This is a genomic window from Fictibacillus sp. 5RED26 (assembly GCF_015903895.1).
In the GTDB taxonomy this organism is placed as follows: Bacteria; Bacillota; Bacilli; order Bacillales; family Fictibacillaceae; genus Fictibacillus; species Fictibacillus phosphorivorans.
In genome coordinates this window covers 1-115,343 of sequence record NZ_JACZDU010000007.1, presented here as the reverse complement: position 1 = coordinate 115,343, position 115,343 = coordinate 1, and the positions used below count along the sequence as shown (strand labels likewise).

Here is a 115,343-nt window from a genome sequence, read left to right as displayed (position 1 = left end):
ATGCAGAATCGAGGGTTAGATCAAGTGATGATGGTCGTACAACCCTATGGTATCGGGCCGCAGCTAGCGATGAAGATCTTCCAAACGTATCAAGATGATGCTGTAAAGGTCATCAAGGACGAGCCGTATCGACTGATAGAGGACGTTTCTGGAATTGGGTTTCACCGAGCTGATGAAATCGCAAAAGGAAATGGCATGCAAGTCAACCATCCAAAACGAATTCAAGCTGCCTGTCAGTTCGTGCTTCGTGATCAAGGTACAGACCTTGGGCACTCCTATCTACCGATGGACGAACTGTTAGAAGGCGTTAGAAAGCTTTTAGCCGATGGAAAGAATACGGTTGATGAGATGAGTATTTTTCGAGAGATTCAAGATATGGAGACAGAGCAGCGATTGATCGTAAAAGAGAAAGTTGTATATTTGCCGTCTCTCTATTTTGCAGAGCGTGGATTTGCTCAAAAGATGAACCAATTATTACATAGTCAGAAAAACGATTATCACATTGAGGGTGCAAAATTGGAGTCTGAGCTATCAGCGCTCGAAAAAAGACTAAACATGACATATGCGAACAGTCAAAAAGAGGCGATTAAAAAGGCTTTAACGTCTTCTTTAATGGTCTTAACAGGAGGACCTGGAACAGGGAAAACGACCGTAATTAAAGGAATCGTTGAACTGTATAGTGAGATCCATGGCGTGAGTTTGAATCCTGATGATTATCGAGGAAAGAAAGAATCCTTTCCCGTTTTACTCGTTGCTCCAACAGGACGAGCGGCTAAACGTATGACAGAGTCAACAGGGATACCGGCTCACACGATCCATCGCTTGTTAGGATGGAAGGGTGGAGGGACATTCGAAAAAAATGAAGATGAACAGATCGATGGGAAATTACTGATCGTCGATGAAATGTCGATGGTGGATATATGGCTAGCACATTCTTTAGCAAAAGCTTTGCCACCACACATCCAGATCATTTTTGTTGGGGATGAAGATCAATTACCGTCCGTAGGCCCTGGTCAAGTTTTAAAAGATCTTCTGCAAGCAGAGCATGTCCCACAATCTCGGTTAGTGGATATCTATAGACAAGCAGAAGGTTCTTCCATCATTCGGTTAGCTCATGAGATGAAGAATGGAAAAGTCCCGCAAGATCTGCTCGTTCCTCAGAATGACAGACGATTCTTTGCATGTTCAGGTGAACAGGTGTTTCAGGCTATCCTTCAGGTTTGTGAAAATGCGATTAAAAAAGGATATAGCTCTAGGGATATTCAAGTGTTAGCCCCAATGTACAAAGGACCGGTCGGAATTGATCGATTAAATCTGGAGCTTCAGCGTCTGTTTAACCCAGAGAAACAAAAACAACGTCAGTTACAGGTTGCAAATGTGTTTTATCGAAAAGGCGATAAGGTGCTTCAGCTCGTCAATCAACCCGAAGATCAGGTTTTCAACGGTGATATCGGTGAAATCGTGGCCGTTATCTATGCAAGAGAAAACACAGATAAAGAAGATCAGATCGTCATCAGTTTTGATGAGATAGAGGTTACGTATAAAAGAAGTGAATTTCATCATTTTACTCACGCTTTTTGCTGTTCGATCCATAAATCGCAGGGCAGTGAGTATCCGATCGTCGTTCTACCTGTCTTAAAAAGTTACTACCGAATGTTAAAAAGGAATTTATTATATACAGCAATAACGAGAAGTAAAGAATATCTGATCCTGTGTGGAGAACAAGAAGCGTTTACTTGGGCTGTTGAACGATCCGATGAAACTGAACGGTACTCGGGTCTTAGTTCACGTCTTCAAGAGACCATACTGGAAAAAGATTTAATGAATGATTCCCTTCTAAACGAAACAAACTAGAAATGTTCGAGAGATGTAAGATGTCATCTTGTCGGACATTTCTTTTTTGTTTTTCTAAAAGTCATGATCCCTTTAAATATTGATTTCTGTATATTTTCTACAAATTCAGGACACCCTTGTAAAAGTAAATTTAAAGGAGAGAGAGCAAGTGGAATGTCCGAACTGCAGTAGAAAAGATATTGGTAAAATCGGGGTGAACCAGTATTATTGCTGGAACTGTTTTATTGAGCTTTCCATTGTTAAAGGAAGACTGTCCCTTCATCAGGTGGAAGAAGACGGCTCTCTAACATCACTCGATGATTTATTTGAAGATCAAGATCTGACTTATAGAGAAAGCACATCATAAAAGAAAACAAATCTCTGATGTCGAGGTGATCTAGCATGAGCAGGACGATGAGTTCTCTTTTCGCACTTGGTATTGGAGCGGCAACATATGCGATGAGAAATAAGAGGATGTCAAGAATGTCTAAGATGAACTATAATCTTTCAGATCTTAGTGATCTTTGGACATCACGACGTGTTAAAAAGATCCGTAAAAAGGTCGCAAAAGCCATTTATTAAAGAAAGCATACCCCGTCTCAAATAAAGACGGGGTTTTTTAAGAAAAGGGTGAAGAGATGACAAAAGACATTCGAATGAAGTGGGTTTATAGGCTTGCCCTTTCTTTATTATTGTTTTTATGTTTGTTTCTCTTGATGAAACTTTACCCTCTTTACGAGCCATTATGGAGTGCGATCAAAGGGGTCTTTCTGCCTTTTTTTCTTGCTGCTCTAATTACATATCTACTCCATCCAGTCGTGGAATACGTACATGAAAAAGGATTACCTCGCTTTGTTGCGATCTTAAGTATATACATCCTTTTCTTTGGTGGTATCGGTTTTGCTGCAGTAAAAGGGTTTCCTTATTTCATCGTACAGATGAAGCAGCTGTTAGTTAACGTACCTGTACTTGCTGAGGATTATAAGGAACTATTGTATAAAGTGGACCGTGGAACATCTGCACTTCCGTATTCGGTGCATTCTAAAATAGAAAATTATATCGTGAAAATGGAAAGCAACGCACAGGATGTATTGACCAATGCGATCTTTTCTTTAAGAAAAATTGTAGATTATTTCTTTGTTATCATCGTTGTACCTTTCTTAGTGTTTTATTTTCTAAACGATTTTGAAAAGTTGAAGAAAGCTCTCTGGTATCTGACACCAAGAAAATATCGTTATGAAGGAAAGCACTTAATAAAAGATATTGACCAATCACTTGGAGGATATATCCGAGGACAGTTATTTGTAGGTGCTATACTAGGAGCTGCAGCAATGGTTGCTTTGTGGGTGGTGGGAATGCCGTATCCGATTCTTTTAGGACTGGTGATCGCGATAACGGATATCATCCCTTACTTTGGTCCGATCTTAGGAGCGATCCCCGTCGTGTTGATCGCACTCACGATCTCTTGGAAGATGGTATGGATCACTGTTGGCATCATGCTTGTTTTGCAGTTTATTGAAGGTAACATCCTTGGTCCGTTTATCGTCGGCAAGAATCTGCACATCCATCCTGTATTTATCATTTTTTCATTATTACTTGGGGGAGAACTGGCTGGTGTACCAGGTATGATCTTGGCTGTTCCAATCTTCAGTGTGATTAAAGTCATTATCATTCATATCAGGGAACATCGACTTCAATCATCATCCGATTGACAAGTAAGAATGAATAAACGTATACTAACGCTAGAAGATCAAAAATCGCTGAAAGAGAAAAGTACGTTTCAGTCCTTCCAAAAGAGAGAAACATCCATCGGCTGAAAGATGTTTTAGGAAGAAGCGAAGCAGAAAGCTACTCTGGAGTGCAGAAGGAAAATCTGCCGTTATGCCGCGTTAAGGCTTTAATCAAGGTGATATGCTTATTTAAAAGCGTATAACCAGGGTGGTACCGCGTGAATTCAAACTCTCGTCCCTGTATTTTTTATAGGGATGGGAGTTTTTTTATTGGCTTTTTTCGTTCGAAAGTAGTTGATTTCCCCTCCAGGTTGCTCACTTTCCATAGGGCGAACGGTGAGCCTCCTGTCTAGTTATAGTGACTAGCCCGTCTCCACCTATTCACTCGTCCCATAGGAGTCTCGCACCTTGCGCTCCAATCAACTTACAAGGAAGACAAAAGACATTTAGAAGCAACATATTGTTTTTCTGTTAATGAAACGAAATCAACTACTAAAAAAACAACCAAGTTTACGAAATCAGTCTTTATATTTATCTAAAAAAGGAGAATGAAAACGATGAAAAATTTGACTTCAGCTCAAGTTAGACAGATGTTCCTTGATTTTTTCCAAGAAAAAGGCCATGGTGTAGAACCTAGCGCTTCCTTAGTACCTCATGAGGATCCTACACTTTTATGGATCAACAGTGGCGTTGCAACACTGAAAAAATATTTTGACGGCCGCGTGATTCCTGAGAACCCTCGTATCACAAACGCACAAAAATCAATCCGTACGAACGATATTGAGAATGTTGGTATCACAGCAAGGCACCATACGTTCTTTGAGATGTTAGGAAACTTCTCGATCGGTGATTATTTTAAAGTGGAAGCTATTCTTTGGGCATGGGAGTTCTTAACGAGTGAAAAATGGATCGGCTTTGATCCTGAAAAACTTTCTGTAACGATCCACCCAGAAGACGATGAAGCATTTGATATTTGGACAAAACAAGTAGGGTTACCTGAAGAGCGTATCATTCGTTTGGAAGGAAACTTCTGGGATATCGGTGAAGGGCCAAGTGGACCTAACACAGAAATCTTCTATGACCGCGGTGCAGCTTACGGCAACGATCTATCTGATCCTGAACTATATCCAGGTGGGGAGAACGACAGATATCTTGAAGTATGGAACCTGGTGTTCTCTCAGTTCAACCACAACCCGGATGGCACATATACGCCACTTCCTAAGAAGAACATCGATACAGGTATGGGACTTGAGAGAATGGTTTGTGTGATCCAAGACACGAAGACGAACTTTGAAACAGATCTATTCATGCCGATCATTAAAGAAACAGAAAAGCTTTCTGATACGTCTTATGGCTTGAGTACAGAAACCGATACTGCGTTTAAAGTAATCGCTGACCATGTACGTACGGTAAGTTTTGCGATCGGTGACAGTGCTCTACCATCAAATGAAGGAAGAGGGTATATCCTTCGACGTTTGATCCGAAGAGCGATTCGTTTTGCGAAAAAGATCAACATCAACAAGCCGTTCATGTATGAACTCGTTCCAACTGTTGCAGACATCATGGTAGACTTCTACCCGGAAGTAAAAGAAAAAGTGCCGTTTATCCAAAAAGTCATCAAGACGGAAGAAGAGCGTTTTCATGAAACGATCAACGAAGGTCTTGCTATCTTAGAAGATGTTATGGCAAAAGAAAAAGAAGAAGGAAGAAAAGTCATCTCAGGTAAAGACGCATTTAAGCTATATGATACATTTGGTTTCCCATTCGAGCTTACACAGGAGTATGCAGCTGAAAACGGAATGGATGTAGATTTAGAAGGCTTCGAAAACGAGATGAAGGCTCAACGTGAACGTGCGCGTGCAGCAAGACAAGAAGTAGACAGCATGCAAGTTCAAGGTGGAATTCTTTCTGATATCACCGTGAAAAGTGAATTCAGAGGTTATGACAGTTTAACAGGAGAAGCGAAAATTTTAGAAGTACTACAAAACGGTGAGCGAGTGGCGATGGTCGCTTCTGGAGAAGAAGCTCAAGTCATCCTAGATGTGACACCATTCTACGCTGAGAGCGGTGGACAGATCGCTGACCAAGGAACGATAAAAGGTAAAGAGCTTTTACTTAGAGTGAAGGATGTTCAAAAAGCACCTAACGGACAAAATCTTCATACCGTAGTTGTTGAAAAAGGTGCTCTTGAAAACAATATAGAAGTTTCTGTCGAGGTTGACCCTGAGATTCGTGCAAAAGTAGTAAAGAACCATACGGCTACTCACCTTCTTCACCAAGCATTAAAAGATGTGCTAGGAACGCACGTAAATCAGGCTGGATCTCTTGTACAAGAAGGTCGTTTGCGTTTTGACTTCACACATTTCGGAAGCATTTCTTCAGAAGAGCTTGAGAAGATCGAAGAGATCGTTAACGAAAAAGTATGGGGTAACATTCCTGTTGAAAAGATGGTTAAGAACATTACCGAAGCAAAAGCGATGGGTGCAATGGCACTATTCGGTGAGAAATACGGTGAAACGGTACGCGTTGTAAAAGTAGGAGACTATAGTCTTGAGCTTTGCGGTGGGTGTCATGTTAATAACACTTCAGAGATCGGTTTGTTTAAGATCGTATCAGAGTCTGGTATCGGTGCAGGAACACGTCGTATTGAAGCTGTTACAGGTGAGAACGCGTACCGCTTGATGAACGGCCAAGTCCAGCTATTAAAAGACACGGCAGCTAAGTTGAAAACAAATCTTAAGGACGTGCCACAGCGTATAGACGCATTAAACGAACAAATTCGTGAGTTGCAAAAAGAGAAAGAATCTCTTGCAGCTAAGATTGGAAACATGGAAGCAGGTAGCCTTGTTGATGAGGTTCAAACGATCAACGGAGTTTCTGTTATCGCTAAAAAAGTGAACGGTATGGATATGAATGGTTTGCGTTCGATCGTAGATGACTTAAAGAATAAACTACAAAGTGGAGTTGTTATTCTTGGTGCGGAAAACGGTGGTAAAGTAAATATCGTAGCGGGAGTAACAAAAGATTTAGTGACAAAAGGTTATCATGCAGGTAACCTAGTAAAAGAAGTGGCTGTCCGTTGCGGCGGAGGCGGTGGTGGCCGTCCTGATATGGCTCAAGCTGGAGGTAAAGATCCCGAAAAGCTGCAAGAAGGTATAGATTCTGCAGTTGAATTGATCAAAACCGTTTCCTAAGCTTTCATCTTTCATGTACAATAGAGACAAGAACTAATTTGTCCCTTAAGGGAGATCTTCAGAAAGAGGTGTTCGCCAGTGAGTTCAATGGACAAAACGATGAAGTTTAACTTCAACGAAGAAGATGCTTATAAGACGAATGTAGAAACTGTCCTGTTTTCTGTTTATGACGCCCTGCAGGATAAAGGATACAACCCTATCAATCAGATTGTAGGTTATTTGCTTTCAGGGGATCCGGCTTATATTCCTCGTCATAATGATGCGAGAAGCATGATTAGAAAACTGGAGCGAGATGAGCTTATTGAGGAGCTTGTAAAATCATATCTATCCACTCAAAAAGAAGGAAGTCGTTAATTTGACAAAAACACTCGGACTGGATGTTGGAACGAAGACAATAGGTGTTGCCGTCTCAGATGCATTGGGATGGACAGCACAAGGAGTCGAAACGATCCGACGCCGTCCTAACAAGCCCCAAGAAGACTATGCAAGGATCCAAGAGCTGATTCAGTTGCATGATATCAGTAAGATCGTAGTAGGTCTTCCAAAGAACATGAATGGTACGATCGGTCCCAGCGGAGAAGCTTGTCAAAACTTTGCAAAAGATATTGAAAGTCTGACAGGTCTTTCGGTTATCCTATGGGATGAGAGGCTGACCACCATGGCAGCTGAAAGAACATTGATTTCAGCTGACGTGAGCCGAAAGAAACGAAAACAGGTGATCGATAAGCTAGCAGCTTCGATCATTCTGCAAGGTTATTTGGACAGCCAACAATAAGAAAAGTAGAGGTGAGCCAATTATGGCAAAAGAAGAACGCGAACGCATCGTTATTCCAGACGAGAATGGAGACGAAAATCTATTTGAAGTTTTATTCAAATTTGATGTGGATCAAACTGGAAAATCATACATGGTGACTATTCCTGTAGCTGATTCAGAAGATGATGATACGGATGAAGTAGAAGTTTTCCCTTTCCGTTATGAAGAAAATGGAGAAGAAGATGATCTTGCTCTATTCCCACTTGAGTCAGATGAAGAATGGGACATGATTGAAGAAATGTTAAACACATTTCAAGATGACGAGTACGAAACAGAACAATAGATGAAACAAAACGGAAGTTGGTTTTCTAACCAACTTCTTTTTTTATTCCATTTTACGGCCAATCTCGACAATTTCTGCTAGTAAACGTATAATTAAACAGGTGGAAAGGGGGAAATAACATGTTACATCTCCAGTCATCTGGGAATTACATAAATGAAAATAAAAGTAAAAAGCGTACCAAAACGATAGTTCTATCCATTTTGTTTCTAATTGTTGCTCTAATCATCGCTGTGGCTATAGGTGCATATTATTATTACAATAAAAATATTGGACCGGTCGATTCAGCTAATAATGAAAAAATTACGGTGGAAATTCCAATTGGTTCTTCCTCTTCAAAAATAGGACAAGAGCTTGAAAAAAAAGGGTTGATCAACAACGGTGATTTCTTCAGACTCTACACAAGAGTTAAAGGAGAAGGCAACTTTCAAGCGGGCATTTACGAACTAACTCCTTCCATGAACCTTTCTGAAATTATTTCAGCACTTAAAGACGGAAAGATGTTTAAGAAGCCAGCTCTAACACTTACGATTCCTGAAGGATATAATGTTCCACAGATCGCAAAATTAATCAGTCAGAAAACGGGTTATAGTGAAGCAGATATTATCAAAAAAATGACGGATAAATCTTATCTGAAACAGCTGCAAGAAAAGTACCCTATCTTACCTGATGATTTGATGAAGGAGGGACTTTATTACCCTCTAGAAGGATTTTTGTTTCCTGCAACTTATGATTTTGATGTAAAAAAACCGGAGCTAACAGATGTGATTGATAAGATGGTCGAACAATCTTCTGTTGTTTTAACTAAACATGAAACAGAAATAAAGAATAGCCGTTATTCCCTTTTTCAAATCATTACGTTGTCCTCTCTTATAGAAGAAGAATCTCAGCGTGAAGAGGATCGAAAAAAAATTGCAGGTGTTTTTTATAATCGCTTAAGTAAAGATATGAAACTAGACTCCGATCCAACTGTTAAATACGCAAGAAAGAATTTTGATGTGCAAGTCTTATACGAACATTTAAAGTATGATTCAAAGTACAATACGTATCTTTATAAAGGTATTCCGATCGGACCTATCACTTCACCTGGTGAAAAAGCGATTGAAGCTGCATTGAAACCTGTTAAGATGGAGGAGCTGTTCTTTTATGCAAGACCCAACGGCGAAGTCATCTATACAAAAACATTAAGCGAACATAATGCTATATATAAAAAATACAGAGACGAATGGAAGGTTTGGCAAGAAAAAGACAATAATTAAGCATGTTTCTGAGGATACTAGTAGGTATTCTCTTTTTTTATGCTGTACGATCCACATGCTAAGAAAGCCTATGAAGAGTGTACGATCTTTAATTCCATAGAAAACACTCATAAAGAAATAGGACTCTCGCCTTCAAATAAAGATTATGTTACAATATACCGGTTAGTGTGAAGGAGGCGTGTTACTTTGGTCTCAAAAGAATTGAACCAATATATCGAAAAAATTATTCCAACGCGCTCTGAACAAGTACTAAAAATGGAGCAATACGCGAAAGAGCATAATGTGCCGATCATGGATCTAACAGGTATGGAGACGCTTTTGTCTTATGTTAGATTAAAAAAACCGAAACGTATATTAGAAGTAGGAACAGCGATTGGATATTCCGCCATCCGAATGGCTCTTGCATGTGAGAATGCTGAAGTTATTAGTATTGAAAGAGATGAAGAACGGTACAATATAGCAAAAGATAATGTCAGATCCTTTCATCTAGAGAGCAGAATTACCTTGTTATTTGGAGATGCGAATGAATTGCAGAGCCAAGTAGAAAACTATGCCCCATATGACTTTATTTTTATAGATGCAGCAAAAGGACAATATCAAAACTTTTTTGATCATTATTCCTCCATGCTGTCTCCTGATGGCATCATCGTCACAGATAATGTTCTCTTTAGAGGGTATGTCGCTGATGAAAGCGGCTTAGAGAGTAGAAGACTTCGTTCTCTAGTAAAAAAAATTAGAAGTTTTAACGAATACATGATGCAGCATCCTGACTATCAGTCTTCAATCTTACCGGTTGGAGATGGAATGATGGTGAGTATTAGAAATTCTTAATGGGACATGCAGTTTGGAGGAGTAATCAAAATGGCACAAAAACCAATAGTAATTGGGGTTGCAGGTGGATCTGGATCAGGTAAGACGACGGTAGCGAAAGAAATTTACAGGCAGTTTGCTAACCAATCCATCTTAATCATAGAGCAAGATGCGTATTACAGAGATCAATCAGAAAAATCGATGGAAGAACGATTGGATACGAACTATGATCATCCTCTTGCTTTCGATAATGATCTGTTAATCCAGCACATTTCTTCACTTCTAAAATACGATTCCATCGAAAAACCAGTGTACGACTATACAGCACATACAAGAAGTGATAAAATTATCCCAGTTGATGCTAAAGATGTCATTATACTGGAAGGTATTTTGATCCTTGAAGACGAACGACTACGTGATTTGATGGACATCAAGCTGTTTGTAGACACGGATGCAGATGTTCGTATTATTAGAAGGATGGTTCGAGATATCCGAGACCGTGGAAGAACACTTGAATCTGTTATCGATCAATATACTGCAGTGGTTCGGCCGATGCATAATCAATTCATAGAGCCAACGAAACGATATGCGGATATCATTATCCCAGAAGGCGGTCAGAATCTTGTAGCGATCGACTTAATGGTAACAAAGATTAAGACGATATTGGAAGACAAAGCATTATTGAAAAAATGAGGAACATCATCCTCATTTTTTCGGTATACAGTGACAAATTTCAGCTTTAAGCCATTTGGCAATCAACTAATGACCCATATTTTATACATACCCTAGCCGAATTATCATATAACGTAACAAGGGTACTGATTATTTAAGGAGTGAAAAAACAATGGCAGACGAGAAAAAACACTATATGACCTTAGAAGGTAAAGAGAAGTTAGAGAACGAACTAGAGTTTCTAAAAACAGAACGAAGAAAAGAAGTTGTTGAACGAATTAAAGTAGCTCGCAGTTTCGGAGACCTTTCTGAGAACTCTGAGTATGATGCAGCAAAGGACGAGCAGGCATTTGTAGAAGCTCGTATCGTTCAATTAGAAAAAATGATTCGTGATTCTGTTATTATTGAAGATAATAAAGACCAATCTGATAACGTTTCCATCGGGAAAACAGTTAAGTTTAAAGAGCTTCCAGACGGTGACGAAGAAACTTACATCATCGTAGGTAGTGCAGAAGCGGATCCGTTTGAAGGGAAAATTTCTAACGATTCTCCGATGGCAAAAAGTCTTCTAGGTAAAAAACCGGGAGATAAGGTTTCTGTTCAAACACCTGGTGGAGAAATCAGCGTTGTTATATTAGAAGTAAAATAAACGTTTCAACCTATTGGAAGACTTGCAGTAATATGCAAGTCTTCTTTTTTTGCAGCCGTTTAGGATCAAAACGACTGGGTGAGAATAGGTGTAAGGTGGTGAGTGTGTGTTATCGAAGAAAAGAACGATGGTAGTGGCACTTTTTTTCCTATTCCTTATCCTTTTTCTCACATATCGGTTAGCTGATATACAGCTGATTTCGACTACTTCCTTTTCCAAGAATAAAGTGAATCTCATACAAGAAAGTGTTGATCAGCGTACACACCGTTTTACGATCAACGATGGAAGAGGTTATTTTCTTGATCGAAATGGTGAGCTGCTCTCAACAGATGTAACAGCTCAGGTCATCGTCTTTCCTAATCTTTACTCAAGTAAATGGCCGATTGATTCTATTGCTGGCATACTGGATATACCAACAAGTAACTTTACAAAAAAAATCAGGGATCTAAAGAAACCATCTGCACTCTCTCTTTCAGAAGAAATCAGTATAGAGCAGATGAATGAGATTAATAAACTAGAGGTTCCTGGACTCTACGCTCAGCTTGTTACAAAACGAAATCCAACTCCTTTCGCAAATCATATCATTGGAGCGGTTGGACAAGATCCGGACCTGATCAAAAGAAAGTATGAAGATAAACTAAAAAAAGGCACGGTTACGATAAGCACAAAAACAGGTAAGAACGGCATGCAATATACGTTTGATCCTTTTTTAATTTCGGAAGGAGAAACAGAATATATCTATCATGTGGATCGTCAAGGACATCCGTTGTTTGGACTTGATGTTAAATTCCGTTCGCAATCGAACCCCCTATATCCTCTTCACGTAAAAACGACGCTAGATAAGAAGATGCAGGAAACGGTAGAAAAAGCACTTGATATTCATGGTGTTGAAGAAGGCGGAGCTGTTTTGCTTGATATTGAAACCAATGAACTGTTGGCGATGTCAAGCAGACCCTTATTCTCAAGTAAGACTATCTATAAACATGTAGATCATATGACATCTCAACAAATCCCTGGTTCTGTATTTAAAATTGTGACAGCAGCAGCTGCTATTGAAGAGAATAAGCTGCAAAACGGTAAGATGTATGATTGTAACCTTAACATCTACGGTAAGAGAGATGAAAGGCAGCTAGGTTTGTTAAATATTGAAGACAGCTTTACCCAGAGCTGCAATAGAACGTTTGGAGATCTAGCGAATGAATTGCAAAAAACAGATTCAGACTATATGAAAAAATATGCAGAAAAGTTAGGTCTACTTACGCAAAATGGATGGCAAGGTGAAGTCTATCATCTAGAAGCATTCTCACATTTCTATAAAGAAGAAGCGGGTCAGATCTACAACTCGAAAAAGAAAGTATCTGACTACGAAAGTACTTTGGCGGTATCACAAACTGCCATCGGTCAGCTTGATGTTAAGATCACACCGCTTGCTGTGGCAAATATGATGGCAACGATTGCTAGGGGCGGGGTCAGTTATGAAGTAAAGGCAGCTAAAAGTGTCAATTTTGCTAATGGTACCGAACTGATTAAGTTTGAAGAACACAAGAAAGAAGATGAAAAGTTATCTCCTTATACGATTATGAGACTTCAATCCTTACTGTTAAACGTAGTTAAGAACGAAAAAGGTACAGCACACGCTTTACAGGCACTGCCCTTTCAAGTTGCAGGAAAATCCGGAACCGCCCAAAAAGGAGACGATAAACGGTATAACAATAAATGGTTTGCAGGATACTTTCCGGCGGGTCAACCCCGTTTTGCTCTTGTTATTGTAGATTTAAAACACGATACCGTTAATCGCACGATTCCTGTATTTAGGGACATCGCAACTGAAATTATGGAAAAATCAAATTGATGGAAGAGATAATCAAAAAAGAGTAATAGGAAATAGTGTTCCTACACCTCCTCCTCGTGGTAAAATAAAAAAAGTATTTTACTGAGGAGGATATTATGAAACGAAACCAACGTTATGAATCAAGACTAGAAAAACGAAAACAAAATCGTTTTTTAAACATAGCAATCGGGTTAGTTGTTTTGCTGATTGTTGTTGTTGCATTTAATCTTTTCTCAGGCGATGATAACGAAACAGCTTCCACGAACAAATCTAATTCTGAAGAAACAACTGAAAACAACGAATCCAATAACCGTTCAATTGAGATGGAAACGGATGATTCAAAGTCAAAAGCTAATGATGAGGATTCTGAGTCTCAGGATAAAGAAGAATCAGCTGAAGATAAAGACAAAGCAGATGAAGAAGCAACAGAAGAAGAAAAGACAGAATCAGAAACGCCTGAAGGTGGAGGTCCTGAGGGTCCATGGCAACCAATCGGAACTTCACAAACAGAACCTCATACAAAGACGTATGATGATGGTTCACAAGACTGGAACGAGATGGTCCAAGCCCTTTCTTATGCGACCAGCATTCCACAAGATAAGATGACCATTTTTTGGTTAGGAAATGGTGGAGGTCCTGATCTTTCAAAAGGTACCGTACAATCGAAAGCCGATGGTAAAAAATATGATGTTATGCTTCAATGGATTCCTGAAAAAGGATGGCAGCCAACGAGTGTAACTCCAGTTCAATAAAACGAAGAAAAGCAACCTGTTAATATTACAGGTTGTTTTTTTGTTTAACACTCTTTTCAAAATGATTGTTGCTTTGAACTCCTTGTCACCTTTGACAATTGATTGGAGTGCAAGGTGCGTGCTTACCACCTGAAATACATCTACCATGGCATGCGACGAGGGAGCTTACTCCGCTAGCATTTAACTTGTAGACGCAAGAGCAAGGAGCATAAAGGCAAGCAGTTTGAAATGTGGAAAGCGAGCTGCTTTCTGGAAATATAAAGAGAATGCGGGATCGAAATGAGAAGGCCCTGTCACTTTGGGTGGCAGTGTCTTTTTGGAGTGTACAAGTTATGAGTTGAAATTTATTTTTATATGATTAAGGGCAAATTTTATGTGATAACCTAAAATTTTTATGTGATGCCTGCTCTTTTTTATGTGATGTTACTCCATTTTTATAGGATGGTGTATTTTTAGCAGCAGGCCGACCACCATGACTTCCATTTTCCATGCACAAAAGCCAGCTGCAGAGAGCTGGCCATCACCTAACTCCATTCGTAAAGTCGAGATATATCTGTAATTTTTGCCAATAGAAAAAGATTTTTCATTTGAAAATTTTTAGTAATTATGATAATTTGGAACCTGTAAGATTTTAATTCATAGTATATTGATAGGAATTATATAAATTAAAAGGTGAGTGTGAAAAATGGGACGAGAATTTATTGATCTGTTTGATGAGTGGTCTTCCTCTTATGACGAAACGGTTTCAGGAAATGATCAGGAATATAAGGAAGTTTTTCATAAATATGATGAAATATTAGAAACGGTTGTTCAACGTTCAGGAAATGTTGTCTTGGAGTTCGGAGTTGGAACAGGCAACTTAAGCGAGAAATTACTTAAAAGCGGTAAACAAGTGATTGGCATTGAGCCGTCAAAAGGGATGCGTGAAAAAGCGTCCGACCGTCATCCAGATCTAACACTATATGATGGTGACTTTTTATCTTTTCCAAAACTCGATCAAGAGATTGATACTATCGTAAGCACTTATGCGTTCCACCACCTAACAGATGAAGAAAAGGATATTGCAATCGGACAGTATAGCCAGCTGCTTAAAAAGAATGGTAAAATTGTGTTTGCAGATACCGCTTATCTTCACGAAGATGATAAAAAAGAGCGTCATGAAAAAGTAAGATCTCAAGGGTTTCTTAACTTGTTAAAAGATTTGCAGACTGAGTATTATACAACCCTCGGAGTACTAGAAGATCTATTTAAGAAACATGACTTTGAGGTTTCGTTCAAAAAACTTAATGAATATGTCTGGCTGATGGAAGCGGTAAAAAAATAGACATTGGAGAATATTATGAAGCGAATTGGAATTATCGGTGCAATGGAAGAAGAAGTTGTTCTGTTGAGAGAGCAATTAGAAGATCTAGAAGAAAATAAGCTAGCAGGTTGTGAATTCTACAAAGGCTTACTCGGTGGTCAAGAAGTCGTGTTATTAAAATCAGGAATCGGAAAAGTAAACGCAGCGATCGGTACTACGTTAATGATCCAGCTTTATGGACCGGACGCTATTTTGAACACGGGATCGGCTGGTGGGTTCCATTCAGATCTAAACGTCGGTGATGTAGTCATCTCAACTGATGTGCGCCATCATGATGTGGATGCAACGATCTTTGGTTATGAGCACGGTCAAGTACCACAGATGCCTCCGAACTACCTTCCTGACGAAAAACTTGTGAATGCAGCTGAGAGAGCTGGAGCGAGAGTAGAAAACATACAAGTTGCAAAAGGTTTGATCGCTTCAGGAGATTCGTTTATGAGTGACCATGCTAGGGTAGAAGATATCAGAGGCAAGTTTCCTGCTCTATTTGCAGCTGAGATGGAAGCCGCAGCTATCGCTCAAACGTGTTATCAATTCAACATTCCTTTTGTGATCATCCGCTCTTTATCAGATATTGCAGGAAAAGATGCACGTGTTTCTTATGACCAATTCTTACAAACAGCATCTAAGAACTCGGCAGAATTAGTACAAAAAATCGTAGAGGAGCTGAAATCATTATGACAAAGAAAATGAATGTAGAAAGCTTTAACCTTGATCATACAAAAGTAGTCGCGCCATATATCCGTTTAGCAGGTACGACAACAGGTGCTAACGGAGATATTATCCATAAGTATGACATCCGTTTTTGTCAGCCGAACAAAGATCATATGCCGATGGAAGGACTTCATTCCATTGAACATTTGATGGCAGAAAACATTCGAAATCACCATTCTACTGTAGTGGATATCAGCCCTATGGGTTGTCAGACTGGTTTTTATCTATCTGTGATCAACCATGATAACTATGATGAGATCTTAGATGTTCTAGAAAAGACGTTGCACGATGTATTAGAAGCTACTGAAGTACCTGCATGTAATGAAGTACAATGTGGCTGGGCAGCTAACCATAGTCTTGAAGGTGCGAAAGAGATCGCGCGCAAGATGCTTGCTAAAAAAGACGAGTGGCATATTGTTTTCGGAGAATAGAGGACGATTTCAATGAAATATTTTAAAAACGTGCATGAGATGATCGGTAATACACCTCTTATGGAGATCACTCAGTTTTCACTTCCAGAAGGTGTTCGTTTATTTGCAAAGCTGGAGTTCATGAATCCTGGCGGAAGTGTGAAAGATCGGTTAGGTTTGGAGCTGTTAGATGCAGCCCTAGCTAAAGGTGATCTTGTGCAAGGTGGAACGATCATCGAGCCTACAGCAGGAAATACTGGGATCGGTCTAGCTCTTGCTGCGATTAATAAAGGTATAAACGTAATCTTTGTTATTCCAGAAAAATTTAGTATCGAAAAACAAGAGCTTATGAAAGCATTGGGTGCGACTATCGTTCATACTCCTACTGCCGATGGAATAAAAGGAGCGATAAAAAGAACAAAGGAATTGCTGAATGAGATTCCGAATTCTTTTTCTCCTTCTCAATTTTCTAATCCGGATAACCCAAACACTTACTACAAAACATTAGGTCCAGAAATCTGGGATGCGCTTGATGGTCATGTAGATGTTTTTGTAGCCGGGGCGGGTACAGGTGGTACGTTCATGGGTACAGCTCGCTATTTAAAAGAAAAGAACGAAAACGTGAAGACGGTTATAGTTGAACCTGAAGGCTCTATTCTTAATGGTGGAGAATCCGGACCTCATAAGACAGAAGGTATCGGTATGGAATTTCTGCCCGACTATATGGACCCATCCTATTTCAAAAGCATCCATACAGTCATGGATGTTGATGCGTTCCAAAGAGTCGCTGAACTAGCTAAAAAAGAAGGTCTTCTTGTCGGAAGTTCTTCAGGAGCAGCGTTACACGCAGCCCTCATTGAAGCACAAACAGCACAACGGGGACAAAATATTGTCACGATATTTGCTGACAGCTCAGAGCGATATTTAAGCAAGAAAATTTATGAAGGAGGCATCTGATAATGAAACGTAAAACAAAATTGATCCACGGAGGCATTCCTTCTGATAAGACTACAGGAGCTGTGTCATTTCCGATCTATCAAGTAAGCACATACAAGCAAGAAGATGTAGGAGTGCATAGCGGATTTGAATATTCTCGTACAGGAAATCCTACAAGACATGCGTTAGAAGAACTAATTAAAGACTTAGAAGGTGGTAAACGCGGATTTGCGTTTGGTTCAGGTATGGCTGCTATTACCGCCGTTATGATGTTATTTGATTCTGGTGATCATGTTATTCTAACAGACGATGTATACGGCGGTACTTATCGTGTGATGACGAAGGTATTAAACCGTCTTGGAATCGATTCGACGTTCGTGGATACAACAGATATCGAACAGATCGAAGCGGCATTAAAACCGAACACAAAAGCGGTCTATGTAGAAACACCAACAAATCCGCTATTAAAGGTTACAGACATTGAAGCTGTAGCTTCTTGGGCAAAAGCGAAAAACCTTCTGTTCATGGTAGATAACACGTTTAACACACCATATTGGCAAAATCCGATCGAATTAGGTGCAGATATTGTTCTTCACTCTGCAACGAAATATATTGGCGGACATAGTGACGTTGTAGCTGGCTTAGTCGTGGTAAACGATGAAAAGCTAGGAGAAGACCTTCATTTCGTACAAAACTCAACAGGCGGCGTTCTAGGGCCACAAGATTCATGGTTGCTCATTCGCGGTATCAAAACACTTGGGTTGCGTATGGAAGCTCACGAAAACAATACGAAAAAAATCGTTGAATTTTTAAAATCTCATCCAGCGGTAGAGAAGATTTATTACCCAGGACTAGAAGATCACCCTCAGCACGAGATTGCTAAGAAACAATCTGGTGGTTTCGGTGGTATGGTATCCTTTGATGTTGGTTCACAAGCGAATGCTGATGCACTTCTGAAAAAGGTAAAATACTTCACACTTGCAGAAAGCTTAGGAGCAGTTGAGAGTTTGATCTCCGTTCCTGCTCGTATGACACATGCATCTATTCCCGCAGAACGTAGAGCAGAACTAGGAATCACAGATGGATTGGTCCGTATCTCTGTTGGTATTGAAGATGCTGACGATTTGATCGATGATCTGAAAAATGCTTTAAGTTAAATCAGGAACATAAAGGGAGAACAAGTGCTTTAACCGGCGCTTGTTCTTTTTTTGTTTGCGTGTGTTGATAAGTTAACATCTATGGAAGAATGAGCCTTTTCGATTGCAAAATTCAAAATTTTGCTGAATTATTACTTTAAATCCCCCGCAAGGTACACTGCTACAGTTTTAGAGGTCCCTTTGAACCATTTTGACTCAAATTAATAAAAGATATATTCACCTTCCATTTAAGGTATACGATGCAAGTTTTTGATCACAATTTAGACAAAATTACTTCACGCTTTTGTCAAAATCTACTTGGTAGAATAGGGTCTTACCTATGTTATCCTTTATATAGAGATTAGGAGTAGGAGGTAGACATCGCTATGAAAAACAATGCTGAATTCATTCAAAAGAAAATCGCTGACTACCAGCGCTTCGGCTTTATTTTATTGGCTGTTAGCACGTTCTTTTATTTAGGACTAGTACTTCCTGTTGAAGACAAAAACTTTGTTCAATCCATCACATTAGGTATTGCCTCGACAACATGCTTGGGATTCACTGCACTTATGTATAACGTTGTAAGAAAGTGCAAAACACAATTACAAGAATTAAGTGAATAAACCATATAAATAATTTCACGTACCGTCCCTTAAGCAGGGGCGGTATTTTTTATGTTCTTAACCGTAATTGAAAAAGTGTCTTCACTCGCTACACCTCATAAAAAAGAAAGCGATTACACATGATTCACTTGAACTAAATCGTTAACAAAGCTTAATTCTTCAGTCTTTCATGTCACTTATAAAAGTTTTAGTTTAACTAGTTTATTCCGTTAGAACAATCGGGTATGGATACAGAACGGCCGAAGAAGGTCATACTAAGTTTTAACAATCTATATTAGAGAAAGAAGTGGAGTTAGTGGGTATCATCTGGGCACTTATTACAGCAGTCTGCTGGGGAAGTATCGTCTTAGTGAGCGAAAAACTTGGCGGAGATTTTCACAGTCAAACATTTGGAATGACATTAGGAGCTCTACTGTTTTCAATTGTTGCATTCTTTATCGTTCAGCCGGATCTTGATATTACAGTTTTTGCGATCGGTATCGTTTCAGGGATCTTCTGGGTGATCGGACAGCGAAACCAATTTGCTAGTGTTGATTATTTAGGGGTTTCTAAAATCGTTCCTCTTTCAACAGGTATGCAGTTGTTCGGAACAACATTGTTTGGTGTTATCGTTTTTCATGAATGGAAAACAACAACAGAAATTATCATCGGAATCATTGCAATCTGTGCAATCATAGCAGGAGCGTTATTAACATCAAGAAGAAGTGAACAAGGTGACCAAAAAGATAAACAAAACTTTAAAAAAGGAATCACCATCCTTCTTATATCAACGATCGGATATGTTACATATGTCGTTATTATTAGATGGTTTGAAATAAACGGATGGCAAGCTATCTTACCTCAAGCGGTAGGGATGTTTATTGGCGCGCTCGTTTTATCTTTTAAACATAAACCGTTTAATAAGTACTCTGTGCGCAATATTTTAACAGGACTGATTTGGAGCACTGGTAATCTGACTCTACTGCTGTCATTGCCTCTGATTGGAATCGCGACAAGCTTTTCGCTTTCACAGACCGGTATCATCATATCAACACTCGGAGGAATCTTTTTATTAGGTGAAAAAAGAAGTAAGAAAGAGATCATCTGGGTGATCTCAGGTTGTGTAATTATCATAGCGGGTGGCGTCATGTTAGGATTTACAAAATCATAGAGGAGCTGAAGAGGATGTATCCAGATTTAAAAGGAAAAACGGTTATAATCACTGGTGCAGCAACAGGCATCGGTAAAGCATGTGCACTAAGATTCGGACAAGAAGAAGCTAATGTTGTCATTAACTTTCATTCAGATAAACAGATTAAAGAAACGAATGAAATGATTAAGGAGATTAAGAACAGTGGTGGAAACGCAATTGCTGTACAAGGGGATGTAACAAAAGAAAGTGACATCAAACAACTGATTGAGAAAACAATCAATGAGTTTGGGTCGCTAGACATCATGATTAACAACGCTGGAATTGAAAATGAAGTTCCTTCACATGAGCTCACATTAGAGGATTGGAACAAAGTTATCTCAACGAATTTAACTGGCCAGTTTCTAGGCTGCAGAGAGGCGATCGATTACTTCCTAAAGCATGACATCCAAGGAGCTATAATCAATATGTCGAGTGTACATGAGATCATTCCATGGCCACATTTTGTACATTACGCAGCAAGTAAGGGCGGAATAAAGCTGATGACACAAACCCTCGCACTTGAATATGCTCCTAAGCGTATCCGAATCAACGGCATTGCGCCGGGTGCCATCAATACACCGATTAATGCAGAAAAGTTTTCAGATCCAAAACAAAAAGAAGGCGTTTTAAAGTTAATTCCTATGGGCTATATCGGGGAGCCAGAGGAAATTGCAGCGACCGCAGTTTGGCTAGCCTCAAACCAAGCAAGTTATGTTACAGGTCTAACACTAATTGCTGATGGCGGAATGACATTATATCCAGGTTTTCAAGCTGGAAAAGGGTAAAAGAAAAAGTCCACTTTATAGAAGTGGACTTTTTCACGTTTATAATAGGATTCCAGTTAACGTACCTACACAAAGTAAAATACCAAAAGCCATATGAAGAAGTGCAGTTAAACCAAGCGCCTTGTTTAACTCTTTAGCATCCCATGTGGATATCGCAATCTTTAACCCTTTTAACGCGATGGGAAGGGTAATCGCCGCGATTAGACTCCAAAGCGGTAAGATGTCTAAGAATATAAGAGCTAATAAACTTACATACGTACCAAGCATTAAAACATAGTATTCTAATCGTGATGCTTTTCTTCCGATTAAACCAGCGATAGTGGTTTTGCCGATCTGCTTATCTGTATCGAAATCACGCAAGTTGTTAGCATGAAGGATAGCCATAACAAGAAGAGCGTTAGGGATAGCAGCTAAAAAGATTTCTGTGTTTAACGTTAATGTTTGTGTGTAGAACGAACCAACAACTGCGAGAATACCTAGCGTACTTCCAGATGCGATCTCACCTAGTCCGTTGTAAGCAAGCGCATAACGAGTAGCTGTGTAAAAGTACCCTACAAGTAATGACGGAATCCCGAAATAAAGAACAACAGGGCCGGTAAGTGCAGTTAAAATAAGTCCCACAATAATACTTAGCCCAAAGAAAATAAGTCCTGTGATATATACTTGGCGCGGAGTCATCTCTTTTCGGTCGATGACGCCTGATGGGCTCAACGACCCAGGAATATCCGCACCTTTTACATGATCAAAATAATCGTTCACTAAGTTCGTGCCGCACTGTAGAAAAACAGCACCAATAAGTGTTAAAAAGAAAGTAGGCCAATGAATGCTTGTCCACTGCAATGCAAGAATTGTCCCGAAGATAACGGGAATGACAGATGCTGTTAATGAAAAAGGCCGTGTTGAAGCAAAGATGACCTTAGGATGTATCATTTGTGTTTCCCCCTTTACACTCATAATTATAGTAAAAGTTTGTGAAAGTGTACACATAATTATCTTATGTAGGTATTGCCTATTTATAGAAAACCACCCCAATTTTTGTGAACTTTCGATTTCACATGCATATACTTATCTAGGATAAAAAAACTCTTTACACGACTTGGTAAATAGTGTAAGGTTTTCTAAGTAAAGCAAATTATATAAAAGGAGGTTGAACAAAATGATGATGTACATTGATACGATCTACCAACTGAATAAATCTTTACGTTCGACCGCCAATCAGAGCAGTATGTCTATTTAACTTATTTAAAAGACACCGCAGGTCGAATGCCTGCGGTTTTTTGTGTGCTTTTTTAACACCGCAGGGGTTATTCTGCGGTGTTTTTTTATACAACTTAAAGGAGGAGAAGAAAATGATAATGATTGGAATTACACTGCTGACTTGGCTTCTAACGGAGAAAGATTCAACCTGAGGGAAAAAATACGATTGAAACGAAGGAGTTAAAAAAGATATGTTTACACTACATTTGTTTTTTGTAACGATTACCTTTTCTATTAAGAGGAACAGTCGATCTGATGAGCTTTATGCTCGTGATAGGGAAGTAAAAACACTTTATGATCGTGCTAAAGAAAAAGCATCTAATAATTTGTCTTCATGGCTGTAAAAAGTAGCGCGTGCCGGTTCGGCATGCGCTATTTTTTTATACAAGAAGGCAAAAAATAAGATAGGTTATCGGTTATCGCATTTCCAATACGATATCCAAAAGCGCTTGGTTTTCCGTTAATGATAAATGTACCTGTCATTCGGTAGCCTTCTTGAACACCTTTATGAGATTGGAAAGTCATCTTAGGAAGTGATACATGCTTTTGATAAACACTTACATAGTTGTCATAACTCTGATGTTTGTCTTGATCAATGATGCTGCCGACACCATCAAAAATACGAACTGTATCTCCTTCTCTGCCAAAAACGGGCTTTTGCACATACTTTTCTTTGTTTTTCAAAAATGGATCAGGTTCAAGATAAGTAGGTAAAAAATAGCGTTCGATCCATTCGTGTTCCTCACTAGAAAAGTAAGGAGATCGTGCCTCATGTAATCCCCATATGACAGCTAAGATGGCTTTGCTCTGTAATAAAAAGGCTGATGGTGGATTAATGATAGCCAATTTGTTTTGAACCACAAGCTGTGTTAACTGTAAGCCTATATCCTCGTTTGTTACTTTATCTACATCTTGAATAAGAAGCTCGATCGGAAATGTTTGTCTATATAAAACATCAATTTTTTTCCCGTTTTGATCGAATAAACCAATTCCTTTTCGTATGACCAATTCTTCTAAAGGGACATACTGAGAAGGAAATCCTGAAAGTTTCTTTAAATAAAGAACAGTCTGTTTGTCTTCGATGTTCTCTTCATGTGCTGTAAAAACGATATGTGGGGCATGCTCTGTTTGTAAGTGCCGATACGCACTCAGGATGGAGGAGCGAACAGCGTTCTTTAATTGTTTTTCTTTGTCTTCGTTAGGATCGCGATATCCGTGTTGTTTACAGACTAAACCGTTCACCTTAAAACATTCATAAATAAATGTGGGCGTATCACTGTTAAACTCCATTATCTTATGTCCTTCAGGTGTTTCGATTGAATCAATCCTGCCAATTACCGTTTTCGCTAATGGCGTTTGATAGCGTAGAAACGAATTAAGAACCTCTGGGAAACCTAGAAGCTGTAAGGTATCATCTTCAATATTTTCAGATTGCAGAAGGGAAGCGGTCTTAAACAGTATATGACCGCCTCTTTCGCCAAGCAGTTTCGCATCATTTACAGCGTCTTCTGAAATTTCAGCTGGTTCGTATAAAGCATATTCTTGGCCATACATATCGGCCCAAAATTCAGGTAGCTGATTATAAAATTTTTGTCTATTATCTATATAGGTCATGCGTGTGATTACCTCCAAAACATACATTTAGAACTGTAAACTGGTATGATAAACATAACAAATTATAAAGAGGATGAAAATAATGGAACTCACTTATTTTATCGAAAGAGACAACGAATATGAAGCCTTCTTAACGTATAAGATTCCTGAAAACATGCATAACGATGAAAAATATGCGCGGCAGCTCTGTGAATTTTTTGTAACAGGTGGAAAAGAGTACGAGCTTCAATCGAATGAGATGAAAGGTAGCGAGGAGATCTTAATCATAAAAGAAGTAGGAGAAGCGCGAAGATTTACAGAGGAAATGAGTTATAAAGGAAGAGGAATATTTTTAGAATTCCGCTCTTATAACTCTTCAGGAGATATGCCTGTACTTCATACGCAAGCTTTAAACAGCCATTGGGATGTTATCCGTTATTTATTAAAAGACGTAGTAGATATACCTGGTAATGGACAGTATTTACGTGATTCAGCTGAAATAGATGAAGACCGTGCTGTTTATGTGATATATGTCGGAGATAAAATTTAAGCATGTGGCAGATGCCACATGCTTTTTCTTTTAATATGTAAGACACTGAGCGATAACCCAACCAACGGAAATACTTAAAAACATGACAAGAAGTCCAACCGCTTTATTATCCGCATCGATTGCTTTTGAGATGCTTGAACGAATCGCTAGGTGTTCTGCTACGAATAAAGCTACGATCTGAGCGATGATTCCCACTGATCCCCAAATTAGCAAATCAACAATGCTCAATGAATTTGCGATCGATGATCCAATGACAAAAGCAAGGCCAAAAAGTCGTCCGCCAAGTGATAAAGCAGCTGCGCAATTTCCTTTACTGATTAATTGAAGTTCTTTCGTTTTTGTTGTTAATTCAAAAATAATAAAGCCGACAAAAAGTAATCCAAGTCCTGTTGCCGCATAAAGGGCAAAATTAAGAAATAAGTTCTCCATCTTCACAACTCCTCATGATTTATCCGCCAAATCCTTTACTTCCTCCGAAGCCAGATCCACCGCCTTTGAAACTCGAACTACTTTTGTAGGATTTATAAGCAGAACTTTTTAATAAGCTGCTCTTTCCTTTGTAGTAACTTCCGCCGTGGTAATAGTGACCGAAATAGCGAGAACCGGTATCATCACATTCATATACCCCATCGTCTTCATCCCATTCCCAATCTTGGCATTCCGTATCAGTTGGCTCTGGTGGGATATCTTGTGCTTGGTCGTTACAGCCAGAGAGCATAACTGCAACAGATGCAGAGGATACACCTGCAATAAGCATTTTTGTTTTATTCATATCTTCACCTCATTCCATGCTCCATTATAGTATGGATCTCTTCATAATTGAACCATTTATTTCTAGTACGATTTAAAAAATAAAAAGGTTCCCAGGTTTTTAAAGATGTACAGACACACCCAAGCCCAGCACCGCATACTGTTAAGGGAATAGAGAATCGTCTTGGAGGTGCTGTCATGTCATTAGTAGGTGTGTTGGCTTACTTTTTTAAGGAAGTTATGCTTTTTGTATCATACGTTAAAAATAATGCATTTCCCCAGCCCCTGTCTGAAAATGAAGAAAAGCAGTACTTAAAAGAGATGGCCGAAGGAAACGAACATGCTAGAGCCATGTTGATCGAGCACAACTTAAGGCTTGTTGCGCATATCGTCAAAAAATTTGAAAACACAGGTGAAGATACGGAAGACTTAATATCAATTGGGACGATCGGATTGATAAAAGCTATTGAGAGCTATTCGAGAGGAAAGGGTACGAAGCTTGCTACGTATGCAGCTCGGTGTATAGAGAACGAGATCTTGATGCATTTAAGAGCTCTAAAGAAAACGAAGAAAGATGTTTCCCTTCATGACCCGATCGGAACGGATAAAGAGGGAAATGAGATCACATTGATCGATGTTTTAAAAGCGGAAACAGAAGATGTTGTTGATGCCATCCAATTAAAGATGCAGAAAAAGAAAATATACGACTACATTCATGTATTAGATGACAGAGAAAAAGAAGTGATCGTAGGACGATTTGGACTCGATCTTCAAAAAGAAAAAACACAGCGTGAGATCGCAAAACAGCTAGGGATTTCTAGAAGTTATGTCTCAAGGATCGAAAAGCGAGCGCTCATGAAGCTTTTTCATGAATTTTACCGCAGCCGACAGCAATCAGAACGATAAATACTTATCTTTAAGAAGACTGGTAACAATTACAGTCTTTTTATTTTTTTATTCGGACAAACTAAAGAAAAAAAGGAGTTTTTATATATGGCAAGAAGCAAGCGTCAACCCATCGTCCCAGAAGCTAGAGAAGGGCTTGATCGGTTAAAAGCGAAAGTGATGAGAGAAGCAGGTTACAACGTTTCAGATCAGTCACCAGATGATGTGAAGTATGAAGTAGCAAGAGACATGGGTGTGAACTTGCAAAAAGGATATAACGGTACGATCACGTCAAAAGATGCCGGAAAAGTAGGCGGACAGATTGGCGGGAGAATGGTAAAAGAACTCATTCAGCAGGCAAAAGCGAATTTAGGCAAGCAAGTACGTTAACTTGGTGTTTAGATATACAAAATAGGGAATAGAATAGGTAAAAAAACCAGGAGGGGTTCTTATGCAAGACGCTGTACTTTATGGATCATTCGTAGTAATGCTGGCCTATTTTGTCTATGTTTCAATCGCAGAATAATGTGAAGCTCTCCTTGCTAAGGAGAGCTTCATTTTTTATGTTCGTAAGATTTACATAAAAAAATAAATCAAAAAAATAAACTTCATGGTCGATTTTTGTTTGAATATTTTTTATAATAAGAAAAGAGTGGAAATATGTACATATGGGGGAGAAATAATGTTATTACAAGATTTAAGACAAACATGGGAACTTGATTCCGTTTTTCCTGGTGGTAGTGAATCGAAAGAATTATTAGCTGAAATAAATTGGACGGAGAACGAAGCGAAAGAATTAGCAAAAAAAGCAGATTCCTTCACGTTTTCAAACGAAACTTTCTTATCATTGATCAAAGAGCTTCAAAGCTTTTCTGAAAGATTATCAACTGCTGGAGCTTTCATTGGCTGTTTGATCGCTCAAGATGTAAAAGACAAGAAGGCGATGGCTCTTCGTGGTAGATTAGAATCGGTATACGCAGCATTCTCTAACGTGGGTTCAGTTATCGATCAAAAGTTAATGGATATCTCTGAAGATGCATGGAAAGATCTGATGAGTCTTCCTGAGTACGAACATATTGCGTTCTCTTTGAACGAGAGAAGAATGAATGCAAAAGAAAAGCTTGGTATCTCAGAAGAATCATTGATCAATGATCTAGCTGTAGATGGCTATCATGCTTGGTCAACGTTATACGATCTAGTGGTGGGTAGAATCTCGATCAAAGTTGAGATTGATGGAAAGGAAGAAGAACTCTCTGTAGGGCAAGCGGAGAATAAGTTTTCAAGTCCTGACCGCAACGTAAGAAAAGATACGTTTGAAAAATTTGTTCAAGCTTGGGATCACGAAGGTGAGTTTTGTGCGGCTTCTCTAAATCACATCGCAGGATTTAGAAACGAGATCTATAAGCACAGAGGCTGGGAAGAAACATTAAAAGAGCCTCTTGCGATCAATCGTATGAAGGAAGAGACTCTCTCAGCGATGTGGAACGCGATCTCTTCTCAAAAAGAGATCTTCGTTAAATACTTAGATCGAAAAGCTAAACTTTTAGGTCTAGATAAATTAAGCTGGTATGATGTTGATGCACCATTATCTTCTGCAAACAGCAAGATGAGTTATGACGAAGCGGCTCAATTTATCGTAGAGCATTTCCGTACGCTCGCACCTAAGATGGCTGATTTCTCTGAAAAGGCATTCCTAGACGGCTGGATTGAAGCAGAAGATCGTTCTGGGAAAAGACCAGGAGGATTTTGTACCGGGTTCCCAACTAAGAAAGAAACAAGAATCTTTATGACGTTCTCAGGAACACCAAGCAATGTTTCTACGTTAGCACATGAGCTTGGTCATGCGTTCCATACGGATGTGTTAAAAGAGATGCCATACTATGCAACAAATTATGCGATGAACGTTGCTGAAACAGCTTCCACTTTTGCTGAGATGATCGTTGCTGATGCAGCCGTTTCAAACGCAAAATCGAAAGAAGAGAAAATTGCGCTTTTAGAAGATAAAGCTCAACGTTCCGTAGCCTTCTTTATGAATATTCATGCTCGTTTTCTGTTTGAAACGAGAATGTACGAAGAAAGAAAAGCGGGTCAGTTATCAGTTGAACGTCTATGTGAACTGATGGAAGAGGCTCAAAAAGAAGCATTTAACGGTGCACTCGATGAGTATCATCCTTACTTCTGGGCGTCTAAGCTTCATTTTTATATTACAGACGTACCGTTCTATAACTTCCCGTATACATTCGGTTATCTGTTCTCTGCAGGGATCTATGCAAAAGCGAAAGAAGAAGGCCCTTCATTCGAAGAAAAATATATTGCACTCCTACAAGATACAGGAAAGATGGAAGTAGAAGAGCTCGCACAAAAACATCTTGGCATAGATGTTACGAAACAAGATTTCTGGTTAAAAGGTATTGAGCTTGCTGCAGCCGATGTAGAAGAGTTTTTAGCATTAACAGAAGAATAAAATAGAATCGGCAGTTCCTTGAATAGGAATTGCCGATTTTTTGCTTTTTTGGAGTTTATAGAACATGGAAACTTTGGCTGTTATTGAGCATGAATTGTAAACCTATGCACAGTTGCATATGGAGGAATGGGGGTATTGAATGGATTATTTGTATCAAACTTTGTCGACTCGCCGATTTATGAGCAAATCTCGCCGTATTATTGGAGAAACTCGCTGAATGAACACTGAAATTTCTAGAATTATTTTAAAAAGTGTTAGGATTACAATGGTGTATACCTAACGGGGTATTCGTTTGGACAATGGAACGCAAAAATAAAAAGCTTGGCAACACCATGCCAAGCTTTCTTAATGACCGACTATTCATCTTTTTTCAATCGTAATGGTACTAATCATAAGTACAGATAACCCGAACGTCAGGAACATATAAAGAAATCCTGGGACTAGATCAACCGTCAGATAACCAGCAGCCATCAAACAACCAGCTAAAGTGATCGGCATACCCACAAATGAACCCGTAAACTCTGTGATGTTAAACCGAGCTAACCGAATTGCACCGCAAACAATAAAGATAATGGTGAAGATCATGCCTGGTACACCAAACTGATGAAGGGCGACCTGATAGATTAAAAATGCAGGCGCAATTCCAAATGAGATAAGGTCACAAAGAGAGTCTAATTGTTTCCCAAACTCGGATTCGATATTTAACTTTCGGGCAACCATTCCATCAAAACGATCAAACAAACCGGCTAAGAAGATTAAGATGAATCCTAATTTCAAATCTCCTGAGATCATAATTAATAACGCCAAAGTTCCTAGTGATAAATTGATCAATGTTAAGAAGTTAGCGGTTTGTCCCTTCACTTTCTTAAACGTTGAATCAATACGCTCTCTTTCGAGCATGAACATACAATCACTCCTCAAACGGGTAACCGGCTAAAACGCAGTAAGTGCACATCTTCCAAAGAGATAAACAATGATCCTTTGAAAAATAAACTTATCCTTGTTCGTTGCTTAAAATTATATACCCATTCTAATCATTATATGACAACGAGAAAGTGATTAATAGTAGATATTATTCAAGGTTGGAACTATCTTTCTTTTCTAATTCATTGAATACCGTTTTATCTGAAAGTGGTACTCCTGTTCTGTATGCTGCTCTTGAAATCATATGCCCTGCTACTGGAGCAGTCATCAGAACGAAAAGGATACCAAGTATCAATTTACCGCTAAACACATGCATCTCAGACAACACATAGATGAAGGAACCGATCAGGATTCCAGATACCCCCAAAGTCGAAGCTTTACTGGCAGCGTGAAGTCTTGAATAAACATCAGGAAAACGGAGTACCCCAAGTGTTCCTGAAAAGATGATAAAGGTGCCAGCGATGAGGAAGAAGCTAATCACGATCTTGATCAATGATAACACCCTTTTCTAGAAATTTTGCAACAGCGACAGTCGCAATAAACGTCAATATTCCGATCAATAAGATAATATCATTCAGCTGAACAGTATCCAAGATAATTGCCATAATACCAGTGATGGCGATCAAGTTAATACCGATCGTATCAAGAGCTACAACGCGATCTGGATTTGAAGGACCCGATACCGCTCGATAGAGAAGAAGCAGAATCGAGATGGTTGTTACGAATAAACAAACATGAACAACGACCGTGAACCAATCTGTCATCGTGTTACCTCCCTTATTGCTTTTTCAAATGATTCCTTAATGCTAACGATGGTTTCATTGACATCTGGAAGATCGAGCGCATGGATATAGATATATCGTTGATCTCTCGAGACATCCACAGACAAAGTTCCAGGAGTTAAGGTGATTAAGTTAGCAAGTAAGGTGATCTCCCAATTCTTCTTAACATCAATTGGAAGTGCGAGTATACCCGGTTGAAAATCGAGCTTCGGTTTATAAATCCATTTTAAAACTTCAATATTTGCTAGAAGAAGTTCTTTTATGAACAAAAAAATGAGATAAAGAATCGCTCTCACATGTTTAAAATAGTACGAATCAGGAATGAATCGATTCAGCAAGAAGAGAAGTGCTGACCCAATCACAAATCCAACTATAAAACTTGCGAAAGAGTAGCTCTCAGATAAAAACATCCAAATAACGCCGATCAGCAAATTTAGAATAAGTTGAAATGTCATGGAATTACTCCTTTAATACATAATCGATATAGATTTGCGGATCGATCAGACTGTCTGCTGCTGCCTGGACATATGGATAGAACCATTCTGCTCCAACACCAAGCAAGATAGAGATTGCGATCAATACAGCTGATGCTGCTAATCCTGAGGTTTTCACAGCTTGTTTCGGCTCTTCTTTTAGCTCACCCCAGAATGCGCCGATAAAGATGCGAATCACAGAAAATAAGATTAACAGACTTGATAATAATCCGACTCCAGCAGCTATATAATGTCCTTCATCCATTGCACCTCTTAAGAGGAGGTATTTCCCGATAAAACCACTAAAAGGCGGGATCCCGGCTAATATGAGAGATGCGATAAAGAACATCCAACCCATAAGTGGTGCGGTTTTTATATATCCACCCATCTTTTTTAGGTTTGACGTTCCAGCATGCCAAACAAGTAGGCCAGCAAGGAAAAATAAAGCCGCTTTAATCGCCATATCATGAACAAGGTAGTAGATCGTACCTGCAAGTGATTCTGCTGAGAACGTTCCTATACCGAGAAGCATAAAGCCGATCGCTGGCATGATATTATAAGCGATAATCAATTTCACATTAGATGTAGAAAGGGCACCAATGACTCCGATGATCATGGTTAGAGTTGCTACCCAAATAAAAAAGGTGTGTGTGAGCTCAAGTTTATGAGAAAAAATGAGTGTAAAGACTCTTAGCATAGAGTACACACCTACTTTAGTTAACAGTGCTCCAAACAATGCAGAGACGATAGGTGATGGCACGATATACGATTTAGGAAGCCAAAAATACAAAGGAAATAGAGCACCTTTTGTCGCGAAAACGATAAATAGTAAAATCCCAATTCCTGTTAAGATACCTTGCTGTTCTACTTGGGCAACACGTTCCCCGAGTTGCGCCATGTTAACTGTACCGGTAACAGAATAGAGAAAAGCTACCGTTGTAACGAATAGAATGGACGAAAACAGATTGAGTAAGATGTATTTTACAGATTCCCGAAATTGATGCTTGGAACCCCCGATAATGATCAATCCATAGGATGCCATTAACAACACTTCAAAAAACACGAACAGGTTGAAGAGATCTCCTGTTAAGAAAGCGCCACTCACCCCTGCGATCAGTAAAAAGAACAAAGGGTAAAAGTAGTGCTGTACCATCTTTTCTGTAACGGATGATAGCGCGAAGATAGCTGCAGTGAATGCGATCACATTCACAGCGAGTATCATGATGACGGACAGCTTGTCTGCAACAAGAATGATTCCGTAAGGCGCTTTCCAACCACCTGTTTCTAAGGTTAATGGTCCGGTGGAAAATACATGGTAACTTAAGAAGATCGATACGCCTAAACTTAACAAGACCACTAGAAATGAAATGTTTACCGTTACTTTTTGTTTCTTATTAAAGAAAACAAGTAAAGCTCCGAAAAACAAAGGTATAAATATTGGCAAGAATACTAAATTACTCATCATCTGTTCCCCTTAGCTGATCCATCATATCTGTCTTGTTGCTTTGATAGGTTCGATAAGCTAGTACAAGTAGAAAGCTCGTAACCCCAAAACTTATAACAATAGATGTCAGTATTAGCGCTTGAGGAAGAGGATCGGTATAGTCCTTGATCCCCTCAATTAATATAGGAGGTTTTCCACGGTTTAATTTTCCCATCGTTAAAATAAACAGGTGAGCTCCATGTGATAAAAGCGCCGTACCAAGTACAATTTTTAATAACTGTTTTTGAAGTATTAGATATACGCCGGCTGCAAATAACGTTCCGGCAAGTATAGACATAATTATTTCCATTAGTGGTTCATGTCTCCTTTATCCCGGTATTTTATCATGGCGAAAATGCCTAAAGCAGCTAGACCAAGCACTGCTATTTCAAATAAAGTATCCAAGCCACGGAAGTCAACAAGGATGACGTTGACGATATTATCTCCACCGCCAAGTTTATAAGAGTTATCTACAAAATATTTTGAAATGCTCTCAAAATATTTAGAGCTATGAGCGGAGATCGCTACTACAGTTAAGAGTGCTCCCGTTGAAGCTGCAATAATAAAATCTACAAGCTTTTCAGAAGATTTTTTATCCGATTTCTTCAATTTTGGAAGATGCGCAAAACATAACAAGAAGAGAGCAACAGTTATGGTCTCAACGATAAGCTGTGTAAGTGCGAGATCTGGTGCACGGAAGAAAACGAACAATAATGAAAGACCATATCCTACAACTCCGATTACAATAATCGCAGCTATTCTCTGTGTCATCCAGATCGTTGCAATGGCAGCAACAGCCATAACAAAACCGACTAAAACCTCTGGCCACGTAACCGGTGCTAAGTCATCGAACGCAATTTTAAAACCGTCTGTGACATAAATAAAGATCGATGTAGACACAACCAAGAATACAAGAATGATGGATGTGTACAATCGCAATGAACCAGTCATATAAAATTTCGTGAATTTACTCGAGAAACTCAATAGACCGTTTACGATAGACTGATATATACGATCTGTTGAAAACTTTCCAGGTACTCTATTGTAGATCGGTTGCCACCTTTTTAAAGTTATAGCGAGAATGGTGCCGACTGCTACTACAACAAGCGACATATGCAAAGGCGTATTATCAAAACCATGCCAAAATGCTAAGTGAGTTAGAGCGAAATCTCCTGTTACTGATCCGACTGCTGGTGCAAGTAATGCCTCATTCAATGGATTTGGAAACAATCCAATCAAAACGACAAATCCAATGAGTATAATCGGAGAAATCAGCATGCCAATTGGCGCTTCGTGAGGTTTTTTCTCAAGTTGATCTAACTTGGCTTTACCTGTGAATGTGCCAAATACTAAATACATGGAATAAACAAATGTAAAGATACTTCCAACTACAGCAAGTAATGGGATCCACTCAGCAAACATTCCAGCAAAACCGCTCGTTTGCTCTAATTTCAATGAAGAATCAAAGAACATTTCCTTGCTTAAGAAACCATTGAAAATCGGAAGTGGTACTCCAGCCATAGAGAAAGCTCCAAAGAATGCTAGAGTGGCGGAGATCGGCATAAATGTATAGAGTCCGCCAAGTCTTCTGATATCTCTCGTTCCTGTCTCATGATCAACAATACCCGCTATCATAAACAAGCTGCCTTTAAAGGTAGCGTGGTTAAAGATATGGAAGATTGCAGCGAGAGTAGCAATACCAGTACCAAAGCCAAGCATTGTCATGATCATACCAAGCTGGCTGATCGTTGAATAAGCTAAAATACCCTTCAGATCAGTCTGTCGAGAAGCAAGTATCGATCCTAAACAGAGTGTGATCAGACCAACACCAGAAACGATAATGAAAAATACATCCGTCCCACTAAAGATGAGTGAAAATCTGGCTACAAGATAGATCCCTGCTTTAACCATCGTTGCAGAGTGAAGGTATGCACTAACTGGAGTTGGTGCTTCCATCGCATCAGGAAGCCAGCTGTGAAATGGAAACTGTGCCGATTTTGTAAAAGCTCCGATTAGTAGCAATATCAATATCGGAATAAACAGATCGCTCTCAATAATGTCAGATCGATTCGCGATCATCTCTCGTATACTGTTCGTCTCGGCTGTAATGGATAGGAGTATGAGAGCACCTAGCATGGACAGTCCGCCAAAAACAGTTACGAGCATTGATTTTTGTGCACCATATGTGGAACGTTCACGATAAAACCAAAATCCAATTAATAGAAAGGATGAGATACTCGTGAACTCCCAAAAGGTATAAAGTACGAAAACGTTGTCAGATAGAACGACGCCAAGCATCGATCCCATAAATAATAATAAATAAACATAGAAATGGACGAGCTGTTCTTTTTTCGATAAATAAAAGATCGAATAGAGTACAACAAGTGTTCCAATTCCGGTGATTAATAGCGAAAAAAGCATGCTAAGTCCATCCAAGTAAAAACTTAATTGGATGTCGAGTGATGGAATCCAATTCGCGATGCTTTGAACGATCTTCCCTTCAGCCAATGTAGGCAGTTTTGAAATAAACAGAATAAAAAGCACTGCTGGAACAGGCAGAACAAACCAACCAGTATGTATCCGGTCTACTTTCTTAGCGGCAAGTCCAATGAGCAATGCTGCTAAAAAAGGGATGAGTATGTAGATGTGCAACATGAATACCGGTAAACCTCCTTAAAACCCAAAAATAATCGTCATAGTCCATTACATTGTAAGCAAAACCTTTCCTTTTTAGCAAATACTTTACCAAAGAGAAACTCTCTAATCAGATTGATTTTGCATCTCTTGAATATCCTTCCCAAAAAATACCTAACCTATTTGAGAGGTGATTGAAAATGAGACTACTACATACATACGGAATACTCTTGATTTTGTTTCAACTAACTGGCTGTTTTAATGATTCTATTTATAAAAGAGATGAGACGAGTCCAAAGTTTCAACCGAGAGAATACTACAGGAAGCACGTTAGCTTCTCTGAAGCAGGCGTTTCAAACGCCTCTTCATTAGCAGAAGAAATGAAAAGGGAGATTAAGAAAGATAAATTTATTAAACGTGCAGTAGTGGTTAAAGACGGTGGCAAATACGTAGTGGCGATTCAGATGAAGTCTTACCACTACAAAAAAGCAGAATCTTTGAGTAAAAAATACAAGCAAGCGTGGGAAGAGCAGTGGAGAATTCCAATTGAAATAACTTTTAATCCAGGAGAATATCGAAAAGTTGAAAGAGAGTTGGCCACAAAAAAATAGAGCGTATGTTTACGCTCTACATTAGAACTTGCTGTAATCTAGCATGAAGAGATCTTCTGTCGATCTCTTTCTTTATGAGTAGTATAAAGTCCTTACTAAGTTTCAGTTCTCTAGCTTTTAGATAAGATTCAATCAACAGGTCGTCTGAAAGTTTTTCCATAATATAGCCCTATATGAGCGGCATGGTCACCTCCTGTTTTTTATAAAAAATGGTGAAACCGTATTCTAAATTCATATAAAGTGAATATGATGATAAGTTCCTGTTTTTATGTACTTGCTTTATGTACTTTGAAGCTTACCATGTATTGTAAAAAGGAACAACCGTTCGTTTATCCACAGTGTTTGGTGGATAAGTTGTGGGTAAAATGTTAACATCTTTAAGAAAGATAGCGGATACTTAGGTGAATAATGTGAATAAGATTATCCACACTGTTGGGTAGGGGAACAAATTGTCGAAAACTTTTTATTTTTTCTAAACTAGTCTATTTTTAACAATTTATAAACGTTGCTTGTTTTAATTGATCAATTTAGAAGAAAAACCTCATGGAAAGCTCTTGAAATTGATCTATAATGACAGTTATTGTAGAAAAATCGTTTGTACTTCCTTTCATTACTGGTAAAATAGATACGTTGAAAAGGAAACGTGAAGAGGTGCTAGAATGTTAAAACATTTTTTACCGGATCAACATGTTCAAAATATAGTGGACATCACACCGGAAATGTTAGTTGAACGAGGAGTAAAAGGTATTATCACAGATTTGGATAATACGCTTGTGGAATGGGATAGACCTGAAGCGACTCCAGAATTGATCGAGTGGTTTACTTCTATTAAAGAAAAAGGTATTTTGATCACAATTGTTTCAAACAATACACAACATAGAGTGAAGAGCTTCTCAGACCCAGTTGGCATTCCGTTTATCTATAGTGCGAGAAAGCCAATGACTAAAGCTTTTAAGCGCGCTTTAAAAGATATGAAGCTGAAAAATGAACAAGTTGTTGTTATCGGAGATCAGCTTCTTACTGACGTACTTGGCGGAAATCGATTAGGTTTGCATACTATACTCGTTGTACCAGTGGCTAGCAGTGACGGTTTTTGGACAAGGTTTAACAGAAAGATCGAACGCATCATATTGTCTTGGATGAAAAGAAAAGGCATGCTGCATTGGGAGGAATAGGATTGGAACAAATTAAATGTGTGGGTTGTGGAGTTTCCATACAAACAGAAGACAAAGAAGCGCTTGGATACGCACCTCTTTCGGCACTGACGAAAGAGCTGCCTATTTGCCAGCGCTGTTTTCGTTTAAAACACTATAACGAAATTCATGACGTGAGTTTAACAGATGATGATTATCGTAAAATCGTCTCAAGTATTGGAGATGAAGATGCGTTAGTTGTAAAGATCGTTGATATTTTTGATTTTAATGGAAGCTGGCTGCCGGGACTCCATCGTTATGCGGGGAACAACCCAATACTTCTTGTCGGAAATAAGCTTGATTTGCTTCCAAAATCAGTGAATCCGAATAAGGTGATTCATTGGATGAAGAAGGAAGCAAAAGAGCTAGGCTTAAAACCGATTGATGTTAAATTGATCTCTGCTGATAAAGGATATGGTATTGAAGAGTTGGCAGAGTCAATTGATTATTATCGCCAAGGAAAAGATGTATACGTGGTTGGCTGTACAAATACAGGAAAGTCAACGTTCATTAACCGTTTGATCAAACAATTTGGCGAAGAAGCTGCTGATTTGATCACAACTTCTCATTTTCCAGGAACAACCTTAGATCTCATTGATATTCCACTCGATGGAAGAAGTCACATGTACGATACGCCTGGAATTATAAATCACCATCAGATGGCACATTATGTTTCTAAAAAAGAACTGAATATCATCATGCCTAAAAAGGAAATTAAACCTATGGTGTTTCAGTTGAATGAGTTGCAGACTCTGTATTTTGGCGGACTAGGAAGAATGGATTATATTAAAGGCGGCAAACAGTCATTTGTATGCCATTTTTCAAACCACTTGAATATTCATCGAACAAAGACCGACAAAGCGGACGAACTTTATGAGAAACATCTTGGTGACATGTTAGCACCACCTGAAGATACCGAGAACTTTCCAAAGCTAAAACGCTATGAATTTGTTATAAAGGAAAGCAAAACAGATATTGTGATCTCTGGATTAGGCTGGGTAACCTTCCCAGAAGCAGGTGCGAAGGTCGCTTTTTATGCACCAGAGGGTGTAGCAGTAACGGTTCGAAAATCCTTAATCTAAGGAGAGATTTTCATCATGATTAAAGCACTTGTCATCGGAGACCCAATCGATCATTCCTTATCACCTGTCATGCAAGAGGCCGCATTTCAGCAAACAGGTATTTCTGGAGCATATGAAAAAAAACGTGTGCCTTCTGATGAATTAGAGGCGTTCGTTAATTTTTTGAAAGATAGTCACTATGCAGGATGCAACATTACCATCCCTCACAAAGTATCGATTCTTCCATTTTTGGATGAGATTGATGAGGAAGCAAAAGAGATAGGCGCTGTTAACACAGTCGTAAATAAAGATGGGAAATTGATTGGATATAACACAGACGGCAAAGGATTCTTACTGAGTTTAAAAGAAAAGATCAGAAAGCCGCTTTCAGATCTAAACGTTCTGTTGATCGGTGCTGGCGGAGCTGCTCGATCTATCGCTTATGCTCTAAGTAAAGAAGGGCCAAAATATATGGCGATAGCGAATCGTTCAGAAGGACGTCTTCGTTCTTTATTAAAAGATTTGAAGGATGAGCGTATAGAAGGTATGTCTTTACAAAGAGCTGAAGAAAATCTTGCTCGTTTTGATGTGTTAATCAACACGACTAACGCAGGTATGCACCCAGATACTGAGTCGGTTCCGCTTAACCTTAACTTGCTGAAGACAGGCGCAGTAGTGAGTGATATCGTATATAATCCGCTAACAACAAGATGGCTTAAAGAAGCTGAGGAAAAAGGCGCTACTACTGATAATGGTGTATCTATGCTCGTTATGCAAGGAGCTATGGCATTTGAAAAGTGGACAGGTACTTTTCCAGATACAAATAATATGAAACAAGTCGTTATGGAACAACTTAGGAGGTAACTATGCTTACAGGTAAACAAAAACGTTTTTTACGATCAAAGGCACACCATATTCAACCTATCTTTCAGGTTGGTAAAGGTGGAGTTAATTCAAATCTAGTCAAGCAGGTTGACGAAGCACTCGAAGCGAGAGAGCTAATAAAAGTTAGCGTCCTTCAAAACTGTGAAGATGATAAGGATACAGTAGCGTCACAACTTTCTTCTGGTTCAAAATCTCAGTTAGTACAAGTGATCGGAAGCACGATCGTACTTTACAAAGAATCGGTCAATCAAAAACGCATCCAACTCCCTTAAGGAGTGACATTGGTATGAATAGACATATTGGACTTTTTGGAGGCACGTTTAATCCACCACATATCGGACATCTGCTTATTGCTCAAGAGGCATTAACTCAATTGCATTTAGATGAAGTGTGGTGGATGCCATCCTCTACGCCCCCTCATAAGGAAAAAGACAATGAAGTCTCTGATATGCAGCGAATCGAAATGGTTCAGAAAGCTATTGGTAACAATGAGCAATTTTCCCTTTCTTTGCTTGAGTTTGAGAGAAGTGGACCTTCATATACTATTGATACGATACGCCTCTTGAAGGATAAATATCCACAAGAAAACTTCACTTTTATAATGGGTGGAGATATGGTTCATTCATTAAGCAGCTGGCACAAAATTGAAGAGTTGAAAGACCTTATTGATTTTGCGGGTGTTGGTCGTGCGGGATATGCCGTTGATCATCATTGGGAGAGGTATCGAGTAAAGCATGTAGAAGTACCTATTATCGAGATCTCTTCCTCATTTATCCGTAATCGATCACGTGCGGGTCATAATATTCGTTACTATGTCTCAGATGAGGTCTGGAATCATATAAAGGAGAACCACCTTTATGGAACGAACTAAAGCACTTGAAATAGTGAAAAAACAGCTTACAGAGCACCGTTTTATCCATACGTTAGGAGTGGAAGAAACAAGTCTTGCCCTCGCGAAGAAATATGGAGTCGATCCTAAAAAAGCAGAAACCGCCGCCATATTTCATGATTATGCTAAATTTCGGCCAAAAGAAGAAATGAGAGATATCGTACGAAACGAAGGACTTTCACAAGATTTGTTGTACTATGGAAATGAAGTATTGCATGCACCTGTTGGAGCGTTTTTAGTTGAAAAAGAAGTTGGAGTAACAGACAGCGACGTTTTAAGTGCTATCTATTACCATACAACAGGTCACGGAGCGATGACTGAGCTTGAAAAAGTGATATTTTTAGCAGATTACATCGAACCGAACCGTCAGTTCCCAGGAGTGGAAAGTGTTAGAGAGATGGCAGAAAATAATCTTGATCAAGCTTGTTTGATGGCCGTTAAAAACACGATCACTTTTTTAATGAAACAGAATCAAAAAATCTATCCACTCACGTTTGAAGCGTATAACGGATTGCTTCAAGAGATTAAACTACAAAAATAAGAAGGAGTGCACTGGATGAACGTAAAAGAGCTTATGGAATTGGTCGTAAAGACCGCTGATGATAAAAGAGCAGAGAACATTGCCGTGTTAGATATGGAAGGAATCTCGCTTGTAGCAGATTACTTTGTTATCTGTCATGGTAATTCTGAGAAACAAGTCCAAGCCATTGCAAGGGAACTGAAAGATGTTGCCATAGAGAATGATATTCAGATTCGCCGAATGGAAGGCTATGACCATGCAAGATGGGTTTTAATCGATTTAGCAAATATCGTAGTTCATGTATTTCATCGTGATGACCGCAGTTATTATAACCTTGAGAAATTATGGGGAGATGCCAATAAGATAGATGTAGATCCTATCATTGCCCCACAACAAAACTTATAGATGAGTTATCAGCGATTTGCCTATCTATATGATGAGTTGATGGAGGATGCTCCATACGATGAATGGCTTAACTTTGTTAAAACATCCGCCTCAAAACATTTAGAAAGTGGAAAGCGTTTTTTAGATGTGGGTTGTGGTACGGGTTCAATGACGATTCTACTCGCGAAAGAAGGCTTTGATGTTACCGGGGTTGATCTTTCTTCAGACATGTTGATGGTCGCTAAGGAAAAAGCTGAAGCTGAAAAGGTTAACCTTTCCCTTTTTCAGCAAGATATGCGAGAGTTAGAAGGATTAGGAGTATATGATTGCGTCACGATATTATGTGATTCGCTTAATTACATCTTAACTGAGGAAGATGTGAAACGTACTTTTCTTTCAGCGGGTAGTCACCTGAAAACAGGAGGACTTCTCCTATTTGATGTACATTCTTTACATAAGATCAATGAAATCTTTATTGGACAAACCTTCGGAAGTAACGAAGAGAATCTTTCTTACATATGGCAGTGCTACCAAGGCGACCTTCAAAATAGTGTAGAACATGACTTATCATTTTTTATTCAAAATGGGGATCATTACGAACGATATGATGAACTTCATACACAAAGAACTTTTTCTATTGAGGACTATTGTAATTGGTTAAAAGAATGCGGATTCGAACACTTAGATGTCACAGCTGATTTTAATGAAAATGGACCGACTGAGGAAAGTGAACGGATTTTATTCGTTGCGAGAAAAAGATAAAAATGATGAAAAAGACAGCCAATGTGCTGTCTTTTCTTTTAGGAAACGGTACAATTATCCATAAAGATTTACTACTTTTTTACAGAATCAGGTGATGTGTATGTTGGATCAAGATCCATTGTTTAAGAACAACATTTTAGAGACGATCATTGACAGCGCTTATGAATGGATTGTCGTTGTTGATCATGAAGGGATCGTCCGGTATATGAATAAAACATACTGCGAGTTTTTAGATGAAAATCCTAAGTATGTGGTAGGAAAGCATGTTACAAAAGTTATTGAAAACACAAGAATGCACAAAGATGTTTTACAAGGAAAAGTTGAAATTGCGGATCTACAATTTATTAGAGGGAACTACATGATAGCAAACCGTATTCCAATCCTAAATGAAGGAAAAGTAATCGGAGCTGTAGGAACTGTAATATTTAGGGATACAGAGCAATGGAAAAGGATGAACTCTCATATTAAAGCGCTTCTTCATGAACTCAATTTTTATAAAAAAGAGTGGGAAGAAATAAATGGTGCCACTTATACGCTAAATGATTTTGCGGGAACTTCAGCAGAAGTTCAAAAAGTAAAAAAACATGTGAAAAATATTGCCAGTGGAGATCTATCCGTATTGATCCGCGGAGAGAGCGGAACAGGAAAAGAGTTGCTTGCCCATAGCATTCATCAATTAAGTGAAAGAAGTGGAAAGCCCTTTATAAAACTGAATTGTGGTGCAGTGCCAGAGCATTTGTTTGAATCTGAGCTATTCGGCTATTCGGAAGGAGCATTTACAGGAGCAAAAAAAGGCGGGAAATTAGGTAAGTTTCAACTTGCAGACGGAGGCACTCTATTTTTGGATGAGATTGGGGACCTTCCTCAAAGTATGCAAATAAAATTGCTGCGTGTCCTTCAGGAAAAAGAAGTAGAGCCTGTAGGAGCTGTTCAACCCCAAAAAGTAAACGTGCGAGTGATCGCTGCTACAAATCGCTCATTAGAAGGATTGATCAATGAGAATAAGTTTCGTGAAGACTTGTTTTATCGGATAAATGTCCTGCAAATCCAAATACCTCCGCTTCGTGAGAGAAAAGAAGATATATGGCCTCTCGCAGAAAATTTTATCCGATTGAACTGTGCTGAAACAGGTAAAAGAATCCTTAGTATTGATCAAGATGTAAAAGAAGCATTCTTAGAATACAGCTGGCCAGGCAATGCGAGAGAACTTAAAAATTTTGTTGAGGCAGGCATCCAACTTACCCATAGTGATAGATTATCGTTAGATGTTTTTCCGGATTTTCTAAAAGAAAAGCTCGGAATCAATAAGAAGCAGATGACACTCAAAGAACATCTTCAAGAAACAGAAAAAAATGTGATCGCTTACTATTTAGAGAAGATGAACGGGGATATTATGCAAGTCGCTAAACATCTAGGCATTGGAAAGACAAACCTATATGATAAGATTAAAAAATATAACATTCGTTAATCTAATCTTCTATTCCGAAAAAACGGAACACCCTTCCGGATTTTCGGAATGATTCATTTTATTAATTAAATGAGATTTCCAAATGTCATCTATGTTATATTCTAACTTTCTATAATCACAAAGTTTAAGTATCGATATTATTTTTCCGTTTTTCCGGAAAAATAATAGGATGATGTATACCCCTTATACGTTCTGAAGTTGGCATGAAACTTGCAAATGAATTATAGGGTGTAAATGATATGGAAAGGTGATGATGCTAAAAAAATGAAAGCGCTTCAAAAATGTTAAATGGATAGAATGGGGGAATTTGAAAAAATGGACATTATTATTATTTTATTAGCTTTATTCTTCTTAATGTTCGTAGCTTACAGAGGATTCAGCGTTATTTTATTCGCGCCGATCGCTGCGTTGTTTGCTGTATTGCTTACTGAACCTGGTCACGTATTGCCTTTTTTCTCAGGAGTGTTCATGGAGAAAATGGTTGGTTTTATTAAACTCTATTTCCCGGTCTTCTTACTAGGGGCGATTTTCGGGAAAGTTATTGAAATGTCAGGATTTGCAAAATCGATCACTCAGTTTGTCATCAAACTGATCGGACCTGCTAGAGCAATGCTTGCAATCGTACTTGTTGGGGCAATTTTAACGTATGGTGGGGTCTCTCTGTTTGTTGTTGCTTTTGCTCTCTACCCGTTTGCATCTGAACTTTTTAAACTTGCTGATATTCCTAAAAGACTCATACCGGGTACGATTGCGTTAGGTGCTTTTACTTTTACAATGGACGCTTTTCCAGGGAGTCCGCAAATTCAAAATATTATTCCTACATCTTTCTTCGGAACAACAACATGGGCTGCACCGTGGCTCGGGTTTATCGGAGGAATGTTTGTTTTCATATTGGGTATGATCTACCTTGAGTGGAGACGTAGACAAGCGGCTGCAAAAGGTGAAGGATACGGAACAGGACATACCAATGAGCCTGAAAAGCTAGATTCTGAAAATCTACCAAATGCTTTCATAGCGATTCTTCCGCTTATTCTAGTAGGAGTGTTCAATAAATGGTTCACCGTCTTAATTCCACAGTATTACGGTAAGACGTTTGATTTTTCTGCTATTGGTATGAAGAACGTGCCTGAGATTCAGATCCCATCACTTGCTGCTGTATGGGCAGTTGAAGGAGCTTTGATCATTGGTATCGTTACAGTTCTTTTGTTCTCTTTCAAGAGAATTAAAAACAACTTTAATAAAGGAATTAATCTCTCCATTGGCGGAGCGTTACTGGCAACATTAAATACAGCATCAGAGTATGGATTTGGTGGTGTGATCGCAGCACTTCCTGGCTTTACTGCAGTAAACTCAGCGATGTCGAATACGATTAAAGACCCGTTGATCAATGAAGCGGTTACGACTACGACGTTAGCAGGTATTACAGGATCAGCGTCTGGCGGGATGAGTATTGCACTCGCAACGATGAGTGAAACGTATATCGCACAAGCAGACAAACTAGGAATTGATACAGAAGTACTTCACCGTGTTGCTTCTATGGCGAGTGGCGGAATGGATACACTCCCTCACAACGGTGCTGTTATTACGTTGTTAGCCGTTACAGGTTTAACTCACAAACAGGCATATATCGATATTTTTGCTATGACGATCATTAAAACGATAGCCGTGTTTGTAATCATTGGTTTGTATTACGGATTTGGTATCGTTTAAACCATTATTCTAAAAAAGGAGTAATAATTCCATGAGAGCGTTTGTTGAGGGGAAAGTTGTTTTTATTACAGGAGCAGCCAGTGGAATCGGTTTGCAGTTAGCAAAGGCTTTTGCTGAACAAGGAGCAAAAGTCGTGATCAGTGATTTGAATGATGAGAAAGCAAAGGAATCTGCACAACTGTTGGCTCAAGATGGTCTTGAAGCAATCGGACTTGGCTGTAATGTGACCACGGAGGAAGATATAACAAAAGCGTTGGACGAAACACTGAAACAATTCGGACGCATCGATGTGCTCATCAACAATGCAGGATTGCAGTATGTATCTCCACTTGAAGAATTCCCGACTGAGAAATTCCAGCAATTGATCAGTGTCATGCTTACCGCTCCATTTATAGCAACTAAACATGTGTTTCCAATCATGAAGAAACAACGGTTCGGACGCATCATCAACATGGCGTCCATAAATGGGCTTGTAGGTTTTGCGGGGAAATCTGCTTACAACAGTGCGAAGCATGGAGTTATTGGTTTAACAAAGGTGGCTGCCTTAGAAGGTGCATCACATGGAATAACGGTAAATGCGGTTTGTCCTGGATATGTTGACACACCTCTTGTAAGAGGGCAATTAGAAGATCTGGCGAAAACGAGAAACGTAGAGTTAGAAAAAGTTTTGGAAGAAGTAATCTATCCTCTTGTTCCACAAAAAAGATTGTTAGATGTTCAGGAAATTGCAGATTACGCACTCTTTCTTTCAAGTGAGAATGCGAAAGGTGTTACAGGGCAAGCGATTGTGATCGACGGAGGATATGTCGCACAATAAACGATAGATAATTTATTGACATTCACTATATTTAGTGTCAAAGTATATAGTACAAACCTATATATGGAGAATTCAGGTGCCGGAATATCCGGCTGAAAAGGGAATTCGGTGCAATGCCGAAGCTGTCCCCGCAACTGTAATTGTGGACGAAATGGAATAGCCACTGTACGGATCAGTTATTTATAATGACTGCTGTATGGGAAGGCCCAAAGTAGGAAGAAGCAAAAGCCAGTAGACCTGCCTGAAGACTCCTATTTTCTTTTCCTCGGGGATTGGGAGAAAGAACAGCGGCTGTTTTATGCGGATGATTGTCCGTCGAAATACACGTCATTCTTTCACCCTCTTCCTGATGGAAGAGGGTTTTTATTATGACTAGGGAGTGTATTTAATATGAAAATGACAACTGAAAACTCTTTACTCGGGGAGTGGTTAAGGAGTTGTGTCGAAAATTTTCCGAACATACAAGCTGAAACTTTTCTAAAAAATGCTGAGAAAATGGAAACTCATACAGGAGTGTCAAGTTCACTTTACAGACAGTTAATCATGGAAGCTTTAAATGGATTAAATGCAGAAGAGCCACAGTGGACATTTGTGGCATCGCAAATCTATTTAAAGCAATTATATGAAGAAGTCATGATCAATCGTGCTGAAGCAGAAAAACGTCCATATACGAACCTTTATGGCTTGATCTCTAAGTTAGTAAGTTTGAATATCTATGATGATACCATTCTATCTGCGTACTCTAAGGAAGAGTTGGAGAATGCTGAAAACATGATAGACCCTACGAGAGATAAGCTATTTACATACATCGGGCTCAAAACGCTTGCTGATCGATATTTGGCAAAAGGGTTCAATCACGAAATTTATGAATTGCCACAAGAACGCTGGATGCTGATCGCTTTGTTTTTAATGAGAGACGAGAATCCAACGAATAGACTTCAATTAGTCGAAGAAGCATACTGGGCGCTCTCGAACCTTTATATGACGGTTGCCACTCCGACTTTAGCGAATGCAGGCAAGAGTTATGGGCAGCTTAGTTCTTGTTTTATTGATACGATCGACGATAGTTTAAGAGGGATCTTTGATTCTAATACAGATGCTGCAACTGTTTCGAAAGGTGGCGGCGGACTTGGTATCTATCTCGGTAAGATTAGAGCAAGAGGTTCTGACATAAGAGGATTCAAAGGAAACTCATCAGGTGTAATACCATGGATGAAGCAGTTAAATAACACGGCCGTTTCTGTAGATCAGCTTGGACAGAGACAAGGTGCGATTGCAGTCTACCTGGATATTTGGCATAAAGACATCTTGGAGTTTTTAGATGCAAAGTTAAACAATGGTGATGAACGAATGAGAACGCATGACCTTTTTACAGGTGTGTGTCTGCCAGATCTTTTCATGGAGCGCGTGGAAAAACGAGAGGATTGGTATCTGTTCGATCCTCATGAGGTAAGAAAAATCAAAGGCTATTCGTTAGAAGATTTCTATGATGAAACGGTTGGGTCAGGAAGCTTTAGAGAAAAATATACCGATTGTGTAGAGGATGAGAGACTTTCAAAAAAATCCATTCCTGCTATTGAGATCATGAAACGGATCATGAAGTCGCAACTTGAAACCGGAACACCGTTCATGTTCTATCGAGATACTGTAAACCGCTTAAATCCGAATTCTCACAAAGGGATGGTCTATGCATCTAATCTGTGTACAGAGATTATGCAAAACATGTCTGCAACGGTTGTCACTTCAGAGGAGGCAGAGGATGGAGAAATTGTCATCAGAAAAACGCCAGGAGACTTTGTCGTCTGTAATCTGTCATCTCTTTCTCTTGCTAAAGTGATCAATGATCAAGTGTTAAAGAGAGTCATTGATATTCAAATCCGAATGCTAGATAACGTTATTGATCTAAATCGCATAGATGTACCTCAAGCAGAACTTACAAATAAGAAATATCGTGCGGTCGGTGTAGGTACGTTTGGATGGCACCACCTTTTAGCAAAAGAGGGAATCAAGTGGGAAAGTGAAGAAGCTGTTTCGTACGCTGATAACCTTTATGAAATTATTAATTTTCATGTAATCAACGCTAGTTGTGAGCTTGCGAGAGAAAAGGGGAGATATCCGGCATTTTCAGGTTCAGATTGGGAGACAGGAAACTACTTTTCGAAGCGTAACTATTCCTCTGAAGAATGGAGTAGTCTAAAAAAACGAGTTAATATGCACGGCTTAAGGAATGGATACCTCATTGCGGTTGCACCGAATTCATCAACGTCGATCATCGCAAATTCGACATCGAGTGTAGATCCTATATTTAAAAAATTCTATTCAGAAGAAAAAAAGAATTACAAAATACCTGTAACCGCTCCTGACTTGAATGCAGACACAACTTGGTTTTATAAATCTGCGTTCTTAATCGATCAAACATGGAGTATTGAACAGAACGCAGCTAGGCAGAGACACGTGGATCAGTCCATTTCGTTTAATCTTTATGTCAATCACAATATAAAGGCAAAGGATCTGTTACACTTGCATATGCTCAGCTTTAAAAAAGGATTGAAGACTACGTATTATACCCGATCTACGTCGATTGAGTTAGAAGGATGTGAAAGCTGTGAAAGTTAAAGAGGTAGAACTACTCAAAGAGAGAAAAATCTATGATGTGGAAGCTCCTAATCGATCTACAGGTATCATAAATGGTAAGAGTTCTAATATTCTAAACTGGGACGATGTGAGATATAAATGGGCTTACCCTTTATATAAGAACATGTTAGCCAATTTTTGGACACCGTTTGAAATAAATATGTCGAGTGACAGCAAACAATATGTTAGCTTGAGCGAAAAAGAACAAGATACATTTAATAAAATCATAGGGTTATTGGCATTCTTAGATAGTGTTCAAACGGATTATTCAAGCAAAGTAGCAGCCTACTTAACAGATTCAAGTCTTGCTGCACTCATGGCCACGCTATCGTTTCAAGAAGTCGTTCATAATCAGTCATATTCATATGTGTTGTCCTCTTTAGTACCGAAGTCCAAGCAGGATGAGATATTTGAATACTGGAAAACAGATGCTGTGCTAAGAGAGAGGAATGATTTCATTGTTGAAGGCTATGAGGAGTTCCTTCATAATCCTACGCCTCAATCCTTTTTGAAATCTATTATTTACGACGTGATTCTTGAAGGATTAAATTTTTATTCTGGTTTTAGCTTCTTCTATAATTTGGCCAGAAATCAAAAGATGGTCTCGACTTCAACGATGATCAACTATATTAATAGGGATGAGCAGCTGCATGTTTATCTGTTTACGCAAATTTTTAAAGCCGTAATAGAAGAAGATCCGCATTTAAGAGATGAAGAGCTGGAGATGTTTGCGAAAAACACGTTTCAGCGAGCGGCGGAGCTCGAGATCAAATGGAGTAAGTATATAATAGGAAATTCATTTGAGGGCATCCATGAATCCGATTTAGAAGCTTATATTAAATTCATGGCGAATAAACGATTGAACGAATTAGGATTTAACAAGCTTTATCCAGAATACAATAAAAATCCACTTCCTTGGATAAAGGCTTATTCTGATGTGAATTCTGGAAAAAGTGATTTTTTTGAACAGAAATCGAGACAATATACTAAAGTTTCTGATGAAAATGGTTTCGATGAACTATAGAAAGCCGGGATCTAGGTCCCGGCTTTCTTTTTTTAGATGTTTTATAATGACGATAGAAATTACTTAAGCTCTTCTTTCACTTCAAACTGCTGACTCACTTTATCACATTCTTCATGATATTTTTCATGTGTACGTTTAATGACATGATCGAATACTTCATCGACCTCATTGCTCAGAATCTTAATGCCTTCTCCTGTAATACCGCCTTTTACGCATACCTTTTGAATGAGTGTAGGCAACGTATAAATATCTTTCTCAAGTAGTTTCCCCATTCCGATGATCATATCGCTTGCCAGTTGAGTGGCCTGAGCTTTAGTGATTTCAGTTTGATCGACTGCTGAGTTAATAAAGCATTGCAGGACATAACCGATAAACGCAGGACCGCAGCTTGCGATATCAGAAGAGATACGAGTGATATTTTCATCGATAACAAGAGGTGTAGAGATATAGCTCATTAAAGAAAGCAGCTTTTCTTTGTAATCAGCGTGGCATCTTTTTCCGAATGATACAAGTGATGATCCAGCTAGTGCCCGGTTATTGATGCTCGGAATAGCTCTTGCAATATTGCAATCTAGTAGATCTTCCAACTGTTCACAGGAAATAGGACTCGTAATAGAAACGAGCAACTGATGTTTAGAGATGGAGCTTTTATTGCTAGATAGCAACGAATAAAACTCGTGTGGCTTCACACATATGAACACAATTTCAGCAAAACGGAAAACTTCTTCAGGATTATTTCCAACCTTCATTTTTGGATAGACATTCTGCAGCCTCTCAGCTTTAGACAGAGTGCGGTTAGTGACCATGAGCCTTGATGGCGAAATGGCTGAAGATTCGATAAAAGAAGAAGCAAGAACGCTTCCCATATTTCCGGTTCCGATAATTCCAACCTTCATATCTGAACCTCCTTCCTCTACGTTCAAATTTATGCACGCAGTGTATCAAATATGTTTTTTTGCAAGTTCAAGCCTAGTTAAGAAGGTGAATTTATGGAAAAGTTAAAGCGGCATATGAACTGGATTATTGGTGGTGGTATACTGCTCATCCTTGCAATAATTGTATCTCTATTCAATTATTTTCAAAGTGAACCAAATATGCCTATAACTTCACAAACACCTATACAAATGGAACCGGAATCGCCAATTCACACTGATAAGCCTAAACGAAAGAAGGAAGATAAGATCCAAAAAGAGACTGAAATTATGGTCGATGTTCAGGGAAGTGTAAAGCGTCCAGGCGTATACGAGTTGAAAGAAGGAGACCGAGTGTTGGATGCTATACAGATGGCAGGGGGCTTTAAAGATGGAGCGGAGGTTCGTTCGGTCAATCAAGCGTTAAAAATTTCCGATGAGATGATCGTGTATGTAGCTGAGAAAGGTGAAAAGTATGAGTTGCAGCCAGCATCAAGTAATCCTGTGGAAGAAAACAGCACGCTAGTTAACATCAATTCTGCTGATGAAACGGTGCTCCAAACTCTAAATGGAGTGGGTCCTGCAAAAGCGCAAAGCATTATCTCCTATCGTGAAGAGAATGGTCCTTTTACCTCCTTAGAACAGTTATTAGAAGTAAGAGGAATAGGAGAGAAGACGATTGAACAATGGAAAGATCAAATTCGTTTTGATTAAGGGTTTTTATTGACCCATTAAAATACGAATACTACACTTAGGATATAGAAATAGAGGAGGCGTTTAGCGTTGCAGCGAATATCGTGGAACGAATATTATATGGCACAGAGCCAATTGCTTGCACTTAGAAGTACGTGCACCAGATTAGCTGTAGGAGCAACGATCGTAAGAGATAAACGGATTATCGCTGGAGGGTATAATGGCTCGATCTCAGGTGGTGTTCATTGTATTGATGAAGGCTGCTATGTAATAGATGGTCATTGTGTAAGGACCATTCATGCAGAGATGAACGCTCTACTGCAATGCGCGAAGTTTGGTGTACCGACAGAAGGTGCCGAAATGTACGTGACGCACTTTCCTTGTTTGCATTGTTGCAGATCAATCATTCAAAGCGGTATAAAAAAAATCTATTATGGTCAGGACTATAAAAATCATCCCTATAGCATTGAACAGTTTAAAGAAGCGGGAGTAATCGTTGAGAAAGTGGAGATGAACTTCTTACCTTCAACATTTCTTACTCATAAAGCATGAACCCTAGACATGCTGTCCTGAGTGCATGCTCTGCATTTTATGGGATCTGGCTTTCTCAGAACCCTTCGATAACCGGGTTAGTTGTTACGGCTTTCCTGGTTATCGTTATGGTTTTACAGATCAGAAAAAAATCAGTATACATCCTCGTTTTTCTCCCAATCTTCTTTATTTATTCTCAGTACGATAACACTAAAAGTTTCTCAAAGCTTCCAGAGGAACAAATGATATTCTCAGGCAAGGTAAAATCAATCCCAAAAATAGACGGAAACCTACTAAGTTTTGAACTTGTAACCTTTGATGAAACGATTGTTGTTCATCATAAAATTAAATCAGCAGATGAAAAGGACCAGCTCAGAAATCTACGTATAAATTTGACGTGCACTTTAAAGGGGAAACTTCAGGAACCCAGGCGGAATAGCCATTTTTATGGAATGGATTATCGTGAGTATTTGAGGAACAACAATATCTATTGGACCTTAAGAACGACTGAGTTTGATTTGGATCACTGTAAAGAAGCAGATGATCCAAGTGTTCTTGAACAAATAAATACTTGGAGAAGCAAGAGTATTAAAGAGTTAGAAAGTCATTTCTCTAAAAATACAGCAGGGTTGATGAACGCCTTACTTTTTGGTTATAGAGATGGAATAGAAGCAGAAACACTTCAGCATTATCAAGGACTAGGACTGACGCATCTATTAGCAGTCTCAGGATTCAATGTTGGAATTGTAACTTACTTCTTGTATTTATTGCTTGTTCGGCTAGGGGTGATAATAGAAGTAGCCTACACCCTAATCATTCTCTTCTTGCCGATCTACATTGTTCTAACAGGAGCTGAGAGCTCCATTATAAGAGCGGGTATGATGGGCATGATTGTAATAGTAATCATGATGTTTAGAAGAAGAGTGCACCCTGTGACCCTCTTGTCATTTGTATGTATCGGGATGCTGAGCTACGATCCTTCATCTGCTTTAGACCTTGGATTTCAACTTTCTTTTTTAATGACCTTCGTTTTGATCACTTCTGTATACGTTCTTGAAAACTCTTCAGCTATTGTATTGCTTATCATGACTTCTTTTATCTGTTCCTTATTTTCCTTTCCGATTATTCTTTATCACTTTTTTGAGTTTTCCTTATTGTCGATTCCCTTCAATGTCATATACATTCCTTTCGTATCGATGGTTTTGTTCCCTATTTCTTTTTTTATTCTGATACTTTCTCTGTCTGTACCAAAAGCTATTCTTATTGTTAAAGAGATTATAGAATACTTGTTTAATTTTTCAGTCTTGTTCATGGAAAAGGCACAATTTCTTAAGATGTCTATTGTTTTAGGAAGACCAGATCATTGGATATTTGTACTGTATTTTGTTGCGATAGTCTACTTTCTATATAAGTGGGAAATAAGTAAGCGTATCAGCATAGTGATCACTATTCCGTTTCTCTTGATCTGTTTCATTCATTGGGGACTGCCATATGTGAATCCAAAAGCAACGGTATCTTTTATTAATGTAGGACAAGGCGATAGTATTCTCATTGAGCTACCCTACAGAAAAGCAGTATATTTGATTGATACTGGCGGCTCTGTTTCCTTCGATCAAGAGGATTGGGAAAAAAGAGAGGTAGGATATGACGTTACGAAAGAGGTAGTATATCCGTTCTTAAAAGCGAGAGGTATTCGACATTTAGATGGATTGATCATTACTCATGGAGACTTGGATCATGCTGGTGGAGGAGAGTTTTTGCTCGATAATATTAAAGTTAACAATGTTTTTTTACCTCTTAAACAAACAGAAAATAACATTGAGACACTTATTCAAACCGATGCAACAAGAAACAATATAAATGTGGTAAAGCTGGCAAAAGGTATGCAGTGGGAATCGGCACACACGCTATTTTTAGTTTTACATCCTGGAGTCAAAGAAAGTACCTCAAATAATAACTCTATCGTTCTCTGGGTGAAGGTGTACGATCGTACATTTTTATTTACAGGTGATATAGAAGAAGAAGCTGAGACTGAGGTAATAAATAGTTTTCCAAGAATAAAGTCTGATGTCCTCAAGGTCGGTCATCATGGAAGTATGACATCTTCAACTGAATCTTTCTTAGACAGTGTTTCTCCTCGATATGGAATTATATCTGCAGGCGAAAATAACATGTATGGCCATCCTGCTCTAGAAGTTTTGAAGAGGTTAAGGGAAAGAGGTATTTTCATTTTTCGGACAGATCAACATGGTGATATTTCATTTGTGGTAGATAAAGCAGGGTTAAAAGTTATAACTGCACAATAAAAAAAGGACCGAAACAATTCGGTCTTTTTTTTATGTATTATGCGATTGCTTTTAGAATGACTCCGATGGCGAAGATTACCGTAAAGAATCCAAATGATACAACAAAGCCCATGCCGGAATCAATAAGGTCGTTACGCTTACTCTGTACATCTTTTTCGAAATGGTTCATGTGACAACCCTCCTAATCCATCCTTAGTATACGTTATCATTTTTAAAAAATCCATACTGAAAATGCTTTCTTTTATGTGTTTTATCTAAAACTTACCAAAGATGAGATTCGTTGTCACCAATATTTTAAAAATGCATAGGATATCCTATTAAAGCTAGCCTCGAACGATTATATCGTTTTGGTGTTAGTGTTTATCATAAATGAAGGAACAGACATATGCGCTGTTCCTTCTTTTGCTTGCAAATGCCCTTAGTTCCTCATAGGATAAGAGATAGAGGTGAAAAAGGTGCTTACAGTAGAAACGTTAAAAAAGAAGATTAAGAACAAAGAGACATCTCCGATCTATCTGATTTGGGGCACGGAAACATATTTAGCGGAAGAAGCTATACAAACCATATCAAGCCTTTTGTCTCCTGATGAAAAGGACTTTAACTTAAGTGTACATAATTTGGATGAAATCTCGGTTCAAGAAATAATGGAAGACGCAGAAACAATGCCGTTCTTGGGAGAACGTCGCGTTGTCGTTATAAAGAACGCAACATTTTTAACTGCTGCTAAAGAAAAAACAAAAATCGAACACGATTTCAAAGTTTTTGAACAATACATACAAAATCCTGCAGATTATACAACGTTAGTCATTGTAGTTCCTCACGAAAAGCTCGATGAAAGAAAGAAGATAGTAAAACAGGTAAAAGCGCAAGCCGAAGTGATTCAGGTTTCAGGGCTTAGTAATGATACCGCTGAAAAATGGCTTCAAAAAGAAGCTGTGAATTTAGAGGTCTCCATCGATGGAGAAGCGATACAACTGCTTCTATCAAGGCTAGGTACACATATGGCTGTACTAGCAAAAGAAATGGAAAAGATGGCACTCTTTGTAGGTGAGAATGGAGTTATCACAAAGAAAACCGTGGATTCATTAGTGGCTAGAACTCTTGAAGATGACGTGTTTGCATTAGTTGATCATGTGGTGCATAAAAGAACAGAACAAGCTCTTAGAAGCTTTTATGATCTTATGAAACAAAATCAAGAGCCGATTCAAATCCACGCTTTGATTACGAGGCAATTTAGAATGATTAACGGTGTTAAAGAACTGCAGAAGAAAGGATATGGAGAAAAGCAAATTGCTTCTTCACTAAAATTACATCCTTACGCAGTAAAGTTGGCTGCAAAGCATGCCAATCGATTTCATGAAGTTTTTCTTCGTAACTGTCTGAATGAATTTGCAGAAACTGATTATAAATTAAAAACGGGCCAGATGGACAAAGTACTTTTACTGGAGTTGGAAATCGTAAAACTCTCACAAGGCTCATGAGTGTGTCTCAAAACCTCTTTTCAGACATTGAAAAAGAGGTTTTTTTTATGAATAAGAAATTTTTGCATACTTTGTAGGTGAAGGGTGAGGGTATAAAAAGCTGATTATTTGACTAGATATGACGACTCGCCGAATTAAGCTAAAAACTCGCCGTATTAACGCCTAAATTTTTAGAATTGATACTGAAAAATCTTGTATTAATGAGGTATAAGTGGCACATGAATGAACTCCATAATGTAACAGTTTCGATGTACAAACATACTAAAAGCCAGCTCATCTGCTTAAGATGAGCTGGCTTTTATAAAAAGTTCTGCAAAATAAAAAAACGACCTATTGGTGTAAGGCCGTTTTTCGGGTTTCATCCTTCAATTTATGCGTTAACACCGTTTAAAGCCTTAGCAAGACGAGACTTTTGGCGAGAAGCTGCATTTTTGTGGATAAGTCCTTTGTTTGCTGCTTTGTCAATCTTCTTAGAAGCAGTAACAAAAGCTGCTTGAGCACCTTCTGCATTGTTTGAAGCTGCAAGTGCTTCAAAGTTTTTGATAGCAGTACGCATGCCAGACTTTAGTGAAGCGTTGTGTGCACGACGCTTTTCGTTAGTTTTTACACGTTTAATCGCTGATTTAATATTAGCCAATCCATTCACCTCCCTAAATGAACCATGAGCAACAAAATTACTTTCCGTTGCAAAAAATAGGACACAAAGTATTCTATCAAAATCGCCCTCTAAATGCAATACAAGAATGAAAAGGAAGAGTTGCGGCAAAAATAATACAAAGGAAGGTGGTAGATTATGGGTAAGGATTTAGACTTGTCAGCCTATTCAGTGCGAACGGATTTGGCTATTGAAGCGCACGATATGTTATTAAAAGAAGATGAAGTTGTTAATAAAAGCACGCTAGAGGGTGTCATTATACATGAAAAAGATAGAGATGGTATCAAGATCGTTAGAGTAGAGATCGACGAAAAGGGAGCAGAGACTACCGGGAAAAAGGCAGGCGTGTATGTCACTTTTGAAGTTCAAGGAATTCGTGAAAAAGATTCAAAACTTCAAGAACGCGTACAAGAAGTATTTGCGCATGATTTTAATTCATTCTTAATAGAACAAGGCATCAAACAGGATGACACTTGTCTCGTTGTGGGGTTAGGGAATTGGAATGTAACGCCAGATTCTTTGGGACCTTTAGTTGTTGAAAATTTGACGATCACAAAGCACCTGTTCGAGTTAGCTCCCGAAAACGTTGAAGAGGGCTTTCGACCGGTCTGTGCGATTTCGCCTGGAGTAATGGGCATTACAGGTATAGAAACGAGTGATATCATCGATGGTATCGTAAAAAAGGCAAATCCGGACTTTGTCATTGCAATCGATGCGCTAGCTTCTCGTTCGATTGAAAGAGTGAATGCTACGATTCAGGTTTCAAATACAGGTATCCATCCGGGATCGGGTGTTGGAAACAAGCGTAAAGAGCTTAGCAAAGAAACGTTAGGTATACCGGTTATCTCTATAGGCATTCCCACAGTTGTTGATGCGGCAACGATCACAAGTGATACGATCGATTTTATCCTCAAGCACTTTGGGCGTGAGATGAATGAGAAGGATAAACCTTCTAAATCCCTCTTGCCAGCGGGTATGACGTTTGGGGAAAAGAAAGTACTTACTGACGATGATTTGCCAGAGGAAGATCATCGTAAATCGTTCTTAGGAATTGTTGGTGTCTTAGAAGAAGATGAAAAGCTTCGATTGATTCGTGAAGTGCTTGCGCCGATCGGACATAACTTGATGGTCACACCTAAAGAAGTTGATGTGTTTATTGAGGACATGGCTAATGTTTTGGCGAATGGTTTAAATACAGCTCTTCATGGTGGAATCGATCAAGGAAATACTTCTGCTTATACACATTAAGTTTTAGTCATGTTTGGACAAGCTTGTGCATAAATTGAAATCGTATATCCCCACATGGAGGAATGATCATGACAAAATTTATGTTAAAGTGTTTCGGACTGGTAACTATTCTTTTATTTGGGGTTTTATTTGGTATTCAAAAAGCACACTTTGAAATGGATGAGCTAAAAGGCTCTTCACAAGAAAGTGTTGAATCAAGTTCAAATCCTTCAATCAAACAAGAAGAAACGAAACAAAACCCTGCCTCAGCAACAAGTCATGATATAAAAGCGAAACAAGAAACGTTAAGTAAAATAGATTCGTTCAATGTGTTTTCAGCACTTGGACAAAGACTTACATCGTGGATTTCATCAGCTTTTGGTGTCATGATCTCTATATTTGGTGTTATCATTAGTGAGATGCTAGCTGTATTTTCACCCTAGAACCATAGAGGATTCTATCCTTTATCGGTTCTTTTTGTTTAAATGACTTTCACCATTCACCATAGAATTTAAAAATGATCAAAATGAACAGAATAAAATTTTGTAAAAAGTTACTATGAACGTAAAACGCGCCTTCACCCTATTTTTTTAGGTTGTGATTGAAACAGATACTTTGTATTGCTATAATCAAAGCTAGTGACTTTTCCTAAAATTGTAGGAGTGAACGTATAATGAATAGAGAAGAAAAATTAAAAAGACAAGCTAAGATCAGGAATTTCTCCATAATTGCACATATTGACCATGGGAAATCCACTTTAGCGGACAGAATTTTGGAAGAAACGAGTGCACTAACACAGCGTGAGATGAAAGAGCAGCTGTTAGACTCGATGGATCTTGAACGTGAACGTGGAATAACGATTAAATTGAATGCCGTTCAGCTTCAATATAAAGCTAAAGATGGCGAGATTTATACGTTCCACTTAATTGATACCCCAGGACATGTAGATTTTACATACGAAGTGTCTAGAAGCTTAGCAGCCTGCGAAGGAGCATTGCTTATCGTGGATGCTGCTCAAGGGATTGAAGCACAGACGCTCGCAAACGTGTATCTCGCACTTGAGAACGATCTAGAGATATTACCGGTTATCAACAAGATCGATCTGCCAAGTGCAGAGCCTGAACGTGTGCGTCAGGAGATTGAGGATGTTATCGGACTGGATGCGTCAGAGGCAGTACTTGCTTCAGCTAAAGCGGGTATCGGTATTCAAGATATTCTTGAACAGATCGTAGCAAAAGTACCGGCGCCACCTGGTGATCCGGAAGGGCCGTTAAAAGCACTTATCTTTGACTCTCTTTATGATCCATATAGAGGTGTTGTTACGTATATTCGAGTAGCTGAAGGTACAGTAAAAGTCGGCGATAAGATTAAGATGATGGCGACAGGTAAAGAGTTTGAAGTACTTGAGCTTGGGGTGTTTACACCAAAAGCGGTTCAAAAAGACTTTTTAACGGTTGGTGATGTAGGATTCTTAACCGCTTCGATCAAAAATGTTGGAGACACACAAGTCGGGGATACGATAACGAGTGCAGTAAAAGGCGCATCTGAACCTCTGCCTGGTTATAGAAAGATGAACCCGATGGTTTACTGCGGATTATATCCAGTAGACACAGCGAAATATAACGATCTTCGTGAAGCGTTAGAACGATTAGTGTTAAATGATTCTGCTCTTCAATATGAGCCAGAAACATCTCAAGCACTTGGTTTTGGTTTCCGTTGCGGATTCTTAGGACTGCTTCACATGGAGATCATCCAAGAGCGTATCGAGCGTGAGTTCAACATCGACTTGATCGCGACAGCTCCGAGTGTTATCTACAATGTTACGATGACGGATGGAGAGAAGATCATTGTTGATAACCCGGCGAACATGCCAGAAGCACAGAAGATTTCTGTAGTTGAAGAACCTTATGTTAAAGCATCTATCATGACGCCGAACGATTATGTTGGTACGATTATGGAGATCTGTCAAAAGAAACGCGGTATCTTCATGACGATGGATTATTTAGAAAACAACCGTGTAAATGTCTTATATGAGATTCCTCTTTCAGAGATCGTGTATGATTTCTTTGATCAGTTGAAATCGAGTACGAAGGGATATGCATCTCTTGACTATGAATTGATTGGTTATAAACCATCTAAGCTGGTTAAAATGGAAATATTACTGAACAACGAGAAGATCGATGCACTGTCTGTAATCGTTCATAAAGATTTTGCATATGAGCGTGGAAAGGTAGTCGTTGAAAAGCTGAAAGAGCTTATTCCGCGTCAGCAGTTCGAAGTGCCGATCCAAGCGGCAATCGGACAGAAGATTGTGGCTCGTTCAAACATTAAAGCATTACGTAAGAACGTTTTGGCTAAATGTTACGGTGGAGATATCTCTCGTAAGCGTAAGCTTTTAGATAAGCAAAAAGAAGGTAAGAAGCGTATGAAGACCATCGGTCGAGTAGACGTTCCGCAAGAAGCGTTCATGGCGGTTCTTCGTATGGATGATACAAATAATAACAACAAATAAAAAGCAACTTAAGACCGCGAAGGCAATTCTAGCGGTCTTTCCTAATTTATGAGACAAAAAGGCGGTGAACATCTTGCTAAAAGCGGCGTATCTGCATATTCCATTCTGTGTACAAATTTGTCATTATTGCGATTTTAACAAGATATTTATTCATCAGCAGCCAGTGGATGAATATCTACAATCTATGAAAAAAGAGATGATTCATACAACGACGAGATTCAAGGATTATGAGATGGAAACCATCTTCGTAGGTGGTGGAACACCAACTTCTTTGAGCGAACAGCAGCTGCAGACGTTCTTGAGTGATGTGAATGAAGTGCTAGGTAACAGATCTCTAAAAGAATTCACTGTTGAAGCGAACCCAGAGCAGACAACAAAAGAAAAAATTGCAGTTTTAAAAGAGAATGGAGTTAACAGGCTAAGTGTTGGCGTTCAAGCTTTCCAGTCTTCTTTGTTAAAAAAATTAGGCAGAACACATAACAAAGAAGATATCTATTCTACGGTTAGAGAGGCAAAAAAAGCAGGTATTGATAACATGTCGATCGACCTCATGTTTGGATTACCAGGCCAAACGATGGATATGTTTAAGGAATCGGTAGATGAAGCATTAGCATTAGATGTTCCTCACATTTCTTCTTATTCGCTGCAGATCGAAAAGAAAACCGTTTTTTATAACTTGGCTCAAAAAGGAAAGTTGACTCTTCCGGAGCAAGAGCTTGAAGCTGCCATGTATGAATATTTAATTGAGGCACTTGATAAAAAAGGTTTCAAACAATATGAGATCAGCAATTTTGCAATTCCAGGGTTTGAGAGCAAGCATAATCTCCAATACTGGAACAATAACGAATATTTTGGTATAGGTGCTGGGGCTCACAGTTATGTTGAAGGAACAAGAAGAAGAAATGCGGGTCCACTAAAACAATATATGAACTTGGTCGCGGAACATGGTTTTCCGTATATCGAAGAACATCAGGTTCCACTATCTGAAAAGATGGAAGAAGAAATGTTCATGGGCCTTCGGAAACAGGAAGGTGTTTCTGATACGACGTTTATGAGTCGATATGGCAGATCCATGTTTGATATTTATAAAGAACCTATTCAAAGACTCATTCAAAAAGGCTGGCTAGAACAGCGAGAAGACACGCTCGTTTTAACCAAGGATGGAAGACCATTAGGCAACGAAGTCTTCCAAGAATTTATTGGTGTAGTTTTAGATTGACAACGGAGAGTACCTTTTGGTAACTTATATTATAGATTTAGCACTCGCTCTTTAAGAGTGCTAACAAGTGGGGTGATGGTATGTTAACGGAACGACAACTCTTTATTCTTCGTGTTTTAATAGATGACTATATTAAGCATGTTGAGCCTGTGGGTTCCCGTACGATCTCTAAACGAGAGGACATTACCTACAGTCCCGCAACGATTCGAAACGAACTTGCGGACTTGGAGGATCTTGGCTTTCTAGAGAAAACCCATACATCATCTGGTAGAATACCATCTGAAAAAGGATATCGATTTTACGTGGACCACCTGCTTCCTTCTCTTTCTATGAAAGAGAGTGAGATAGGTCATTCAGAATTTTTATTTACAGAAAAGGTCCAGGAGGCAGAGGCATTATTTGATCAATCAGCTAAGATTCTATCAGATCTGACAAACTATACATCTGTAGTGTTAGGACCTAACGCATTAGACATGAAGTTAAAGCACATGCAGATCATTCCGATCTCTTCCCAAGTCGCAGTGGCAATCTTTGTGACGAACACGGGACATGTTGAGAACAGACAGATTGTACTGCCTGATACGATTGAACCTTCAGAACTAGAAAAGCTCGTGAATATTCTAAACGAAAGGCTTGCAGGTGTTCGATTGATAGAATTGAACACACGGATACAAAAAGAACTTTCGGCGGTGTTTAAAAAACACCTTAAAGATTATCAAAACATGGGCGTATTCTTAGATCAGCTTCTTTTATGGAGCAAGAAGGAAAAGCTTTTTTATGGCGGGAAAACAAATATGCTTTCTCAGCCTGAATTTCGAGATTTAGATAAAGTTAGACCGCTTCTAGATTTTTTAGAAACGCGTGACTTAATGGAAAAGCTCGTGTCATCTACAGAAAAAGGGCTTACCATAAGGATCGGAACAGAAAATGAGCATGAAGCGATGAAGAATTGTAGTGTTATCAATGCCTCTTACACGATGCATGGTAAACATATAGGTACGATCTCATTAATCGGTCCAACCAGAATGGAATATCAAAAGGTCATCTCATTATTAGATTCATTGTCAAAGGAAATGACCAACATATTAAACGATTTTTCAAATTAGTGGATTACTTTAGGGAGGTGAAAGCATGAACAAAGAGGACATCACTCAAGATCAAACACAAACTGATGTGAATGAAGAAGTAACAGAAACAGAAGAAGTTGTTGTTGAAGAAGTGGAATCTACTACGGAAGAACCTCTAACTGAAGAACAACAACGGATTTCAGAGCTAGAAGCAAAGCTTGAGGAAGCCAGCCAAAAAAATCTTCGCCTTCAAGCGGATTATGATAATTTCCGCCGCAGAACAAGAGAAGAACAGGCAGCGAGCCTTAAATATAAATCTCAAAGTCTTCTTGAACAGTTATTACCTGCACTCGATAACTTTGAGCGTGCTTTGAAGACTGAAGCTACAAACGATCAGACCAAAACCCTTATTCAAGGAATGGAAATGGTTTATCGTCAACTAGCGGATGCACTTAAACAAGAAGGTCTGACAGAAATTCCGTCAGTCGGTCAAACGTTTGACCCCAACCTGCATCAAGCAGTTATGCAAGTGGAAGATTCTGAAATAGAATCCAATACAGTTATTGAGGAACTGCAAAAAGGTTATATGTTAAAAGATCGAGTTATTCGACCTGCGATGGTAAAAGTAAACGCGTAGATAAAACTACATATGAATGATGGAGGGAAAAAACATGAGTAAAATCATCGGTATTGACTTAGGTACAACAAACTCTTGTATAGCTGTTATGGAAGGTGGAGAAGCGGTAGTTATTCCAAACCCGGAAGGTAACCGTACAACACCATCTGTTGTAGCTTTCAAAGATGGAGATCGTTCAGTTGGAGAAGTAGCAAAACGACAAGCTGTAACGAACCCGAACACAATCATGTCGATCAAACGTTACATGGGAACTGATCATAAAGAAACAGTTGAAGGCAAAGATTATACGCCACAAGAGATCTCTGCGATCATCCTGCAAAAATTAAAATCTCATGCCGAAGATTATCTTGGAGAAAAAGTTGAAAAAGCGGTAATTACAGTTCCTGCATATTTCAATGATGCACAGCGTCAAGCTACTAAAGATGCTGGGCAGATTGCTGGACTTCAAGTTGAGCGTATTGTAAACGAGCCAACAGCAGCTGCATTAGCATATGGACTTGAAAAAGATGAAGACCAAACAATCTTAGTATTTGACCTTGGTGGTGGTACGTTTGACGTTTCCATCCTTGAACTAGGAGATGGCTTCTTCGAAGTTAAAGCAACATCTGGTGATAACAAGCTTGGTGGAGATGACTTTGACCAAGTGATCATCGACTATCTAGTAAGCGAATTTAAGAAAGAGAACGGTATCGATCTTTCTCAAGATAAAATGGCACTACAACGCCTAAAAGATGCTGCAGAGAAAGCGAAGAAAGACCTTTCTGGTGTAACATCTACACAAATCTCACTACCGTTCATCACAGCTGATGCTTCTGGACCTAAGCACTTAGAATTAAACTTATCACGTGCAAAATTTGAAGATCTATCTTCAGACTTAGTTGAACGTACGATGGGACCTACTCGTCAAGCGCTAAATGATGCTGGGATGTCACCATCTGACCTTGATAAAGTTATTCTTGTTGGTGGATCAACTCGTATTCCAGCTGTACAAGAAGCAATCAAGAAGTTCACAGGTAAAGATCCGCATAAAGGCGTAAACCCTGACGAAGTTGTTGCACTTGGTGCTGCAATTCAAGGTGGAGTACTTGCAGGAGATGTGAAAGATGTTGTTCTTCTTGACGTAACACCACTTTCATTAGGTATTGAAACGATGGGCGGCGTGTTTACAAGATTAATCGATCGTAACACGACGATTCCAACTTCAAAATCTCAAACGTTCTCAACGGCTGCTGATAACCAGACGTCAGTAGATATCCATGTTCTTCAAGGAGAGCGTGAAATGGCAGCACACAATAAGACGCTTGGAAGATTCCAGTTATCTGAGATCCCACCAGCACCACGCGGAGTGCCTCAAATCGAAGTAAGCTTTGACATCGATGCGAACGGTATTGTAAACGTACGTGCTAAAGATCTAGGTACGAACAAAGAACAATCCATTACGATTAAATCTTCTACAGGACTTTCTGATGAAGAAATCGATCGCATGGTAAAAGATGCTGAAGAAAATGCAGAGTCGGATAAGAAGAAACGTGAAGAGATCGACACTAGAAATGAAGCAGATCAACTTGTTTTCACAGTTGATAAAACGTTGAAAGACCTTGAAGGCAAAGTAGACGAAGCTGAAGTGAAGAAAGCTGAAGAAGCAAAAGAGAGCTTGAAAAAAGCTCTTGAAGGTGACGATATCGAAACGATTAAGAAAGAAAAAGAAGCATTGAGCGAAATCGTTCAACAACTTTCTGTAAAACTTTATGAGCAAGCAGCTCAACAAGCTCAAGCTCAGGGCGATGCAGAAGGACAATCAACGAAGAACGATGACAACATCGTAGACGCTGATTACGAAGAAGTAAACGACGATAAAAAGTAACACTTAGCAGATAAAAGTCAAAGTCAGGTCATCTTGACTTTGACTTTTTTTCTGAGTTGACTTTTTTAGTTAATTTGACTTAAGACGTAACAAAACCTTTGCAGTTTTCGTCTTGAGTCAGGTGGTATTCAATGGTAAGATAACTTTTATGTGAGAATTCGGGAGTGTCCTATATGAGTAAACGAGATTATTACGAAGTACTTGGATTAGATAAAAATGCCTCAAACGATGAGGTGAAAAAAGCATACCGTAAACTTGCCAGAAAGTATCACCCAGATGTAAATAAAGAGGCAGATGCGGAAAATAAATTTAAAGAAGTAAAAGATGCTTATGAAACACTGAGTGATCCTCAAAAGAAAGCACATTATGACCAATTTGGCCATACCGATCCAAACCAAGGATTCGGTGGGGGCGGAGCTGGTTTTGATGGCTTTGGCGATATTTTTGATATGTTCTTTGGTGGAGGAGGAGGACGAAGAAATCCAAACGGTCCTCGTCAAGGAAACGATCTTCAGTATGGTCTTAGACTATCTTTTGAAGATGCGGTATTCGGTAAAGATACCGAAATACAGATTCCTACAGAAGAATCTTGTGAAACGTGTCATGGATCGGGTGCAAAGCCAGGAACAAAGCCTGAGACGTGTTCACATTGTAACGGAAGCGGTCAGTTGAATGTTGAACAGAACACACCGTTTGGCCGTATTGTTAATCGCCGAGTATGTAATCACTGTAGTGGAACAGGAAAAATCATAAAAGACAAATGTAAGACGTGTCATGGTAATGGGAAAGTGCGCAAAAACAAGAAGATTTCTGTTAAAGTGCCAGCTGGTGTAGACAATGGCCAGCAGATCCGTATGTCTGGACACGGTGAAGCAGGGGTGAACGGCGGTCCTGCGGGTGATCTTTATGTGGTCTTCCAAGTAGCAGATCATGAGTTCTTTGAACGTGATGGAGATGATATCCTTTGTGAGATGCCGTTAACGTTCTCTCAAGCCGCATTAGGTGATGAGATTGAAGTTCCGACACTATATGGAAAAGTTAAGCTGAAGATTCCAGCAGGTACACAGACAGGAACTCATTTCCGCTTAAGAGGAAAAGGTGTTAAGAACGTTCACGGAAGAGGTCAAGGTGACCAGCACATTCAAATTAAAGTCATCACACCAAAAAATCTAACAGAAAAACAAAAGCAGCTTCTTCGTGACTTCTCAGAAATCAGTGGAAGCATGCCGGATGAGCAACAAGATGGATTTTTCGACAAAGTAAAACGTGCATTTAAAGGCGAGTAAAACCCATATGAAATACCTAAATATATTCCTACAAGCATTAAGGAATCTTTAAGTTTTTTTCTAAAAGATTGTTGCTTTATGTGTATAAACATCATTGACAAGTTGATTGGAACGCAAGGTGCGAGACTCCTGCGGGAGGAGCGGCCAGGTGAGACCCCTTATGGTGCAGAGCGGCAAGGGGGCTCACCGCACGCCCCGCGGAAAGCGAGCAACCTGGTGTGGAAATCAACCACCCTCAATAGTGCCAAGGGAATTGCTTGAAATTTTTAAAAGCCAAACTAATAAACGGAGTTGATATGATGAAATGGTCAGAGATTAGCATCCACACTACTCAGGAAGCTGTTGAACCAGTATCGAATATTTTACATGAGGCAGGAGCTAGCGGAGTTGTGATTGAGGATGTAGATGACCTCTCAAAAGAGCGTCAATCCGTATTTGGCGAAATCTATCAGCTGAACCCTTCAGATTATCCTTCTGAAGGTGTAATATTAAAAGCTTACTTACCTGTTAACAGTTTTTTAGGTGAAACGGTAGAAGAAATCAAACAATCGATCACAAATCTTGTGAAATTTGATATTGATATCGGGGCAAACACGATTTCCATTTCAGAAGTGAATGAGGAAGAATGGGCGACCGCTTGGAAAAAATATTATAAGCCAGTAAAGATCTCAAAGCGGATCACGATCACTCCTACATGGGAAGATTATAAACCTGTACATTCTGATGAACTTATTATTGAACTTGATCCAGGTATGGCGTTTGGTACAGGAACACATCCAACAACTGTTATGAGCTTACAAGCTATTGAAAAATATATTGCTGAAGGTGATTCAGTGATTGATGTTGGAACAGGATCTGGTGTATTAAGCATTGCATCAGCTATGTTAGGTGCTAACAAAGTTGAGGCGTATGACCTGGATGAAGTTGCAGTAAATTCTGCCCGTTTGAATGTGAAATTGAACAAAGTAAACCAAAAAGTGCAGGTTGATCAGAATGATCTCTTAAAAGGGATTGAAGGCCCAGTTGACCTTGTAGTAGGGAACCTTTTAGCAGAAATCATACTCTTGTTTGTTGAAGATACAGCTAAAGTGTTAAAGCCAGGGGGTTATTTTATAACGTCCGGAATTATTCAAGGGAAAAAACGCGATGTCAAAGCAAAATTGGAAGAGCACGGATTCAAGATCGTAGAAGTACTAGAGATGGAAGATTGGGTTGCGATTGTTGCTCAAAATAAGGAATAGGATAGGAAGTGCATTTCATGCAAAGGTACTTTGTTTCATCAGAAAACTGGAAAGATGACGTCGTTACGATTACAGGGGACGATGCCAAGCACATCTTAAAGGTGATGAGAATGCAAGTAGGAGACCATTTCATCTGCTGTGATAACAAAGGCCGTACATCTTTGTGTGAAATCATAGAGGTCGACGGTACCGAAGTAGAGACGAAGATCGTCAATGATATTGAGAAGAGTGCTGAGCTTCCTGTCTCTGTTACCATTGCTCAAGGACTGCCAAAAGGGGATAAGTTAGAATACATCATCCAAAAAGGTACCGAACTTGGTGCTTTATCCTTTTTTCCATTTTCTGCAGACCGATCTGTTGTAAAGTGGGATGACAAAAAAGCAGTTAAGAAAAAAGAAAGACTCGAAAAAATCGCAAAAGAAGCAGCAGAACAGTCACATAGAAACCGGGTTCCAGTCATTTTGAATCCTGGTTCTTTTTCTGATTTGCTAAAAATGGCAGAACAGTATAAGATAAAAATCGTTGCATTTGAAGAAGAAGCAAAACAGAACGAAATTTCTAAATTTGCTTCAGCTTTAAGCTCAGCTGATTTAGGAGACTCAATCCTTTGTGTGATCGGTCCAGAAGGTGGCATCAGTGATAAAGAAGCAACCTTGTTAAGTGATCATGGATTTGTATTGTGCGGGCTGGGTCCGAGGATATTAAGAACGGAAACAGCACCGTTGTATCTATTATCAGCTATATCATATCATTTTGAATTAAAGGGGTGATCAATATGCCATCCGTTGCATTTCATACATTAGGTTGTAAAGTAAACCACTATGAGACAGAAGCGATCTGGCAGCTTTTTCAAGCTGAAGGATACGAACGTACAGATTTTGATAGTACAGCAGACGTCTATGTGATCAATACATGTACCGTAACGAATACGGGAGATAAAAAAAGCAGACAGGTTATACGGAGAGCCATTCGAAAGAACCCGGACGCTGTTATTTGCGTTACAGGTTGTTACGCTCAAACGTCGCCTGCTGAGATTATGGCGATTCCAGGAGTTGACGTTGTTGTCGGCACGCAAGACCGTTCTAAAATGCTCACTTACATTCAACAATATAAAGAAGAACGTATGCCTATTAATGGAGTTTCAAACATCATGAAGGCACGTGTATATGAGGAACTAGATGTTCCTGCATTTACTGATCGAACAAGAGCATCGCTTAAGATACAGGAAGGCTGCAATAATTTTTGTACGTTCTGCATTATTCCTTGGGCAAGAGGCCTCCTTCGTTCTCGTAAACCTGAAGATGTACTTTCTCAAGCACAGCAGCTTGTAGATTCTGGTTACAAAGAGATCGTTCTAACAGGCATTCATACAGCTGGATACGGAGAAGATATGAAGGATTATTCTTTTGCGAAGCTGTTAGATGACCTTGATAAGAACATCTCTGGATTAAAACGTATCCGTATTTCATCGATTGAGGCTAGCCAGATCTCAGATGAAGTGATTGAAGTTATGGGCAGATCAGACAAAGTAGTTCCTCATCTGCATATACCACTTCAATCTGGTTCAAACACTGTGCTCCAACGAATGAGAAGAAAATATTCAATGGAAATGTTCGGTGAAAGATTAGACCGTCTTAAAGAAGCACTTCCAGGACTTGCGATTACTTCAGATGTAATTGTTGGTTTTCCAGGTGAGACTGAGGAAGAGTTCATGGAGACGTATCGATTCATTGAGAAACATAAATTTATGGAACTTCATGTATTCCCTTATTCTAAGCGTACTGGTACACCAGCTGCTAAGATGGAGGATCAGGTCCCAGAGGATATTAAGAACGAACGTGTACACAAGCTGATCGCTCTTTCAGATCAATTAGCTAAAGAATATGCATCCAACTATGAAGATACAGTTGTTGAAGTAATTCCTGAAGAGGCTTTTAAAGAAGACACTACGAACAAACTATACGTAGGATACACACCAAACTATCTTAAAGTTTTATTTGAAGGAAACGAAGAGATGATTGGGAAATTAGTAAAAGTGAAAATTACTGAAGCTGGGTATCCTTATAATAAAGGTGTCTTTGTAAAACAAGAAATGGAAGAAATCCTAAAGCAAGCTGTATCAAGCTAACATCCTGGCGTTCATACCAGGATGTTTTTTTAAAAACATACTAGGGGTTTCGGGTGTTTATTGTACCTCTCTGTAAAAATATTTTAGATGCTCGATTTATGTCGAAAAATTTGTTATGATACTAACGTTGTTTAATTTTTTTATTTAGAAAGGGTTTGTTGAAATGAGCAATTTAAACGTTGCAAGAATGATCGACCACACAGCATTAAAAGCTGAAACTTCAAAGAAAGAAATCTTAACTCTTTGTGAGGAAGCTAAAAAATATAATTTCTTTTCTGTTTGTGTTAATCCAACTTGGGTTTATACAGCATTCGAACAATTAAAAGGTTCAGATGTAGCGGTTTGTACTGTAATTGGTTTTCCATTAGGTGCAAACACTCCAGAAGTAAAAGCGTTCGAAACGAAGAATGCGATTGAAAATGGTGCTACTGAAGTTGATATGGTTATTAACATTGGGGCTTTAAAAGATGGAAACTATGAGCTAGTTGAACAAGATGTTCGTGCTGTTGTTGAAGCAGCTAAAGGTAAAGCACTTACTAAAATCATTATTGAAACGTGTCTTTTAACGGATGAAGAAAAAGTAAAAGCATGTGAAATTGCTGTAAAAGCTGGAATTGATTTTGTTAAAACTTCAACAGGATTCTCTACTGGTGGAGCAACTGTAGAAGATATCAAATTAATGCGTAAAACTGTTGGACCAAATATTGGTGTAAAAGCATCTGGAGCAGTTAGAGACCGTGAGACAGCTTTAGCTATGATTGAAGCTGGTGCGACTCGTATTGGTGCTAGTGCAGGAATCGCGATTGTTGAAGGCGGAACATCCACTTCAGACTATTAATATCTGTTTTTGAATAATTACCTGCTCTCTCCGACCAACTTGTTTAAATTGAGTTGACCGTATTGCAAGGATATATTATAATGGCAAAAGATATGTGACGCATCTTTACTTTATGTAAGGGTGGTCTGGAGGGAGGGAAATACAAATGGCAGAAACACGTATTCGCAAGAATGAATCCATTGATGATGCTCTTCGTCGTTTTAAAAGATCCGTTTCCAAAGATGGAACATTGGCTGAAGTTAAAAAGCGCAAGCATTATGAAAAGCCAAGCGTAAAGCGTAAGAAGAAGGCTGAGGCAGCAAGAAAGCGTAAGTTCTAAGCGGGGTGTAAGTTAGTAATATGAGTCTTCTTAATGAATTAAATCAAGATATGAAACAAGCGATGAAGGACAAGAACAAGCAGAAGCTTTCTGTAATTCGCATGCTTAAGGCATCACTTCAAAATGAGGCCATCAAGCAAGGCCGTGAATTAAATGAGGAAGAAGAGCTTACCGTTCTTGTACGCGAAATGAAACAAAGAAAAGACTCCCTCCAAGAATTCGAAAAAGCTGGCCGCGATGATTTAGTCGCTGGACTTCAAGATGAAATTGCTGTTCTTACGCCATATTTACCAAAACAGCTCACAGAAGAAGAACTTCAAGAAATCGTTGCTCAAACCATTTCTGAAATAGGTGCTGCTTCAAAAGCTGATATGGGTAAAGTTATGGGGGCTCTCATGCCTAAAGTTAAAGGGAAAGCCGATGGCGGACTCGTTAATCGTATTGTTCAGCAACAACTATCATAATTGAAATGACAAACGCTCTGTATTTATACAGGGCGTTTTCTTATTTTTTGAAACTTTTTTCCACAAATTAACGTAAAATAGAGTGGAGGGGGTGTTAGTTTGTGAAAAGGATTCGACTGCTCATCTATATGCTTTGTCTGATCTGGGGAATATATGGAGTGCTTTCAACTTCACAAGTATTCTCAGCAGGTAAAGGAAAGACGGTTACTTTTATACCTGTAGAACATGAAGTAGAAAGAGGTCTTGAAGCGTTTTTAGATCGAAGTATCCAAAAGGCAAAAAAAGATGGAACGGATCATATCGTTCTAGAGATCTATACTCCTGGTGGCCGAGTAGACGCAGCATTACATATTGCAAAAGTCATGAGAGACTCAGAAATTCCAATTACAGCTTACGTGGTTAAAAATGCTTTTTCAGCAGGAGCGTATATCGCCTTAAATGCCGACCAAATTGTTATGAAGCCATCTACAACAATTGGATCTGCCGCTGTCATCGATAGCCAAGGAAATACCGCTGGACAAAAAGCAGAGTCTGCTTGGAAAGCGGAAATGCTCGCAGCAGCAGAGCTGAATGAGAGGACTCCCATATATGCTGAGGCGATGGTAGACCCAGACGTTGAGATTCCTGAACTTGGCTTAGAAAAAGGTGAGCTGCTTACTCTTACAGCCAGTGAAGCATTAAAAGTAGGATATGCAGAAAAAATTGCAGAAGATCGTCAAGAACTGCTAGCACATCTGAATTTGGAGGATGCTAAGATTTTAGAGTCTAATCCTACTTTCGCGGATAAGATAGCACGTTTTGTTACAAATCCTGTTGTCGTGCCTATTCTTTTATCTTTAGGAAGCTTAGGTCTTGTATTAGAGCTCTATACACCTGGTTTTGGAATTGCAGGTTCTATCGGTGCATTATCATTATTGCTATTTTTTTACGGTCATATGATAGCCGGTCTTGCCGGTTGGGAAGCAATTATTTTATTTGGTGTTGGACTGATCTTACTGATCCTAGAGTTGTTTCTACCAGGTGGTATTATCGGTATACTGGGGGTGTTGGCCGTGTTAACAGGATTGATCATGGCAGGTGGATCATTAACAGGAATCTTAATCGCCATTGCAATTGCGATTGTTGTTACAATCATTGGATCTTACTTCTTCTTACGATCATTTGGTTATAACGGTTCTTTAAAGAAACTCGTACTATTTGATTCAACGAGCTCTGAAAAAGGTTATCTATCTCACAAAGAACGTGAAGATTTAACAGGCAGGATTGGCGTAACAGCGACAACATTACGCCCTTCTGGCAGTTTAAAGCTTGATGATGAGTTCTTAGATGTAGTAACTGAAGGATCGTATATTGAAAAAGGCACGACTGTAAAAATCATTAAAGTTTCTGGTGGACGTGTTGTAGTAAGAGCTATTGAAAAAAATAATGAATAAATAACGAATGGAGAGTGTGTAGATGTTAGAATTCGGATCGATCGCCAGCATCGTAGTTATAGGGTTGATTGTAATCGCATTAGCTGTATTATTTACGTTTGTGCCCGTTATGTTATGGATTTCTGCATTAGCAGCAGGAGTAAGAGTAGGGATATTTACTTTGGTCGGGATGAGATTAAGAAGAGTTATTCCAAACCGTGTAGTTAATCCATTGATTAAAGCGGTAAAAGCGGGGTTAGATTTAAGTACGAACCAGCTTGAAAGTCATTACCTAGCTGGAGGGAATGTTGACAGAGTAGTAAATGCGTTGATTGCAGCGCATCGAGCAAATATAGAACTAAGCTTCGAGAGAGCAGCAGCCATTGATCTTGCGGGACGTGATGTACTCGAAGCCGTTCAAATGAGTGTAAACCCTAAAGTAATTGAAACACCTTTTATTGCGGGTGTAGCATTAGATGGGATTGAAGTGAAAGCAAAAGCCAGAATTACAGTTCGTGCGAATATCGATCGTCTAGTAGGTGGAGCTGGTGAAGAAACGATAATCGCCCGTGTTGGTGAAGGGATTGTTAGTACGATCGGTTCTTCAGCGACACACAAAAAAGTGCTTGAAAATCCAGATCTGATCTCACAGACCGTTTTATCAAAAGGATTAGATGCAGGAACGGCTTTTGAGATTCTGTCCATTGATATTGCAGACATTGATATTGGCAAGAACATCGGAGCGGAACTTCAAACAGATCAAGCGATGGCAGATAAAAATATCGCTCAAGCAAAAGCAGAAGAAAGACGTGCGATGGCGGTAGCTAAAGAGCAAGAGATGAAGGCAAAAGTACAAGAGATGAGAGCAAAAGTTGTAGAAGCAGAAGCAGAGGTTCCAATGGCATTAGCAGAAGCTCTTCGTTCTGGTAACATGGGTTTTATGGATTATATGAACATGAAGAACATAATGGCGGACACGACGATGCGTGAATCCATCAGTAAATCATCAAACCCTGATAAAGAGAATGATGATAAAGGACGGAAGTTGTAAGTATGATTATTATAGAAGCGATTATTGAACTCTTACTAGCAAATATCGCTTTTGTTATTCTGATTGCAGGCGGCTTGTATAGTGTCTTTAAACGCCAAAAAGAAATGAAGGAAACAAAACGTGCGGAACCTAATCGACAGAATAGAGAAAATCCAAAACAAACTGTTTCTCCTTTTGGTTTGCCAGCTGAACCTACAGCCAACGAATTGAAAAAAGCGGAAAAGGCGATTGAAATAGGAACAGCGAAAATGGCTGACAAAGTATATGAACGCCGAACCAATCAACGTCAGGTTAAACAGGCAGAAAAAGTCTCTAACCGATATCAAGATAAAGAAGATAAAATTATGAACGATTTTAAAGTAGATCAACAAGAATTGCAAAAAGCAGTCATATGGTCCGAGATTCTTTCAAAGCCTAAAGCGTTGCAAAAGCGTTCTTAAAGAAAGAGATACTTGTATTTAGAGTGATAGTTTCCCCCCTTCTCTCATAAAAATGGAGAGAGGGGGTTTTTTTATGGGCAAATTGCGGCAGCAAGTGAATAAATGGATGATGCAAAACCTTGAGCTACCAGCAGATGTAGTGATGGATCTACCCCGGATCACGATGATCGGACAGCTGCACATATATATTGAGAACCATAGAGGAGTTAAAGCGTTCTCGAATGAACAACTCACACTCAAGCTAAAACAAGGCATGCTTCATATAAAAGGAAGCGAGTTTGTTATTAAAACGATCTTACCGGAAGAAATCTTATTAGAAGGTACGATCGCTTCTGTCGACTTCGAAAACGAATAAGACTTTATTGCACAGGGAGGGAAAAGATGAAAACGAAATGGAACCATTTGAAAGGATATGTAAGGGTAGAGATTATTGGACAAGATTCTAGTTCATTTATCAATACGTGTATTCAATCTGGTATTAGCATATGGGATATCCAGCCTCTTGATAACAACCGTGCGCTCGTCTCCATATCTGTCACAGATGTACAAAAAGCAAGAGGGATCTTAAAAGAAAACAAGTTGAAGATTAGGATTAAAGAAAAGAAGGGGACGCCTTTTCTTCTAAAAAGAATGTGGAAGAGAAACGGTTTTATCCTTGGTATGCTATCGTTTATCTTTTTATTATTTTTATTATCTAATATGATTTGGAATATAAATGTTACGGGGGCAAATCCTAAGACAGAATACGAGTTAAGAAAAGCAGCAGTAGAACTTGGAGTAACAAAAGGTAAATTTATTTTCTTGTTGCCGAATGTTAGAGAGATACAGCGAGATCTAACAGAGAAGATGGATAACGTTACTTGGATCGGTGTCACTCAGCATGGTACTTCTTATCGGTTTGAAGTAGTGGAAAAAGAGATTCCAGAAGCTAAACAAGTTACAGGGCCGAGGCATCTTGTTGCCACAAAGGAGGCTGTTATTCATTCCGTATTCGTTGAAAAGGGACAACCTATTGTAGGTGTTAACGACTATGTCAAAAAAGGATCTTTATTAGTCTCAGGTCTGATCGGAAAAGAAAAAAAGCCGCAGCTTGTAAGTGCGAAAGGTGAAATTTGGGGAGAAGTCTGGTATCAAACAGAAGTTGAAGTACCATTAAATACTTCATTTCAAACCTACACCGGTAAATATAAAAACAGGCATTATGTTTCACTCTTTGGACTGAATGTTCCTGTATACGGTTTTTCAGAAGGAGAATTTAAAGATAAAACGGAAACACTAAATGAATCACCTCTTTATTTAGCCAAATGGAAAATGCCGTTTTCTTATATAAAAAAAGAGTTCAGGGAAACAGATGGAGTAAAACGTTCATATTCAAAAGCCGAAGCAATTGAAGTAGGAAAAAAGATGGCGAAGAAGGAACTTTCAAAAAAATTGCCAGAAGACGCAAAAATTAATGGTGAAAAAGTTTGGCAACAAAACGTCTCGAATGGTAAAGTTAAACTAACGATGCTCTACCAAGTAATTGAAAATATTGCATCTGCACAACCTATACCTATCCAACAAGGAGAATGAGTAGTTTGTCAGAAACGAAAAGACTTAATTCATTACAACTCGAAAATACGACAGAAGCAGCTTCGCTTTTTGGCCCTAATGATGCTTTCTTAAAGGTGATTGAAGACAAGCTTAACGTAAGTATAGTCACTAGAGGAGAAGACATCTTAGTATCAGGTGAACTGAATAAAGCAGAAATGGTTGAAGAGACTTTGTTTGTTCTGCTGAAGTTGGTGCGAAAAGGTATCAAGATTTCAGAAAGAGACATAGTTTATGCTGTTCAGCTTGCAGAAAAAAATATGCTGGATGAATTAAGTGAGCTTTATGAAGAGGATATTGCTGTTACTGCCAAAGGAAAACCAATTCGTGTAAAAACGCTAGGACAGCGTCACTATGTGCAGTCCATGAGAAAGCGCGACCTCGTATTTGGTATCGGTCCTGCTGGTACAGGGAAAACCTATCTTGCGGTTGTTATGGCCGTCAATGCTTTAAAAGAAGGTAAGATGAAAAAGATCGTGCTTACTCGTCCAGCTGTTGAAGCGGGTGAGAGTTTAGGATTTCTCCCAGGCGATCTTAAAGAAAAAGTAGATCCTTATCTGCGTCCTCTCTACGATGCTCTACATGACCTTCTAGGGGCTGAGCATACAGAAAGGCTGATCGAGCGAGGTACGATTGAAATTGCTCCGCTGGCGTACATGAGAGGCCGTACACTTGATGAAAGCTTTGTCATTCTAGATGAGGCTCAAAATACTACACCAGAACAGATGAAGATGTTTATAACGCGTCTTGGTTTTGGATCGAAGATGGTCATCACAGGTGATCTTACTCAAATAGATCTTCCTCGTGGAAAAGAATCGGGATTAAAAGTAACTGAAAAAAGGCTTGAAAGCGTTAAAGGCATCGATTTTATATACTTAAAACAATTGGATGTAGTTCGTCATCCACTTGTTCAGCGAATTATTGAAGCATATGAAACATACGAAGACTAAGGACTCCATCCATTTTGGAGTCTTTTTTCTTTGCCTTAAAGGATGATCTTCAGTCGTGTTTTTTGTATGTATAGCGGGTTTTAGTGGCAAATTGAATAAATAAACCAATTAATTAAGCTTTTCTTATTGAGAAGTACCATAATTGACCAACTTTTGCTAAGATTAGAATAGGATGTACAGTTTAAGGAGTGGTAGCGTTTGGCCAATTTCAGGCATCTTTTGTCTAATTACTTTCGTTTGAGTGTAGCAACAGTATCGTTTATCGTAATGGGAATCATTCTATTTTCCCTTTTAGTCAGCAACGTAACTCCTAATGTAGTGGATGTTAACGTTTATGAGCGTTCACCACGGGACATTCAATCACCTATCACAATCCCGTTAGAAGATCAGACAGAAGCCAGAAAGAAGCTCGCTGAAGAAAGTATAAAAAATGAGTATACGTTTAATAAAGACCTCGCTTTAATACAGGCAGAAGAATTGGATGATTTACTTGATATCGTGATAACCATTAACGAATCTGAAGAAAAAAAGAAAAAAGAAGATGAAGCTACTCTTTCTTTAGATCAAAAAGTTATTCAATTAAAAGATTCAATCGATAAATCTGATATATCTGATGAAACGTATATTGCACTCGCTGAAGCAAGTAAAGCAGAATTAACCAATGTGAAGAATTTAGCTCCTGATGTAGTGAACAGAGTTTTATCAGAGCCAATTATGGTCGAAGAAGTAGAAGAAGCAAGAAGCGAAGCTATTCAATTAATACGTGATAATAATCTACCTTATTCGCTTCGAAATGCAACAGAAGAGATCACACGAAGCTTTATCATCGCGAACAGAACGTTAGATACAGAAAAAACACGCCAAAAACGGAAAGAAGCGAGCGACAAAGTTGAAGAAGTTGTAATTCGAGAAGGAGAAGTTCTCGTTAAAAGCGGGGCAGTAATCACGCCTGAAATCTTTGATAGACTCAAAAAGGTTGGATTATTAGATCAGGAAATGAAAACGTATCCTTATTACGGATTATTCCTTTTTGTATTAATCGTGATGGCTGGTTTATATTATTTTATGAAAGAAGAGCGTGAGAAAGAGCATTTTCGTAAGTATGTAACCATCTATGCTCTCCTGTTCACCTTAACACTCGTTGTGATGAAAGTATTGAGTGTTAGTACAGAACTTGGTCTAATGAGTCTCATGTATGCTGTCCCTGTCGCGGCAGGAGCGATGATGATTAAGATGTTGTTTAATGAAGAGCTTGCAGTCGTGTCTACGATTATCTTTGCGTTTAGTGCAGCATTGATATTTAACGAACAAACAGCTGGAAATTTTAACTTCATAATGAGTATGTATGTTTTATTTAATGGCATTTCAGGAATCGTATTTTTAGGAAAGACACAACAACGTTCGAAAATCTTGCAAGCTGGATTTTTTGTTTCTTTTATTGCCATCCTAACAGTAGCGAGTGTGTTATTGCTGCAAAACGGAAAATTCACTTCTCTGCAAATTGGGCTAGATCTTGGTTGTGCAGCCATTTCAGGTTTTGTTTCAGCTGTGTTAACACTAGGACTTCTTCCGGTCATAGAATCATCGTTTAACATTTTATCTGTGACAAAGTTAATCGAGCTCTCGAATCCTAACCACCCAATTTTAAGAAAAGTGCTCATGGAAGCACCTGGGACGTATCACCATAGCATCATGGTCGCCAACCTTTCAGAAGCGGCATGCGAGTCTATTGGTGCTAACGGTTTACTAGCTAGAGTTGGTTCTTATTACCACGACGTTGGGAAAACAAAAAGGCCGCATTTTTTTATTGAAAATCAGATGAATATGGACAACCCGCATGATAAGATAGCACCACAGTTAAGTAAGACCATCATTACGGCACACCCATATGATGGGGCTGACATGCTCCGGGCAGAAAAGATTCCAAAAGAGATTATTGATATCGCTGAACAGCACCATGGAACGACCCTGCTAAAATTCTTTTATCATAAAGCAGCTCAGCTAACAGATAAGGAAGTAGCAGAATCGGACTTCCGATATCCTGGACCAAAAGCTCAAACGAAAGAAGTTGCAATCATCGGGATCTCTGATGCTGTAGAAGCGGCTGTTCGATCGTTGACGAAACCAACACCTGTTAAAATTGATGGGATCATACGAAAAATTATTAATGACAGGCTAGAAGATGGTCAGTTCGATGAATGTGATATCACGCTAAAAGAATTGGACATCGTTGCAAAAACACTTACAGAAACGTTAAAAGGAATTTTTCATTCCAGAATTGAGTATCCAGAAGAAACAAAAAAGGTGGAAAAACAATGATGCTACATGTAGAGTATTTAAACGAGATTGACGAAAACAGCTCCGAATTTCAAGAGTTATTAAGTAACGTTCTTGAAAAAGCGGCAGAAATGGAAGAGACAGGGCAAGCGGAAGTATCAGTAACAATCGTGACGAAAGAACGAATTCAAGAAATAAACAATGAGTACAGACAAAAAGATAGTGTAACGGATGTGATTTCTTTTGCTATGGAAGAAATGGGTGAAGATGAGACAGAGATCATCGGTGGTGAAGAGACAAGGTTCTTAGGTGATATCATCATCTGTCTTGATGTTGCGAAGGGACAAGCGGCAGAATACGGACACTCACTTGAAAGAGAAATGGGCTTTCTTGCCGTTCACGGCTTCTTGCATTTATTAGGCTATGACCATATGAACGATGAAGATGAAAAAAGAATGTTTGGAAGACAAGAAGAGATTCTGGAGCAATATGGTCTAAAAAGATGATCGCTTGGAAAAAGTTGTTCTCAAGTTTTGTTTTTGCTTTTACAGGAATAATCGCAACCTTTAAATCGGAACAAAATTTTAGAATTCATACCTTTGTGAGTGTAATCGTGATTATTTTCGCGATTGCACTTGATTTTTCTAAAGAGAGATTCGTCCTTTTATTTATTGTAATCGGCATTGTACTATCGCTTGAGCTTGTAAATACAGCGATAGAGAGCACGATCGATCTCATAACAGAGAAAAAACATCCCCTCGCGAAGAAGGCAAAAGACGCCGCGGCGGGTGCAGTTTTGGTTTTTTCAATATTTGCTGTTATAATCGGTATACTGCTATTTATTGAACCGCTGATAGATAGTATGAAGCTATATTTGTTAAGAAGGTGAAAGAGTAATGAATAAAGAACAATTGATGGATCAAGCGAAACTCGCACGTGAAAAGGCTTACGTACCTTACTCTAAGTTTCAAGTAGGTGCAGCTCTACTAACGGTTGAAGGTAAAGTATATAACGGAGCGAATATTGAGAACGCCGCTTACAGCTTAACGTGCTGTGCCGAACGTACGGCATTATTTAAAGCGTATACAGAAGGTGACACGAAGTTCAGCGCGATCGCTGTTGTAGCAGATACGAAGCGTCCTGTACCTCCTTGTGGAGCGTGCCGACAAGTTATCTCTGAGTTATGTCCGCCTGAAATGCCTGTTTATTTAACGAACCTTAAAGGTGATGTACAGGAGATCTTAGTAAAAGATTTATTGCCTGGTGCATTCTCACCGGAGGATCTAAATGATTAAAGAAGGCTATAAATCAGGTTTTGTAACGATTATCGGCAGACCTAACGTAGGGAAATCCACACTTTTAAATAAAGTGATCGGACAGAAAATCGCCATAATGAGTGACAAGCCTCAAACAACAAGAAATAAGATTCAAGCGGTTTATACAACTGATGAATCTCAAGTCATCTTTATTGATACACCAGGTATTCATAAACCTAAGCATAAGCTAGGCGATTTTATGACAAGAACGGCTCAGCAAACTTTAAATGAAGTCGACCTTATCCTGTTTGTTATTAATGCAGAAGAAGGTTATGGCCGTGGTGACCAGTTCATTATCGACAGACTTCAAAATGTGAAAAATCCGGTCTTTTTAGTCATAAATAAAATCGATAAAGTACATCCTGATCAATTATTGCCGTTGATTGATATGTATAGAAATAAGCTAGACGTTGCTGAAGTTGTTCCGATTTCTGCTCTTAACGGAAACAATGTGGACACACTTCTTGAACAGATCGTTTCCTACATGGAAGAAGGGCCGCAATTTTACCCTGAAGACCAGGTAACCGATCATCCGGAGCGTTTTATTACTGCAGAATTAATTCGCGAGAAAGTTCTTCATTTGACACGCGAAGAAATTCCACACTCCGTAGCAGTAGTCATAGAGGAGATGAAAGAACGCGAAGAAAAGAACGTCGTGTTTGTAAACGCAACGATCATTGTAGAACGTTCGTCTCAAAAAGGAATCATCATCGGTAAACAAGGAAAGATGCTAAAAGAGATCGGAAAAAGAGCAAGAGCAGACATTGAAACTCTCTTAGGCTCACGTGTCTTCTTAGAATTGTACGTAAAAGTACAAAACGACTGGAGAAACCGCCAAAAACAGCTAACCGAGTTCGGTTTTAATGAGGATGAGTATTAAACAGCAGTTAATTTAAATGGGTTTGTAGTTCGTCTTTGAATAGTTGTTTGGAGTGAAAGGTGCGAGACTCCTGGGGGATGAGTGTGACAGGTGAGACACCTTAGGGCGCAAAGCGTCAAGGTGGCTCACCGCACGCCCCCCGGAAAGCGAGTACCTGAAACGGAAAACAACCAATTACAAGAATGACCCACTGCGAAAACTCAAAAGTATAAAACTGTTAAAATTTCCTTGACATGAAATAAACAATTAAGGTGAACCTAGTTATTACAGGAGAAAAACAAATAGAAAGGTGTGTCCAAACATGAAAGAATTTACTTGGAAAGTATTCTGTGAAACGGGCAGTATTGATACCTATTTGTTATACAAAGAGCTAGACCTTGAAATAACAGCATTATCAGCAGTTATTCCTTACGAAGAGTCTCTTGAGGAACCTCCATTTCATTAAAAAGTAACTACGGTGCCTTCTTAGATTTGAGAGGGTGGTGATTTACCTTGCTTTATAAAGTGGAAGGAATCGTCATTAAAACCGTTCCGTATGGTGAATCCAATACGATCATTACTTTGTATACAAAAGAATTTGGGAAAGTAGGCGTAATGGCAAGAGGAGCCAAAAAGCCCAAAAGCCGCTTTACTTCCATTACGCAGCTTTTTACATACGGAATTTTTGTTTTTCAAAAAGGCAGAGGGCTTGGAACTTTACAGCAAGGTGAGGCGCTGTCCTCTTTCAGAAAAATAAGAGAAGATCTAGTTAAGACAGCTTATGCAGCTTACTTAGTAGAACTATTAGATAGAAACACATCTGAGGATGATCTGAAACCAGACCTTTTCGGATGGATCAAACAATCCTTAGAATATATCAATCATGGTATTGATCCCGAAGTTATCACTTTTTTATTTGAAATAAAAATAATGAAAACAAGTGGAATCGTACCTGAACTGAGTAAATGTGTTTCATGTCACTCAACAGAAGGCGATTTTTCTTTCTCGATTAGAGAAGGAGGTTTTCTTTGTGAAAGGTGTTCATACAAAGATCCTTACAGGATGCGAATCTCAAGGGGTTCGGTAAAGCTGCTTCATATGTTTTATCACTTGGATCTTGCAAGGCTTGGAAATGTCTCCTTAAAAAAGGAAACGAAGAGAGAGCTTCGAATGTTATTTGACGCCTACATGGACGAATACTCAGGGGTATTTCTAAAATCAAAGAAGTTTCTGAAACAATTAGATGATTTATCGTGAAAAACTGTGAAGCTTTTATTCTTTACAGTTTTTTTAGTTCGCTTTCTCCAATGAATAGGTTATAATAATGAGAATAAGTATAACACATTGGATGCGGCAAAAGGTGGTGTACACGATCGAACTTAATAAGAGGCAGCAAAAAATCATTGAGATTGTTAAAGATAACGGACCTATTACAGGAGAACAAATTGCAGATCAACTAGATTTAACAAGAGCTACACTTAGACCCGATCTTGCTATTCTAACGATGGCAGGTTATCTGGATGCAAGGCCAAGAGTCGGTTATTTTTATACCGGGAAGACGGGCTCGCAGCTTTTAACAGAAAAAATAAAAAAGATCAAAGTTGCTGAATTCACATCGATGCCTGTGGTCGTACAAGATTCAGCTACGGTGTATGAAGCTATCTGTACGATGTTTTTGGAGGATGTTGGAACTTTATTTATCATCAATAAGAATGGGCATCTTGCTGGCGTAGCGTCACGAAAAGATTTATTAAGAGCAAGTATGGGGAAACAAGAGATCAATAGTATCCCGATTAACATTATAATGACTAGGATGCCTAATATCACATATTGTTTTAAAGATGATTATCTATTAGATATCGCACACATCTTGATCAGAAAACAGATAGATTGTCTTCCAGTAGTTAAACGCTCAGACGATGAGAGTGGTTTTGATGTTGTAGGAAGAATTACAAAGACAAATATCACGAAGGCTTTTGTAGAACTAGCACATGACGAATTACTATAATTGAATGGGGAGGCCAACATGACAGGACGTCCTATCGTATATGTCGTTTCCGATTCAGTCGGAGAAACGGCAGAGTTGGTTGTTAAAGCGGCCGCGAGCCAATTTAATTCAAATGGAATAGAGATTAAGAGAGTACCCTATGTTGAGGATAAAGAGACGATTGATGAGGTCATCTCATTAGCGAAGGACCATAACGGGATCATAGCTTTTACCCTTGTAGTGCCTGAAATAAGTGAATACGTTGCTAAGCAGGCGGCATTGCACAACATCCCTACAGTGGATATCATGGGTCCGATTATGAATCAGCTGCAATCTCGGCTGAATCAAGTTCCGAGATATGAACCCGGAGTCGTGCATAAACTAGATGATGATTACTTTCGAAAAGTAGAAGCTATTGAGTTTGCTGTTAAATATGATGATGGCAGAGATCCTAGAGGAATTCTAAAAGCTGATGTTGTTTTAATCGGTGTATCAAGAACTTCAAAAACACCACTTTCGCAATACTTAGCACATAAACGCTTAAAGGTGGCAAATGTACCCATCGTACCAGAAGTAGAACCCCCAGAAGAATTGTTTAAAGTATCACCAAACAAATGCTTCGGTCTTAAGATTACGCCTGAAAAATTAAACGACATACGTAGAGAACGTTTGAAAGCGCTTGGTTTAAACTCTGAAGCGAACTACGCTAACATGGAAAGAATCAAACAAGAGCTCGTCTACTTTAACAAGATCGTTGATCAAATTGGATGCAGAGTGGTTGAGGTCTCCAATAAAGCGGTCGAAGAATCTGCAAATGTGATCTATAACTTGTTCCAAGGAAAGTCATATAAATAAAGCGCAAATGATTGCGCTTTTTTATTTTCATCATTTTACTGGTAAAACGGCGAGACTTTTATTATAATATTACATTGTGATTAAATTTTATAAGTTTGTCCAAAATAGTGATAAATTGAGTATGTTAATTTTAAACAAATGCTCTCATATAAAGGAGAATCACTGTAAAAGTAGAACATAAGAATATGGAAAAATTAATTGGTAATGTATTTGTAGATGCAGATGCTTGTCCTGTTGTGATAAAGGAAGAAATATTCAAGTTCTCCAAAATGTTTGTCTTTGAACCAATATTCGTTACATCTTACGCTCACGCGAGTAACACGGACCAGCCTGGTCGCTGGATATTGGTTGATGCAAGTCCTGAAGAAGTTGATCTTTACATACATAATCATTCCAAAAGAAATGATCTTGTTGTGACTCAAGATCATGCCCTCGCAAGTCTTCTTTTGTCAAAAGGGGTTTACGTTATCACCCCAAGAGGGAAACAGTTTCAAGAGAATGAAATGGAGCAAGTGCTGCATGATCGTTATATGTCAGCAAAAGCTAGACGTTCTGGCAAGCACTCAAAAGGACCTGCTAAATTTAAAAAAGAGGACACAGAAAGATTCTGCACAGTTTTTTGCGAAATCCTGTCGAATGTTGAAGGAAAATAGAATTGTGCAACGAATATATATCTAGTGTCTAAAAGAATCAGAGATTCTGTGGTGGTAATATGGAACGTATACCTGAGGATTTAATTGAGAAGGTCAGGTCTTCTAACGATATTGTTGACGTGATCAGCGATTATGTTCCTCTTAAGAAACAAGGCAGAAATTATTTTGGTCTTTGCCCTTTTCATGGGGAGAAATCGCCATCCTTTTCTGTCTCACCTGACAAACAGATTTACCATTGTTTCGGTTGTGGAGCGGGAGGCAATGTTTTTTCCTTTTTAATGAACATTGAAGGGTACACTTTTATTGAAGCTGTAACGCAGCTAGGCAAAAAGAGTGACATTGAACTTCCTCAAATTCATCAGCAAAACTTCTCCGAAAAAAGCTCTGACGAGAAAAGAGCGATGACTGAGATTCATGAGTTGTTGGCTAAATTGTATCATCACTGCTTACTTCACACAAAGCAAGGAAGACCAGCTTTAGAGTATTTGGAGAAAAGAGGATTCACAAGAGAATCCATAGAGCGGTTCCAGATTGGTTTTGCCCCAGATTCATGGGAGACCGCATCACAATTTCTTCAAAAGCGAGGAATGGATCTACACATCGCTGAAAAAGTCGGGTTGATTGGAAAGAGACAATCTGATGGAAAACCGTACGATCGATTTAGAAATCGGGTCATGTTTCCGATTTGGGACCGTACAGGTGCAGTTGTTGCATTTGGCGGCCGTGTTTTAGACGGAAAGGACGAGCCAAAGTATTTAAACAGTCCAGAATCGAAGATCTTCCAGAAAGGAAGAACTCTTTATGGTTTAAACCTTGCACGTGCCGAGATGAGACAGAAACAGCATGCTGTCATCTTTGAGGGTTATGTGGATACGATTGCAGCGTATAGAGCAGGTGTTACAAATGGTGTTGCTACATTAGGTACTTCGCTGACCGAAGATCATGCAGCCATTTTGAAACGAAATGTTCAGTCTGTCACAATCTGCTATGACTCAGACCGAGCAGGAGTCGAAGCGGCGTTTAGAGCTTCAGAAATCTTAACAAAACAAGGCTGCACCGTGAAGATCTCACAGATGCCTGATGGAATGGACCCCGATGACTATATTTCCCAATTTGGAAACGATTCGTTTTTAAAAGATATAATAGGGGCTAGCCTAACTGTGATGGCATTTAAAATACAATATTACAGGCGCGGTAAAAACCTTCGGGATGAAGGAGAACGGATGATCTATATCGAAGAGATTATCCAAGAAATTGCGCGTCTGCCAAAAGCGGTTGAACGAGATCATTATCTCCGACAGATCGCTTCTGAATTTAATCTGTCATTAGATGCTCTTAAACAACAGCAAACACAGACTTTCAAGCAACTGCAAAGGTCTAAGGATAACGGCCCTAAAAAGCGGGATAATAATTTTAGAATACAAACACTTTTGCAAAAGTCATTGTTGCCTAGAAATCTGAATGCTGAACGTATTGTTCTTGCACATATGTTAAAAAGTGAGGAAGCCGCTTTTCTAATTCAGGAAAAGTTGGATTCAGGCTTTAATGTTGAAGAACATAACGCGATTGCTGCATACTTATATGCCTTTTATGAAGAGGGAAATAAACCCAATGTAGGGTTGTTCATGCAGCGTATCGATGATGACAAATTACGAAAATTAGCTTCAGAATTGGCGATGCTTACAATCAGTGAAGAGCTGAATGAAATAGAGCTCGCAGATTATATTCGTATTATTTCTAGCTATCCTTTATTGCGGGAGATACAAGAAAAAGAAAAGCAGCAAGAAGACGCAATAAGAAGGAATGAAATAAAACTGGCAGCCCAAATTGCCCAAGAAATTATGAGAATGAAAAGATCTCTTAAATAATCGGGATGTAGGATGGTTGAAGTTTTGGAAGGAGGGGATCGAATGGCTGAGAAACCAAACCGTCAAGGAACGGAAGGCGAATTAACCATCGATCAAGTTAAAGAACAATTAGTTGAGGCCGGTAAGAAGCGAGGACGGCTAACATATACAGAAATCACAAGTAAGCTGGCACCTTTTGAACAAGATTCTGATCAAATGGATGAGTTCTATTCATACCTTGAAGAACAAGGTGTTGAAGTTGCTGAAGCATCTGAGGATGCAGAAGACGAAGAAGATCCTAAGTTCGAAATGGAAAAAGAGGAAGAAGAATTCGATCTTAATGATTTAAGCGTACCGCCAGGAGTTAAGATCAACGATCCAGTTCGTATGTACTTAAAAGAAATCGGTCGTGTAGACTTACTTTCAGCAGACGAAGAGATCGAACTAGCAAAACGTATTGAGAACGGTGATGAAGAAGCTAAACGCCGTCTTGCAGAAGCTAACTTACGACTCGTTGTAAGTATTGCAAAACGTTATGTTGGTCGTGGAATGCTGTTCCTTGATCTTATCCAAGAAGGTAACATGGGATTGATCAAAGCTGTTGAAAAGTTCGACTATGATAAAGGATTTAAATTTAGTACGTATGCAACATGGTGGATTCGTCAGGCGATCACGCGTGCGATTGCTGACCAAGCTCGTACAATTCGTATTCCAGTTCATATGGTTGAGACGATTAATAAACTGATTCGTGTTCAACGCCAGCTGCTTCAAGATCTTGGACGTGAGCCATCTCCAGAAGAGATCGGTGCTGAAATGGAACTAACACCAGAAAAGGTTCGTGAAATACTGAAGATTGCTCAAGAGCCAGTCTCTTTAGAAACACCTATTGGTGAAGAAGACGATTCTCATCTTGGTGATTTCATTGAAGATCAGGATGCATTAGCACCTTCAGAAGCTGCTGCCTATGAGCTGTTAAAAGAACAGCTTGAAGATGTTCTAGATACACTAACAGATCGAGAAGAAAATGTTCTTCGTCTGCGTTTCGGGCTTGATGACGGACGTACTCGCACCCTCGAAGAAGTAGGTAAAGTGTTTGGCGTTACGCGTGAACGTATTCGTCAGATTGAAGCTAAGGCACTCCGTAAACTCCGCCATCCAAGCAGAAGTAAACGATTAAAAGACTTTTTAGAATAGAAAGTTTGCCCAAATCTGGGCAAGCTTTTTTTATTTCTTTTATTTTACTTATTATTCCACCTCAATGCAAACTCATCAAAAACTCATTTTGTGATACTGTTTTCTACGAAATTCTTTTTGTTGCTTGCTTATTCTCCTTAATATTAAATTAAAAATTCTTTAAATCTTGTAAAAATTCAGCCTTTATATCTATAATAAACATGTAAGCGCATACAAATTTGAGGCGTAAATTTATTAAAGGGTGGGATGCAACCATGAATTTTACATTAACAGAAGAGCAGTTGATGATTCAAAAAATGATGAGAGAATTTGCAGATGAAGTGGTAGCACCGGGTGCTGAAGCAAGAGATAAAAATAAAGAATTCCCGGTAGAGATTTTTCAAAAGCTTTCTAAATTAGGAATGATGGGTCTGCCTTTTCCCGAAGAATACGGTGGGGGCGGAGCTGATACGATAAGTTTTGCGATTGCTGTAGAAGAGCTGAGCCGCGCTTGTGGGTCTACTGGAATTACATATTCTGCACATGTTTCTTTAGGTGGAGCTCCATTAAATCTATTTGGTACTCACGAACAAAAAGAAAAGTATCTAACGCCAATCTGCACAGGAGACTCTCTTGGAGCATTCGGATTAACAGAACCAAACGCGGGTTCAGATGCAGGTGGCACAGAAACAACTGCGAAAACGGAAAATGGTGAATGGGTGATTAATGGCTCAAAATGCTATATCACAAATGCGAGTTATGCTAAGCACTTAGCATTAACCGCTATTACAGATAGAAATGGTAACGATAAAGAAATATCAGCTATTATCGTACCTACAGATGCTAAAGGATTCCGTGTTATCGATAATTACGAGAAGATGGGTCTTCACTCTTCTAATACTACGGAACTTTTTATGGAAGATGTAAGAGTACCTGAAGAAAATCTTTTAGGAAAGCGTGGAGACGGCTTTAAACAGTTCCTGGTGACATTGGATGGAGGAAGAATAGGTATAGGGGCAATGGCTGTTGGAATTGCACAGGCGGCCTACGAGAGGGCTCTAGCGTATTCGAAAGAGCGCAAACAATTTGGAAGATCGATTTCAAAGTTCCAAGCTATTCAATTCAAGCTAGCAGATATGGCCATGAAGATCGAACTTGCCAGATTAATGGTATACAAAGCGGCATGGCTCAAAGACCAGGGTAAGAAGTTCTCAAAAGAAGCTTCGATGGCAAAATTATATGCATCAGAAGCATGTATGCAGATTTGTTCTGAATCTGTTCAAATTCATGGTGGTAACGGCTACATGAGAGATTATCATGTGGAACGTTATTTCAGAGACGCTAAACTTCTTGAGATTGGAGAAGGTACATCAGAAATCCAACGTATCGTTATTGCAAGGGAAATTGGCTGCTAACATTCATTAAGAGATCAAGCGATGGGGTGAATTATGGCTGAACTAATGAAAGTAACTGTAGGAGATTGTTTAAGAAAACAAGCGTTAGAACTTAAGGATCAAGAAGCTATGGTTTACAGCAAACTAGGAATTCGCTACACCTATCAAGAATTTTATGAATTAACGACTAAAGTTGCCAAAGGCTTGATGGCTATGGGGATTGAAAAAGGAGATCATATAGCAGTTTGGGCTACCAATGTACCTGAGTGGCTGCTGCTTCAGTTCGGTTCTGCACGAGCTGGTGCTGTTCTCGTCACGGTCAACACGAATTATCAATCTTCTGAATTAGATTACTTGTTGAAGCAGTCTGATGCAAAAGCTTTATTTTTTATCGAACAATTCCGTACTACATCTTACAAAGATATGGTGGACTCTGTGAGAGACCGATCATCTGAATTTCCTGTTTTAAAACATTTTATTCAACTAGATGCTGAATCATCTTCTTATGAGACTTTTTTAGATATGTTGGAAGCAGGAAATGTTATATCAGATGAAGAGCTTGAAATAAGAGAAACCTCTCTTCACTGTGATGACGTCATCAATATGCAGTACACGTCAGGTACTACGGGATTTCCGAAAGGGGTCATGCTGACTCATTACAATATTGTAAATAACGCTAGGCAGATCGCGGATAGCATGAACTTAACGAATGCAGATCGATTGTGCATACCTGTACCGTTCTTTCATTGCTTCGGCTGTGTATTAGGTACCCTTGCAGCAGTTTCAGTCGGAGCTACGATGGTACCGATCGTGCAATTTGATCCTCAGGAAGTTTTAGAGACGGTTCAAAACGAAAAGTGTACAGGGCTGCATGGAGTCCCTACAATGTTCATCGCAGAACTGAACCTTTCTGATTTTGATTCTTATGATCTAGGCACACTTCGCACAGGAATCATGGCGGGGTCACCTTGTCCGATTGAAGTCATGAAGAAAGTGATCGAGAAGATGGGAATGTCCGAGATTACGATTGCCTACGGCCAAACAGAGTCCTCCCCTGTTATCACACAAACGAGAACGGATGATCCGATAGAGCGCAGAGTAGAAACGGTTGGAAAGAAGCATTCTCAAGTAGAAGCAAAAGTGGTCGATCCGATAACAAATCAAGAAGTGAACCATGGTGAACAAGGAGAACTTTGTACAAGAGGTTACCATGTTATGAAAGGCTATTATAAGATGCCTGAAGCAACGGACGAAGCGATTGATAGGGATGGATGGCTTCATACGGGAGATCTCGCGACTGTTGATAAAGAAGGTTACTTTAGAATTACAGGCCGCCTAAAAGATATGATCATACGTGGCGGTGAGAACATATATCCGAGAGAAGTCGAAGAGTTTCTCTATTCTCATCCTTCCATTTTAGATGTACAAGTGATTGGTGTTCCGGATAAAAAATTTGGAGAAAAAGTAGCAGCATGCATCCAGTTAAAAGAAGGTCATACACTTTCTAAAGAGGAATTGAAGAGTTATTGTAAAGGAAAGATTTCTCACTTTAAGATTCCAGAATATTATCTCTTTCTTGATCAATATCCGATGACGGCTTCTGGAAAAGTACAAAAATTTAAGCTTCGAGAACAAGCGATTGAGGCACTTTCAGTTATGCATGAATAGCCACCAGTAGTGTGGCTTTTTTGTTTTTTTCTGCCTTCTCACATGAAGTAAATGACTGAATCTACAAAAGTTAGGCAAAAAAGTTTAAAAAGTTAATGCTGTGACAAAACTGGGAAAAATAGAGTTTGTACTTCCCAAGTAAACGCTTTTACAGTACAATAGGTTATGGATTGTTTACTATACATATTTAAGTTTATCAAGATCACAACACTTGTAGTGTACAGATGAAGGAGGAATTTGCATGAAACGTAATCCACTCATTCCTTTTGCCATTATTGGAGTTATTGGAATTGTTCTTATGCTTACAATGGGCGGATATGGTATCAACAAAATTCATACGGCTAGTCAAGATAAAGAAAAGGCTGCTATGGATCCAGAAGCAATCTATAAGCAGAACTGTTCTTCTTGTCATGGACAGAACTTAGAAGGTAATGTTGGTCCTGCACTGGAAAAGATTGGTGGCAAGTACAAGCCTGAAGAAATTGCAGATATCGTGAAGAACGGTAAAGGATCTGGAATGCCAGCAGGGCTAGTTAAAGGTGAAGAAGCAAAAATATTAGTTGATTGGTTAGCAGAAAAAAAATAAAATAAGAAGAGCTTCTTGTTATTAATAACAGGAAGCTTTTTTCTTTGTGCATCCAGAAGTAAATTATGAACAAGACGATAGTATTTTTATATATGCTTTTTGGTCAACCAGGCTTTCTTTACAAAAAATGATAAAAGTTTGAGAATACTAAAAGGAACAAACTAATTGAAACGGTGATGAAAATGAATTCAGAAAAATTATCAAATCGACTAGAGCGAGTGGCTTCATACGTACCTGAGAACACAATATTAGCAGATATCGGTTCTGACCATGCGTATCTTCCTTGTTATTTAGGACTGAAAAAAGTGATAAAAAAAGGAATTGCAGGTGAGATTACTGACGGTCCTTATTTATCAGCGAAAGAACAGGTGGTTCTAGATAACCTGACGGATGTGATCGAAGTAAGAAAAGGTGATGGACTTTCAGTACTGAACCCAGACGAAGCAGAAGTTATCACAATCTGTGGCATGGGCGGGTCTTTAATCACATCTATACTTGAAAAAGGGAAGAATAAGTTTGGGTGTACAAAACGTCTTATTCTTCAACCTAATATTGGATCAAAAACAGTGAGAAAGTGGCTATTAAAAGAGGATTGGGTATTAATCGCTGAAGAAATCTTAAAAGAAGATGGTAAGATTTACGAAATCCTTGTGGCTGAACGTTCTGGTGAACAACCTTATACAGAACATAAAGAAGCGGAATTATTATTCGGACCATTTTTATTAAAACATCAGAACGAAGCGTTTAAAGAAAAGTGGGCTGGGGAAGTCAAACAATGGAATGCTATATTGACTCAGATGGAAAATAGTTCAGGAGTAACAGCAGAAGAAAAAAGAGAAGAACTAAGAAGAAACATTAAACACGCAGAGGAGTGGATTTCTTGAGTAAATGTGCAAGTGGGCAATACATCATTTCTCTATTAGAAGGGTTCGCACCTAAAAAAATGGCTGTAGAAGGTGACCCTATCGGATTGCAAGTTGAAGAGGTAGCGTTTGATCTCTATCCGCTACTAAACAAAGGTGAAGAACTTGGAATTGGAAAGATCGGAAAGCTTCCTGAAGAGATGAACCTTCAAGAATTTGTTGATCATGTAAAAAATGCATTTGGAATTTCGAGTCTTCGTGTTATTAAAGGAAAAAAATCTATGCTAAGAAAAGTAGCCGTAGTCGGAGGAGATGGAAACAAATATATTTATCCAGCTCTTCATAAAGGTGCAGATGTATTAGTAACAGGAGATATCTATTACCATAATGCACATGATGCACAAGAAGAAGGCCTTACAATCGTAGACGCAGGACATCATATCGAACAGATCATGAAGAGGAAGCTCAAGGTATTACTTGAACAAAAAATAGATGCCAACAAATATGAGACTGAAGTTGTAGAATCAAACATCATCACAGATCCTTTTACCTTTATGTAGACTAGACTCATACACTTACAAAAAAAGAAAAGCCGGGATATACCCGACTTTTCTTTTTTATGACTTTTTCTCTTTAACTTTTGGAAGTATGCGATTAAGTGTTACCTTACGCTCTTTTTTCCATGTCTCTTCATTTTGGTCATCATAGTTTTTTAGGAAATCGATAACTTCTTTCGTTATAGGTGTTGGTGTAGAAGCACCAGATGTGATTCCTACTTTTTTGACACCCTCTAACCAACTCAACTCAATTTCAGATACATCAGAAATTCGGTATGCTTTTGTTCCTGCAATTTCTTCTGAAACTTGTGCCAAACGATTTGAGTTATTACTTCTAGGGTCACCAACTACAAGAACAAGATCACAATCACCTGCTTGGTTCGCAACAGCTTCTTGTCTGACCTGAGTGGCTAAACAGATCTCTTTATGAACCTCTGCAGAAGGATATCTCATAAGCAATCTTTTGATGAGTTCGGCTACATCCCATTGACTCATCGTCGTTTGATTTGTAATGAGTATCTTTTCGCTGTTCACGTTAAGTGAATCTAGATCATCCGTATTTTCTACAAGATGTACGATATGAGGTGCAATTCCTATCGCTCCTTCTGGTTCAGGGTGACCTTTCTTACCGATATAGATGATCTCATATCCTTCTTTTTCTTTTTCACGAATGAGGTCATGCGTTTTTGTAACATCAGGACATGTAGCATCGATTTCATACAAGCCCTTTTCATGCGCAATTCGTCTCACTTCTGGAGAAACTCCATGAGCCGTATAAATGACGGTGCCCGATTCAATGTTTCTAATAATATCAAGTCTGTTCGCTCCGTCGAGGGTAATGATCCCTTCATCTTCAAAGGCATCTGTCACATGTTTATTGTGAACGATCATACCAAGTATATAGATGGGTCTAGGCAGTGTCGGATCATTAGCTGCTTGGCGTGCCATGACCATCGCGTCAACAACACCATAACAATATCCTCGTGGAGATATTTTAACGATTTCCATATTCGATCTCTCCTTTATCCATATAAAAGACAGCACAGAGATCTATGCTGTCTTGGGAGATTTACTTCTGTATGTTTTTATTATAAAGGAGAGACCATAAGAACTCAAACACTATACTCATACATATAGTTTCGGCCCCGATAAGTGGTAGCCTTTAGGTACGTTTGTTTTTGGAGCTGTTGGAATAGTTTTTGTAGCATTTGGCGTTTTCTTAATAACAGTTGGTGTCTCGGTCGGTGTGGATGTACTTGTAGACTTAGGTCCAGCTACAACCACCTTTTCTTCAGTTTCTGGTTTTCTTTTTTCTTTCTTTTCATTTTTCTTCACAACATTTTTCTTAGCTTCGCTTTTTTCATTCGTTTCAGTCGTTTGTTCTGTGTTTTCCGGTTTTTCGGAGGTATCTGCCTCAGTATCTTTCTCTGCCTTTGAGCTCGAACCGCTTTGGAAATCTTTAAGAGCTGTCATGATGGAAGGCAGATTTCTCATTGCAGGACCATATTGTTTGATCATAGGTCCCATCGTCTCAGCGACTTTTAAGACCTTTTGCACGTTGTTTAACATCGTAAACACACTTGTTCCACCTGTTATACTTCCACCGCTGCCAATCGTCCCCAAGAACCTGTCGACAGAACCCACCTGACGCGGCATACCATTCATCCCATTCATGTTTTGAAGATAAGGATTTACTTGAAAGGGTTGCATAGGATGCTGAGGTTGATTTGGATATCTATAAAAAGGCTGCATAATTCCCCCTCCTTTCCAAAATAATACGCTCATATATAGAATATGAAAATAGAAAAACATGTGTGATATTTATCCCTGTTTTCTTATTAATCTTAAGGATGGTTGGCTTAAATGCAAAACTTACTCTATAATACTAAAAGTGAAGAATTTATATTTGAAAAGAAAAGGTGAGCGTATGAAATCTCCGTTTGAACGGTTAAAAATAAACGAATCGCTCCAGACTGCTTTAAGCAGTATTGGATTTGAAAGACCAACTGATATTCAAGAGCGTGTAATTCCTGGAATTATCAACGGACAAGACATGATCGGACAATCACAGACAGGTTCAGGAAAGACATTTGCGTTCCTGCTCCCATTGATGCATAGAATAGACATCACAAAAGACGAAGTACAAGCAGTAATCACAGCTCCTACTCGTGAATTAGCACAGCAAATTTATAATGAGTTTCTGAAGATTTCTGAGCATATGCCTGAGGATAAACAGATCCGCGCAAAAGCAATTGTTGGTGGAACGGATAGAAAACGTATGGCTGAGAAGCTTAAAACAGTTCCTCAATTAGTGATCGGAACTCCAGGTCGTATAAAAGATTTGGTAAACGCACAAGAATTAGTCGTATATACGGCTAACATGCTCGTAGTGGATGAAGCTGATCAGATGCTCGATATGGGCTTTATTGAAGATGTAGATTTGATCGCTTCTCGTATGGCTAACGAACTTCAGATGATGGTGTTCTCTGCCACAGTACCAGAAAAGCTGCAGCCATTCTTGAAAAAATATATGCAGAATCCTAAACACGTTCACGTTGAACCTCAGCATATTACTGCAAAAGATATCAAGCACGTTCTTATTCAAACAAAACACAACGACAAACTTCCTACACTGATCAAAACAGCAAGAAATTATAATCCGTATTTTGCGATTATATTTGCAAACACAAAAAAAGCAGTCGATGAGATCGCAGATGCTATGAGTGCTGAAGGAATGAGCGTTGAACGTCTTCATGGCGACATTCCGCCTCGTACAAGAAAGAACATCATGAAACGCGTTCAGAAAGCTGAGTTTCAGTTCTTAGTAGCAACGGATCTTGCAGCTCGAGGTATTGACATTAAAGGTGTCAGCCACATCATCAACTATGAGTTTCCTAAAGATCTAGATTTTTACGTGCATAGAGCAGGAAGAACGGGTCGTGCTGGAATGTCTGGAATCTGCGCATCTCTTTACGAGCAGACCGATCAGCATTCTGTTCAAAAGTTAAAAGAGAAAAAGATTGTTTTCCATATTGAGCAATACAAGAACGGTGAGTGGGTACCTGTGAAACCGAGTAAGAAAAGTACAGGTGCAAAAGAGCAAGATGGCGTTTATGTACCAAAACCACGAAAAGTAAAGCCAGGTTATAAGAAGAAAATGGACGAACAGAAAAAGAAACTTATGAAGAAGAAAAGAAGAAACATCAGATAGTAGGTTAGGGAAGAGGGGAAAATATGATTAAACTAGGATCTCACGTTTCAATGAGCGGTAAAAAAATGCTTCTCGCTGCGAGTGAAGAAGCTGTTTCATATGGTGCCAATACATTTATGATCTATACGGGTGCACCCCAAAACACGAGACGAAAAAAAATTGAAGACCTTAATATCGAAGCAGGAACGAAACACATGATCGAGAACGGCATCGCTGATATTGTTGTTCATGCACCGTATATCATCAACATCGGAAATGCTGTGAAACCTGAAACATTTGAGCTGGGAGTCGATTTCCTAAGAAGAGAGATCGAACGAACTGACGCACTTGGTGCAAAACAGATCGTACTTCATCCAGGAGCACATGTTGGAGAAGGTTCAGAGATTGGAATCAAGAAAATCATCGAAGGCCTTAACGAAGTATTGACGAAAGAGCAAAATGTTCAAATTGCTCTAGAAACAATGGCCGGTAAAGGATCTGAGTGCGGCAAGACATTCGAAGAACTTGCACAGATTATTGATGGTGTAACGCTTAACGAAAAACTTTCTGTTTGTTTTGATACATGCCATACACATGATGCGGGTTATGATATCGTTAATGATTTTGATGGAGTATTGAACCAGTTCGATAAAGTAATCGGAATGGATCGGATTAAAGTTTTCCACATTAATGACAGCAAAAATGTAACTGGAGCTGCTAAAGACAGACATGAAAACATTGGCTTTGGACATATTGGCTTCGATGCCTTAAATTACATCGTTCATCATGAACAATTTAAGGATATCCCGAAGATTCTTGAAACACCTTATGTAGGTACAGATAAAAACAACAAAAGACCTCCATATAAATTAGAGATCGAGATGATCAAAGCAAAAACGTTTGATCCAGAACTTCAGAACAAACTGTTAAACGTATAAGATCTAGCCAAATACACCTAAGAATAAACAAAAAAAGCCACACATCTGTGCGGCTTTTTTTGTTTACCTATCAATATACGTTTGAATTAAGTATTGGATATAGTTCGCTTTTTCAGGGCTAACTTCTTTTGCGATGGTAGCTATGATCATCTTTCGCTGTGATAGATTTTTGATATCAATCGTCTGCCTTCGCAATATGTTTACGATCTGTACGGCTTCTTTTTGTGAAATGGGAAGCTGATATTGCGCGGCTAGTGAGATCAGTTCGTTCGGACTGATCGAATTAAGTTTCTGATTTACAAAATGAACAATGATTGGATTCATTTAGAAACCCCCTCCCGACTTTCTCATTGTATGAGGGAGAAGGGGAGAAAGTGCTAAAAAAAGACTTCGGAACATTGTCCAAAGTCTTTTTGTTTATATTTTTATACAATTGTATGAAGAATAAAATTCATAAAGAATAAAAAGGCGATTACATACATCGGTGCTGTAACCTGTTTCTTCTGTCCTGACATCCATTTAACAAGCGGGTATGCGATGAATCCAAATGCAAGACCATCCACGATGCTGTACGTTAAAGGTATCAGCGCAATAATAAGAAATGATGGAAACATCTCTGTAAAGTCAGCAAAAGGAATATGCTGAATCTGCTGAACCATCAAACCGCCAATGATAATTAAAATAGGAGCGATAGCCCCATCAGGAATATAGGCGATGAAAGGTGCTGCAAACATGGAAAAAAAGAACAACACAGCAACTGTAATACTTGTGATTCCTGTTCTTCCGCCTTCTTGAATTCCAGATGCACTCTCTACCGTTGAGATTGTTGGACTAGTTCCAAATAAGCCGGAAACGATAGATGAAGCAGCATTCGCTTGGAAAGCTTTTGGAAACTTTTCTTGATCAGGTAACAGGCCATACAACAATCCCATATTCTCGAATGTGATGATCATGGTTAATGAGAACGTTGCTATCCAAAAGGAAAGCTCTGTTATCCCTGAAAAATCAAATGCGAATAACAATTCACCAAACGGCTTAAAGGAAAATCCTTCAGACATGCCTTTAACTTCTTGTGTATGACCCATAAAGAATCCAATAAGAGTAGTTAAAGCAATCCCGATTAAAAAACTTCCTTTAACGTTTTTTAGAAACAATGCCAGTGTGACCGAAAGACCAATTACCGTTAGGATAGCATCAGGACGATCTAAATGTCCTAACTTTACAAAAGTTGCGGAGCTCGCTTCGATGATTCCGCCTTTTTGTAATCCAATAAACGTTAAGAATAATCCGATTCCTACTGTGATGCTATGTTTCAATGATTGAGGTATACTTTTTGAAAGTATATCCTTTAAAGGTGTCGAAGCTGCGATTAAAAAGAATATCCCAGACATCACGACAGCAGCAAGAGCTTCCTGCCAGCTTAAATTCATACCTTGCACGATGGTATACGTGAAGAACGCGTTTACCCCCATGCCCGGCGTTAATACGATCGGAGCCTTTGCATACAACCCCATGATCAGACATCCAACTACAGAAGTTAGGATCGTAGCGAGAACTACCCCCTCATATGGCATCCCAGCATCTGCTAATATTAGCGGATTAACGACAATAATATAAGCGATAGTGAAAAATGAGGTGATCCCTGCAAGCACTTCTTTCTTTAGTGAAACTTGATTTTGTTCCATTTGTTCCTTCCTTAAATCTTAAAAACATCCCTCTCCCACCCAGCAGTTTCCTGCCAGAGTTGATTATATAGCAAATGTAGAAATATGGCTAGAGAAAATCGTTTACAATCTTGTGTCCACACTATATAATTTGACTTAAGTAAAAAAGTTGCCTAAAGGAAACATTTACTTTTTCTAAAATATTCACTTTCCTTCTTTTTGTTTCATACAATTGTGAAGGGATTATTTTTTAATTTAAAGTTGCACTTGGGCAAAAAAAGTTACTCGACGAAAAAGGAGGTCTTTTTCCATGATACAGGCATTACAAATCGATCATTTATATGTCTCATACTTAGGAAACCAAGTAGTTAAGGATATATCATTCTCAGTGAATCAAGGGAGTTTAGTGGGAATCATCGGACCGAACGGTGCTGGTAAATCAACTATGATGAAAGCCGCTTTAAACTTAATACCAAAAGATAAAGGTGATGTTTCTATATTTGGAGAGTCGCTTAAAAAATGGAGAAAAAAAATCGCATATGTTCCACAGCGTTCAGATATCGATTGGGATTTTCCAATCACAGTATTTGACGTAGTCCTGCTTGGAACGTATCCAAAACTAGGATTATTCAAGCGTCCTTCAAAAAGTGATAGAGAGTGGGCTTATGAATGTTTGAAGACGGTAGGTATGGAAACGTTCAGTAATCGGCAGATCGGTGAACTATCAGGTGGACAGCAACAAAGGGTATTCCTTGCAAGGGCGCTGGCTCAAAAAGCAGAGTTGTTCTTTCTTGATGAACCATTCGTTGGAATAGATGTTGCGAGTGAAGAAACGATTATTCATATTCTGAGAGATCTAAAAAAAGAGGGAAAAACCATTTTGGTCGTACATCATGATTTGAGTAAAGCTGAGTCCTATTTCGATCACTTACTGCTTTTGAATAAAAATATGATTCAATTTGGAGCATCTGAAGAAGTTCTTCGGCCAGAGGTGATCACAAAAGCTTACGCCAATCAGTTCTCATTTCTTCAGCCTAAAGGAGTGAATGTGACATCATGAGTATTTTTGAATTCTTTCAAGCGTTATTTCAATATGAATTTTTACAAAAAGCGTTATTTACCTCAGTAGTTGTAGGTATTATTTGTGGGATTGTTGGATGCTTCATTATTTTAAGAGGCATGGCCTTAATGGGGGATGCAATCTCACATGCCGTGTTACCTGGTGTTGCGATCAGTTACATGCTAGGAATCAACTTTTTCTTCGGTGCGGTTATAACGGGGGTTCTTACTGCGATCGGAATCGGATATGTGAGCCAGAATAGCAGAATCAAACATGATATGGCTATAGGGATCATGTTTACGAGTATGTTTGCTGTAGGAATCGTGATTATTACGATGATGAAAAGCTCTGCCGATCTGTATCACATTCTTTTCGGTAACGTTCTTGCTGTTCGAATGAGTGACATGTGGATCACTCTTGGAATTGGGGTACTAGTAATCGGTCTTGTCGTCTTGTTTTACAAAGAGCTCCTCGTTTCAACATTTGATCCAACAATGGCACAAAGCTATGGATTGCCAAACAAATGGATTCATTATTGTTTAATGGCAGTATTAACAATGGTCACGGTTGCATCTTTGCAAACGGTAGGGATTGTTTTAGTAGTTGCGATGCTGATAACACCAGCAGCAACGGCTTATCTCTTAACCAATCGATTATCTGTAATGATTTATCTGTCTGCATTAATAGGTGTTATTTCTTCGGTGTTTGGCTTATATTTCAGCTTTACGTATAACCTGGCATCAGGCGCAACGATCGTTTTAGTTTCAGCTTTTCTGTTTGCACTCGCGTTCTTCTTTTCCCCATCACAAGGAATCGTTTGGAAAGCGCACAAATCTAGAAAAAACAGACTAGAGCTGTTGGAGAAATAGGGAGGATGATTGCATGTTTAAAAGAATGACAAAGCTCTTTTTAGCAGGGGCATTATTAGCGGCTGCAGCAGGATGCAGTGCTGGTGAAAATGATTCAGAAAAGGTAAAAGTCGTAGCTACTTATTCTATCATCTATGACTTAGTTAAGAATGTAGGAGGAGACAAGGTAGAAGTTCATAGCTTAGCACCTATTGGTTCGAATCCACATGAGTATGATCCGCTTCCAGAAGATGTTTTAAAAACAACGGATGCAGATGCAGTATTCTACAATGGGCTTAATCTCGAAGAAGGAAATTCTTGGTTTGATAAACTAATGAAAACAGCTGATAAAGATGGCAAAGATGCACCAGTTTACCGTGTTAGTGAAGGGGTAGATGCGATTCATCTAGAATCTAAAGGTCTTGAAAAACAATATGATCCACATGCATGGATGAATATTGAGAATGGAATCAAGTATGTTGAAAACATTCGAGATGCATTGATGAAAGAAGATCCAGAAAACAAAGAGTACTATCAAAGTAACGCTGAAAAATATATTGGTGAACTAAAAGCTCTTCATGACAAAACCATTTCAGAATTAAACAAGATTCCTAAAGAGAAACGTGTACTTACTACGAGTGAAGGTGCATTCAAATATTTTGGAGAAGCCTACAATATGGAAACGGCTTATGTTTGGGAGATTAATTCTGAAAATCAAGGTTCACCACAGCAGATTAAGAGCTTGGTCGATTTTCTAAAAGAAAGAAACGTTCCAGCTCTGTTCGTTGAAACAAGTGTTGATGCAAGAAGTATGGAAACTGTATCAAAAGAAACAGGAATTCCTATTAAAGGAAAAGTGTTTACCGATTCTCTAGGTAAGCCTGGTAAAGATGGAGACACGTACAAAAAAATGATGGAATGGAATACAGAAACCATTATTGAGGGATTAAAATAAAACATTATGAAGAAGCTGAAAATGATTCAGCTTCTTTTTGTTTTTATTAAACAATGCTTTATAATACATAGAGTGAAGTTTGCAATAAAGGTGGAAAAAGGTATGAATATAAAAGCAGTCTGTTTTGATATGGATGGTGTGATTGTAGACACGATGCGTCACCATGTTGAAGCGTGGCGTCATGCATTCAATGAAAATGGCTATGATCATGAAGAGTTGGTCTTTTACTTAAGAGAAGGAATGCCAGGAAAAAATACCATTAAAGATGTTTTTGAACATTCTAATGTCGATGTTAACAAAGAGATGATTGAAGATATATATGTACAAAAAAGAGATTACTTTAAGAAACATGCTCAATATGATTTTATAGAAGAAACTGTATCTACGCTTAAAGCCTTAAGTAAGGAGCAGATTCCTATTGCTGTCGTTACAGGGAGTAGAAAAGAATTTGTTTTTGAAGTGTTAAGTAAACTTCCTGTGACTTTTGATATAATTGTTACTGGAGATGATGTAAAAGAAGGGAAACCATCTCCTGAACCTTATCTATTAGCTATGGAGCGATATTCATTCAAGCCATCAGAGTGGCTAGTTATCGAAAACGCACCACTTGGTATACAATCTGCCAAAGGGGCAGGAGCATATTGCTTAGCTATTGAAACGACTCTTGATGAAAAGTATCTAAAAGAAGCAGATCAAATCATCAGACCAAAAGATTTATTGCACAGTGTTAGGAACCTCATAAAAGGTATGGAATAAAACGTGTATAAGCATGCTCACAGAGCATGTTGTTTTACTTTGTACATATTTCGTGTATACTATGAGACAGTTTAAATCGTACTCATTACTACTTATTTTTCAATTTCTCACGGAGGTTACTCATGAATAACAATATAGAATCGATAGCCATTCGTGTAGATGATCTATCGTTTCATTATGGCGATAAAAATGTTCTCCAACATGTAACGATGGAGATAAAAAAAGGATCTTTTCTTGGACTAGTAGGTCCGAATGGTTCAGGTAAATCTACACTAATCAAATGTATATTAGGTCTTCAGAAGCCTCAAGAAGGAAACGTTTATCTATTTGGGGAAAAAGTAAATAAGTTTAATGACTGGGACAAAGTAGGGTATGTTTCACAAAAAGCGAATAGCTTCAATACAGCTTTTCCGGCAACAGCGTTTGAAGTTGTATCGATGGGGCTTTTCGGTAAAGTAGGATTGTTTAGATTCTTAAAAGCTTCAGATAAGAACAAGGTGTGGGAAGCGTTAAGATCAGTGAACATGGATCAGTATGCCCACCAGAACATAGGTGAGTTATCTGGAGGACAGCAACAGCGTATCTTTATCGCGCGAGCTTTAGTCAGTGACCCTGAACTATTGATATTAGATGAGCCTACCGTTGGAGTCGACACTGAATCATCAGATTCTTTTTATAAGATGCTGAAAGAACTGCACCGTGAGAATAACATGACTCTAGTTTTAGTAACTCATGATGTTGGTGTCATGACGAATTATGTTACGGATGTAGCTTGTTTGAATAAACAGATTCATTTTCATGGAAATACAAAAGAGTTTGAGGAAAGCTCTTCTGAAAATATGTCTGCTTTTTATGGTCATCATGTTCATGTGCTTCACCATGATCATGGTCACGAGTAAGGGGAGGAACACATGTTACCGTTCTTAAAATATGAATTTTTACAAAATGCCTTCTTAACAGGAATTATGGTTGGTTTGCTTGCTCCTGTATTAGGGGTTTTTATTGTGGTAAGACGGCAAGCGTTAATCGCAGATGCTTTGTCCCACATCACCTTAGCGGGTATTGCTGCCAATTTGCTGTTAGGAAAATGGTCTTCCTTTTTTGCTGCCGCTAATCCCATCTACATGGGGATGGCTTTCTCGGTAGGTGGAGCCATATTTATTGAACAACTTAGAAAAGTGTACAAGCATTATGAGGAGCTTGCTATACCTATTATCATGTCAGCTGGAATCGGTCTGAGTGTCATCTTTATCTCAATGGCAGATGGTTTTAACACAGATCTGTTCAACTACCTCTTCGGCAGTATTATTGCAGTTAAGCGATCAGATGTTTGGACGGTTTTTGCTATTCTTGTTGTTGTTCTTTTGTTCGTGTTTTTTATGTACAAAGAATTATTTGTCTTATCTTTCGATGAAGAGCAAGGAAAGCTATCTGGAATTCGAAGCAATTGGATCTTGGTTGCTTTTATGGCGATAACAGCTTTAGTCATTGCTGCATCTATGAAGATCGTAGGCATTCTATTAGTATCAGCACTTATGACATTACCCGTTGCTGCAAGCATACGGATCGCAAAAGGATTTAAACAGGCGATTTGGCTCTCCGTTCTTTTTGGTGAGATATCAGTAATCTCTGGCATGTTTCTGTCATACTACCTAGACCTTGCATCAGGCGGAACGATTGTTTTATGCTTGGTTGTCATTTTGTGCTTAAGTATTTTTTATAAAAAATTTACAGGTTCCAGAAAGGTGGGTCACTTGTGAAATTTGCGATGACGATTGAACAAGCAATGGAGCTTTTAAAGAAGAAAGGTTATAAGTATACGGAAAAAAGAAAAGATCTTCTTTCATTATTTGCTCGTGAAAAGAGATATCTTACAGCTAAGGAAGTCCAAGAAGCACTTAAGGACAAGTACCCTGGGCTTAGCTTTGATACGATCTATCGAAATTTAACCACCTTCGTCGAATTAGAATTACTTGAAGAAACAGAGTGGGAAGGTGAGAAGAAGTTTCGGTTTACGTGTTCACATAATGAACATCATCATCACTTAATCTGCCTTACATGTGGAAGTACGAAGTCTATTCATACGTGCCCGATGGAAGTGTTAGACAGTGAATTGAACGGTTTTGATGTCACGGGTCATAAGTTTGAGATCTATGGTTATTGTGAAACATGCAAAAGTTAAACTTTTTATATGTATTCAAGTATGTATCTCCTTTTATTTAGCCAAGCTAAGGTGAAAGGAGGTTTTTTTATGCCTGAAGTAAAATGTAATGTATCAAATTGTACGTATTGGGGGGAAGGTAACAATTGTGTAGCAGATGCCATTCTTGTTGAGATCGACAAGCATGCAAATATGTCTATTGACATGAGTGCAGACGGTAGCCTCCATGGTGATGCAGCTCATAAAGATGCTGCTCACGATACAGCTGAAACATGTTGTCATACGTTTAAAGCAAAACATTAAACAAAGAGGCCAAAAGCGGGCCTCTTTTTCAATGCCCATAAACTAACATCTATGAAAATGTTACTTTAAAGCCATAATAAGAACGCTCCTTAACACGATAAGAGGGGGAATCATCATGGCATACGAAAGAGATGAACGTACTATAAATAACGAAGCAGCATTTCGTGAAGAGATGGCTGCAGAGGCTGTACCGGTTCCTGTAAGAAGTGATATGACGTTACCTGAGAACGAGAGACCTCGTTATTCAGATCGAGACGATCACAGACATGAGCACGAAGATTCACGGGAAAGAGCTGGAGGTAAAGCGACTGGAATCATCGCAATCATCCTATCTGTTTTATCTTTGTTCATACTTCCTGTGTTGTTTGGGGCAGCGGGTATTATAGTCGGATTCATTGCCAGAAGACAAGGTGCACATTCGCTTGGTAATTGGGCGATCGGAATAGGAGTCGTATCAATTATCATTTCGTTGTTTTTTGCACCATTCTTTTAAAGGAAAAAGGAGCAAAGGAGAAGCTAACCGCTTCTTCTTTTTTATGGAATAAGGCGTTTTAAAAAAGTTTGAGTAGGCTTTGTAGCTTGAAGAAGTAATTGATTTCCGTTTCAGATGCTCGCTTTCCGCGGGGCAGGCGGTGAGCCACATTCGTTCGTTACACTTTTAAGTGAATCGTTTAGCCACGACAAGCAAAAGGTAAATAGACTTAGAAGGGGTACTTTGCTCTTCAAAGACCGTTTAACTTTTGACCTCGACGGGCTAGTCACTGCAACTAGACAGGAGGCTCACCGTTCGCCCCATAGAAAGCGTGCAACCTGGAGCGGAAATCAACTACTTTCAGGAAACACCAATGTATACGAAAACAGTATTTTGAAAAAGCAAAGATCGATTATAGCAATAGAAAAAAGCTCCCAAAGATGGGAGCTTTTTAAAATTTATACTTGCTGAGCTGCAGCTTCAGCTTTTAACTTCTCTTCATGTGCTTTTGCTAAAATGTCGACTTCTTTCTTAAGTTCATCTAATAACTGATCTTCTGGAATCTTCCTTATGATTTCTCCGTGGCGGAATAACAATCCTTCACCACGAGCTCCAGCAATTCCGATATCCGCTTCACGAGCCTCTCCAGGTCCGTTTACAGCACAACCGAGTACAGCAACTTTGATCGGTGCACGTACGTTCGAGATATATTCCTCAACTTCGTTAGCGATTGAGATAAGATCGATCTCGATACGGCCGCAAGTCGGACAAGAAATCAATGTGGCAGCATCGGAAAGCAGGCCGAAAGATTTCAATAGTTCGCGTGCAACCTTAACTTCTTCAACAGGGTCTGCGCTTAGCGAGATACGAACTGTGTTACCAATTCCTTTATGAAGGATCGCACCTAGTCCTGCAGCACTTTTTACAGTACCCGCAAAAAGTGTACCTGATTCTGTGATCCCAAGGTGTAAAGGATAATCAAAGGCTTTTGCAGCTTTTTCATAAGCTTCGATAGCCAGGTTAACATCAGATGCTTTCATGGAAACGATAATATCATGAAAATCAAGATCTTCTAGAATTTTAATGTGGTGCAGAGCACTCTCGACCATACCATCGGCAGTAGGATAACCGTACTTCTCAAGATATTTCTTCTCAAGTGAGCCCGCGTTAACGCCGATTCGAATCGGAATTCCTTTAGCTTTTGCAGCTTTTACTACAGCTTCAACCTTTTCGCGACGACCGATATTACCAGGATTGATTCTAATCTTGTCTGCTCCACCTTCGATGGCTTTCAGCGCAAGCTTATAATCAAAATGAATGTCTACAACTAGTGGAATATTAATTCTCTTCTTTATGTCTGCGATTGCTTCTGCCGCTCGCATATCAGGACATGCAACACGTACCACTTGGCAGCCCGCTTCTTCCAAACGTAAAATTTCAGCTACTGTAGCCTCAACATCATGTGTCTTTGTTGTTGTCATACTTTGTACAATAACCTGATCAGTACCACCTATTGTTAAGTTTCCTACTTTTACAGGTCTTGTTTTAGAACGGTGGGTGATTTCACTCATCGGTGAATCGCTCCTTTTTTCAAATTGACAGTATTATTCTGTCCTATCATCAGTTCATTTTAGCAGGGAACATTTTGTTTTGACAAGTAATGTTATCTCACTCACTTAGAATATAAAGGGAATTTGTAGGATTTACCTAATTGTATACTCTCTGGATTGACTCCAGGGTTTAATGATTTGAAATCTTTGATCATGGATACAATGGAATAATTTTTATTAGAATTAAGTTTCTCTACAACAGAAATTAACGTATCTCCAGGTGTTACTTCATACGTTTTGAAAGTTTGTTTGTTCTTATCTTGTTTCTTTTCTGTATGTATTTCTGCGTTGGCAGGACTAGACTGAGGGAGTGTCCCGATTTTTAAATCATAAGCTACCACATATAAAACAAGCATGATTACACAAACCCTTATGAATCGTTTCATAAAAATCCCTCTCCTTTCGCATATGTTACTATATGCTTGTCCATTTTCTTTATGACAAGTTTAAAGTGACTTCTTTCTTGAGCATGGTGTAAAATGGAAAGGCGGAAGGACAGAAAAATTTAATTTCTGCGTATCTTTGTAGTTGTACCGATTGGAGAGGTGAAAGTAATGAAAAAAGCGAAAATCCTTGCACTGCTATCTATAATGACTGCAGCGCTATTTATTGCTCCATTAACAATGTATGCTGATGCTGTACCTGGCGACATTATCGTTACGTTAGGTGAGAACTTAACAGAAGAACAAAAAAACGAACTTTTAAAAGAAATGGACGTTCCTGCTGATGTAGAATCTGTGGTTGTTACAAACGAAGAAGAGCATCAATACTTAGGTAACTATATTTCAAAAGCGCAAATTGGATCAAAAGCGATCTCGTCGACAAAGATTACAATTGGTGATAAAGACCAAGGGTTGTCGGTCAAGACAAATAATATCAATTGGGTAACAGAAGAAATGTATATGAACGCTTTAACCACTGCAGGTGTGACAGATGCGGAGATCTATGTAACAGCACCATTTAAAGTTTCAGGAACAGCTGCTTTAACAGGTATCATAAAAGCGTACGAGTCTACAGCGCAGATTGAGATTCCAGAAGCTCAAAAACAAGTTGCGAATGAAGAGATGGTAAAGACTGCAGAACTTGGTGAGAGAATTGGAACGAAAGAAGCCACTGAGCTGATGACACGTGTCAAAGAAGAAATTGCCAAAAATCCGGTACAATCAGAAGAAGATCTGCGTGCTTTGATTGAAAAAGTCGCGAAAGACATGGGGATTGAACTGACACAAGAAGAACTAAACGGGTTGCTTGCGTTGTTCAATAAGATGAAAGATCTAAATATAGATTGGGATCAAGTTCAAAATGGCTTAAAGGACATCAGTAATAATCTAGGGGATTTCTTAAAAGATGAGGAAACGCAGTCTTTCTTCCAAAAGATAATTGATTTCTTTATGGCTATCATTGATGCGATCAGATCACTGTTTAAATAGAACTTAAAAAAAAGCGGCGGAAAGCCGCTTTTTTATTTTTTTCTCGGAATCTTTGTTATAGAGAGAACACAAATGAGAAAAGCTAACACCCAAAACCACAAAAATGAATAGGGGATATGTACGTTTACAAAGAAAAGGACCGTTAGTAATACCGATGGAATGGTGATGGAGTAACAAGATAGTACCCAAAGATGTCTGTATGACTGTCTTCTCTTGAGGAGCTTTGCAACAGGAAGAATGAAAGCAGCTAGTATAGAAGCGCCAGAAAATAAGATTCCTGAAAAGAGAACATACATCACTATATATATGACAGCTACAATGATTGGGAAAACGCCATCCAATGTTGATGCGAAATTCTGCATTTGATCAGGATTCAAACCATAACTCTCAAAATTGTTCAAAGGATTATTTTTAGACATAAGACTCACTAAAAATAAGCTAAAAACAGGTATCATACATAACAGTGTCAACAATAAAACATACATGATGGTACTGCCGACCCCTAAGAAACGGAAGTTTGCGATAGATTTTAATGACCACAAACTTTTAACAAAGCGAATATGTAATTTCATGTGAGAAGCTCCTTTAATTGTTAGCATAATTAGTTTACATGAACCAAGAACTTTCGACAATATGCTTCAATTGTAAAGGTAATGTTACAAATGCTCTATTTTTATTTACACAAACAATACAAATAGAGATAATGGCGTAGGTTGATAAAAGATAGTTAATAAGGAGCTGTAAACATTGAATTATCAAGAAATGTTATTTCAATTTATCGGAGGACTGGGGATCTTCTTATTTGGTATTAAGTACATGGGAGATGGCCTTCAAAACTCTGCAGGAGACCGATTACGAGAAATACTTGATAAATTAACAACAAATCCTTTTATGGGAGTTTTAGCGGGGATATTCGTAACAGTATTAATTCAAAGTAGTTCGGGTACGACTGTTCTTACTGTAGGACTAGTGAATGCTGGTTTCTTAACATTACGCCAGGCTATTGGTGTCATCATGGGTGCCAATATCGGTACTACGATTACATCATTTATCATCGGTATCGATGTAGGAGAGTACGCACTGCCAATCATTGCAGTTGGTTCGATCTTAATATTCTTCTTTAAGAATCCTAAATACAATTATTTTGGACAGATCACATTCGGTTTTGGAGCACTATTCCTAGGTCTTGAACTAATGGGAGATGGTATGAAGCCACTACGCAGTCTTCAATCATTTCAAGATTTAACTGTTTCTATGAGTGATAATCCGATCCTTGGTGTAGTAATTGGGACGTTATTTACGGTAATCGTACAATCATCAAGTGCAACAATCGGGATTTTACAAGAACTTTACTCTCAAGATATGATTGATCTTAAAGCTGCACTGCCTGTGTTGTTCGGTGATAATGTCGGAACAACGATCACAGCTATACTTGCGGCGATCGGTACGACTGTTGCAGCAAGACGTGCTGCTCTGACACATGTTATCTTTAACTTACTTGGAACATTGATCTTCTTAATCTTACTTGTTCCATTCAGACACTATATTGAATTTCTATCAACAAAGTTAGATTTAGAGCCTGCTATGCAGATAGCTTTTGCGCATGGAACATTTAATGTGACGAATGTTCTTATCCAATTCTGGTTTATTGGAGCATTAGCTTACATCGTTACAAAGTTAATAAAAGGCGAAGATGTTCTCATTGAATACAAAGCAAAACATCTCGATGAAATCGTCTTAGAAACAGCGCCATCATTAGCGATTAGACAAGCGAAACAAGAGATCATTCGAATGGCTAACTATTCACAGAACGGATTAAAAGAAGCGATCACATATTTGAACGAAAAAGATAAGAAGAATGCAGACCTAGCCTTGCAATATGAAGAAGCGATTAACAACTTAGATCGCCAAATCACGGCATACTTGGTCAAATTGTCTGCTCATCCATTAACTCCACAAGAATCGAACGAACACTCGATGCTATTAGATACTTCTCGTGATATAGAGCGTATCGGAGATCATATGGAGAATATTATTGAGCTTGTGGACTATCAATTACGAAACAATGTACGTTTAACAGATACGGCCAAAAAGGACCTTGATGAAATGTTTACGTTAACAGTTTCTACTGTTGATAAAGCGGTTAAGGCACTTGAAGAAGGTAATGTTGAACTTGCTAAGGAAGTCTTAAGCTTAGAAGACAAAATCGATAAGATGGAGCGTACACTTCGTAAGCAACACATAATGCGTATGAATGAAGGCCAGTGTGATGGAAATGCTGGTATCGTCTTCGTTGATATCATCAGCAACCTTGAAAGAATAGGCGACCATGCTGTTAACATTGCAGAAGCAGTATTAGAGAAGTAAAATGAAACCAAGAGGCTTTTTAGCCTCTTGGTTTTTTAGTTAGTGTTTTTAGAATATAAAGGAGAAGTACATATGGATATTTTATATTGGATCATCATCGGTCTAGCTTTTGCCATTAGCTTTGTAGCGTTAATCTATCCCATCTTACCGGGTGTATTATTTCTTGCGGCAGGCTTTATCATCTATGGATTTGCGTTTTCGTTCGAACCTTTCACACCATTCTTCATCATTGTTCAAGTGTTATTGTTTATCAGTTTATTTGTCATTGACTATGTAGGAAATGCATACGCAGTGAAGAAAAAAGGCGGGTCAAAGGCAGCTCTATGGGGAAGTACGATCGGTTTGATCGCAGGACCATTTGTTATACCGGTCGCAGGGATCTTGATCGGGCCCTTTATAGGCGCAGTATTAGCAGAGCTTCTTTTTCAAAAGAAAGGACTTAAAGCCGCTGTATCAATAGGGATAGGGACTGTTCTTGCCTTTGTCGGTACCACACTTATAAAAGTGCTTACGCAAGCCATTATGATTGGTTATTTTTATTTCCAAGTCTTATAATACGCTCTTGCTAATTATGTACCACCATGCTATATTATTTTTGTTCTGAAAAAGCACAAGTGTTCGTTTAGATGAATTTTAAAAATGTTATTGACTTTAAATGAAACATCGTGCTATAGTAGTTCTTGTCCTTAACAAACGTTAAGACGTTATTCCACAGTAGCTCAGTGGTAGAGCTATCGGCTGTTAACCGATCGGTCGTAGGTTCGAGTCCTACCTGTGGAGCCATTTTGGCGGTGTAGCTCAGCTGGCTAGAGCGTACGGTTCATACCCGTGAGGTCGTGGGTTCGACTCCCTCCGCCGCTACCAAAATGTTTCTTTACTCACGATGGCGGTCGTGGCGAAGTGGTTAACGCATCGGATTGTGGTTCCGACATTCGGGGGTTCGATTCCCCTCGTCCGCCCCATAATATTTACATAAGTTTTTCCAATGGACCCTTAGCTCAGTTGGTCAGAGCGGTCGGCTCATAACCGATTGGTCGTAGGTTCGAGTCCTACAGGGTCCACCATAATCGAGGAGGTATACCCAAGTCCGGCTGAAGGGATCGGTCTTGAAAACCGACAGGGGTTTAACGACCCGCGGGGGTTCGAATCCCTCTACCTCCTCCATTACATATTGGCTCGATAGCTCAGTCGGTAGAGCAGAGGACTGAAAATCCTCGTGTCGGCGGTTCGATTCCGTCTCGAGCCACCATACATATAACATCAACCTTACGATAAGCGTGTCGTAAGGTTTTTTTATGTTTAAAAAGGGTACAGTGTTTAAGAATTGAAAGTTCATTCTAAATTTGATAAGGTAAACATGTTGAATACTTTCTAAACAAGAAAGTTGATTAACTGGTTTCACTTTTCAAGTAACTCTTGAAAATGAACATAAAAAATTTTACATATTATGAGGAGGAAATGAACATGGCTAAATTTGAACTGCCTGCATTACCTTATGAAACAAGTGCACTTGAACCGCATATTGACAAAGAAACAATGGAGATCCACCACGGTCGCCACCACAAAACATACGTTGATAACTTAAACGCTGCTCTTGAAGGACAAGCTGAATTCGAGAACAAAAGCTTAGAGGATCTTTTAACTAATTTAGATGCTCTTCCGCAAAGCATTCAAAACGCTGTTAGAAACAATGGCGGTGGACACGCGAACCACAGCTTATTCTGGGAAGTAATCGCACCAGGTGGAGCGAACACACCTTCAGGCGAACTTGCTGACAAGATCAACAACAAATTTGGAAGTCTTGATGCATTTAAAGAAGAGTTTGCAAACGCTGGGAAGACAAGATTCGGTTCTGGTTGGGCTTGGCTAGTAGTAAACAATGGAGAGCTTGAAGTAACAAGCACTCCAAACCAAGATACTCCTGTTATGGACGGGAAGACACCTATCCTTGGACTTGATGTGTGGGAGCACGCTTATTATTTAAAATATCAAAACAAGCGTCCTGATTACATTTCAGCGTTCTGGAACGTTGTAAACTGGGATGAAGTTGAAAAGCGTTACAACGAAGCAAAATAATTAAGTAACTAAGCCACTGGCATGCCAGTGGCTTTTTATTATGCCTTTATCGTGAATTTCATAATGATCAGATAATGATACTAGTAATTCATCTAGGGTGAAGTTGCCATCACCAAAGGGTACAGTGGACTGAACTACAAATACATTTTTGGATTGAAAGTACCAAAGTAGACGCTGATCTGTATTTTTATCCTTAGAACTCTGTAAGGTTTGAATCAAGAGTTGTTCATCAACAAGATCATATATCCAATACTCAAACAAATTCGTTCACTCCTTCTTTGCAAAAACTTGTTGTTTAAAAAATTTGTTGCTTTTGAATGTTTCTTTTTCACTTACTATGCGACCTATAGTCAACTGAGAGTGGAGATCAACTACTTTTAATGAGCACCAAAGTATATGAAAACAACTTTGCAATAAAATCCAATTTCTTTAAAAGTGAATAGCTCCTATCGTCTTGAAAGACACTAACGACGAAATGTAAGGGGGCGAAAACATGAGAATCAAAAAAATCATGGATACCGACCAATACCCTAGGGATTTGTTTTTACTGTTATTTGTAGGTGGATTGTTTACGTTAAGTACGGCTCTATCTAATACATTTGTTAACATATTTCTGTGGAAACAATCGGGAAAGATCACCGATATTGCCTGTTATAACCTTTCTATTGTTGTAATGCAGCCAATAGCGTTCTATTTTGCTGGTTGGTTTGCGAAAAAGATCGATCGCGTCATCGTATTAAGGATTGGAGTTTTCATCCTTGCTTTGTTTTATATAGGAGTCCTTTTGATGGGTTCGATGGCAAGTAACTACATCATTTTATTAGGAGCCATGTTAGGATTCGGGTTGGGATTTTACTGGCTCGCGTTTAATGTTCTGACTCTTGAGGTTACAGAACCCGAGACTCGAGACTTTTTTAATGGATATTTAGGTGTTCTAAATTCAATATCAGGAATGATCGGACCACTGAGTGCAGGTTATATCATTACTAGGATGGACAAACATCTGGGGTATGAAACCATATTCAGTATTTCGATGGTTTTATTTTTGATAGCAGTTGTCATCAGTTTTTTTTTAAAGAGGAGAACAGCAGACGGTCTGTACGGTATCAGAAAAGTTTTGCAAGAACGTAAGCACGATAAAGCTTGGTTGCAACTATTAAGAGCACACTTTTTTCAAGGATTTCGGGAAGGTACTTTTATTTTCTTAATCGTCATTTGGGTGTACACGGCTTCTAAAAGTGAATTTGCTCTTGGAACGTATGGTTTCATCCAATCTTTTGTTTCGTTTATCGGATATTATTGTGTATCCCATTACTTGAATCCCAAAAATCGTATGAAGGCGATATTTGGAGGAGGGCTGCTCTTATTCGTATCCCCATTCATGCTGCTACTTCCTATTTCATTTACACTTCTCATTATATATGGAGTATCAGTATCGATCGCTTATCCTTTGTTGTTAGTGCCTTATGTGTCATTAACTTATGATATTATTGGGAAATGCCGTGGTATACACGAAAAAAGGATTGAATATATCGTTGTTCGTGAGATGTATCTGAATGCAGGAAGAATCGTTTCTATTCTTACGTTTATCATCGTAGTACACCTTCTATCTGAAGAAAAAGGCATTCCATTATTACTTCCTATTCTAGGTGCTGGACACTTTATGATTTATTTTTGTTTAAGAAAAGTTTCGTTCCCCACATTTAACTCTTCAAAAACGATTGAGATCGCTGAGACTCAACAAGATGGTAACAACACAAATAAACAATGATTATCTTTTGACATAATTACCTTGGTAAGGATACTATTATTATGTAGATATAATTACCGGTTCACATTAGACACCTTTTTTAAGGTGTCTGTGCTGTTTTAAAGGGAGATTTACAATATTATGAAAACAAAAGATAAAAAGAAAAAAAATCATGTTCCGATTCGTATCAATGCCTTATTTATCTCTGTCTTTTTTCTCTTTTCTGTTCTAGTTCTCCGTCTTGGCTATGTACAGATTGTTAAAGGAGAGGAATATCAGCGTACAGCCTATTTAACAGAAAATGTTACAACGAAATTGGATGCTCCGCGTGGAAAGATGCTTGATGCTAATTACCGCGTAGTTGTTGATAATGAACCAGTTTTCTCTATTACATATACGAGAACACAAGAAGCAGATGTTGATGAAAGACATAAGTTGGCACAGAAGCTTGCAGATCTCATCGAAAAAGGAACAGAAGAGTTGACGGAGCGAGACAAAAAAGACTATTTTATTTTTTTGAACGAAAAGCAAGTTGAATCAAGAATCTCGAAAGAGGAAAAGAAAGATACACCTCCGGAAGAGCTATACGATCTTATGCTAGAAAAAGTAACAGAAGAGGATATCAACTCATTTTCTGAAAAAGAACTTGAAGTGCTGGCTATAAAAAGTGAGATGGACCGAGGCTATACACTATCTCCACAGCGTATAAAGATTGGTGCGACCGAAAAAGAGATTGCGACCGTCAGTGAACACTTACCTGAGTTAGAAGGTGTGGATATTAAGCCGGATGCTGAACGTTCTTATCCATTTAATAATTCATTCCGTGATATATTTGGCCAAGTAAAGCAAATTCCTAAATCGAGAATGGACTATTATACTTCTCGAGGAAACGATCGTAATGATATGGTCGGAACGAGTTTTCTTGAAGAACAATACGAATCATTGCTCCGCGGTACGAAAACGAAGATTAAATACGTAACCGATAAAAAAGGAAACCCAGTAGGAGATCCCGTTGAGGAAGAGGGAGCAAGAGGTAGCGATCTTGTATTAACAGTAGACATGAGTCTTCAACAAGAAGTCGAGAAAGTCATTGAAGATAAATTAAAAGACGCGATCCGAGGTAAAAACGCATACGATAATAGTAAATTAGACAGTGCCTATGTAGTAATGATGGATCCGAATACGGGTGCGATCCTTTCAATGGCCGCAAAAGAATATGACCGAAAGACAGGAAAGTTTAAAGACATTCCCTTTGGTAACGTATATCATTCTTATGCGATGGGCTCGACCGTTAAAGGAGCTACCGTACTTACAGGTTTACAACAAGGTGTCGTTTCACCAAATACCGTAATAAATGATGCACCACTTACATTTGGAGATGGACGTTCTTTAAAATCACATGAAAGTATGGGACCGGTTGATGCTGTAGAAGCTTTAGAGCGCTCATCTAACGTATACATGTGGCATATTGCCATGAAACTTGCAGGTTACGATTATTCAAACAAGCGATTTAATGAAAACAAAGTTCAAGAAGCGTTTGAAATCTTAAGGAACTCATATAGCCAGTTCGGACTTGGTGTCCCAACTGGAATTGACCTTCCATCTGAAGCGACCGGGTATAATACAGGCATGAGCCGTGAACTCTCCCAAGCCATGTTCTTCTCTATCGGACAGTTTGATACGTACACACCGATGCAGATGGCTCAATATGTTTCAACCATTGCGAACGGCGGGTTAAGGATGCAACCGCACCTCCTGAAAGAGGTGAGAGAGCCATCCGTTGATCCCAATAAACTTGGAAAACTTCAGTACCGTTTTGAGCCTAATGTGTTAAACAAGATTGAGATGTCACCGAGTCAGATTAAGGTTGTACAAAAAGGATTTTATGAAGTGATGCATGGCAATAACGGTACCGCAGCTTGGAAGTTTAAGAACAAAGATTATAACCCAGCAGGAAAAACAGGAACCGCTGAGATCGATAAAGCTACCGGAATCGTTAACAAAACGTTAATCGGTTATGCCCCTTATGAAAATCCAGAAGTAGCATTTGCTGTTGTCGTTCCCGATATTAAAGAAGGAAATACGAATAGTGAAATAGCTGAAGGTGCTCTGGATGCTTACTTCGCTATGAAAAAAGAAGGAATTCCAACTAAACCAGATCCTATAGAAGAAAATCAAGAAGAATCACGCT

General features: G+C 38.9%; 122 protein-coding genes, 6 tRNA genes, 1 riboswitch and 1 other annotated feature (1 of these 130 running past the window's edge). Of the genes, 105 read left to right on the top strand and 23 right to left on the bottom strand.

Annotated features, from left to right (window positions below; genetic code table 11):
• From recD2 to IHV10_RS19420, 22 genes are all read left to right on the top strand, one after another.
• Positions 1-1,854: the 3' portion of an SF1B family DNA helicase RecD2 gene (gene recD2, locus IHV10_RS19525; protein ID WP_197133409.1), read on the top strand. 477 nt of this gene lie to the left of the window's left edge; 1,854 of the gene's 2,331 nt are visible here — the last part of the coding sequence; its start codon lies off the left edge, out of view; the stop codon is at positions 1,852-1,854.
• A 148-nt stretch (positions 1,855-2,002) separates the two neighbouring features.
• Positions 2,003-2,200 carry a hypothetical protein gene (locus IHV10_RS19520; protein ID WP_066240196.1) on the top strand — a complete coding sequence of 66 codons (198 nt, stop codon included), beginning with the start codon at positions 2,003-2,005 and terminating at the stop codon, positions 2,198-2,200.
• A 35-nt stretch (positions 2,201-2,235) separates the two neighbouring features.
• Positions 2,236-2,415, top strand: a complete 180-nt coding sequence (locus tag IHV10_RS19515; RefSeq protein ID WP_066396448.1) for a hypothetical protein — start codon at positions 2,236-2,238, stop codon at positions 2,413-2,415.
• 56 nt (positions 2,416-2,471) lie between these two features.
• Entirely contained in the window at positions 2,472-3,545 is a 1,074-nt protein-coding gene (locus IHV10_RS19510; protein WP_197133407.1) for an AI-2E family transporter, read from the top strand.
• A gap of 39 nt (positions 3,546-3,584) precedes the next feature.
• Positions 3,585-3,806 (top strand) — a binding site (T-box leader).
• A 314-nt stretch (positions 3,807-4,120) separates the two neighbouring features.
• Positions 4,121-6,757, top strand: coding sequence for an alanine--tRNA ligase (gene alaS / locus IHV10_RS19505; RefSeq protein ID WP_197133405.1), 2,637 nt, complete (start codon positions 4,121-4,123; stop codon positions 6,755-6,757).
• Between the two features lie 78 nt (positions 6,758-6,835).
• The gene (locus tag IHV10_RS19500) at positions 6,836-7,111 is read left to right on the top strand and encodes an IreB family regulatory phosphoprotein (RefSeq protein ID WP_144698881.1); all 276 of its coding nucleotides are present in this window, start codon (positions 6,836-6,838) and stop codon (positions 7,109-7,111) included.
• Position 7,112: 1 nt separating this feature from the next.
• Entirely contained in the window at positions 7,113-7,532 is a 420-nt protein-coding gene (gene ruvX / locus IHV10_RS19495) for a Holliday junction resolvase RuvX (RefSeq protein ID WP_197133403.1), read from the top strand.
• Between the two features lie 22 nt (positions 7,533-7,554).
• Positions 7,555-7,854: a DUF1292 domain-containing protein gene (locus IHV10_RS19490; protein WP_197133401.1), complete on the top strand. Its 300-nt coding sequence runs from the start codon at positions 7,555-7,557 to the stop codon at positions 7,852-7,854.
• A 119-nt stretch (positions 7,855-7,973) separates the two neighbouring features.
• Complete coding sequence (gene mltG / locus IHV10_RS19485; RefSeq protein WP_197133398.1) at positions 7,974-9,110, top strand: endolytic transglycosylase MltG; 1,137 nt, start codon at positions 7,974-7,976, stop codon at positions 9,108-9,110.
• Positions 9,111-9,296: 186 nt separating this feature from the next.
• Positions 9,297-9,941, top strand: a complete 645-nt coding sequence (locus tag IHV10_RS19480; protein WP_231618308.1) for an O-methyltransferase — start codon at positions 9,297-9,299, stop codon at positions 9,939-9,941.
• Between the two features lie 30 nt (positions 9,942-9,971).
• Complete coding sequence (gene udk / locus IHV10_RS19475; protein ID WP_153237761.1) at positions 9,972-10,613, top strand: uridine kinase; 642 nt, start codon at positions 9,972-9,974, stop codon at positions 10,611-10,613.
• Positions 10,614-10,764: 151 nt separating this feature from the next.
• Positions 10,765-11,241: a transcription elongation factor GreA gene (gene greA / locus IHV10_RS19470; protein WP_144698889.1), complete on the top strand. Its 477-nt coding sequence runs from the start codon at positions 10,765-10,767 to the stop codon at positions 11,239-11,241.
• A gap of 106 nt (positions 11,242-11,347) precedes the next feature.
• On the top strand, positions 11,348-13,093 hold the full coding sequence (locus IHV10_RS19465; RefSeq protein ID WP_197133395.1) for a peptidoglycan D,D-transpeptidase FtsI family protein: 1,746 nt from the start codon (positions 11,348-11,350) through the stop codon (positions 13,091-13,093).
• 95 nt (positions 13,094-13,188) lie between these two features.
• Positions 13,189-13,824, top strand: a complete 636-nt coding sequence (locus tag IHV10_RS19460) for a YrrS family protein (protein ID WP_197133392.1) — start codon at positions 13,189-13,191, stop codon at positions 13,822-13,824.
• A gap of 685 nt (positions 13,825-14,509) precedes the next feature.
• Entirely contained in the window at positions 14,510-15,148 is a 639-nt protein-coding gene (locus tag IHV10_RS19455) for a class I SAM-dependent methyltransferase (RefSeq protein ID WP_197133389.1), read from the top strand.
• 15 nt (positions 15,149-15,163) lie between these two features.
• On the top strand, positions 15,164-15,868 hold the full coding sequence (mtnN, locus tag IHV10_RS19450) for a 5'-methylthioadenosine/S-adenosylhomocysteine nucleosidase (protein WP_197133384.1): 705 nt from the start codon (positions 15,164-15,166) through the stop codon (positions 15,866-15,868).
• Positions 15,865-16,332, top strand: coding sequence for an S-ribosylhomocysteine lyase (locus IHV10_RS19445; RefSeq protein ID WP_197133381.1), 468 nt, complete (start codon positions 15,865-15,867; stop codon positions 16,330-16,332). The genes mtnN and IHV10_RS19445 overlap by 4 nt, the downstream gene beginning before the upstream one ends.
• A 12-nt stretch (positions 16,333-16,344) precedes the next feature.
• Complete coding sequence (locus IHV10_RS19440; RefSeq protein WP_197133378.1) at positions 16,345-17,268, top strand: PLP-dependent cysteine synthase family protein; 924 nt, start codon at positions 16,345-16,347, stop codon at positions 17,266-17,268.
• Positions 17,269-17,270: 2 nt separating this feature from the next.
• Positions 17,271-18,404: a bifunctional cystathionine gamma-lyase/homocysteine desulfhydrase gene (locus IHV10_RS19435; protein WP_197133375.1), complete on the top strand. Its 1,134-nt coding sequence runs from the start codon at positions 17,271-17,273 to the stop codon at positions 18,402-18,404.
• Between the two features lie 365 nt (positions 18,405-18,769).
• Positions 18,770-19,006, top strand: a complete 237-nt coding sequence (locus IHV10_RS19430) for a YrhC family protein (protein ID WP_191751792.1) — start codon at positions 18,770-18,772, stop codon at positions 19,004-19,006.
• 295 nt (positions 19,007-19,301) lie between these two features.
• Positions 19,302-20,156, top strand: a complete 855-nt coding sequence (locus tag IHV10_RS19425; RefSeq protein WP_197133372.1) for a GRP family sugar transporter — start codon at positions 19,302-19,304, stop codon at positions 20,154-20,156.
• 14 nt (positions 20,157-20,170) lie between these two features.
• Positions 20,171-20,962, top strand: a complete 792-nt coding sequence (locus IHV10_RS19420; protein ID WP_197133369.1) for a glucose-1-dehydrogenase — start codon at positions 20,171-20,173, stop codon at positions 20,960-20,962.
• A gap of 39 nt (positions 20,963-21,001) precedes the next feature.
• On the opposite strand, the gene menA is transcribed toward IHV10_RS19420, so the two are convergent.
• A complete protein-coding gene (gene menA / locus IHV10_RS19415) occupies positions 21,002-21,892 on the bottom strand; it encodes a 1,4-dihydroxy-2-naphthoate octaprenyltransferase (RefSeq protein WP_197133366.1) in 891 nt (296 codons plus the stop codon).
• A 518-nt stretch (positions 21,893-22,410) separates the two neighbouring features.
• On the opposite strand from menA, the gene IHV10_RS19410 reads away from it, so the two are divergent.
• Positions 22,411-22,563: a YrzI family small protein gene (locus IHV10_RS19410; RefSeq protein ID WP_137788799.1), complete on the top strand. Its 153-nt coding sequence runs from the start codon at positions 22,411-22,413 to the stop codon at positions 22,561-22,563.
• A 28-nt stretch (positions 22,564-22,591) separates the two neighbouring features.
• On the opposite strand, the gene IHV10_RS19405 is transcribed toward IHV10_RS19410, so the two are convergent.
• Entirely contained in the window at positions 22,592-23,833 is a 1,242-nt protein-coding gene (locus IHV10_RS19405; RefSeq protein WP_197133365.1) for a glutathionylspermidine synthase family protein, read from the bottom strand.
• Between the two features lie 82 nt (positions 23,834-23,915).
• Between IHV10_RS19405 and IHV10_RS19400 the strand changes: the two genes are divergently transcribed.
• Complete coding sequence (locus IHV10_RS19400; protein ID WP_231619632.1) at positions 23,916-24,362, top strand: RNA helicase; 447 nt, start codon at positions 23,916-23,918, stop codon at positions 24,360-24,362.
• 30 nt (positions 24,363-24,392) lie between these two features.
• Here the strand turns inward: IHV10_RS19400 and IHV10_RS19395 are convergent, their stop codons facing one another.
• Positions 24,393-24,791, bottom strand: a complete 399-nt coding sequence (locus IHV10_RS19395; RefSeq protein ID WP_197133361.1) for a DUF350 domain-containing protein — start codon at positions 24,789-24,791, stop codon at positions 24,393-24,395.
• 19 nt (positions 24,792-24,810) lie between these two features.
• Positions 24,811-25,134 (bottom strand): aminotransferase yhxA, encoded by a 324-nt coding sequence (locus IHV10_RS19390; protein WP_197133359.1) that lies wholly within the window; start codon positions 25,132-25,134, stop codon positions 24,811-24,813.
• A 176-nt stretch (positions 25,135-25,310) separates the two neighbouring features.
• Here IHV10_RS19390 and sigK point away from each other — a divergent pair, with 176 nt between their 5' ends.
• The 3 genes from sigK to IHV10_RS19375 all read left to right on the top strand — a co-directional run bounded on the left by sigK (position 25,311) and on the right by IHV10_RS19375 (position 28,461).
• Positions 25,311-26,018 (top strand): RNA polymerase sporulation sigma factor SigK, encoded by a 708-nt coding sequence (sigK, locus tag IHV10_RS19385; protein ID WP_066237772.1) that lies wholly within the window; start codon positions 25,311-25,313, stop codon positions 26,016-26,018.
• Positions 26,019-26,105: 87 nt separating this feature from the next.
• Positions 26,106-26,387 carry an alpha/beta-type small acid-soluble spore protein gene (locus IHV10_RS19380; protein WP_197133357.1) on the top strand — a complete coding sequence of 94 codons (282 nt, stop codon included), beginning with the start codon at positions 26,106-26,108 and terminating at the stop codon, positions 26,385-26,387.
• A gap of 292 nt (positions 26,388-26,679) precedes the next feature.
• Complete coding sequence (locus IHV10_RS19375) at positions 26,680-28,461, top strand: M3 family oligoendopeptidase (RefSeq protein WP_197133355.1); 1,782 nt, start codon at positions 26,680-26,682, stop codon at positions 28,459-28,461.
• Between the two features lie 360 nt (positions 28,462-28,821).
• Here IHV10_RS19375 and pssA read toward each other — a convergent pair whose 3' ends face one another.
• The 7 genes from pssA to IHV10_RS19340 form a co-directional block, all read right to left on the bottom strand.
• Positions 28,822-29,367, bottom strand: coding sequence for a CDP-diacylglycerol--serine O-phosphatidyltransferase (gene pssA, locus IHV10_RS19370; protein WP_197133353.1), 546 nt, complete (start codon positions 29,365-29,367; stop codon positions 28,822-28,824).
• Between the two features lie 166 nt (positions 29,368-29,533).
• Positions 29,534-29,887, bottom strand: coding sequence for a monovalent cation/H(+) antiporter subunit G (mnhG, locus tag IHV10_RS19365; RefSeq protein WP_312035221.1), 354 nt, complete (start codon positions 29,885-29,887; stop codon positions 29,534-29,536).
• A complete protein-coding gene (locus IHV10_RS19360; RefSeq protein ID WP_197133348.1) occupies positions 29,859-30,149 on the bottom strand; it encodes a Na(+)/H(+) antiporter subunit F1 in 291 nt (96 codons plus the stop codon). The genes mnhG and IHV10_RS19360 overlap by 29 nt, the downstream gene beginning before the upstream one ends.
• On the bottom strand, positions 30,146-30,622 hold the full coding sequence (locus IHV10_RS19355) for a Na+/H+ antiporter subunit E (protein WP_197133345.1): 477 nt from the start codon (positions 30,620-30,622) through the stop codon (positions 30,146-30,148). Before IHV10_RS19355 ends, IHV10_RS19360 begins: the two co-directional genes overlap by 4 nt.
• Before the next feature lie 4 nt (positions 30,623-30,626).
• Positions 30,627-32,102 (bottom strand): Na+/H+ antiporter subunit D, encoded by a 1,476-nt coding sequence (locus IHV10_RS19350; RefSeq protein ID WP_197133342.1) that lies wholly within the window; start codon positions 32,100-32,102, stop codon positions 30,627-30,629.
• Positions 32,095-32,433, bottom strand: a complete 339-nt coding sequence (locus IHV10_RS19345) for a Na(+)/H(+) antiporter subunit C (RefSeq protein WP_197133339.1) — start codon at positions 32,431-32,433, stop codon at positions 32,095-32,097. Before IHV10_RS19345 ends, IHV10_RS19350 begins: the two co-directional genes overlap by 8 nt.
• The gene (locus tag IHV10_RS19340; RefSeq protein WP_197133336.1) at positions 32,433-34,778 is read right to left on the bottom strand and encodes a Na+/H+ antiporter subunit A; all 2,346 of its coding nucleotides are present in this window, start codon (positions 34,776-34,778) and stop codon (positions 32,433-32,435) included. Before IHV10_RS19340 ends, IHV10_RS19345 begins: the two co-directional genes overlap by 1 nt.
• A gap of 179 nt (positions 34,779-34,957) precedes the next feature.
• On the opposite strand from IHV10_RS19340, the gene IHV10_RS19335 reads away from it, so the two are divergent.
• Positions 34,958-35,368: a hypothetical protein gene (locus tag IHV10_RS19335; protein ID WP_197133333.1), complete on the top strand. Its 411-nt coding sequence runs from the start codon at positions 34,958-34,960 to the stop codon at positions 35,366-35,368.
• 16 nt (positions 35,369-35,384) lie between these two features.
• Here the strand turns inward: IHV10_RS19335 and IHV10_RS19330 are convergent, their stop codons facing one another.
• Complete coding sequence (locus IHV10_RS19330) at positions 35,385-35,528, bottom strand: sporulation histidine kinase inhibitor Sda (protein ID WP_197133330.1); 144 nt, start codon at positions 35,526-35,528, stop codon at positions 35,385-35,387.
• Between the two features lie 499 nt (positions 35,529-36,027).
• Between IHV10_RS19330 and IHV10_RS19325 the strand changes: the two genes are divergently transcribed.
• From IHV10_RS19325 to IHV10_RS19265, 13 genes are all read left to right on the top strand, one after another.
• Positions 36,028-36,543, top strand: a complete 516-nt coding sequence (locus IHV10_RS19325) for a YqeG family HAD IIIA-type phosphatase (RefSeq protein ID WP_191753756.1) — start codon at positions 36,028-36,030, stop codon at positions 36,541-36,543.
• Positions 36,540-37,643 carry a ribosome biogenesis GTPase YqeH gene (gene yqeH / locus IHV10_RS19320; protein ID WP_197133434.1) on the top strand — a complete coding sequence of 368 codons (1,104 nt, stop codon included), beginning with the start codon at positions 36,540-36,542 and terminating at the stop codon, positions 37,641-37,643. Before IHV10_RS19325 ends, yqeH begins: the two co-directional genes overlap by 4 nt.
• A gap of 15 nt (positions 37,644-37,658) precedes the next feature.
• Positions 37,659-38,486 carry a shikimate dehydrogenase gene (gene aroE / locus IHV10_RS19315; protein WP_197133327.1) on the top strand — a complete coding sequence of 276 codons (828 nt, stop codon included), beginning with the start codon at positions 37,659-37,661 and terminating at the stop codon, positions 38,484-38,486.
• A 2-nt stretch (positions 38,487-38,488) separates the two neighbouring features.
• Positions 38,489-38,779 carry a ribosome assembly RNA-binding protein YhbY gene (gene yhbY, locus IHV10_RS19310; RefSeq protein ID WP_197133323.1) on the top strand — a complete coding sequence of 97 codons (291 nt, stop codon included), beginning with the start codon at positions 38,489-38,491 and terminating at the stop codon, positions 38,777-38,779.
• A gap of 14 nt (positions 38,780-38,793) precedes the next feature.
• Positions 38,794-39,378: a nicotinate-nucleotide adenylyltransferase gene (locus IHV10_RS19305; protein ID WP_197133320.1), complete on the top strand. Its 585-nt coding sequence runs from the start codon at positions 38,794-38,796 to the stop codon at positions 39,376-39,378.
• A complete protein-coding gene (gene yqeK, locus IHV10_RS19300; RefSeq protein ID WP_197133317.1) occupies positions 39,365-39,937 on the top strand; it encodes a bis(5'-nucleosyl)-tetraphosphatase (symmetrical) YqeK in 573 nt (190 codons plus the stop codon). Before IHV10_RS19305 ends, yqeK begins: the two co-directional genes overlap by 14 nt.
• 15 nt (positions 39,938-39,952) lie before the next feature.
• Positions 39,953-40,321, top strand: a complete 369-nt coding sequence (gene rsfS / locus IHV10_RS19295; RefSeq protein ID WP_197133299.1) for a ribosome silencing factor — start codon at positions 39,953-39,955, stop codon at positions 40,319-40,321.
• The gene (locus IHV10_RS19290; protein ID WP_197133283.1) at positions 40,322-41,062 is read left to right on the top strand and encodes a class I SAM-dependent DNA methyltransferase; all 741 of its coding nucleotides are present in this window, start codon (positions 40,322-40,324) and stop codon (positions 41,060-41,062) included. It begins immediately after the preceding gene.
• Positions 41,063-41,162: 100 nt separating this feature from the next.
• Positions 41,163-42,530, top strand: coding sequence for a sigma-54 interaction domain-containing protein (locus tag IHV10_RS19285; RefSeq protein ID WP_197133280.1), 1,368 nt, complete (start codon positions 41,163-41,165; stop codon positions 42,528-42,530).
• A gap of 315 nt (positions 42,531-42,845) precedes the next feature.
• Complete coding sequence (locus tag IHV10_RS19280; protein ID WP_197133277.1) at positions 42,846-44,240, top strand: GntP family permease; 1,395 nt, start codon at positions 42,846-42,848, stop codon at positions 44,238-44,240.
• 31 nt (positions 44,241-44,271) lie between these two features.
• On the top strand, positions 44,272-45,057 hold the full coding sequence (locus tag IHV10_RS19275) for a 3-hydroxybutyrate dehydrogenase (RefSeq protein ID WP_197133274.1): 786 nt from the start codon (positions 44,272-44,274) through the stop codon (positions 45,055-45,057).
• A 57-nt stretch (positions 45,058-45,114) separates the two neighbouring features.
• Positions 45,115-45,316: riboswitch (cobalamin riboswitch) on the top strand.
• 131 nt (positions 45,317-45,447) lie between these two features.
• Positions 45,448-47,673 (top strand): ribonucleoside-diphosphate reductase subunit alpha, encoded by a 2,226-nt coding sequence (locus IHV10_RS19270; RefSeq protein ID WP_197133271.1) that lies wholly within the window; start codon positions 45,448-45,450, stop codon positions 47,671-47,673.
• Complete coding sequence (locus IHV10_RS19265) at positions 47,663-48,715, top strand: ribonucleotide-diphosphate reductase subunit beta (protein ID WP_197133268.1); 1,053 nt, start codon at positions 47,663-47,665, stop codon at positions 48,713-48,715. Before IHV10_RS19270 ends, IHV10_RS19265 begins: the two co-directional genes overlap by 11 nt.
• Positions 48,716-48,774: 59 nt before the next feature.
• On the opposite strand, the gene comER is transcribed toward IHV10_RS19265, so the two are convergent.
• A complete protein-coding gene (gene comER, locus IHV10_RS19260; RefSeq protein ID WP_197133265.1) occupies positions 48,775-49,611 on the bottom strand; it encodes a late competence protein ComER in 837 nt (278 codons plus the stop codon).
• 93 nt (positions 49,612-49,704) lie between these two features.
• Here comER and IHV10_RS19255 point away from each other — a divergent pair, with 93 nt between their 5' ends.
• The 3 genes from IHV10_RS19255 to IHV10_RS19245 all read left to right on the top strand — a co-directional run bounded on the left by IHV10_RS19255 (position 49,705) and on the right by IHV10_RS19245 (position 53,156).
• Complete coding sequence (locus IHV10_RS19255) at positions 49,705-50,340, top strand: helix-hairpin-helix domain-containing protein (RefSeq protein ID WP_197133262.1); 636 nt, start codon at positions 49,705-49,707, stop codon at positions 50,338-50,340.
• A gap of 69 nt (positions 50,341-50,409) precedes the next feature.
• Entirely contained in the window at positions 50,410-50,871 is a 462-nt protein-coding gene (locus IHV10_RS19250) for a ComE operon protein 2 (protein WP_066396327.1), read from the top strand.
• Complete coding sequence (locus IHV10_RS19245; protein ID WP_255552091.1) at positions 50,868-53,156, top strand: DNA internalization-related competence protein ComEC/Rec2; 2,289 nt, start codon at positions 50,868-50,870, stop codon at positions 53,154-53,156. The genes IHV10_RS19250 and IHV10_RS19245 overlap by 4 nt, the downstream gene beginning before the upstream one ends.
• Positions 53,157-53,193: 37 nt before the next feature.
• On the opposite strand, the gene IHV10_RS19240 is transcribed toward IHV10_RS19245, so the two are convergent.
• A complete protein-coding gene (locus IHV10_RS19240; protein ID WP_082820577.1) occupies positions 53,194-53,325 on the bottom strand; it encodes a YqzM family protein in 132 nt (43 codons plus the stop codon).
• A gap of 286 nt (positions 53,326-53,611) precedes the next feature.
• On the opposite strand from IHV10_RS19240, the gene holA reads away from it, so the two are divergent.
• Positions 53,612-54,637, top strand: coding sequence for a DNA polymerase III subunit delta (gene holA, locus IHV10_RS19235; protein ID WP_197133257.1), 1,026 nt, complete (start codon positions 53,612-53,614; stop codon positions 54,635-54,637).
• 370 nt (positions 54,638-55,007) lie between these two features.
• Here the strand turns inward: holA and rpsT are convergent, their stop codons facing one another.
• Complete coding sequence (rpsT, locus tag IHV10_RS19230; protein WP_066291124.1) at positions 55,008-55,274, bottom strand: 30S ribosomal protein S20; 267 nt, start codon at positions 55,272-55,274, stop codon at positions 55,008-55,010.
• Between the two features lie 156 nt (positions 55,275-55,430).
• Between rpsT and gpr the strand changes: the two genes are divergently transcribed.
• The 37 genes from gpr (at position 55,431) to IHV10_RS19045 (ending at position 91,575) form a co-directional block, all read left to right on the top strand.
• On the top strand, positions 55,431-56,540 hold the full coding sequence (gpr, locus tag IHV10_RS19225) for a GPR endopeptidase (protein WP_197133253.1): 1,110 nt from the start codon (positions 55,431-55,433) through the stop codon (positions 56,538-56,540).
• Positions 56,541-56,608: 68 nt separating this feature from the next.
• Positions 56,609-56,962, top strand: coding sequence for a DUF3679 domain-containing protein (locus tag IHV10_RS19220; protein WP_197133250.1), 354 nt, complete (start codon positions 56,609-56,611; stop codon positions 56,960-56,962).
• A 230-nt stretch (positions 56,963-57,192) separates the two neighbouring features.
• The gene (gene lepA / locus IHV10_RS19215; protein WP_066396318.1) at positions 57,193-59,031 is read left to right on the top strand and encodes a translation elongation factor 4; all 1,839 of its coding nucleotides are present in this window, start codon (positions 57,193-57,195) and stop codon (positions 59,029-59,031) included.
• Between the two features lie 73 nt (positions 59,032-59,104).
• Entirely contained in the window at positions 59,105-60,250 is a 1,146-nt protein-coding gene (gene hemW, locus IHV10_RS19210; protein WP_197133247.1) for a radical SAM family heme chaperone HemW, read from the top strand.
• Positions 60,251-60,330: 80 nt separating this feature from the next.
• Positions 60,331-61,356 carry a heat-inducible transcriptional repressor HrcA gene (hrcA, locus tag IHV10_RS19205; RefSeq protein WP_197133243.1) on the top strand — a complete coding sequence of 342 codons (1,026 nt, stop codon included), beginning with the start codon at positions 60,331-60,333 and terminating at the stop codon, positions 61,354-61,356.
• Between the two features lie 25 nt (positions 61,357-61,381).
• Complete coding sequence (grpE, locus tag IHV10_RS19200; protein ID WP_197133240.1) at positions 61,382-61,954, top strand: nucleotide exchange factor GrpE; 573 nt, start codon at positions 61,382-61,384, stop codon at positions 61,952-61,954.
• Between the two features lie 34 nt (positions 61,955-61,988).
• Positions 61,989-63,818, top strand: a complete 1,830-nt coding sequence (gene dnaK / locus IHV10_RS19195) for a molecular chaperone DnaK (protein ID WP_197133237.1) — start codon at positions 61,989-61,991, stop codon at positions 63,816-63,818.
• 173 nt (positions 63,819-63,991) lie between these two features.
• On the top strand, positions 63,992-65,104 hold the full coding sequence (gene dnaJ / locus IHV10_RS19190) for a molecular chaperone DnaJ (protein ID WP_197133223.1): 1,113 nt from the start codon (positions 63,992-63,994) through the stop codon (positions 65,102-65,104).
• Between the two features lie 299 nt (positions 65,105-65,403).
• The gene (gene prmA, locus IHV10_RS19185) at positions 65,404-66,345 is read left to right on the top strand and encodes a 50S ribosomal protein L11 methyltransferase (RefSeq protein WP_197133429.1); all 942 of its coding nucleotides are present in this window, start codon (positions 65,404-65,406) and stop codon (positions 66,343-66,345) included.
• A 17-nt stretch (positions 66,346-66,362) separates the two neighbouring features.
• Positions 66,363-67,115, top strand: a complete 753-nt coding sequence (locus tag IHV10_RS19180; RefSeq protein WP_197133221.1) for a 16S rRNA (uracil(1498)-N(3))-methyltransferase — start codon at positions 66,363-66,365, stop codon at positions 67,113-67,115.
• 5 nt (positions 67,116-67,120) lie between these two features.
• Positions 67,121-68,473 carry a tRNA (N(6)-L-threonylcarbamoyladenosine(37)-C(2))-methylthiotransferase MtaB gene (gene mtaB, locus IHV10_RS19175; protein WP_197133219.1) on the top strand — a complete coding sequence of 451 codons (1,353 nt, stop codon included), beginning with the start codon at positions 67,121-67,123 and terminating at the stop codon, positions 68,471-68,473.
• Between the two features lie 163 nt (positions 68,474-68,636).
• Positions 68,637-69,311, top strand: a complete 675-nt coding sequence (gene deoC, locus IHV10_RS19170) for a deoxyribose-phosphate aldolase (RefSeq protein WP_197133218.1) — start codon at positions 68,637-68,639, stop codon at positions 69,309-69,311.
• A 145-nt stretch (positions 69,312-69,456) separates the two neighbouring features.
• Positions 69,457-69,630, top strand: a complete 174-nt coding sequence (gene rpsU / locus IHV10_RS19165; protein WP_066237650.1) for a 30S ribosomal protein S21 — start codon at positions 69,457-69,459, stop codon at positions 69,628-69,630.
• A 20-nt stretch (positions 69,631-69,650) separates the two neighbouring features.
• Positions 69,651-70,094, top strand: coding sequence for a GatB/YqeY domain-containing protein (locus IHV10_RS19160; RefSeq protein WP_197133216.1), 444 nt, complete (start codon positions 69,651-69,653; stop codon positions 70,092-70,094).
• A gap of 101 nt (positions 70,095-70,195) precedes the next feature.
• Positions 70,196-71,527, top strand: a complete 1,332-nt coding sequence (locus IHV10_RS19155; RefSeq protein ID WP_370629678.1) for an NfeD family protein — start codon at positions 70,196-70,198, stop codon at positions 71,525-71,527.
• A gap of 22 nt (positions 71,528-71,549) precedes the next feature.
• Positions 71,550-72,557, top strand: a complete 1,008-nt coding sequence (gene floA, locus IHV10_RS19150; protein ID WP_197133214.1) for a flotillin-like protein FloA — start codon at positions 71,550-71,552, stop codon at positions 72,555-72,557.
• Positions 72,558-72,559: 2 nt separating this feature from the next.
• Positions 72,560-72,997 (top strand): hypothetical protein, encoded by a 438-nt coding sequence (locus IHV10_RS19145; protein WP_197133199.1) that lies wholly within the window; start codon positions 72,560-72,562, stop codon positions 72,995-72,997.
• A 73-nt stretch (positions 72,998-73,070) separates the two neighbouring features.
• The gene (gene yqfC, locus IHV10_RS19140) at positions 73,071-73,352 is read left to right on the top strand and encodes a sporulation protein YqfC (RefSeq protein ID WP_197133196.1); all 282 of its coding nucleotides are present in this window, start codon (positions 73,071-73,073) and stop codon (positions 73,350-73,352) included.
• A 26-nt stretch (positions 73,353-73,378) separates the two neighbouring features.
• On the top strand, positions 73,379-74,569 hold the full coding sequence (gene yqfD, locus IHV10_RS19135) for a sporulation protein YqfD (RefSeq protein WP_197133193.1): 1,191 nt from the start codon (positions 73,379-73,381) through the stop codon (positions 74,567-74,569).
• A gap of 5 nt (positions 74,570-74,574) precedes the next feature.
• Positions 74,575-75,537: a PhoH family protein gene (locus IHV10_RS19130; protein WP_144698989.1), complete on the top strand. Its 963-nt coding sequence runs from the start codon at positions 74,575-74,577 to the stop codon at positions 75,535-75,537.
• Positions 75,538-75,735: 198 nt separating this feature from the next.
• Positions 75,736-77,856: an HD family phosphohydrolase gene (locus IHV10_RS19125; RefSeq protein ID WP_197133191.1), complete on the top strand. Its 2,121-nt coding sequence runs from the start codon at positions 75,736-75,738 to the stop codon at positions 77,854-77,856.
• Positions 77,853-78,320, top strand: coding sequence for an rRNA maturation RNase YbeY (gene ybeY, locus IHV10_RS19120; protein ID WP_197133188.1), 468 nt, complete (start codon positions 77,853-77,855; stop codon positions 78,318-78,320). The genes IHV10_RS19125 and ybeY overlap by 4 nt, the downstream gene beginning before the upstream one ends.
• Positions 78,317-78,703: a diacylglycerol kinase family protein gene (locus IHV10_RS19115; RefSeq protein WP_197133186.1), complete on the top strand. Its 387-nt coding sequence runs from the start codon at positions 78,317-78,319 to the stop codon at positions 78,701-78,703. The genes ybeY and IHV10_RS19115 overlap by 4 nt, the downstream gene beginning before the upstream one ends.
• A gap of 7 nt (positions 78,704-78,710) precedes the next feature.
• Entirely contained in the window at positions 78,711-79,109 is a 399-nt protein-coding gene (locus tag IHV10_RS19110) for a cytidine deaminase (RefSeq protein ID WP_197133184.1), read from the top strand.
• Positions 79,102-80,010 carry a GTPase Era gene (era, locus tag IHV10_RS19105; protein ID WP_197133182.1) on the top strand — a complete coding sequence of 303 codons (909 nt, stop codon included), beginning with the start codon at positions 79,102-79,104 and terminating at the stop codon, positions 80,008-80,010. Before IHV10_RS19110 ends, era begins: the two co-directional genes overlap by 8 nt.
• A gap of 301 nt (positions 80,011-80,311) precedes the next feature.
• A complete protein-coding gene (locus IHV10_RS19100) occupies positions 80,312-80,455 on the top strand; it encodes a YqzL family protein (protein WP_197133180.1) in 144 nt (47 codons plus the stop codon).
• A gap of 47 nt (positions 80,456-80,502) precedes the next feature.
• Positions 80,503-81,246 carry a DNA repair protein RecO gene (gene recO / locus IHV10_RS19095; protein WP_197133178.1) on the top strand — a complete coding sequence of 248 codons (744 nt, stop codon included), beginning with the start codon at positions 80,503-80,505 and terminating at the stop codon, positions 81,244-81,246.
• Positions 81,247-81,313: 67 nt separating this feature from the next.
• On the top strand, positions 81,314-81,997 hold the full coding sequence (locus IHV10_RS19090; protein ID WP_231618303.1) for a helix-turn-helix transcriptional regulator: 684 nt from the start codon (positions 81,314-81,316) through the stop codon (positions 81,995-81,997).
• Between the two features lie 18 nt (positions 81,998-82,015).
• Positions 82,016-82,831, top strand: coding sequence for a pyruvate, water dikinase regulatory protein (locus IHV10_RS19085; RefSeq protein WP_197133175.1), 816 nt, complete (start codon positions 82,016-82,018; stop codon positions 82,829-82,831).
• Positions 82,832-83,016: 185 nt separating this feature from the next.
• Positions 83,017-83,484 (top strand): YaiI/YqxD family protein, encoded by a 468-nt coding sequence (locus IHV10_RS19080; RefSeq protein WP_197133173.1) that lies wholly within the window; start codon positions 83,017-83,019, stop codon positions 83,482-83,484.
• A gap of 59 nt (positions 83,485-83,543) precedes the next feature.
• Positions 83,544-85,352, top strand: a complete 1,809-nt coding sequence (gene dnaG / locus IHV10_RS19075; protein WP_197133170.1) for a DNA primase — start codon at positions 83,544-83,546, stop codon at positions 85,350-85,352.
• Between the two features lie 42 nt (positions 85,353-85,394).
• Positions 85,395-86,525, top strand: coding sequence for an RNA polymerase sigma factor RpoD (gene rpoD / locus IHV10_RS19070; RefSeq protein ID WP_066396256.1), 1,131 nt, complete (start codon positions 85,395-85,397; stop codon positions 86,523-86,525).
• A 254-nt stretch (positions 86,526-86,779) separates the two neighbouring features.
• Complete coding sequence (locus tag IHV10_RS19065) at positions 86,780-87,919, top strand: acyl-CoA dehydrogenase family protein (protein WP_197133167.1); 1,140 nt, start codon at positions 86,780-86,782, stop codon at positions 87,917-87,919.
• Positions 87,920-87,952: 33 nt separating this feature from the next.
• Entirely contained in the window at positions 87,953-89,566 is a 1,614-nt protein-coding gene (locus IHV10_RS19060) for an AMP-binding protein (protein ID WP_197133164.1), read from the top strand.
• Positions 89,567-89,807: 241 nt separating this feature from the next.
• Positions 89,808-90,152 carry a cytochrome c550 gene (gene cccA / locus IHV10_RS19055; RefSeq protein ID WP_066237583.1) on the top strand — a complete coding sequence of 115 codons (345 nt, stop codon included), beginning with the start codon at positions 89,808-89,810 and terminating at the stop codon, positions 90,150-90,152.
• A gap of 182 nt (positions 90,153-90,334) precedes the next feature.
• A complete protein-coding gene (locus IHV10_RS19050; RefSeq protein ID WP_197133161.1) occupies positions 90,335-91,036 on the top strand; it encodes a tRNA (adenine(22)-N(1))-methyltransferase in 702 nt (233 codons plus the stop codon).
• Positions 91,033-91,575, top strand: a complete 543-nt coding sequence (locus IHV10_RS19045) for a Nif3-like dinuclear metal center hexameric protein (RefSeq protein WP_231619630.1) — start codon at positions 91,033-91,035, stop codon at positions 91,573-91,575. The genes IHV10_RS19050 and IHV10_RS19045 overlap by 4 nt, the downstream gene beginning before the upstream one ends.
• A 57-nt stretch (positions 91,576-91,632) precedes the next feature.
• Here the strand turns inward: IHV10_RS19045 and IHV10_RS19040 are convergent, their stop codons facing one another.
• Positions 91,633-92,580, bottom strand: coding sequence for a 4-hydroxy-3-methylbut-2-enyl diphosphate reductase (locus IHV10_RS19040; protein ID WP_197133158.1), 948 nt, complete (start codon positions 92,578-92,580; stop codon positions 91,633-91,635).
• Between the two features lie 117 nt (positions 92,581-92,697).
• Positions 92,698-93,324, bottom strand: coding sequence for a VrrA/YqfQ family protein (gene vrrA / locus IHV10_RS19035; RefSeq protein WP_197133156.1), 627 nt, complete (start codon positions 93,322-93,324; stop codon positions 92,698-92,700).
• A gap of 175 nt (positions 93,325-93,499) precedes the next feature.
• Between vrrA and IHV10_RS19030 the strand changes: the two genes are divergently transcribed.
• Both IHV10_RS19030 and IHV10_RS19025 read left to right on the top strand, forming a co-directional pair.
• Entirely contained in the window at positions 93,500-94,783 is a 1,284-nt protein-coding gene (locus IHV10_RS19030) for a DEAD/DEAH box helicase (protein WP_197133153.1), read from the top strand.
• A 23-nt stretch (positions 94,784-94,806) separates the two neighbouring features.
• Positions 94,807-95,700 (top strand): deoxyribonuclease IV, encoded by an 894-nt coding sequence (locus IHV10_RS19025; protein WP_197133150.1) that lies wholly within the window; start codon positions 94,807-94,809, stop codon positions 95,698-95,700.
• 63 nt (positions 95,701-95,763) lie between these two features.
• On the opposite strand, the gene IHV10_RS19020 is transcribed toward IHV10_RS19025, so the two are convergent.
• Positions 95,764-96,024, bottom strand: coding sequence for a DUF2624 domain-containing protein (locus tag IHV10_RS19020; RefSeq protein ID WP_066396234.1), 261 nt, complete (start codon positions 96,022-96,024; stop codon positions 95,764-95,766).
• Between the two features lie 101 nt (positions 96,025-96,125).
• Entirely contained in the window at positions 96,126-97,385 is a 1,260-nt protein-coding gene (locus tag IHV10_RS19015; protein ID WP_197133148.1) for an NCS2 family permease, read from the bottom strand.
• Between the two features lie 289 nt (positions 97,386-97,674).
• Here IHV10_RS19015 and IHV10_RS19010 point away from each other — a divergent pair, with 289 nt between their 5' ends.
• The 9 genes from IHV10_RS19010 to IHV10_RS18970 all read left to right on the top strand — a co-directional run bounded on the left by IHV10_RS19010 (position 97,675) and on the right by IHV10_RS18970 (position 103,940).
• Positions 97,675-98,424, top strand: coding sequence for a metal ABC transporter ATP-binding protein (locus IHV10_RS19010; RefSeq protein ID WP_197133145.1), 750 nt, complete (start codon positions 97,675-97,677; stop codon positions 98,422-98,424).
• Positions 98,421-99,293, top strand: a complete 873-nt coding sequence (locus tag IHV10_RS19005) for a metal ABC transporter permease (protein WP_144699028.1) — start codon at positions 98,421-98,423, stop codon at positions 99,291-99,293. The genes IHV10_RS19010 and IHV10_RS19005 overlap by 4 nt, the downstream gene beginning before the upstream one ends.
• Positions 99,294-99,306: 13 nt before the next feature.
• The gene (locus IHV10_RS19000; RefSeq protein WP_305069424.1) at positions 99,307-100,227 is read left to right on the top strand and encodes a metal ABC transporter substrate-binding protein; all 921 of its coding nucleotides are present in this window, start codon (positions 99,307-99,309) and stop codon (positions 100,225-100,227) included.
• Between the two features lie 102 nt (positions 100,228-100,329).
• A complete protein-coding gene (locus IHV10_RS18995; RefSeq protein ID WP_197133142.1) occupies positions 100,330-100,983 on the top strand; it encodes an HAD family hydrolase in 654 nt (217 codons plus the stop codon).
• Between the two features lie 122 nt (positions 100,984-101,105).
• Complete coding sequence (locus tag IHV10_RS18990) at positions 101,106-101,882, top strand: metal ABC transporter ATP-binding protein (protein ID WP_197133138.1); 777 nt, start codon at positions 101,106-101,108, stop codon at positions 101,880-101,882.
• A 12-nt stretch (positions 101,883-101,894) separates the two neighbouring features.
• Positions 101,895-102,743 carry a metal ABC transporter permease gene (locus tag IHV10_RS18985; protein WP_197133135.1) on the top strand — a complete coding sequence of 283 codons (849 nt, stop codon included), beginning with the start codon at positions 101,895-101,897 and terminating at the stop codon, positions 102,741-102,743.
• A gap of 8 nt (positions 102,744-102,751) precedes the next feature.
• Positions 102,752-103,165 carry a Fur family transcriptional regulator gene (locus IHV10_RS18980; RefSeq protein WP_197133415.1) on the top strand — a complete coding sequence of 138 codons (414 nt, stop codon included), beginning with the start codon at positions 102,752-102,754 and terminating at the stop codon, positions 103,163-103,165.
• 69 nt (positions 103,166-103,234) lie between these two features.
• Entirely contained in the window at positions 103,235-103,447 is a 213-nt protein-coding gene (locus IHV10_RS18975) for a DUF1540 domain-containing protein (protein WP_144699038.1), read from the top strand.
• Between the two features lie 115 nt (positions 103,448-103,562).
• Positions 103,563-103,940: a DUF4190 domain-containing protein gene (locus IHV10_RS18970; protein ID WP_197133132.1), complete on the top strand. Its 378-nt coding sequence runs from the start codon at positions 103,563-103,565 to the stop codon at positions 103,938-103,940.
• Positions 103,941-104,377: 437 nt separating this feature from the next.
• Here the strand turns inward: IHV10_RS18970 and ispG are convergent, their stop codons facing one another.
• Both ispG and IHV10_RS18960 read right to left on the bottom strand, forming a co-directional pair.
• A complete protein-coding gene (gene ispG / locus IHV10_RS18965; protein ID WP_197133130.1) occupies positions 104,378-105,490 on the bottom strand; it encodes a flavodoxin-dependent (E)-4-hydroxy-3-methylbut-2-enyl-diphosphate synthase in 1,113 nt (370 codons plus the stop codon).
• Positions 105,491-105,591: 101 nt separating this feature from the next.
• A complete protein-coding gene (locus tag IHV10_RS18960; RefSeq protein WP_197133128.1) occupies positions 105,592-105,915 on the bottom strand; it encodes a LysM peptidoglycan-binding domain-containing protein in 324 nt (107 codons plus the stop codon).
• 168 nt (positions 105,916-106,083) lie between these two features.
• Here IHV10_RS18960 and IHV10_RS18955 point away from each other — a divergent pair, with 168 nt between their 5' ends.
• Positions 106,084-106,959: a DUF1002 domain-containing protein gene (locus IHV10_RS18955; RefSeq protein ID WP_197133126.1), complete on the top strand. Its 876-nt coding sequence runs from the start codon at positions 106,084-106,086 to the stop codon at positions 106,957-106,959.
• A gap of 32 nt (positions 106,960-106,991) precedes the next feature.
• Here IHV10_RS18955 and IHV10_RS18950 read toward each other — a convergent pair whose 3' ends face one another.
• Positions 106,992-107,531 carry a DUF1189 family protein gene (locus tag IHV10_RS18950; RefSeq protein ID WP_197133124.1) on the bottom strand — a complete coding sequence of 180 codons (540 nt, stop codon included), beginning with the start codon at positions 107,529-107,531 and terminating at the stop codon, positions 106,992-106,994.
• Between the two features lie 190 nt (positions 107,532-107,721).
• Between IHV10_RS18950 and IHV10_RS18945 the strand changes: the two genes are divergently transcribed.
• The 9 genes from IHV10_RS18945 (at position 107,722) to IHV10_RS18905 (ending at position 111,402) form a co-directional block, all read left to right on the top strand.
• On the top strand, positions 107,722-109,326 hold the full coding sequence (locus IHV10_RS18945) for a Na/Pi cotransporter family protein (RefSeq protein ID WP_197133413.1): 1,605 nt from the start codon (positions 107,722-107,724) through the stop codon (positions 109,324-109,326).
• A 72-nt stretch (positions 109,327-109,398) separates the two neighbouring features.
• Complete coding sequence (locus IHV10_RS18940) at positions 109,399-109,881, top strand: DUF456 domain-containing protein (RefSeq protein ID WP_197133122.1); 483 nt, start codon at positions 109,399-109,401, stop codon at positions 109,879-109,881.
• Positions 109,882-110,034: 153 nt separating this feature from the next.
• Positions 110,035-110,109, top strand: a tRNA-Asn gene (locus IHV10_RS18935).
• Positions 110,110-110,113: 4 nt separating this feature from the next.
• Positions 110,114-110,190, top strand: a tRNA-Met gene (locus IHV10_RS18930).
• 22 nt (positions 110,191-110,212) lie between these two features.
• A tRNA-His gene (locus tag IHV10_RS18925) sits at positions 110,213-110,288 on the top strand.
• 25 nt (positions 110,289-110,313) lie between these two features.
• Positions 110,314-110,390 (top strand) — tRNA-Ile (locus tag IHV10_RS18920).
• A 7-nt stretch (positions 110,391-110,397) separates the two neighbouring features.
• Positions 110,398-110,490 (top strand) — tRNA-Ser (locus tag IHV10_RS18915).
• Positions 110,491-110,499: 9 nt separating this feature from the next.
• Positions 110,500-110,575 (top strand) — tRNA-Phe (locus tag IHV10_RS18910).
• A gap of 215 nt (positions 110,576-110,790) precedes the next feature.
• Positions 110,791-111,402, top strand: coding sequence for a superoxide dismutase (locus tag IHV10_RS18905; RefSeq protein ID WP_197133120.1), 612 nt, complete (start codon positions 110,791-110,793; stop codon positions 111,400-111,402).
• Here the strand turns inward: IHV10_RS18905 and IHV10_RS18900 are convergent, their stop codons facing one another.
• A complete protein-coding gene (locus tag IHV10_RS18900; protein WP_197133118.1) occupies positions 111,403-111,663 on the bottom strand; it encodes a hypothetical protein in 261 nt (86 codons plus the stop codon).
• Positions 111,664-111,895: 232 nt separating this feature from the next.
• Here IHV10_RS18900 and IHV10_RS18895 point away from each other — a divergent pair, with 232 nt between their 5' ends.
• Positions 111,896-113,173 carry an MFS transporter gene (locus tag IHV10_RS18895; protein WP_197133116.1) on the top strand — a complete coding sequence of 426 codons (1,278 nt, stop codon included), beginning with the start codon at positions 111,896-111,898 and terminating at the stop codon, positions 113,171-113,173.
• Positions 113,174-113,293: 120 nt separating this feature from the next.
• Positions 113,294-115,343, top strand: a 2,050-nt coding sequence (locus IHV10_RS18890; protein WP_197133114.1) for a penicillin-binding transpeptidase domain-containing protein, incomplete at its 3' end; no start/stop codon positions are given.

Bases quoted from the DNA above. Each gene is read 5' to 3' on its own strand.
- IHV10_RS19050 (WP_197133161.1), top strand. From the start codon at position 90,335: ATGAATTCAGAAAAATTATCAAATCGACTAGAGCGAGTGGCTTCATAC.
- IHV10_RS19440 (WP_197133378.1), top strand. From the start codon at position 16,345: ATGAAATATTTTAAAAACGTGCATGAGATGATCGGTAATACACCTCTT.
- cccA (WP_066237583.1), top strand. From the start codon at position 89,808: ATGAAACGTAATCCACTCATTCCTTTTGCCATTATTGGAGTTATTGGA.
- IHV10_RS19290 (WP_197133283.1), top strand. From the start codon at position 40,322: ATGAGTTATCAGCGATTTGCCTATCTATATGATGAGTTGATGGAGGAT.
- IHV10_RS18955 (WP_197133126.1), top strand. From the start codon at position 106,084: ATGAAAAAAGCGAAAATCCTTGCACTGCTATCTATAATGACTGCAGCG.
- IHV10_RS19085 (WP_197133175.1), top strand. From the start codon at position 82,016: ATGACAGGACGTCCTATCGTATATGTCGTTTCCGATTCAGTCGGAGAA.
- dnaG (WP_197133170.1), top strand. From the start codon at position 83,544: ATGGAACGTATACCTGAGGATTTAATTGAGAAGGTCAGGTCTTCTAAC.
- IHV10_RS19445 (WP_197133381.1), top strand. From the start codon at position 15,865: ATGACAAAGAAAATGAATGTAGAAAGCTTTAACCTTGATCATACAAAA.
- era (WP_197133182.1), top strand. From the start codon at position 79,102: ATGATTAAAGAAGGCTATAAATCAGGTTTTGTAACGATTATCGGCAGA.
- yqfC (WP_197133196.1), top strand. From the start codon at position 73,071: ATGGGCAAATTGCGGCAGCAAGTGAATAAATGGATGATGCAAAACCTT.
- hrcA (WP_197133243.1), top strand. From the start codon at position 60,331: ATGTTAACGGAACGACAACTCTTTATTCTTCGTGTTTTAATAGATGAC.
- IHV10_RS19410 (WP_137788799.1), top strand. From the start codon at position 22,411: ATGTTTACACTACATTTGTTTTTTGTAACGATTACCTTTTCTATTAAG.
- dnaJ (WP_197133223.1), top strand. From the start codon at position 63,992: ATGAGTAAACGAGATTATTACGAAGTACTTGGATTAGATAAAAATGCC.
- floA (WP_197133214.1), top strand. From the start codon at position 71,550: ATGTTAGAATTCGGATCGATCGCCAGCATCGTAGTTATAGGGTTGATT.
- aroE (WP_197133327.1), top strand. From the start codon at position 37,659: ATGATTAAAGCACTTGTCATCGGAGACCCAATCGATCATTCCTTATCA.
- udk (WP_153237761.1), top strand. From the start codon at position 9,972: ATGGCACAAAAACCAATAGTAATTGGGGTTGCAGGTGGATCTGGATCA.
- IHV10_RS19025 (WP_197133150.1), top strand. From the start codon at position 94,807: ATGATTAAACTAGGATCTCACGTTTCAATGAGCGGTAAAAAAATGCTT.
- IHV10_RS19245 (WP_255552091.1), top strand. From the start codon at position 50,868: ATGAACCCTAGACATGCTGTCCTGAGTGCATGCTCTGCATTTTATGGG.
- IHV10_RS19180 (WP_197133221.1), top strand. From the start codon at position 66,363: ATGCAAAGGTACTTTGTTTCATCAGAAAACTGGAAAGATGACGTCGTT.
- IHV10_RS18980 (WP_197133415.1), top strand. From the start codon at position 102,752: ATGACGATTGAACAAGCAATGGAGCTTTTAAAGAAGAAAGGTTATAAG.
- IHV10_RS19430 (WP_191751792.1), top strand. From the start codon at position 18,770: ATGAAAAACAATGCTGAATTCATTCAAAAGAAAATCGCTGACTACCAG.
- IHV10_RS19400 (WP_231619632.1), top strand. From the start codon at position 23,916: ATGGAACTCACTTATTTTATCGAAAGAGACAACGAATATGAAGCCTTC.
- IHV10_RS19220 (WP_197133250.1), top strand. From the start codon at position 56,609: ATGACAAAATTTATGTTAAAGTGTTTCGGACTGGTAACTATTCTTTTA.
- IHV10_RS19000 (WP_305069424.1), top strand. From the start codon at position 99,307: ATGTTTAAAAGAATGACAAAGCTCTTTTTAGCAGGGGCATTATTAGCG.
- comER (WP_197133265.1), bottom strand. From the start codon at position 49,611: ATGAAGGTTGGAATTATCGGAACCGGAAATATGGGAAGCGTTCTTGCT.
- IHV10_RS19510 (WP_197133407.1), top strand. From the start codon at position 2,472: ATGACAAAAGACATTCGAATGAAGTGGGTTTATAGGCTTGCCCTTTCT.
- alaS (WP_197133405.1), top strand. From the start codon at position 4,121: ATGAAAAATTTGACTTCAGCTCAAGTTAGACAGATGTTCCTTGATTTT.
- IHV10_RS19010 (WP_197133145.1), top strand. From the start codon at position 97,675: ATGATACAGGCATTACAAATCGATCATTTATATGTCTCATACTTAGGA.
- IHV10_RS18945 (WP_197133413.1), top strand. From the start codon at position 107,722: ATGTTATTTCAATTTATCGGAGGACTGGGGATCTTCTTATTTGGTATT.
- IHV10_RS19090 (WP_231618303.1), top strand. From the start codon at position 81,314: ATGAGAATAAGTATAACACATTGGATGCGGCAAAAGGTGGTGTACACG.
- mtnN (WP_197133384.1), top strand. From the start codon at position 15,164: ATGAAGCGAATTGGAATTATCGGTGCAATGGAAGAAGAAGTTGTTCTG.
- IHV10_RS19390 (WP_197133359.1), bottom strand. From the start codon at position 25,134: ATGAATAAAACAAAAATGCTTATTGCAGGTGTATCCTCTGCATCTGTT.
- IHV10_RS19340 (WP_197133336.1), bottom strand. From the start codon at position 34,778: ATGTTGCACATCTACATACTCATCCCTTTTTTAGCAGCATTGCTCATT.
- yqeK (WP_197133317.1), top strand. From the start codon at position 39,365: ATGGAACGAACTAAAGCACTTGAAATAGTGAAAAAACAGCTTACAGAG.
- IHV10_RS19040 (WP_197133158.1), bottom strand. From the start codon at position 92,580: ATGGAAATCGTTAAAATATCTCCACGAGGATATTGTTATGGTGTTGTT.
- prmA (WP_197133429.1), top strand. From the start codon at position 65,404: ATGAAATGGTCAGAGATTAGCATCCACACTACTCAGGAAGCTGTTGAA.
- yqfD (WP_197133193.1), top strand. From the start codon at position 73,379: ATGAAAACGAAATGGAACCATTTGAAAGGATATGTAAGGGTAGAGATT.
- IHV10_RS18970 (WP_197133132.1), top strand. From the start codon at position 103,563: ATGGCATACGAAAGAGATGAACGTACTATAAATAACGAAGCAGCATTT.
- IHV10_RS19460 (WP_197133392.1), top strand. From the start codon at position 13,189: ATGAAACGAAACCAACGTTATGAATCAAGACTAGAAAAACGAAAACAA.
- IHV10_RS19060 (WP_197133164.1), top strand. From the start codon at position 87,953: ATGGCTGAACTAATGAAAGTAACTGTAGGAGATTGTTTAAGAAAACAA.
- rpoD (WP_066396256.1), top strand. From the start codon at position 85,395: ATGGCTGAGAAACCAAACCGTCAAGGAACGGAAGGCGAATTAACCATC.
- mtaB (WP_197133219.1), top strand. From the start codon at position 67,121: ATGCCATCCGTTGCATTTCATACATTAGGTTGTAAAGTAAACCACTAT.
- vrrA (WP_197133156.1), bottom strand. From the start codon at position 93,324: ATGCAGCCTTTTTATAGATATCCAAATCAACCTCAGCATCCTATGCAA.
- IHV10_RS19005 (WP_144699028.1), top strand. From the start codon at position 98,421: ATGAGTATTTTTGAATTCTTTCAAGCGTTATTTCAATATGAATTTTTA.
- IHV10_RS18950 (WP_197133124.1), bottom strand. From the start codon at position 107,531: ATGAAATTACATATTCGCTTTGTTAAAAGTTTGTGGTCATTAAAATCT.
- sigK (WP_066237772.1), top strand. From the start codon at position 25,311: ATGTCATTAGTAGGTGTGTTGGCTTACTTTTTTAAGGAAGTTATGCTT.
- grpE (WP_197133240.1), top strand. From the start codon at position 61,382: ATGAACAAAGAGGACATCACTCAAGATCAAACACAAACTGATGTGAAT.
- IHV10_RS18990 (WP_197133138.1), top strand. From the start codon at position 101,106: ATGAATAACAATATAGAATCGATAGCCATTCGTGTAGATGATCTATCG.
- IHV10_RS19020 (WP_066396234.1), bottom strand. From the start codon at position 96,024: ATGAATCCAATCATTGTTCATTTTGTAAATCAGAAACTTAATTCGATC.
- IHV10_RS19420 (WP_197133369.1), top strand. From the start codon at position 20,171: ATGTATCCAGATTTAAAAGGAAAAACGGTTATAATCACTGGTGCAGCA.
- menA (WP_197133366.1), bottom strand. From the start codon at position 21,892: ATGATACATCCTAAGGTCATCTTTGCTTCAACACGGCCTTTTTCATTA.
- IHV10_RS19455 (WP_197133389.1), top strand. From the start codon at position 14,510: ATGGGACGAGAATTTATTGATCTGTTTGATGAGTGGTCTTCCTCTTAT.
- IHV10_RS19110 (WP_197133184.1), top strand. From the start codon at position 78,711: ATGAATAAAGAACAATTGATGGATCAAGCGAAACTCGCACGTGAAAAG.
- dnaK (WP_197133237.1), top strand. From the start codon at position 61,989: ATGAGTAAAATCATCGGTATTGACTTAGGTACAACAAACTCTTGTATA.
- IHV10_RS19065 (WP_197133167.1), top strand. From the start codon at position 86,780: ATGAATTTTACATTAACAGAAGAGCAGTTGATGATTCAAAAAATGATG.
- IHV10_RS19285 (WP_197133280.1), top strand. From the start codon at position 41,163: ATGTTGGATCAAGATCCATTGTTTAAGAACAACATTTTAGAGACGATC.
- IHV10_RS19240 (WP_082820577.1), bottom strand. From the start codon at position 53,325: ATGAACCATTTCGAAAAAGATGTACAGAGTAAGCGTAACGACCTTATT.
- ispG (WP_197133130.1), bottom strand. From the start codon at position 105,490: ATGAGTGAAATCACCCACCGTTCTAAAACAAGACCTGTAAAAGTAGGA.
- rsfS (WP_197133299.1), top strand. From the start codon at position 39,953: ATGAACGTAAAAGAGCTTATGGAATTGGTCGTAAAGACCGCTGATGAT.
- IHV10_RS19280 (WP_197133277.1), top strand. From the start codon at position 42,846: ATGGACATTATTATTATTTTATTAGCTTTATTCTTCTTAATGTTCGTA.
- IHV10_RS19080 (WP_197133173.1), top strand. From the start codon at position 83,017: ATGGAAAAATTAATTGGTAATGTATTTGTAGATGCAGATGCTTGTCCT.
- IHV10_RS19015 (WP_197133148.1), bottom strand. From the start codon at position 97,385: ATGGAACAAAATCAAGTTTCACTAAAGAAAGAAGTGCTTGCAGGGATC.
- greA (WP_144698889.1), top strand. From the start codon at position 10,765: ATGGCAGACGAGAAAAAACACTATATGACCTTAGAAGGTAAAGAGAAG.
- IHV10_RS19490 (WP_197133401.1), top strand. From the start codon at position 7,555: ATGGCAAAAGAAGAACGCGAACGCATCGTTATTCCAGACGAGAATGGA.
- ybeY (WP_197133188.1), top strand. From the start codon at position 77,853: ATGATGCTACATGTAGAGTATTTAAACGAGATTGACGAAAACAGCTCC.
- IHV10_RS19435 (WP_197133375.1), top strand. From the start codon at position 17,271: ATGAAACGTAAAACAAAATTGATCCACGGAGGCATTCCTTCTGATAAG.
- pssA (WP_197133353.1), bottom strand. From the start codon at position 29,367: ATGTTCATGCTCGAAAGAGAGCGTATTGATTCAACGTTTAAGAAAGTG.
- IHV10_RS18975 (WP_144699038.1), top strand. From the start codon at position 103,235: ATGCCTGAAGTAAAATGTAATGTATCAAATTGTACGTATTGGGGGGAA.
- IHV10_RS18995 (WP_197133142.1), top strand. From the start codon at position 100,330: ATGAATATAAAAGCAGTCTGTTTTGATATGGATGGTGTGATTGTAGAC.
- IHV10_RS19030 (WP_197133153.1), top strand. From the start codon at position 93,500: ATGAAATCTCCGTTTGAACGGTTAAAAATAAACGAATCGCTCCAGACT.
- IHV10_RS19345 (WP_197133339.1), bottom strand. From the start codon at position 32,433: ATGGAAATAATTATGTCTATACTTGCCGGAACGTTATTTGCAGCCGGC.
- IHV10_RS19515 (WP_066396448.1), top strand. From the start codon at position 2,236: ATGAGCAGGACGATGAGTTCTCTTTTCGCACTTGGTATTGGAGCGGCA.
- IHV10_RS19160 (WP_197133216.1), top strand. From the start codon at position 69,651: ATGAGTCTTCTTAATGAATTAAATCAAGATATGAAACAAGCGATGAAG.
- IHV10_RS19350 (WP_197133342.1), bottom strand. From the start codon at position 32,102: ATGAGTAATTTAGTATTCTTGCCAATATTTATACCTTTGTTTTTCGGA.
- IHV10_RS19100 (WP_197133180.1), top strand. From the start codon at position 80,312: ATGAAAGAATTTACTTGGAAAGTATTCTGTGAAACGGGCAGTATTGAT.
- IHV10_RS19330 (WP_197133330.1), bottom strand. From the start codon at position 35,528: ATGGAAAAACTTTCAGACGACCTGTTGATTGAATCTTATCTAAAAGCT.
- yhbY (WP_197133323.1), top strand. From the start codon at position 38,489: ATGCTTACAGGTAAACAAAAACGTTTTTTACGATCAAAGGCACACCAT.
- IHV10_RS19115 (WP_197133186.1), top strand. From the start codon at position 78,317: ATGATCGCTTGGAAAAAGTTGTTCTCAAGTTTTGTTTTTGCTTTTACA.
- IHV10_RS19270 (WP_197133271.1), top strand. From the start codon at position 45,448: ATGAAAATGACAACTGAAAACTCTTTACTCGGGGAGTGGTTAAGGAGT.
- IHV10_RS19375 (WP_197133355.1), top strand. From the start codon at position 26,680: ATGTTATTACAAGATTTAAGACAAACATGGGAACTTGATTCCGTTTTT.
- IHV10_RS19380 (WP_197133357.1), top strand. From the start codon at position 26,106: ATGGCAAGAAGCAAGCGTCAACCCATCGTCCCAGAAGCTAGAGAAGGG.
- IHV10_RS19355 (WP_197133345.1), bottom strand. From the start codon at position 30,622: ATGACATTTCAACTTATTCTAAATTTGCTGATCGGCGTTATTTGGATG.
- IHV10_RS19145 (WP_197133199.1), top strand. From the start codon at position 72,560: ATGATTATTATAGAAGCGATTATTGAACTCTTACTAGCAAATATCGCT.
- IHV10_RS18960 (WP_197133128.1), bottom strand. From the start codon at position 105,915: ATGAAACGATTCATAAGGGTTTGTGTAATCATGCTTGTTTTATATGTG.
- IHV10_RS19335 (WP_197133333.1), top strand. From the start codon at position 34,958: ATGAGACTACTACATACATACGGAATACTCTTGATTTTGTTTCAACTA.
- IHV10_RS19360 (WP_197133348.1), bottom strand. From the start codon at position 30,149: ATGACAGATTGGTTCACGGTCGTTGTTCATGTTTGTTTATTCGTAACA.
- rpsU (WP_066237650.1), top strand. From the start codon at position 69,457: ATGGCAGAAACACGTATTCGCAAGAATGAATCCATTGATGATGCTCTT.
- gpr (WP_197133253.1), top strand. From the start codon at position 55,431: ATGGGTAAGGATTTAGACTTGTCAGCCTATTCAGTGCGAACGGATTTG.
- IHV10_RS19305 (WP_197133320.1), top strand. From the start codon at position 38,794: ATGAATAGACATATTGGACTTTTTGGAGGCACGTTTAATCCACCACAT.
- IHV10_RS18985 (WP_197133135.1), top strand. From the start codon at position 101,895: ATGTTACCGTTCTTAAAATATGAATTTTTACAAAATGCCTTCTTAACA.
- IHV10_RS19405 (WP_197133365.1), bottom strand. From the start codon at position 23,833: ATGACCTATATAGATAATAGACAAAAATTTTATAATCAGCTACCTGAA.
- IHV10_RS19255 (WP_197133262.1), top strand. From the start codon at position 49,705: ATGGAAAAGTTAAAGCGGCATATGAACTGGATTATTGGTGGTGGTATA.
- deoC (WP_197133218.1), top strand. From the start codon at position 68,637: ATGAGCAATTTAAACGTTGCAAGAATGATCGACCACACAGCATTAAAA.
- IHV10_RS18905 (WP_197133120.1), top strand. From the start codon at position 110,791: ATGGCTAAATTTGAACTGCCTGCATTACCTTATGAAACAAGTGCACTT.
- lepA (WP_066396318.1), top strand. From the start codon at position 57,193: ATGAATAGAGAAGAAAAATTAAAAAGACAAGCTAAGATCAGGAATTTC.
- IHV10_RS18895 (WP_197133116.1), top strand. From the start codon at position 111,896: ATGAGAATCAAAAAAATCATGGATACCGACCAATACCCTAGGGATTTG.
- IHV10_RS19395 (WP_197133361.1), bottom strand. From the start codon at position 24,791: ATGGAGAACTTATTTCTTAATTTTGCCCTTTATGCGGCAACAGGACTT.
- IHV10_RS18940 (WP_197133122.1), top strand. From the start codon at position 109,399: ATGGATATTTTATATTGGATCATCATCGGTCTAGCTTTTGCCATTAGC.
- IHV10_RS19325 (WP_191753756.1), top strand. From the start codon at position 36,028: ATGTTAAAACATTTTTTACCGGATCAACATGTTCAAAATATAGTGGAC.
- IHV10_RS19275 (WP_197133274.1), top strand. From the start codon at position 44,272: ATGAGAGCGTTTGTTGAGGGGAAAGTTGTTTTTATTACAGGAGCAGCC.
- mltG (WP_197133398.1), top strand. From the start codon at position 7,974: ATGTTACATCTCCAGTCATCTGGGAATTACATAAATGAAAATAAAAGT.